Origin of the sequence: uncultured Sneathiella sp., assembly GCF_963973085.1 — a bacterium.
Classification (GTDB): domain Bacteria; phylum Pseudomonadota; class Alphaproteobacteria; order Sneathiellales; family Sneathiellaceae; genus Sneathiella.
This window is the reverse complement of record NZ_CAXAXA010000007.1, coordinates 57,672-169,470: the sequence shown is the minus strand read 5'-3', so window position 1 is coordinate 169,470 and position 111,799 is coordinate 57,672. Positions and strand designations below refer to the sequence as shown.

Genomic DNA, 111,799 nt, shown 5'->3' with positions numbered 1-111,799 from the left:
AAAGACGGCACTGGATGCCGTCTTTCCGCCAGGCTGCGTAAATTGTTCTGAGCCAATCGACAGCCCTGGTAATCTTTGTAGTCGCTGCTGGCCTGAAATGACTTATATCTCGGCTCCATTCTGCGATATTTGCGGTTACCCGTTTGAGTATCACGCGGGCGACGGCATGATCTGTGCCGCCTGCCTCAAACGGCCACCGGCCTACTCCAAGGCGCGCGCTGTTCTCAAATATGATGAGGCAAGCCGGGATATGATCCTTGGCTATAAACATTCGGACCAGACGAACCGGGCTCCGACCTTCGCACAGTGGATGAATCGCGCCGGGCTGAGCCTGATTGACGGTTGTGATATGATATGCCCTGTTCCGTTACATCGGCAGCGGCTGATCCAGCGACGCTTCAACCAGTCGGCGATGCTCGCCCGGGAATTATCAAAGCTAGGCGACAAGCCTGCTATACTCGACCTTCTCATACGAAAGCATCATACCAGAACGCAAGGTGGATTGAGCGCGCGGGCCAGATTCCGCAACGTGCGCGGCGCATTCGAGATAAATCCGGCCCGCATTTCACAGTTAAAAGGGGCGCGGATTCTGCTAATAGACGACGTTCTGACAACAGGGGCCACGGTTGAGGCCTGCAGCAAATGCCTGCTTGATGCCGGAGCTCTGAATGTAGATGTTTTAACCTTCAGCCGCGTTGTCAGAGCAGCAAATAACATTATATGATAAAATCATACCGGCATGTCCTTTATTTTTTAAGAAGCACTTGATGAAAAACATAGAAATATACACAACGATGTTCTGCCCCTTTTGTTCCCGCGCAAAAAAGCTGTTGAATAACAAGGGGGCCGATTACAAGGAAATTGACGTAACGGTGGACGGAGATCTTCGGGAGGAAATGACCCGACGGGCCCATGGCGCTTATACAGTTCCGCAGATTTTTGTCGATGGGGAGCATATTGGCGATAGTGATATGATCCATATGCTCGATGCCAAAGGAACTCTGGACCATATTTTGGGAATCAACTGATCCCGAGAGGAGGATAACATGTCTTCATTCACCGCAGGTTGCATACAAATGACGAGCACAGGCGATGTGCAGGGAAACCTTGATATTGCAACGACGCTGATCCGGGAAGCAGTGAGTGCGGGCGCTGACTTTATTGCGACACCGGAAGTAACGAATATGCTGGAACCGAATAAGGCGGAAGCGCGCGCCAAAGCACAATATCAAGAGGATGATATTACATTGAAGTCCTTCCGCGCACTGGCGGAAGAAACTGGCGCCTGGATTCTGGCGGGCTCTCTTGTTATCAAGAAACCCGATGATGATCGCCTCGCTAATCGGTCTTTCCTGATCCGGCCCGATGGCGGCATTGCCGCGCAATATGACAAGATCCATATGTTCGATGTGGAACTTAGCAACGGAGAAAGCCATAAAGAGAGTCGCGCCTATGCGCCGGGAAACAAGGCGCAACTCGCGGAAACAACATGGGGAACGTTCGGCCTTTCAGTCTGTTATGATGTGCGGTTTGCCCATCTCTACCAGCAATTGGCATTAAATGGCGCAAAGGTCCTGACCGTCCCGGCGGCCTTTACGGCGACGACTGGCCAAGCGCATTGGCATGTCCTGTTGCGGGCGCGGGCGATTGAAAATGGCGCTTTTGTCATTGCCCCTGCCCAGTGCGGACAACATTCAGAGAAAAGGCGCACCTATGGTCATTCACTGATTATTGATCCCTGGGGGGAAGTGCTCGCCGATGGCGGTAACGAGCCGGGCTTCATCACGGCAAGAATAGATCTGGCGGAAGCAGAAAAGCGCCGCCGCCAGGTTCCGAATTTAAGCAATATTGTAGACTTCACCTTGCAGGCACCCGAGTCGGTTTCCGATGCGGCTGAATAAGACTCCCTGATCAGGTCCGTTTTCTTGCGGCGATGGATTGACGACAGGCCGGGACTGGGTTTTCTATATAGCCATCGAATGAATCAATTATATCGAAGTTCTGGCTCAATTGTTCTGAGAGCTCTCCCGGCATCAACAGAAAATCCGGATTCCGGGGTCGCCCATATTTTTCGTTCCCTTGCGCAAATGTATCGTAGAGCAGAATCCCTCCCGGTTTGAGGGTTTCACGAAGATGCGAAAACAAGGGGCGCCAAAGGTAATTTACGACGACTATTGCACCAACGCTCTCGGGTCTGAAAGGCCATGGCGCCCCTTCAAGATCAGCCTGGACTATCGATAGGCCGCTTCGTCCTTCATTGCCCGCAATCGCTGACGTATCAATGTCAACAGCAGTAACCTCATACCCTTGTTCCAAAAAGAACAGGCTATGGCGACCATTGCCACATGCCACGTCGATAACAGCCTGATCCTTCGGGATAAGGTTCACATGTTTTTCAATCCATGGTGATATTGAGCGCATGCCGACACCTTGCTTCTATAGATTAAAAACTTGTGTTTAACGGGAAAACGATTATTTCTTAATAGAAGATATTTTCAACTACTTACCGTTTTTTGCAGATGATTAAATACGACCTTAAGTGTGAAAATACCCATGTATTTGAAGCATGGTTTAAAAACAGCGCGACCTTTGACGAGCAAGCGGACGCGGGCGATGTGATTTGTGCCGTATGCGGATCAACGACTGTGAGCAAGGCACCGATGGCACCGTCCGTCCCACGCAAAGGAACAACGAAGAGATCAAAGCGTGAAAAAGCTGCCAGCCAGGAATCGGATCAGGCCGCCATGGTTATGTCTGCTCTTCGACAACTTCGCAAAACAGTTGAAGAAAATTGCGATTATGTGGGCACACGGTTTGCCGAAGAAGCCCGTAGAATTCACTATGGCGAAGTGGAAAAGCACGGCATTTACGGAGAGGCGACGGCGGAGGAAAGTCGGGAATTAAGCGAGGAAGGTGTCGAAATAAACGAGATTCCCTGGCTTCCCGCGACAAACAGCTGAAACACTAGATCATATAAAAAAGGCCCGGAAGTTCCGGGCCTTTTTTTGAAAACACGAAAGCCGCTTACTCTTTCTTGTCGTCTTCCATTTTCGTATCTTCCGTAGACGAATTTTCCTGCGATTCTTCCGCTGCTTTTTCATCCTCAGCCGGCGTCATCAGGAGAATGGAGGCATCCGCCTTCAATTCTTCAATCAGCTCGTCTATCACCGAATTGCTTACCTTGGAACGAAGCTCAGGTTTCTTCTCTTCAAAGGTTGGCGGTTCGGTATTGCGGCGGTCCTCAGCCTTGATGACATGAAAGCCGAACTGACTTTCTACAGGCGCTTTCGTATACTCACCGTTTTCCAGATTGAAGGCCGCATCTGCAAATTCCGGCACCATGCTGCCTTTTGCAAAATAACCGAGATCACCACCATTCGGACCAGAGGGGCCAGTCGAGTATTCTTTGGCAAGCTCGGCAAAATCGCCACCGTCATCCAGCAACTTGATTACATCATTGGCTTCTTGTTCTGTCTTGAGCAGAATATGTCGCGCATGCAGCTGTTCTTCAGGTGTAAAACCGGCAATGCTCTTTTCATATTCTTCTTGCAGCAGCTCATCCGTTACAAGTTCATCAATCTTGGATTTGATATAAAATTCCTGCATTAGCTGCGTCCGCACAGCGTCAAGCCGATCCTTGTATTCAGAGCTATCATGCAGATTGTCTTTCTCGGCCGCCTGGGAGATGACTTCCATGCTGATCAATTGCTGTAACAGCTGTTCCTTGATCATAGCCATTGGCGCCTGACGATACTGCTGTGGCAGGGAGCTATAAAGAGTCGCAACATCCGCCTCTGTTATATTTTCCCCATTCACGGTTGCCAGGACTTCGCTATCCGGTTCTTCGGATGCCTTGGTCTCTTCCGTTTTCATATCATCCGAGGCAACCATATCCAGGCCGGGTATCGCGCCACTTTGTGTGCCAACGTAATATCCGATGACCAGACAAAGCACGGCGACTACCGCCAGAGCGAAATAATGTAGTGATTTCATAGTATTAGAACCCCGATTAATATTATATGCGGTTAGGAGCAAGTTACTGAGCTCCCGCAGGCGAAGATTTCAAGCGAATATAGTAATATTTCAACTCATAACAACCTTTGTTCCTCGGGAACTGGTTTTTTCCATATTTTTACCATTAAATCCGACACCTTTATGCCCCTTCCGCGCCGGATAGATTGACATGACTGCGCTTGCCCCTTATCTGTCTGAATATTTATTAAGCTGGTTTTGCCCTCAAAGTGAGACTATTTAAGACATAACCTCTGCGCACGAAACAGCGCACCCAGAAAAAACAACCCATGACTGGAGTTTAGTCAGATATGTTCGGTTCCTTTGCCAAGAAGTTATTCGGGTCACCGAATGACAGGGCACTTAAACTTGTTCGAACCAAAGTTGACGAAATCAATGCGTTTGAAGATAAGATCAAGCCATTGTCCGACAGCGAACTATTGGCAAAGACCCAGGAATTCAAAGATCGCCTTGTGGCAGGATCAACGCTCGATGATCTTCTACCCGAAGCCTTCGCCTGCGTGAGAGAGGCAGCCTCCCGCGCTCTAGGAGAGCGCCATTATGATGTCCAGCTTCTTGGTGGCATCGTTCTTCATCAGGGCAAGATCACCGAAATGAAAACCGGTGAAGGTAAGACACTTGTCTCCACCCTGCCTGCCTATCTTAATGCCCTGACCGGCAAGGGTGTGCATATCGTGACTGTAAATGATTATCTCGCCCGGCGTGATTCACAATGGATGGGACAGGTATTTTCTATGCTCGGCCTGACAGTCGGCTGTATTGTTCATGGTATTGATGAACAGGAACGTGCGGCGGCCTATCAGGCCGACATAACATACGGCACAAATAACGAATTCGGCTTCGACTACCTTCGCGACAATATGAAGTATGAGAAATCAGCGATGGTGCAGCGAGGTTTTCATTATGCCATTGTCGATGAGGTGGACAGTATCCTGATCGATGAAGCGCGGACACCTCTTATTATTTCCGGTCCGGCCGAGGATTCCTCCGACCTTTATCTCGCCATCGATGCTTTGATCCCGAACCTCAAGGACGACGACTACGAGGTCGATGAAAAAACAAAAACCGTTGGCTTTTCGGAGGATGGCGCCGAAGATATCGAGCGGGTACTGGATGAGGCAGGCCTTCTTAAGGGCGACAATCTCTATGACGTGGAGAATGTGGCGATTGTTCATCACCTGAACCAGGCTCTTCGCGCCCATAAACTTTTCGAGAAAGACAAGGATTACATCGTCAAGAACGACAAGGTTATCATTATTGACGAATTCACCGGGCGCATGATGGAAGGGCGGCGCTACTCTGAAGGATTGCATCAAGCTCTCGAAGCCCGGGAAAAGGTCACGATCCAGCCGGAAAACCAGACTCTGGCTTCCATTACATTCCAGAACTATTTCCGCCTGTATGAAAAGCTTTCAGGCATGACCGGCACGGCATCGACGGAAGCGGATGAGTTTCATGAAATTTATGGTCTGGAAGTTATTGAAATTCCGACAAATGTCCCTGTCGCACGCGCGGATGCAGATGATGAAGTTTACCGTACGGCCGAAGAAAAATATAATGCAATTGTCATTACAATTGAGGATTGCCTGAAACGCGGCCAGCCCGTCCTTGTTGGCACGGTGTCTATTGAAAAATCCGAAATGTTATCGGAATTGCTGAAGCAGAAGAAAATCCCACATAAGGTCCTGAATGCCCGATATCATGAACAGGAAGCGGAGATCATTAGTCAGGCCGGACGTGTTGGCGCCGTCACAATTGCCACGAATATGGCGGGACGCGGAACGGACATCAAACTCGGCGGTAACGAGGAAATGAGGATTGCCGCCAAAACCGAGGAAATGACGGATGAGGCGGAAATTGCCAAGGTAACCGCCGAGATCAAAGCCGAGATAGCCGAGCAGCGCAAGCAGGTACTGGAAGCAGGCGGCCTGTTTGTCATCGGCACAGAACGGCATGAATCCCGGCGTATCGATAATCAGCTCCGCGGTCGTTCCGGTCGGCAGGGGGACCCCGGCACCTCACGCTTCTTTCTCTCGCTTCAGGATGACCTGATGCGTATTTTCGGCTCTGAGCGGATGGATGGCATGCTTCGCAAACTCGGCCTGGAAGAAGGGGAGGCTATTGTCCATCCCTGGATTAACAAAGCCTTGGAGAAAGCGCAGCAAAAAGTCGAGGCGCGTAACTATGATATCCGTAAAAACCTTCTGAAATTCGATGATGTCATGAATGATCAGCGCAAGGTCATTTATGAGCAACGCATTGAATTGATGGATACGCAAGATGTCTCCGAGACGGTCACCACCATGCGCAATGAAGTGATCGATGATATGGTCGCCACCCATATTCCTCCGAAGGCCTATCCGGAGCAGTGGGACGTGGAGGGGCTGAAACTCGAAGCGGCCCGGACGCTCTCTCTTGAGCTTCCTGTAGACGAATGGGCGGCTGAAGAGGGGATTGCCGATGAGGAAATCCGTGACCGCCTGAAAGATCACGCCAATCGCAAGATGGCGGAAAAGGCCGTTCGTTACGGTTCCGACGTCATGCGCATGGTCGAGAAAAGCATTCTTCTGCAAATACTCGATCAAGCCTGGAAGGAGCATCTCCTCCAGCTCGATCAGTTGCGCCAAGGTGTTTCGCTACGCGCCTACGCCCAGAAGGACCCGCTCAATGAATATAAGAGCGAAGCCTTCAATATGTTCGAGATGATGTTGAACCAGCTGCGTGAAACGGTAACAACCTACCTTTCGCACGTTCATCTGCAAAATCCGGCGGAGCAGCTAAAGCGCCCCGAACCGGACGAGCAGGAAATAACAGCAACTCATATTGATCCGGTTACCGGAGAGAACGAACTTGACGCTCCCGATATCAACACCGACGGCGATAATGCGGAGAACTGGGGCAAGGTGCGACGCAATGCTCCCTGCCCTTGTGGCTCAGGGAAAAAATTCAAGCAGTGTCACGGCCGCGTCTGAAGGCATAAAAACAAAAGCTATTTCAAGGCAACCATATGATCTCCTTTCTAAAATCTCTGCTATCCGAGGATAGTACGGCCGAGCCAAAAACTCAGGATGAGGCACGTGTCGCAACGGCCGCTCTCCTGATTGAAGCCGCTCTGTCCGATGACGATTTCAAAGATGTCGAACGTGAGGCCATCGTTGATGTCATGATTCGGCACTACGAAACATCCGATGCTGAGGCCCGTGAGCTTGTTGCTCACGCGGAAGAGGCACAAGCGGAATCAGATCAGCTTTTTTATTTTACGCGGGCAGTAAAAGACAGCTTTCCCATCGAGACGAGAGTGCAAATGATCGAAATGTTATGGGAGGTTGCCTATGCAGATGGCGTTCTCAGCAAATATGAAGCCAACCTTGTCCGTCGCATCGCCGGACTGATCTATGTGAGTGACCGGGACAGCGGCATCGCCCGTAAAAGGGTTATGGCCCGCCTTGGTATTGCGGAAAACTAATTTTTCCTGCCCGAGATGCTTTTAGGGTTGTTTTTCCCTGTTATTAGCGATAATCCGTTAGGAAAGACATCCATGTCTTGTGTTTTGTTGCTTCCACGAACTGACTGGAGAAAATAGATGACCTACGTTGTTACCGAAAATTGCATCCGCTGCAAATTTATGGACTGCGTGGAGGTCTGCCCCGTCGACTGTTTCTATGAAGGCGAAAACATGCTGGTGATACATCCCGATGAATGTATCGACTGCGGCGTGTGCGAACCGGAGTGCCCCGCCGAAGCAATTCTTCCCGACACGGAAGAAGTCGCCGAGAAATTTTTGGAACTCAATCGCGAGTACTCGGAAGTATGGCCGAATATTACGCAAAAAGGCGACCAGCCTGCGGATGCCGAGGAATGGCAGGACAAGCCCAATAAATATGAAACTGAGTTCAGCCCCAAGCCCGGTGGACAAGGGTAATTTCTGTCATTACACGTCGGAAATTACGTAAAACTCTCAGAAATTAAATAACATTATTAGCTTTTAGCCTAGAATCGTGCTATGGTTACCCCATGCTTTAGGTTTGTTATAGTAGGGGTGGCGTGCAAATTGCGTGTATTGCTGTTTGCGCCAAATATAGCTTGGCCTATTTTTTTGATGGATTCTGTAATGATCTGCAGCGCTGTAAATGCAGCTGCTTTTTTTTGCGCCATCACAGGAATTCGGGAATTCCCGCGGTTGATGAGAAGGACTTAAATGACAAAAGAAATGGATTTCGCCCCGCTTGATCATGTGGTCTATCCAACTCATGGTGTTGGACAGGTTATCAGCATAGAAGAGCAGGAAATTTCAGGCATGGCCCTGACGCTTTATGTGGTCGATTTTGCTCATGAGAAAATGACCCTTCGTGTGCCGGTCAAGCAAGCCAAGAATGTCGGCATGCGCGCCTTGTCTTCACCAAAGAAGATGAAGTCCGCACTCGATACCCTCAAGGGCCGCGCCCGCATCAAGCGGACCATGTGGAGCCGTCGGGCCCAGGAGTACGAAGCAAAAATCAATTCTGGCGATCCGGTCCAGATTGCCGAGGTTGTCCGCGACCTGCACCGGAATGACGATCAGCCGGATCAGTCATACAGCGAGCGTCAGATATATGAAGCCGCGCTGGTAAGGCTCTCACGTGAGCTTGCCGTTGTCGAACAGATCGAGGCTGACGCAGCCACGGAGAAGGTTCAAAAGGTTTTGAAAGTCGCCTGACTTTCATAAAAGAAGAATATATCAAGGCCCGGAAGAAATTCCGGGCCTTTTCTATAATAATTTGATGAAAATCTTCTGGAAGACTTGCCAATATCCCCACAAGGTTTCATTGTGAGAAACTATGAAATCAAGTAGTTACAAAGAAAAATTTGGTTGCCTAAGCGCGACCAGACGTGTCTGGGCTGTTGCCTCAATCCATGGGGAAGCGGCGGCACTGGTGACTATTCATGATGAAATTGCCCGCCGGTGGGAACATGGCGACCGCCTTGTATATCTTGGAAACTATCTTGGCCGCGGATCAGGCATAAAAGCCGTATTGGACGAATTGCTATCCTTTCGTATAAACCGACTTTGCATGCCCGGAATGATACCCGAAGATATCGTCTTTTTGCGTGGCGCGCAGGAAGAAATTCTACGCAACCTCCTTCAGCTACAGCTCGCTCCGCAACCGACTGATGTCTTTAACTGGATGATTGCAAATGATATCGCTTACACGCTCGAGGCATATGGCGAATCCGAAGAGGAAACCCGACGCTACATTCGTGAAGGCACCCTTGCCACAACCAAATGGACAAATCGCCTTCGCGAAAAAATCCGGGAACAGCCAGGACATAACGATATCCTGATCGCGCTTCGCCGGGCGGCCTTTACAGAAGGTGGTGAACTTTTGTTCGTTCATGCCGGTATCGACCCCAACCTGCCTGTTGTCGAACAAAATGACAGCTTCTGGTGGGGGAACCGCCATTTTAAAGAAATTAACACCTCCTATTCAGGCTTTCGAAAAGTCATCCGCGGCTTTGAAAAGCAACATGGTGGAGTCACTGTAACACCTTATACGGTGACGCTGGATGGCGGTTCCGGTTACGGCGGAACTCTGGAAGCCGCCTGCTTTAATTTGGATGGTAAGACCGTGGACCAGATCAGCGTCCCAACTTAGACACAGATCTCTTAACCACCAAATTTTATGTTTTTATATTGCTGGCCCGATGGAGGAACTCCGTCCTCAAATGCCGGATTGAGTAAAATAAACAGTGCTTCCTTGTCCTTCGACACATCCGCCATTCCGGACAGAATAGAAGAAAGGCTCTCGCCACTCGTAACCGCTTCAATCTCTATCCGTGCAGGTTTGATGGCTGCCGCTTCTGCAGCATCCATCGGCTGGAAGCTTTTAAAACTCTGGGTAAATTTTTCCTGAAGGCTGCTATTGGATACCGTGCTCTGATAGGCAAATCGCGCAACACGGCCATTCCCGAAATCAATTGCCACCGCCGTCAGGTAAACAGTTGTCCCATTCCGATCAAGCGCAAGACGGGTTGCGGCTGCGGGAGCGCCATTAACCTCCATAGATGTAACATTTGGTACGTTCAGTTTCGCAAGCCATTCCCGCTGCAGGTAGTTTGCCATTGATTGCCCGTAATTTGCCTGCTTACCCAGATCAAACACCATCTGGCTGCCCTTCCCGTCAACCGCATATACCGCTTGTGCGGAATTAATAAGCTGAAAGTCCTCCGGCGCCATGAATTTAAATCTCAAGACGGGATGCAGGAACTCTCTGCCGCGAATAATCCCCTCTTTGGGGTCGTCCCCATAGAGCATTTCGTCAATGGCCGCTAAATAACGATCTTTTTCAAATTTCCGGTCAAGGTCATCAGCCTTTTGATTCGCCGATGCCGCCGCCCGTTCAATACGATCTCCTGTCTGGGGGTGGGAGGCGAAGAAATCGAAGCTACCGCCGCCAGCATTCCCTGTCATAGCTGCCATGTATTTGGTCTGCGCATCCATCCGAGACAGAAAATCGGCCATTGCTTCGCGCGGATACCCTGCCTTTCCGAGATATCTCACCCCGAGCTGATCGGCTTCATACTCCTGCTCACGCGAATATGAAGCTACGTAAAGTCCGCCCAGTTGCTGTCCCAGCTCCTGAACAACGGAACTACCCGTCAACACGCCCGCAAGCACGCCCAAAAGACCAATCCCGGTCGCTCGGGACTGGCGGGCCGCGCCGTGGCGGGCCGTGACATGTCCTATTTCATGGGCGAGCACACCGGCAACCTCAGCTTCATTCGTGGCTAGGGACAGTAAACCACGCGTGATGTATACATATCCGCCCGGAAGCGCAAATGCGTTGACGACGGGGGAATTCAGAATGGTGAAGCGCCACGGCAAATCCCGCATTTCCGAGACGAAGGCAAGGCGCAGGCCGATATCGAGAATATACTCATTCAGTCCTTCCTGAATATATTCACCGCCATATTGCGCAACAACACGCTCATGCTGTTCCGCCCCAATTTTCTGATCGTCGCCCGGTTCGAAGACAGAGAAGAGGTTATCAAGCAGATTGGCATTCGCCGACGTGGTCATTGGAGGGAGAAGTCCGAGAGCAATCACGGGAACAATAAAGAGCCGGGCCGGTCGCCAGCGTTTATGTAAAGCGCTTTTCCTCACTTGTTGCTATCCTTCACCTGCGGTTTCCTGTATTTCCAGCTGTTCTGGAAATTCCAGTTCTAAATATGGGCCATTATAAAACCGAACAAGCCCCCTCACCCTAACTGATTTACTCTTCAGGTCCGTCAACTTCCAGTCCCCGTGTTCAAATTTTTTCCGCGCGGTCGAAGAGATGGCTGCTGTAAAATCAGTTCGCCAGTCCTCCCCAAAATTGAGATAGGTCGTGCTGGAACTCTTATAAACGTCAAGAACAACGCCCTTGGCGATGATGAACTGTCCGTCCCAATATCGATTTGGAGGTTGGTTTGCGTCCAAAACAGAAAACTCCCGCCAGAGCCCTAATTCCCTCTCGGCCGCCCGCTTCTCAGCCACTAGCAGGCGCTCCCGAAACTCCGGGGGATATTTTGGAGACGCGTCCCACCAACCATATCCCTCAGCAATCAGAGCTTCCTGAAGCCATTCGCCATCCGCTGTTATGATACGGCCCTGCAAGTCCCCATAACGGTTATGAAGGGAGCCGGACTTGCGAAATTCACCTGTTTCTAAAGAGAATCGCAATCCATTCAGGGAATTGAGAATGAACTGGCGGGCATCAAGATAAAGAGAGACGTTCGTTTTTTCGTCAACAAGGCGCACACCATAAATCGTGACGCGGGCATCATCCACCGTCACAATGAGATTGTCTTCCAGTTTTTTCAAGACGTGCCCAGTTTCAAACGTTTCTGCCTGAGCCAAGGCAGATAGTCCAAACAAGACGCCAGCAATCATAAATCCCAAACCACGCATTTTTCCCCCACCCTATTTTGGCGATTATTTCATTGGCAATCAATCAGATTAGAGGGGGCAGAACACTTTCTTATTTTACATACTATTACTGTGTAATATATTTTTATACGTTTTTAGTTGATATTTAAATGTATACCTCATACCTATGATGGGAATGTGAAAACGATTGGATAGAGAATGACCAATTCTACAGCCCAGTTTTGCTCCGAATCGGAAGCCGCCCGCCTCCGGGGGCTCTATGGCCATCTTTCCGGCACGTCGTTACTTGATGCGCTTGTGACAAAAGAGCTCGGTGGGAAGATAATGCTTTCATCTTCCTTCGGTGCTGAATCCGCAGTGCTGCTTGACATGGTCGCAAAGGTTGACCCGACAATCCCGGTTATTTTTCTCGATACACGCCGTCTCTTCGGGGAAACGTTGCGCTATCAAAAAACCCTGACAGATCATTTCGGCTTGGAGGATGTCCGTATCGTCAGTCCCGATGACGGCGTTCTGTTACGGCTTGATCCGGATGACATGCTGTTCAACGAAGATCCGGACAAATGCTGTCATATCCGGAAAGTACAGCCACTTGATAAGATGATGAATAAAATGGGAAATCTGGGATTTAGAGCCTGGATTACTGGTCGCAAGAACTTCCAGTCAGCAACCCGGTCCGGTCTTTCAACGATCGAAGCTGACACGGATTTCATCAAGATCAATCCCCTTGCTGACTGGACAGGAGACGACATCAAGCAGGCGTTTCTGGCAAAAAACTTGCCGCCCCACCCACTTGTGGCAGACGGGTTCAAGTCCATTGGCTGCATGCCCTGCACCAGCCGGGTCGCCGAGGGCGCCGACCCAAGGTCTGGCCGATGGGCCGGCAAGGCGAAAACGGAGTGCGGCATCCACTTAAGGCGTCCCTCAGGATTGGTGACATCTATATAACATAATTTTTGTGTTATTTAATTTTAAATCACATTTTTCTTGCGATATTAAAATAAATATCTACATTTATAAGAAATAAGGATATTGGCTCGCGCTCGGTTGTATGTTGAGCCTTTTATTAAGGAGAGCAACAATGGCATTGCAGGTTTATACGGCATCCCTGTTAAAAGAAGGTCTGGTCGCGTATCTTACTCTTGAAAATGGCAATCCTTCCTGGACCCCCGATATACGGCAGGCAACCGCAGGAACGGACTCGGAGCTTGAAATTCTGAAACTGGCAGCAGAGCAGGCAGAACAGGATAACCACATCGTCGCGCCTTACGCGATTGACGTCCTTGAAACGGAAGCTGGTTACATCGCCTCCACGAAACGCGAGCAAATTCGCGCAAGCGGTCCGACGATCAGCCTGCCGCAAGACGCAGTCCGCGCGAGCCGCAAAGCCGCCTAAAGGCAAGGTATACAATGTATCAATATTCAGAGCAGGATCACCAGCTCCTGCTAGAGCGGGTTGCCCAGTTTCGCGGACAGGTCGAGCGTCGGTTGAAGGGCGAGCTTTCGGAAGATGAGTTCAAGCACCAGCGCCTTCGCAATGGCCTGTATTTACAGCTGCATGCCTACATGCTGCGGGTTGCCATACCCTATGGCCTCCTGTCATCGGACCAGATGCGTACGCTCGCCCATATCGCCCGTAAATACGACAAGGGTTATGGCCATTTCAGCACCCGGCAGAATATTCAGTACAACTGGCCAAAGCTCGAAGATGTGCCGGATATTCTGGACGACCTGGCGAAAGCGGAAATGCACGCCATCCAGACAAGCGGAAACTGCATTCGCAACACCACATCCGATCCGCTTGCCGGCGTCGCCCGCGATGAGGTTGAGGATCCCCGCCCCTATTGCGAATTGATTCGTCAGTGGTCTACGTTTCATCCCGAATTCAATTTTCTCCCGCGCAAGTTCAAGATTGCGGTCAGCGGCGCAATCCATGACCGAGCGGCAGTCGCCGTGCATGACATTGGCCTGCGACTTATCAAGAATGACGACGGAGAGACCGGGCTTGAGGTGTTTGTCGGCGGGGGCCTTGGCCGAACGCCGATGATCGGCAAGGTCATTCGCCCCTTCCTTCCGAAACAGGATATGCTGACATATCTTGAAGCCATCTTGCGGGTCTATAACCAGCTTGGCCGTCGCGACAACCTCTACAAAGCCCGAATCAAGATACTGGTTCATGAAACCGGAGAAGAGAAATTCCGGGAACTCGTCGAGGCTGAGTGGGAGAAAATCAAAGCAAGCGGTCTTTACATCCGAGATGAGGACTTAGCCTGGATAAAAGGCTTCTTCAATGACCCTGATTACGAAGACCTTCCAGATAGTAACGGAGAGTATGAGAATCTCCTGCTCAGTGACACGACATTTGCCCGATGGGTCGACAAGAATATCGAACTGCATAAACAGCCGGGTTACCGGATTGTCTATCTGTCTTTGAAGACAGCCCATCAACCTCCCGGTGATGTCACAGCCGACCAGATGGACGCAATTGCCGATCTGGCGGACAAGTATAGTCTGGGGCAGATTCGGACGACACACCGGCAGAATCTGGTGCTATCCGATGTAAAGGTGAAAGATTTGCCTGCTCTGTGGGAAGAACTGGTGGCGCTTGATCTCGCGACACCGAACTATAACCATGTAACAGATATTATTTCCTGCCCGGGGCTAGACTATTGTGCTCTCGCAACAGCACGATCAATTCCGATTTCACAAGCCATTACGGAACGTTTTGATGACTATGATTTCGTCAACGATCTTGGAGATGTCAGCATCAATATCTCGGGCTGCATAAATGCCTGCGGACATCATCATGTCGCCAATATCGGAATTCTTGGTGTCAACAAAAAGGGAGCGGAAGTTTATCAGCTGACGCTGGGCGGCAGCGCCCGTGAAGACGCGGCGATTGGCAAGATTATCGGTCCCGCCTTTGAGGCAGATGAAATCGTTGATGCCGTCGGCAAGGTACTCTCCGTCTATTTGGAGCACCGTGAAGATCCGGAGGAAACCTTCCTGATGACCTATCGCCGGGTCGGGCAGCCCTTGTTCAAAGAGCGGCTCTATGGATAACTACATCAAGGATCGCAAAGCGGACAATGATGAATGGATGCCGTTCACGGGGCTGGAGGAGAGCAGCTCTCTTCCCACGGGCGATATATATGTTCCGCTTGAAGAATGGCTAAAATCCCGCGAATCGCTGCTTGAGCGTAATGGGCGGCTGGGTGTTTCATTGCGCAATACCGATGACCCGGCACTTATCCAGGATGACCTGGAGCGGCTCGATCTTATTGTGCTGGAGTTTCCAAAAATGGCGGATGGCAGAGCCTTTAGTCAGGCACGGCTCCTGAGGGAGCGCTACGGCTTTAAAGGGGAAATTCGAGCCACTGGCGATGTTCTTTATGACCAACTATTCTATATGCAACGATGTGGCATTAACGGGTTCGAACTCCGAGATGACCAGGATGTCCCAAGTTCGCTAAAAGCCTTTGACGAGATGACGGTAACCTATCAACCCGCCAGTGACGAGGAGTTTCCGATCTGGCGGCGTGAGGATTAGGTGGCCCGGAATAAGAGAGCCGCGCAATGCGGCTCCTTTTGAAAGCACCTGGTTCTCGCTCCCCCGGCAGCCAGGTGCTTTTTCATTCCAGATCCTTCTCTATTCCCGGCCAGTTGCCGTCAGCCTGCTTTATATTACCCGGGATATCTTCCTCCCACGTGCTCTGAACTCCTTTTGAGTAATTCAGATAAAGCTTGTCGTCCACTATTGACCATGCTTCGGGAACTGTTGACGCCGTATAGCCCTGACTAACCGCCCAGGCGCAATAGCCACCATATTGCGGTGCGTATTTCTCGGGATCAGCCTCGAACATCTTCTTATGCTCTTCATTGGCAAAATGCCACTCGGTCCCCATCCACTCGACACTGTAGTCACTGTTGCCCTCAACCGGTTTTCCTTCGGTGAAATAGGCAACAACGTCATATCCTTCGACAGCCGTTCCAAACAGAGTGCTGTAATAGCGTTTTTCCGCTGCTGCGGTCTGTGCCATCGCGACAGAAATGATCGCAATAAAAAGTGCAATTGCGACGCCTTGAAGATTAATCCAACGGTTCATCATCATGAATACCTCACATGCGGGGTTGAAAACCATGTCTTTGCAATGAGAAGAAGATAATGAAATCGGCATCAACGGCCAGCCACATTTAATAACAATGGCGTGAACGCTATCGCCGTATTGGACGCCCACCGACATAGAGGAGCGCAAACAGGAATCCCGCCACAAATCCGGCGAGATGCGCGACCCAGGCAATATCCGCCCCCGGCCCGACCAGTAACGTACCAAGCGGCGTTGCACCAATGATAATATTGAGTCCCAGCAAGACGGCAATCATAGTCAGTACACCGCGCACGCCATATCGCGGTACAAGAATAATGGTCGTCGCCCCCATCGCTCCAAACACAGCCCCCGATGCTCCGTAAAGCGTAACGTCTATATTCGGGACCGCAATAAAGTACTCGGCCACTGCGCTGAGCCAGCCAGAAGCAAAATAAAGGATTAGATACCGCACAGCACCAAATCGCCGTTCCACCATAGAACCGAACGCCAGCAGCATTCCGGCATTCAAAATCATATGGCTCCAATCATGGTGGAGAAACATATGGCTGTTCAGGGTTATGAATATATGCGCAAGGCCAGCCAGCGTAGGTTGTTCCAGAATGGCGGATATCACAGCCGGACGAAAAGAAAAATTCTTATAAACCCAATCAAATGTCTCGGGCGTAGTAACGGTCAGCAAAAGGTGAACAATGAAGATGGCCGAAACCAGGTAAACCGTCACAGGCGGCACATTGAAGACCGGTTCCCGGTTTTGTTGTTCGTCTGTCACGCCGCCCCATTCCGATTGATTTTAGGAAGTGGCCGGACCATAAGTGTATTTCCCCCCTTTTTCAAGAGCCCTCAAATAGGCCGGGCGTTGCTGAATCTGAGCGACATAATTGGAAAGGGCCGGATAGTCATCAAGTATTCCGCGCGCGCGCGCCGCCTCCAAGGGAAAAGACATCATGATATCTGCACCGGTAAGATTGGCGCCAACAAAAAACTCGCGATCTGTCATTTCACAGTTCATAAAAGAAAAATGATTTGCTGTCTCGTCATCGATGCGTGGCATCAACGGCGCGGCCGCGTCACCAAGTCGTGCGGTATATAACCGAAGCAGTAAGGGGAGCATTGCCGAACCTTCCGCATAATGCAGCCATTCCACATATTTTTCGTATTCCTTCGTCCCTGTTTTCGGCGTGAATTTACCACTTCCGTAAGTGCGGATGAGATAGTCAGTAATAGCCCCGGATTCATGAATGGAAATGTCTCCATCCATGATAACCGGTGATTTTCCGAGAGGATGGATATTCTTCAATTCCGAAGGTGCCAAGCGAGTTGTCGCATCCCTTTGATAATTCACCACCTCATAGTCGATGTCGAGTTCCTCCAACAGCCATAATATCCGTTGAGAGCGGGAGTCATTGAGATGGTGAACAGTTATCATTTGCGGGTACTTTCTCAGAAAAGAATTTATATTGAGTGGGAAACTAGGTTATCCCTCATTCAATGCCAGAATTTTGGCGATTTCGCTGTCATCATATCCGAGCCCGCGCAACACCTCTTCCGTATGCTGGCCAACCTTCCCAGGAGGCGCTGCAACATTCATCGGACTGTCTTCATTCGCGATAAAGGGAGCCCCTACCAGGCGCAGCGCCTCATCGAAACCATGAACATTCTCAGCTTTCACTAAAATACCACGATGTTCAAGTTGCGGATCCGAGGTCGCTTCGCCAAGGGTCCGCACTGCCTGTACAACGACACCCGCCTTGTTCATGATGTCAATCCACTCGGTGGTAGCTTTGGTTCTCATCGCCTCCCCCACCAGTTCCAGGCCAGCCTTAAGATTTGCCTGCCGTGCTTCAAAAGTTGCGAAACGCGGATCATCCAGCATATGGCCAAGACCTGCTGCCTTTAGCATGGCGATATTCTGATCGGGTGTAATTGTAGCGATCAGAACAATTCCGTCGCTCGTCTCGAAAACACCGGCTGTCGGTTGCCGTGTTGGCGATTCATTACCGATCAGCGGCGGAATATTTCCGCGAACCATAAAATCTGCCATCTGTGCGGCAGCAATCATGAGGGCGCTATCATACATCGCGACGTCAACATACTGGCCCTTACCAGTCTTTTCCCGCCGATACAGGGCGGATGAAATGGCAAATGCGGCATTGGCCCCAGTGAACATATCAATCACCATGATACCGATACGCGTCGGCCCTGACTCTTCGTGGCCGTTCAGGGTAAACAATCCCGATGCTGCCTGAATAGCGGAATCATAGGCTTTGTCGCCACTCCTCGGCCCGACCTGCCCATAGCCACTGATTGAGCAATAAACAAGGTCCGGTTTTCTCTTTTTCAGGGTCTCGTAATCAATACCAAGTTTTTTGGCAACTCCGGGGCGGAAGTTTTCAACCACAACATCCGCATCGTCAATCAGCTTATAAACGATTTCACGGCCTTTTTCGGACTTAAGATCTATAGCCAGACTTTTCTTACCAAGATTTACCGTTAAAAACGCGGGGGAAAGCCGTTTGGCCACCATTTCAGCATCTGTGAGGGTCGTGCGAAGCTGGTCCCCCTTGATCGGCGCCTCGATTTTTACGACATCCGCACCGAGAAGGGAAAACATCTGGGTGCTGATAGGGCCAGCCAGAACCTGCGTGAAATCAACGACCTTCAATCCTTCATAAGCTCTCATTTCGAAACTTCCTTTGGAACGATCAGTGCATCCACGGCTACCGCACCGTCCGGCAGGACAATGAACGGATTGACATCAATCGTCTCGATGGTATCGGCATTTGCATCTGCGAAGACAGACAGTTTCGAGAGTGCTTCGGCAAGTGCCTTTATGTCTGACGGCGGAGCACCACGAACGCCATCAAGCATCGCACGCCCTTGAATCTCCTCAATCATCCGGTAGGCCTCATCCACACCAAAGGGTGCGAGACGGAACGTGACGTCTTTCAGCACCTCGACAAAAACACCGCCCAGGCCAAACATGACCGCCGGGCCGAAGACCGGGTCGCAGACAACCCCCATAACGGTTTCCACCCCGCCTGAAACCATTTCCGCAACGATTACACCGTCAATCCTCGCATCCGGTTTCGCCTTGCGGGCGCGTTCAATGAGGGTGGCGTAACCCTCCGCCACCTCTTGCTCCGAATTCAGCTTTAGCAGAACGCCGCCTATTTCCGTCTTATGGAGGATATCCGGCGAGGCGATTTTCATGACGACCGCGCCGCCAATATCCCGCCAGACCTTAACCGCCTCACCCGCCGACTGGACCAGCTCTTCACGGGTCACAGGAATACCAATGCTGGCAAGAAGCTTTTTTGCTTCATGTTCCGCGATTGGCTCCGTTGGTGCGGGAAGAGCTCCACTCGGGAGTTCGGGAGGAACATCAGGACGACCGCGCGCAAAAACCTCCCCGAAATAATTGAGCGCTGCCATCGCCCGCACGGTGAGGGACGGGTCCTCAAAACAAGGTATTTTCAGGTCTTCGAAGGGAGTGACCACATCCTTTGGACCAATCAGGCTCATCATCAAAACTTCGTCAGGATAGTCGTGACGAACATTGGTGAAAATCTGCAGACAGGCATCGCGGGTAAAAGGCGACGCCGGGACGCCCGCCAGGTAAACAATATGGCTGTCGAAATCTGCTTCCTCGATCGTCATCCGGATATTGGTTTCCATCAGCTTCGGATCGTTCAGAGCTTGTGCTGTAAAGTCCACCGGATTGTTGACACCGGCGAAAGGTATAATTTCCTTCAGCTTTTTCTGCGTCGCGGCCGGTAATGGCGTGACTTCCAGCCCATATTTGACCGACGCATCCGCCATCTGAACACCGACACCGCCTGAAATGGTCTGCAGGTCAATCTTTCGGCCTTTCGGATATTTTCCGAACTGGCAGGCATAGGCGATATCGACGAATTCTTCTGTGGTTTCCGCGCGGTACACGCCATACTGTTTGAAGAGTGCGTCATAAACGGCGTCCGCGCCCGCAAGCGAAGCCGTATGCGAGGCCGCCGCTGCGGCGCCTGCCTCGGTCTTGCCGACCTTCATGAAGATCACTGGCTTCTCGGCATCCCGCGCCTTTTCAAGAGCGCTGCATACCCGGTCTGCGTTTTTCATCCCCTCCGCATAGGCGAGAATAACCTTCACTTCCGGATTTTGGGCGTAATATTCGATAACTTCCGCTACATCGACATCGGATTCATTGCCTGTCGTCACCCAATAGTTCGCCCCAACTCCGCGCAATTGGGAAACCGCAAAGACATGCGCGCCGTAGGCACCGCTCTGGCTAACAATGCCGATTGGGCCAGGTGGCAGCAACAAGGCCCCCGGGGCGTTACTGAAGGTGCCATACCAACCCGTGCTGATATTAAAGACACCGAGGCAATTCGGACCCACAATCCGCATGCCACTTGTTCGGGCGATTTCAGAAATTTCACGCTGGGCCTCTGCACCCTCCTCGCTCTGCTCGGCGAAACCAGACGTGAACATTACCGCGCTTTTCACGCCATGGTCGGCGCAATCACGCAGCGTCTGAACTGCCACTTTTGCGGATACGGCAATAATCGCGCAATCCACGTCCTTCGGAACATCCTGAATTTTCGCGTAGGCCGGCAAATCCTGGATGGTTTCATAGTTGGGATTTACGGGGTAAATTTTACCTTTATAACCCGCCGTCTTCATGGCGTGAATGGGCCGTCCGCCGATACGTGACGGCGTATTCGACGCACCAATAACAGCTACAGATTTAGGCCGGAGCATCGGCTCAAGTGGATGGGTCATCTTATTTCCTTATTATCCCTAGTTATCAATTTATTTAGTTAAGCCCTTCGGCCAATTTTGCGGGGACCCTGACGGGCAGCGCCAGAAGCTGCTGCGCATAAGTCTTCGCAAGATTATCAAGATGCAGTGTCGACGTTCCCCCGCCTCCCAGGCAATTCATCAGCAGGAAGTTCACCGCATCCATGCCCGGCAAATCGAACCGTATGACCTCGCCCTCAACAACATGCGCAAAATAGGTCCTGACCGCTTCTTCGGTTGCGCTTTGCTTTATCCAGGGCAGATAGTCCGCTTTGCGGGCGATAACACCAACATTTGCGTTGTTTCCCTTATCCCCGCTCCGAGCTACCGCGAGCTTTATCAAAGGCACCTCGACCATCGTATCGGAAGATCCTTCGAGAGATGCATCCTGCGGTGCATGTTCCGGCTTCGGCATTGCCGAAAATCTTGCCGGAACCTTATTTTTATATTTAACCGGCTTATTGTTGATATATATTTTTGGATCAATCTGCGCTTTATCTATCTGAAAGGCGAACTGTGCGACAACCGGAGTGACCTTTGGTCGCCCCGCAGATCCGGCCGAGCAGCGCCCGGTCGTCATGGAAAGACCGACGCCTGTTGTTTCTTTGGAGAAAAGATCAATCGCCGCGCGTTCATCATGTCGCACGTCTATCTGCGTTACAATTTCCCTCGAAGCGGCAGCCGCCTCCTCTGCGTTTTGCCCCCACAGGGTCTGCGATCCGATGATGTGCACCGCTGTATCACGATAGTCGCCAAGATTACGCTCCATGAACAACCGCCGTGTTCGCTTGATCAAAGCGTCGGCAAAGGCGCGCCCTTTATCGACGGCATCGAAGCCTGTGATCACCGTTGAAGCAGTTGCGCGGAAGCCGTCTTTGTAGGTACCTGAGACTTTATAGGTAGAAGTCGGCGCCCGACCTTTCACGTTTGCCACTTCCAGCCAGTCCTTCTTCGTTTCGTTAAGGGTCACATTGGAAAAATCGCAAATCACGTCGGGCATTATATAGGCTGAAGGATCACCGATCTCGTACAGGATCTGCTCCCCGACTGTCAGGCGGGAAACGAGACCTCCGGTTCCTCCAGGTTTCGTGATCGCGAATGTTCCATCTTCGCGGCAAACCGCAATAGGGTAGCCCATATCATCCCAACCACCGACGACATCCTGCCAGTCGGTGAAATTACCCCCGGTCGCCTGAGCGCCGCATTCAAGGATATGTCCGGCCAACGACCCAGCTGCGAGCTTGTCATAATCGTCAACAGTCCAGCCGAACTCGTGGATCAATGGCCCCAGCGTCACGGCACTATCGACACATCGGCCGGTAATGACAACATCGGCACCATTGTCCAGCGCGGCGGCAATCGGAAAAGCGCCGAGATAGGCGTTCGCGCTGATCATTCCCTCTGGCATTTCTGCGCCCGAAAACATCTCCGTAATACCTTCGCTCCGCAAAGCCTCAATCTCGTCCGCCAGATTGTCGCCATCAACCGTTCCGATCTTGAGATCGATCCCCGCGTCATTGGCCACCTTCGCCAGCGCAGCGGCACAGGCCGCCACATTGACCCCGCCAGCATTGGCGACAACCTTGATGCCACGTGATTTTATCTCATGCAGAAGTGGCTTCATCGCCAGATCAACGAAATCCCGAGCATATCCCTGATCCGGTGATTTCTCTTTCGCGCGCACCAGGATGGACATCGTCACTTCCGCGAGATAATCGAATACGAGATAGTCAAGGTCCCCTTTCATCACTAGCTGCCTGGGTGCTTCCTGAGAGTCGCCCCAATAACCCGAAGCGCCGCCGATACGGATGCATTTTGCCTTCGTCATGACAATCACCCCTTCACATCATCACCGGCAACTTGCCAGTCAGGTTTCCGTTTTTCCGCAAAGGCCGATTGCCCTTCCTTGCCTTCCACGCCGCGATTGAGCTCAGAGAATTTCTCGGCAGAAAAGCGGATCATGTCTTCCTCAGGCAGTGATCCCACCTTCAACATGATTGCCTTGGTCGCCGCATTTGCCATCGGCCCGCACTTCAACACTCGCGTAACCACATCTTCCAGCGTTTTATCAATCTCTTCGTCTGCCGAGAGATATTGCGCGATACCATATTCAAAAGCCTTCGTCCCATCGAAACGTTCTGCGGTCAGGGCCAGCTGGCGCGCGCGCGTCAGACCGATCCGCTTAACCACATAAGGGGCAATCTGGGCTGGCGCGACCCCCAGCGTTGTTTCCGGCATTCCCATACGCGCGCCTGCGGCAACAATTGTAATATCCGCGAGACAAGCATAACCCATGCCGCCGCCAAATGCCGACCCCTCGACAACCGCAATCGTTGTTTGCGGAAGGTTTTCAAATTTCAGAAAGGCTAGTCCCGCCGACTGGTTGCGTTCCATAATCGGATCACTGTCTGCCGTGACAATATCCTCCGCCATATCGCGCCGTTCCTTGATATCGCCGCCCGCACAGAAATGGCCGCCAGCCCCGCGCAGCACAACAACCCTGACATCCAGTGTTTTTTCAAGCCAGTCGACAACGGACGCGAACTCCGCGCCCATCTGGCTATTGATCGCATTCCTCTGATCGGGACGATTAAACGTCAAGTTAAGGCGCGAACCTACAACTTCGAGCTTCAAAAACTCACAATCCGGTAGTTTATGCATCTTCTTTTTCTTTCTTATTTTTGCATCGCCTGCGCAAATTTACTCGGTCAGGTATCTCCTAAGCATATCCTTAAACTGGTCGATGTGCAGTGAAACCTTTTCCTGATCTCCCGAAATCATTTTCGTCAACGCCAGACCGCGCAACGTTATCATCAGCATTCGGCGCCATGATTGGATTTCTTCCCTGTTTCGCCCACTATCGGCAAAAACGGCCTGCCAGACAATAGCTCTTTTTTCCTCTAGCTCCGCCAGTGTGCTTGTTATCGCTGATTCAAACTCCGGATCCTGCCGACCGCGCATCGCGATTTCGATAAACGCAGCATAGTTGACCCCGCCAAAACCTTGCCAATAGTTATCGACGATATGATCAATTCGCTCATCAAGCGGTAGGCGCATCAAGGCCTCCGCATCCAAATGGCGGCTGAGCCTTTCTGCAATTTCAAATATACTCGCGACCAGAAGTGATTTAGGGTTTTCAAAATGGTACTGAATTGCGCCGCGCGTCAAGCTGGCCTCCCGCGCCACCTCCTCCATGGTGAGTTGCCCCGCACCTTTTTCATGGAGGAGCTTGATTGTCGCCTCCACGAGACGCCCGCGTGTTTCCGCCCGGCGTTCTTCCTGGCTACGGCGATTATCCCCCTTGATTAAATTTACTTCGGTCAAAAAAATCTCCCGACACACTCACAAATGAATAACAATAGTGGCCGTGTGAATTACCATTTGTAACATTCATGCATGAATGTTAGTTTCATAGCATAAAAAATACAATCCCTACAGGGGTCAGCTGAATAAATTAATATTCTGCAGAATAAGAAGGTGGCAGAGCTATGCAATTCACCCAAGAGCACCGGGAGCTTACCGAAAGTCTTAAAAAATTCATTGAGGCGGAAATCAATCCTCATGTCGATGAATGGGAAGAAGCAGAACAATTTCCTGCCCATGAACTCTTCAAGAAAATGGGAAACATGGGATTCTTGGGGATCAGCAAACCCGTTGAATTTGGCGGGAGCGGCCTGGACTATTCATATGAAGCCGTTTCCTCGGAAGCATTGGGATATATCGCCTGTGGTGGCATTGCCATGGCCATTGGCGTCCAAACCAACATGGCGACACCTGCGCTCGCTCGTTTCGGTTCAGACGAGCTACGCCGGAATTATCTCGCGCCCGCCATTGCCGGGGAAATGGTTGGCTGTGTTGGTGTAACCGAGGCAGCCGCCGGGTCTGATGTTGCCAGCCTGAAGACGACGGCGAGGAAAGAGGGTGATGATTATGTGATCAACGGATCGAAAATGTATATCACCAACGGCCTTCAGGCCGACTGGATTTGCCTCCTTGCCAATACGGGGGACGGACCGATCCACAAGAATAAGTCTCTGATTATTGTCCCGATGGACAGCCCTGGCATTACCAAACATAAAATCCGTAAAATCGGTATGATGTCTTCAGATACGGCGCAGCTATTCTTTGATGATGTCCGCGTTCCCCAAAGAAATTGTATCGGCGAGGAAGGCCGGGGATTTATCTACCAGATGCAGCAATTCCAGGAAGAGCGCCTTTTCGCTGCGGCACGCGGCCCCCGCGTCATGGAAGAGGCGATCAACGAGACAATTGAATACACCCGCGAGAGAAAAGCGTTCGGTAAGTCCATCCTTGACAATCAGGTCGTCAATTACCGCCTGGCCGAACTGCAAACAGAAGTCGAGGCACTCCGGGCGCTGACATATTATGCCGTCGAACGATACGTCAGCGGAGAGGACGTAACCAAGCTCGCGTCAATGGCCAAGTTGAAGGTCGGCCGCCTCCAACGAGAAGTCATGGATAGCTGCCTGCAATATTGGGGCGGACAAGGATATATGTGGGAATCCTCCATATCCCGAAAGTTCCGGGATTTTAGGCTGACTTCAATTGGTGGCGGCGCCGACGAAATCATGCTGAAAGTCATTACAAAACTAATGGGCATTTCGCCGGATTAGGCTAGCCGCAAGGTTGAATACAGCGCAAATACCTAAACTGCAGCGGCAAGATAACTCGCCTGATTGATAGCGCGTTTTGCGTCCAGCTCCATGGCCTCATAAGCGCCGCCAACCAGTTCCGCATCGACCCCCTTTTCAATCAGTTCGTCATAAAGGGTTCGCAAAGGCAGCTGCCCTGCGCAAACGATGATGGTGTCCACATCCAGAATTTCATATTTGTCACTGATCCGGAGATGCAAGCCGTCGTCATCGACTTTCAGATATTCAACCCCGTTGATCATCTTGACACCACGTCGCGCAAGAGAAATGCGATGGGTCCAGCCGGTTGTTTTTCCAAGACCCCGGCCGACTGGAGAGGTTTTCCGCTGCAATAACGTCACGTCCCGGTCCGCTTTCGCCACAACCGGTTCAACGCCCGTGACACCGCCGCGCGGATGGTTATCAAAGTCAATTCCCCACTCCCGAGCAAATATATCAACATCAAGAGCGGCAGATTTACCGGCATGCATAATATTCTCTGCAACATCGAAACCAATCCCGCCCGCCCCCATGATGGCCACCTTCTTGCCGACAGGCTTCGCTCCGGTGATAACATCGATATAGCTGACGACCTTGGGATGAGTAATACCCTCAACGTCCGGGACGCGCGGTGAAATACCAGTGGCGACAACAACCTTGTCATAACCCGCGCGCTCCAGCATATCCGCCGAGACTTTCGTATTGAGATGCAGCTCTATACCCCGCTTTTCGATCATCCTGTTGAAATAGCGGATGGTCTCATAAAATTCTTCCTTGCCGGGGATGCGTTTCGCGAGGTTGAACTGACCGCCGATCTCCGCCGCCGCATCATACATTGTAACGCTGTGGCCGCGCTTTGCCGCGACTTCCGCATAAGCCAGCCCCGCCGGTCCTGCGCCGATAACGGCAATCTTCTTCGGCGCTTCTGTCGGATCGTAGTTGAGCAACGTTTCATGGCACGCGCGCGGATTGACGAGGCAACTGACTTCCATTGCATTGAATGTATGATCCAGGCAGGCCTGGTTACAGGCGATGCAGGTGTTGATTTCATCTTCCCGGCCGTCAAAGGCCTTGTTAACAAGTTCCGCATCCGCCAGCATAGGCCGCGCCATTGAGACAATATCTGCATCCCCCCGCCGCAAGACCTCCTCCGCGACATCCGGCATATTGATGCGGTTGCTTGTTATCATCGGGATGTTCAATTCCTTGCGGAGCCGACCTGTTACGCCGGTGAAGGCCGCGCGTGGCACCATGGTGGCAATTGTCGGAACTGCAGCTTCATGCCAGGTGAAATGGGTGCTGATAATATTGACGCCGACTGCCTCTATTTTCTTGGCAAGTTCGATAATCTCATCGCGTGACATGCCGCCTTGTAGCATGTCCATCGCCGCAATCCGGAATATCAGGATAAAATTCGGACCGACAGCTTCCCGAATACGACGCATGACCTCAATCGGGAACCGCATCCGGTTTTCGTAGGAGCCGCCCCATTTATCGGTCCGCTGGTTCGTCTTCTCGACAAGAAAGGTGCTGAGCAGATACCCGGCAGAGCCAATCATCTCGACACCGTCATAGCCAGCTTTCTGCGCGCAAACGGCACAATTCACCATATCCTCAATCTGCTTCTCGATCCCGGCCTCGTCCAGCTCCCGCGGGGTTTTTCTGGCAATACGCGACCGGATGGCCGATGGCGCAACGGGACTGTCATTGCGGGCAAGCGGTCCCATATGAAGGATCTGCATGCATATTTTCGTCTCCGGGTCCGCCTCATGCACCGCCACTGTCACCAGCCGATGCTGTCCCACTTCCTCCGCATTGGAAAGTTTCGCACCCATCCCGCCTTCCGCATTCGGTGCGATGCCTCCAGTAATGATCATCCCAACGCCGCCACGGGCACGTTCCGCAAAATAGGCCGCCATACGCTCAAAACCATTTTCGATTTCTTCAAGCCCTGTGTGCATTGATCCCATAAGGGCGCGGTTCTTGATTTTTGTAAAACCAAGGTCAAGCGGGGAGAAAAGGATCGGATATTTCTTATGTTCGGCCATACCAACTTCCTCTAATCGCGTTGTCCACTCAAGCGTGACGGGTTCCAGGCGCAGGTGGATTTCGGGCAGGGCCTGCGAAACACTGGGCGACTGACATCCAGCGCGTTGCGATATCTCCCTCAACCCTTAAATTCGTATCGGCGATGTTGCGTGTCTGGGTCACCACCTGACAAAAATCGGCAGCGTCCCCTTCTATAATATCTTCTGAATTTTCCGCATTCCATTCCCAGATGTCCCCCGATGGCGCCATAAGCCGAACATGAGGGATCGTCTCAGGTATCGGTTCCTCACGGTTTTTAAAGGTCCAGCCGAAGGTATTCATTCCCATGACAGCAATGCTTTTAATATTGTCCCGCTCAACACGCTCAACGCCCAGCAAATCATATATTTCCTGCGCGTGGGACCATGTTTCCATCAATCGCGCAGAAATACTGGATCGAGCGCTCATGCTGGGGCCAACCCACTGAAGGCGTTGTTTCGGATCGGCTTCATAGAACCGATCCGCCATTGCCATATAATATTCCCGCCAGGCGTCCCGAAGCTTGATCCCCTTGAGCCCTTCCAGCATTTCATCCGTCGCAACCACCAACGAACCAGATTTTTCCTGAATGCCTTTCAGCTTCCCATAAACCCTTTTAAACTCCTCTTCATCCGACAGGGTCAGATCCGCCACGTAGTTAAAGAAATGCAGATGTTGCATGACATCATTCACGGTCCAGTCCCGGAACAGGGTCGTTCGGGTATAATCGTCTTCGCCGAGGGGAGCGATGAGTTCATAAAGCGCTTCACTTACATCTCTGAAATCATAGGCTTCTTTTAACATGAGCTCTCTTTCCTAATTTAATGGCTTTATTCACTTGCCTCTGCGGTTTTAATCTCGAACAATAAATCACCGACGGACACCTGAGTTGCCGCGACCGCGACGACCTCTTCCACAATCCCGGTAACTTCCGCCAGGATGTCATGCTGCATTTTCATTGCCTCCAATACGGCAAGGCGCGTTCCAACCTCAACTGTATCACCGGGTTTGACAAATACCTCCAGCAACGTGCCATGCATGGGTGCGGTCACATGGCCACTACCTGCGGCTCCCGCCGCGGACAACGGGAAAGCAATGGTATTGACAAAACGAAGGGTCCGGCCATCGTCGGTCAGCTCCACCACTCCGACCGCCAGTGTATTATAATGAAGCCGCTTGCGCTTGCCATCCACGGTCAGTTGTGCGCGATTTTTGCTGCGGCCCATGACCTCAACCTTCAGCGCCTTGTCATCAACCATAACCTCATAGCTACCGTCGCGAAGCGGTGAAACGGTTACATCCTTCTCAACGTCGCCCGATGCGAACACATAGCGTGTCAGAAGAAGACCGCCGCTTGACCAGTCCATCAGTTGATCATTTGCATAAATCGCTGCGGCTCTGGCCCGATCCCGCTCGACCTGGTAAAGCAAGACAGCCGCCATCGCCATCTCGGCAGTATCCGGTGATTTCGCCGCCAAACGCTCATCATCAAACAATTCGCCTATGAAAGCAGTCGTTGCCTCCCCTTTTGCGAATTTCTCTTCGGCCAGAATATCGATCAGGAACCCCCGGTTTGTAGTCAGGCCGAAAATTACACTGCCCTTAAGTGCCTCGATCAGGCGGTAGCGTGCCGCCTCCCGGCTATCGCCATAGGAAATCACCTTGGCAATCATCGGATCATAAAACGGAGAGATTTCCTGTCCGGCGTCAATCCCGCTATCGAACCGGATCCCGTCGCCGGTCGCGGGCTCCCACGCGTCAATCCGTCCCGTGCAGGGCAGAAAATCCTGCGTCGTATCTTCGGCATAAAGGCGCACCTCTATGGCGTGACCATTAAGAGTGATGTCGGATTGGTCAAGACCGAGCGGGGCTCCCTCCGCCACCTGTATCTGCAACGATACCAGATCAAGCCCAGTCACTAGCTCCGTCACAGGATGCTCAACCTGAAGGCGGGTATTCATCTCCAGAAAATAGAAACTCCCGGACGCATCAAGGAGGAACTCGACAGTACCGGCGCCACGATAATTAATACTGCGCGCAGCTTCTACCGCAGCCCTTCCCATTTTCTCTCGGAGATCAGGTGTCATCACCGGACAGGGGGCTTCCTCAACTACCTTTTGGTGTCGTCGTTGCACAGAACAATCCCGCTCTCCCAGATGGATGACATTTCCATGAGTATCGGCGAACACCTGAACCTCTACATGCCGTGGTTCGATGATCGCCTTCTCCAGGATCAACTCATCCGATCCAAAAGCGTTAAGGGCTTCAGATCTCGCCGAATTCAGCGCTGATACAAGGTTTTTCTCTTCATGAACAAGGCGCATACCGCGACCGCCGCCCCCCGCAGCTGCTTTCACCATGATCGGAAAGCCGATCTCCGAGGCGGCCTTTATCAGAACATCATCAGACTGATCCGCATCCTCATAACCCGGAACGCATGGCACTTCTGCGGCGATCATCCGCCTTTTCGCTGCCGCCTTGTTTCCCATCAGGTCGATGGCCTCGGGGGTCGGACCGATAAAGACGATCCCAGCAGCTTCACAGGCGCGCGCAAATTCCGCATTTTCGGAAAGGAAACCATAGCCCGGATGAATTGCCTCCGCACCGGTCTCTTTTGCGGCGGCCAAAATCTTGGCGCTATCCAAATAGGACTGCTGCACCGGGGCCGGGCCGATCAATACCGCTTCATCCGCCGTGCGAACATGGAGGGCGCCTGCGTCCGCCTCGGAATAGACTGCTATCGTCCGATAGCCGAGACTCTTGGCTGTTCTCATGACCCGAACGGCAATTTCGCCCCGATTGGCAACTAAAATGCTGTTAAATTTTCTCATGACAACCGGGCCCATCTGTTTTCATTTTTCTTAATTTTCATGGATCACCACAGTTAAAGGCGGCCAACGCCGAAGCTGTTTGGCTGCAAGGTGCGATTGCGGGCCTCCCAACAGGTTTGCAATGCAAAGCCGATCACCTTGCGACTGTCACGCGGATCGATCACCCCGTGATCCAGCAATCGACCGGACGTATAAAAAGCATCTGCCTGACTGTCAAAATGATCGATGAGCCGTTGCTTCTGCAGGGCCAGTGCTTCTTCATCTACAGGAACACCCTTGCGCTCTGCCCCGCCGCGGGCAACCTGATCCATCGTCGCGGCGGCCTGCTCCCCGCCCATGACGCCGGTCATAGCGTTGGGCCAGGCAAACAGGAAGTCCGGCTCATAGGCAAGGCCCGCCATGCCATAGTTTCCGGCGCCGAAACTAGCGCCGATATATAAGGTAATCTTCGGCACACGCACGTTGGAAACCGCCTGGATCATTTTTGATCCATGCTTGATCATACCCTTTTGCTCATATTCCTTACCGACCATATAACCGGTGATATTATTGAGGAAAATGAGCGGGATATTTGCCTGATCACACAGTTGGAAGAACTGCCCGCCCTTCGCCGCGCCATCCGGATCGATCGGCCCGTTATTGCCAACAATCCCGCAGGCATGACCAAAAATGTTTGTCTGAAGGCAAACGAGTGTCGAGCCGTAACGTGGCTTGAATTCCTCAAAATCAGATCCGTCAACAAGCCGGGCAACGACTTCACGGACATCATAAGGTTTTCGATAGTCCACCGGCACGACACCGGCGATTTCCTCCGGATCATAAACCGGTCCCCTGAAGGGCTTTACCTTCGGACGCGGGCATTTATCGTTCCAGCCGAGCCGACCGATAATATCCCGTGCAATCAGGAGGCCGTGGGCATCATCCTCCGCGAGGTATTCCACAAGCCCGGTAGTTGTTGCATGCATTTCAGAGCCTGCAAGCTCCTCTTCATCCGAGATTTCGCCGGTTGCCGCGCGAACTAGTGCTGCCCCGCCGAGGGAGGCTCGTCCCCGCCCCTTGATGCCAATGACATAGTCGCTCATTCCGGGAAAATAGGCGCCGCCTGCTGTTGATGGTCCATGTAGTACCACAAAAGTTGGAATACCGGCCGCGCTCAATTTCGCTAGGCGCTGAAACCCCCCGCCACCCCACGCCCAGGATTCAACCTGGTACTTGAGAAGGTTTGCGCCGGCGCTTTCGACGAGGTGAACGAAAGGGAGCTTCTTATCAATGGCGATGTCCTGACAATAGCGGAGCTTTTCACCCGTTTTCTGCGTCATAGCCCCGGCATTAATGCCGCTGTCACTGGCACAGATCATACAACGTACGCCGTTGATAAAACCGATGCCGGTCAGTGAACTGGCGCCCGGAATACTTTTTTCCCGGTCATTCGTATCCACCATATAGTTCGCAAGGCCAAACAGTTCCAGAAACGGCATTCCCGGATCCAGCAACCGAACCAGCCGTTCGCGCGGTGTCAACTGTCCCCTTTCTTCAAACCGGTCACGGCGACGCTCCGAAAGCTGCTTGGCGCGGTCCTTCAATCCGTGCAATTGATCGACAAGTGCCAACATGTCCAGACGGTTCGCCGCATAGCTCTCGGAGGAGGTCGCTATCTTGGAAGTGAAAGTGGCCATTCGGGCCTCCCGATTTTATTTTTTCTTTTATTGATAGCATGGGAGCATCCATCGCGTTAAGCAAAAAAACAGCCTACAGAATATGCGGGATTGAATTCTCTGGCATTCACAGGTCAGTCGATTTACACTGACCATCGTTACTGGAAATGGCCGTGCAAGAATTGGGCGTGCCTGTTCCTGTAACAATAATTGTGACGAATAAGAAATAATAAAAAGGAGCCTGTCCAAATGGAAGTAGGAATATTGGCCTATGGGGGATATATCCCGCAAAGCCGATTGCAACGTAGTGAAATTGCCAAAGCCCATAGCTGGTTCGCACCCGGACTGAAAGGTCTTGCCAAAGGGGAGCGGGCCATGGCGAACTGGGATGAAGATAGTGTGACGATGGCGGTGGAAGCCGCCCGTGACTGTCTTACCGATTTTGACCGCGATCAAATTTCCGCCGTCTATATGGCATCTACCAGCTTTCCGTTTGTAGACCGGCAGAATGCCGGCATCGTGGCGGACGCGCTTAATCTCGGCAGCAGCCTGCAGACCCTGGACTTCGCCTCCTCACAACGGGCTGGCAGCGCCGGATTATCTGTGGCTTTGCAGGTCGCCATAGGCGGCGGTGGACCCATTCTCTTCACTGCGTCGGAGAAGCGCAAAACCAAAGCAGCCAGCCCGCTGGAAATGACATCCGGCGACGGCGCGGCGGCGTTTCTTGTCGGCAAAGGTAAAGTTGTTGCCCGGCTTCTTTCCGCCCATACTGAAGCAGTCGATTTTGTCGATCACTTCCGCGGCGAGAATGAAGAGTTCGATTATGGATGGGAAGAGCGATGGATACGAGATGAAGGCTATCTCAAGATTGTTCCCGAAGCAATTAACGCAGCATTGGCGGAAGCTAACGTAAAGGCCGAAGACATCACTACCTTCTGCTTTCCGGTCGCTGCCCGTGGCGTTGCCGGGGCAATCGCCAAGAAAACCGGCCTGCCTGAAAGTGCGGTTGCCGATAACATGCAGGAAAACTGCGGTGAAGCCGGAACGGCGCATTCCATGGTGATGCTGGCGCAAGCCCTTCAGAAAAGCGCGCCGGGCGACAAGATCCTTGTTGCAAGCTTTGGCCAGGGCAGCGATGCGCTTCTTTTCGAAGTGACCGATGAAATCAAATCGCTCTCACCACGCAGGGGGATTTCCGGTTATCTCGCCCGCCGTTATGCGGAGACCAACTACAACAAGTTTCTTGCTTTCCGTGAACTCGTTAATTTGGAACGTGGCATCCGCGCGGAAACTGACAAGAAAACCGGTCTGACAACTCTGTACAGGAACAAGGGTATGGCTCAGGCGATGGTGGGCGGCCAATGTTCCCAATGTGGCACAGCGCAGTTCCCGAAATCCAATATGTGCGTCAATGAAAATTGTGGCGCCATCGGCACTCAGGAGGATTATCCCTTCGCCGAACGGGTTTCCAGAGTGAATTCCTTCACTGCCGACCGGCTGACATACTCACCCGATCCGCCTGCCTATTACGGCATGGTACAGTTCGAAGAAGGGGGACGCCTGATGAGCGATTTCACCGATATCTCTCCGGAGACGGAGATTGAGGTGGGTATGCCCATGCGGATGATGTTCCGGATCAAAGACTATGACAACAAGCGCGGTTTCAGGCGCTATTTCTGGAAAGCGACCCCTGCGGGCGCTTCAAATAAAGGAGAATAACAATGGCCTCGGGAATTAAAGATAAAGTTGCCATTCTGGGCATGGGCTGCTCGCGTTTCGGCGAGCGCTGGAACGACAATGCGGAAGATCTCATGATCGAAGCATATGTTGAGGCGCTGGCAGATGCCGGCATTGAGAAAAGCCAGATTGAAGCGGCCTGGCTCGCGACCGCTATCGAAGAAGAACATGTCGGCAAATCCGCCGTGCCGCTCTCCATGGCGCTTCGCCTGCCAAACATTCCGGTGACGCGTGTTGAGAACTACTGCGCCAGTGGGTCGGAAGCCTTCCGCGGCGCCGTTTACGCCGTTGCCTCCGGCGCCTGCGATATCGCGCTCGCCCTCGGCGTCGAAAAGCTTAAAGACACCGGTTACGGCGGTCTGCCTCAGCGCAATCGCGGCTCCGTCAACGATATGTTCTGGGCGAACGCCTCCGCACCCGGATCATTCGCACAGCTCGCCTCCGCGTATTCAGCAAAGCATGGCGTCAGCAAGGATGACATGAAACGGGCGATGGCTCATATCTCGGTTAAGAGCCATGATAATGGATCCAAGAACCCCAAGGCGCATCTTCGCAACAAGATTAACGAAGACAAGGTCATGAATGCGCCGATGATCGCGGAGCCGCTCGGCCTCTTTGATTGCTGTGGCGTGAGTGACGGATCTGCCTGCGCCATTGTCACAACGCCGGAGATTGCAAAATCCCTTGGCAAGACGGACCTGATTACCGTCAAGGCGCTTCAGCTGTCGGCCTCCAACGGAACGGAAGCGCAGCATAACTCATGGGATGGAAGTTATTTTGTTACCACTCGGGCTGCCGCGAACCGTGCCTACAAGGAAGCCGGTATTACCAAACCGCGTGATCAGATCAGCATGTTCGAGGTTCACGACTGTTTCTCCATCACAGAGCTGGTAACGATGGAGGATCTCTTCATCTCGGATGAAGGGAAAGCGGTGAACGACGTGATGGACGGGTTCTATGACGCGGATGGTAAAGTTCCCTGCCAGATTGATGGTGGTCTGAAATGTTTCGGCCATCCCATCGGCGCCTCCGGCCTTCGCATGATTTACGAGATGTACCTGCAAATGCAGGGCCGCGCCGGTGATCGCCAGCGTAAAGAAGAGCCGGTTGTCGGGATGACCCACAATCTCGGCGGCTTCCCGCATCAGAATGTCTGCTCTATTTCCATCATCGGAAAAGAAGGCGTGTAACGCATTCCCTTAAAGCTCTTCGGGCTGCCGCTGCCGAGCAGGCAGCCCGAAGAAAAACTTTACTGTATAATTCAGGCCGACTTGCGAAGGTCTCCAATCTCACCCTTAAGCACGCGTTTCAGAACTTTCCCTGTCGCATTACGCGGTAGTTCCTCCCTAAAAATTACATGTTTTGGAATTTTATATCGCGCCAGCTTGTCCTGGCAAAACAGGATTACATCATCTGCAGTGAGCGTATTGCCCGGCGCAACAACGACGACCGCGCAGCCGACTTCATCCCAGCGATCATCCGGAACACCAATGATCGCCAAATCCGCAATCTCCGGCATTTTGAAAAGGGTACTCTCGATTTCCGCCGGATATACATTTTCCCCGCCCGATATATACATATCCTTCCAACGATCAACGACATAGAAATGCCCATCCGCATCGATGCGACAGGCATCACCGGTATGCAACCACCCGTCTGTTATCGTCGTTGCATTGGCTTCAGGACGGTTCCAGTATCCGGGGGTGATATTTGGTCCCTTGACCCAGAGCTCACCGGTTTCGCCCGCCGGCACATCCACACCATCTTCATCGACTATGCGCGCCTCGGCATTCATCGCAAGCTTACCGGCAGAGCCGGGCTTCGCAAATGCCATTTCAGCGTCCTGAACCGTCACTGTGGGGCTCGTCTCGGTCATGCCGTACCCTTGCTGCAACGCCAATCCCTTGGCCTTGTATGTTTCAAGAAGTGGCACCGGCGTCGGCGCACCGCCAACCCCCGAGCAGGAGAGATGGGAGAAATCCGTCGCCGCAAAATTGGGATGCTGGCTCATGAAAAGGTAATTCGCCGGCACGCCGAAGAAATGCGTCAAACCAATTTCCGCATCTTCGATGATACGAAGACATTCTCCCGGATCGAAAGTCCGCATAACTAAGGTCGTTGCGCCAAAATAAAGGGCAACCGAGCTGTAGCAGTTCAGGCCTCCAGTATGGAAAAGCGGCAAAATGGTCAATGTCTTGGCTCTTGGCGTGAAATAGGTGGGCACACCTAAATTGACAGCGTTATAGAATGCCATTCCATAAGTGTTCATCGCGCCTTTTGGCAGACCTGTCGTGCCCGAGGTATACATGATAATCCAGACATCGTCATGCGTGACGGTGGCAAGTTTCGGCGTTGGGTGAGCGTCCTTGATTGCGGTTTCATAAGCCGTGTTCCCACCTCCACCACTTGTCTCAAGCAGTATTGGCACGCCCGTTTTTTCCTTAAGTTCCGTACATTCCGCTGTAAATTGCGTGTCGTGGATAAGTACTCTCGGTGCGGCGTCCTGGATAATGAAATCCAGCTCTGCAACCGTCAGCCGCCAATTCAGGGGCAAAAAGATAGCGCCTATCTTGGCGCAGGCCGCTTGTATTTCCAACATGTCAGTCGAGTTCATGGCCAGAACACCAACCCTGTCCCCTTTGTTGACACCGCAGTTCTTCTGGAGATGAGCCGCTAGCCTCAATGACCGGTCATTCGCCTCGGCGTAAGTGAATTGGCGTTTGGAGTGCAGATCAACCCAGACTGTCTTGTCCGGCACTCTCCCCGCGTGATGACCGAGCCAGTCATAATGCAAAACACTCATATTTTCCTCCCGGATGGCTTATTTTACTTGATCTTTCGCGTGCTCAAAATTCTGTTAGACGCGGGAATAGCCTACTTCATCTCATTCATCTGGATGTGTAAAGAGATTTGTAACCGCGCTTCTATGGCCTTAGTATGTGGAAAAATTATAGAAACCTTTCACTCACAAGAGGCGTTCCGTCATGACCTACAGCTGCTTTGACGTTCAGATAAAAAACAATATCGCACATATCATTCTAAACCGGCCGGAAAAGCGGAACAGCATGGTTCCAGCCTTCTGGAATGAATTGCCCGAGATCGTCCGTGATATCGACGAAAACGCAAAGGCACGGGTCATTGTCCTATCTTCAACGGGACCTCATTTTTCCTCCGGATTGGATGTCGCATCATTTGTTGAACCGGAGATTACCGATCCCGCCGCAAAGAAAGCTGCATCAATACGGGCAGGGGCCAGCTTTTATAGCGCCGTAAAAAATATGCAAGGAACCTTTACTGCCTTGCAGGAATGCCGGTTGCCGGTTCTGGCCGCTGTTCAGGGCGGCTGTATTGGCGGTGGCGTAGATCTGATCACAGCCTGCGACATACGATTTGCAACGGAAGATGCCTTTATCACAATTTTTGAAACCAATATCGGGATGACTGCAGATGTCGGCACTTTCCCAAGGATTACAAAATTGATCCCAGATGGTCTTGCCCGCGAACTCGCCTATACGGGACGCCGGATGCAAGCGGATGAGGGCAAGACAGCCGGTCTTTTCAATAGTGTTTTCAAAGATCAAGGCGTGATGATGGCGGCGGCAATGGAGATGGCCGCTGAAATTGCCAGCAAGGCACCGCTTGCCGTCATGGGGTGCAAGCGGATGATGAACTACTCACAGAACCACTCTATTGAGGACAGCCTCGACTATATCGCGATCTGGAACGCAAGCATGCTGCAACGCGACGAGATATTTGAGGCAATGACGGCAAACACGGAAAAACGACAAGGAAAGTTTGTTGATTTGCCGCCTATCCAGAAGAACATCGGTTAGGCCGCCTTCGATACCCAACTGTTCAGTCTATGTGGGGTGGTGATCCCGACAGGACTCGAACCTGTTACCTCAAGATTAGGAATCTTGCGCTCTATCCTGATGAGCTACGGGACCATTTCCCGGGTTTAGCAGAGAGCTATTTTCCGCGCCATATAAAAATGAGGCGGACCAGTTCGTCGGCCCACCTCAAATATTATATTTATCAGTCCGACGTCAGGACGCAGTTCTTGGCATAGTCCGCCGCTTCATTCGCAGACCAGTCACCTTTTGGCTTTTCTTTCATTTCTGCGCACCATTCCTTGCTTCCCACTTCCGGATCACAGGCTGCCAAGCCAAGCGTAAAGAGTGACAGTAGAGCAAGACATACAATTTTTTTGGTCATAATATTCCCCACAAGACATGAAAAAGGGACGGGGTGCAAACAAGCATCCCGTCCCTCAAAATCAGATCGTCAAAATTTACTTGCCTTCGACAGTGATAACAACGCGGCGGTTAGCGGCGTTTCTTACACCATCAGCAGTCTCAACTTTCAGGTCCTTCTTACCGTAGGAGCGCATGATAATCCGTTTTGGCTCCATGCCCATGTCCATGCCCATGAAGGCAACGGCTTCGGCACGACGCTCGCCCAGCTTATCGTTGTACTCTACGCTACCCACCGTATCGGTGTAACCGGCTATCGTGATCTTCGGATCCTTGAATTCCTTCATGTACTCCGAAGCAGCCTTAATCTCATCATCAGAACCAGGCAAAGGTGTCGAAGAATCAAAGGCGAAATTCACTTCAAAGGATTTCGGCTCCATCATCATGGGCTCTTTCTTCTCCATGACGACCACTTTTTCCTCTACAACAACAACCGGTGCCATCGCCGTTTCAATTTCCTCAATCGCAAGGATGAAAGCATCCCGGCATGCGGCGATATCCTTCGGCTGGCGATTTTCTTCCTGCTCCTGCACCCAGCAATCAAAGCTGGTCTGCGCACGCGCAGCAATAAGAGGAAGTTTTTCAGAGGCACCGGCACCAAGAGCAGCCATCAAACGTTCCCGCGCACCAACCAGAACCGGTTCGCGATCCGCAGGAAGGCGCCATTCTTCAGGATGATATGGGTCAACTTGCTCGCCACGTGTTGCCGCCATCGCTTTTTCAGCAAAGCGATCAGAATCAATATAGTCGCCCTCGTTATATTCCGCCTTTGCGAGGTCAACATACCCCGTGTAGAGCGCCTGTTGGAATGCGGTACCACCGGGGCTTAACTTTTCCGCCTGTTCCAATTTACCGCCACATGCCGCTAATATGAGCGACGCGGCGCCAACAATTGCGAATTTCATCGTGTTTTTCATATTCTTCCCCTCAACCGTCTTCTAGGTGCAAAGATTTTCACACCGAGTATGGTTAATAGATAGTACGTTGTAAACCTGCAAACAATAAGAATTACGCTTACTGTGCTGAAATAAGGGACTTGCACACAGTTTCAACTCCTAGTTTGCAAATAATTGGTGGACGCTAGGCAATAATATTGTCCGAATTACGGCAACTAATGTCCATTATTGTGCTCAGGTCATCCAAGCTACCCTGAATTTACCACAGTAAAGCTAACCTGGATCATATTGTTCAAGTTTTTTTTATGGACAATAGCCGCCATAAACCTGTCTACTCAGGATCAGATTTGTATAGCAACGACGAATTTTATGACTCACTCCCATCTCAACGAAAGCACTGGCGTGCACGCTCATTCACACGATCACGCCCCGAAGGTAACCGAAGATAGCGAACGCCGTATCTTCTGGGTTATGTGCCTGACAGGCGGCTATATGATATTGCAGGCTCTTGGCGGGCTATTGGCCGGATCCCTCGCATTGCTCGCCGATTCCGGACATATGCTCTCCGACACAGCCGCCCTCGCGCTAGCCTGGTTTGCTTTCCGACTCGCCTCCAAACCGGCGGACAGCAAACGCAGCTATGGGTATCACCGGTTTCAGATTTTGGCCGCTTTTACAAACGGCCTAACATTATTTTTCATCGCCGGCTGGATTATTTTCGAGGCCATTGAGCGACTTATAAATCCCGGAGATGTGATCGGCGGCATGATGCTCGCGATAGCCATCGGCGGGCTGATTGTTAATATTGTCGGTTTCTACCTTCTTCATCGCGGTGATCGGGATAACGTCAATATGCAAGGGGCCCTCCTTCATGTGATGGGGGATTTGCTCGGATCCATTGCCGCTATTTTTGCCGCAGTTATTATCCTCTTTACCGGCTGGATGGCAGCGGATCCGATCCTTTCTGTCCTTGTCGCCATCATCATTCTAAAAAGCGCATACGGGCTTGTGCGGCGGTCAGGGCATATACTGCTGGAAGGAACGCCCGATCACCTGGATATGACACTCATTCGGGATAAGTTAACAGCGTATCTTCCTGAAATTGTCGATGTACATCATATGCATGCCTGGTCCCTGACAGCAGAGAAACCGATTGTTACGATGCATGTCCAGGTCGAACCATCAGCCGACCTCGAGACTACACTGCGCGCCATCAACGCCTTTTTATTGTCAGAATTTGAAATAGATCATGCCACCTTGCAGCTGGAACATAGTAACTGCGCGACGCAAGGGTAAAATTTGATTTCCTCACTGCCAGAGAGGCCGGGCAGCGCTCGATGTCCCTTTCGCTGCTCCCCAAGGGCCGGTGCTGGTAATCGCGATCCAACGGAGCGGAGGCATGCTTACCTGCCTTATTTCAACAACATCGCCGCGTGTAATCGTGGCATCCAAGCGTTGCGTCATTTTTGTTTTTTGAAGACTGCAGCTAACTGCATCACCCGGCAGCCAGTATTTCGCCGGCACCTTTCCCTGGAGGCGATATCGCTTGACTGGCTTCTTGCCGGAGACGATTCGGCAATCGCCTGAGAAGGCAGCGCCGGAGTCGCCGCCGACATCAAGCTGTATCAGTTCCAGTTTGGAGGCGTGACTGGTCCCACTGACAAGCAGGAGGAGAACCAACAATCCCTTAATCCGAGCAGTATATCGCATATACCCAGACTACCCCAGACATGGTTAAAAAAATGGAAACCATAGTGCTGGAAAGGCGGTCGAAATAGATAACTTTTGTTTTTGGGTCAAGAGGTTGGTGGTAAGTCCATGTCGAGAATGGTCATGTGGAAAGCGAAAGATACCTCCCCTTCATCTTCGTCACGATAGACAACTCCAATAAATTCATCATCCAGCATCACTTCGGCTGTGCCATCGGAAGGTCTTCTCTCTTTGACGTTGAAGTCTTCATTGTCGAATTTTTCACGTAGATATCTCTGTACGCGCAGTGTTTCTGTTCTTGTCATCTTTACCTCGCGTTTCTAGAGGACTTCGAGCGAATCAGCAATCGGGCCTTTTACGCCCATTCGAACGACGCACTTCACCCGCGTATCAATCCCAAAGTTTTCAAGGTCAATATCTGAGCGTTCAAGCATGTTAATGTGTATAAACACATCGTCGCCGCCGCCATCAGGGGTTACAAATCCGTACTTATGTTCCGGCACATATGTCGTCACGACACCCGAAACCTCGATATCGATGCCGACAGGAACCTCTTCTTCTTCTTCGGGCTCGTGAATTGCCACAACCTGTTGCCCACGGTCCCCATCTGCAAGATCGCAGAGTATCTGCATGCCTTCCTGCAGCTCTTGATAGGAAGTATTTTGCAAAACCGAAATATGGACAAAAGCGTCCGGCGACCCGTCGGCGGGAGACACGAAACCAAACCCTTTAGCTTCATCGAAAAACTTTACAGTTGCGGAGATATTCTTACGGACAGGTTTGGACGGCTTACGATCATTCATCCTTTAAGGACCTCATTGTTTAATTACAGACTGTGCAATACCTAAATTAAAGACAAAGCTCAATCTTTCCGTTCATTTTTTATCAGATCGCAGAACCGCTGTCTGCACTGATATTTTCTTATGACAACTGCAGATACGCTTTTACGGGCACTTAACTCGCATTCGCGGCGCATCTCGATATACTCAGCTGGATCAGTTTGACGATTTCCGGCCGACGCCCTATCGCGCCCGCATAATGAACCGCCCCGGCGCTCGCGGATTTTCGACGCCAGCTCGCAATGGCTCCGGGAACGTCCTCCATGGCATGCGGTCCTTCGGCTGCAAACAGGCCAACGAGGATGAGAGGTAAACCATCTTCGTAGTCAGTAGTCAGCACGCTGTCGAGATATGGTGCTTCATTCAGGAAAGCAACCGATACATCATTAAATTCACCCCTATCCTTAACGGCCTGTTGCTGCAAATAGGTCGCTTCTGCTGAGGCGGACGACTTTTCCGACCCGTGGGCAACCAACACAAGCCGCACTTTCTCGGGCTCATAATTTTGATCACGGCATATATCTTGCGCCATGGCGGCAATGATGCCGGCAAGTTCAGGATCAGTGCCCAATGCGTCACAAAGATAAAGTTTCCGCCCAATTTCAATGCGTTGTCCGTTCTCAAGCTTGAAAAGTTCCGGTATTCGATTACTGACGAAATAACCGTTACTCATAAAAAAGGGAAGCAAGAAAACCTCTCCGTCTGGCAAAATCGGAGGGGACTTATCCCGCGACAGAAAGCATACGTCCACCACTCCATAGCGATGACTCTGCTGAAGCGTGAAGGCATGTTGAATTGCAGCCTCTTGCGCTTCATCTGAAACGCGGGAGCCATGGGCAACAATGATTACAGAAGGACGCGAGGGCGACATTGATTTCCTCTATTGGCAACAGATTTAAACAGCCTCAGTAACGCAGGCAACCCGGTGTTTACAATTTTTCGGGTAAATGTTGAGAAAATATAGTCTGGAATTTCCTTTACCTCGTTGTCATAGACCAGTATCTAGATTTTAGTAGCCTGTGGGCTTCGAAATATGTGATAATGATTTCATAAATGGCAAAAAATAAAAATTAGCCATTGTTAAAAAAGCAAATTGTTTAATTGGGAGGAATAGCAAAATGATCAAACGCACCATTATGTCGATTGCTGCAATTTCGGCCGCGTCGATGATGACGTTTAGCGTCTCGGCCGCCGAAGTTGACGGCCCGGAAGTCAACTGGAATCTATCTGTCTGGGGCAAAGAGCGTGCCTTTACTTCGGGCATAGAAGCAATCCGCGACTATGTTGCGGAAAAAACAGATGGAAAATTCAATATCAAGATCCATTACGGCGAAGCGCTGTCCAAGTCGAGAGAAAATCTTGATGGTATCAAGCTTGGCGCCTTTCAGATGGCGGCGCTCTGCACGGCTTACCATCCGGCAAAAAACCCGACGCTATCCGGTCTTGATCTGCCATTTCTGCCGTTCCCGAATCTGAGGGTTCAAACTGCTGTTCATGAAGCATATTATCAGAATCCTGCTGTGGCTGAAGACATGGCCCGATGGGACGCAATGCTGCTTATGAGCTCACTTCTGCCGCAGTATGAGTTTACAGGTGTCGGTGATCCGCCACTTACGCTGGAAGACTGGGACGGCATGCGAGTTCGTGCGCTTGGCGGTATCGGCGAAGCAATGAAGAAAATTGGTGCTGTTCCGACAACCGTGCCTGCACCGGAGGTGTATACGTCCCTCGAACGCGGTACAATTGAAGCGGCGTCCTTTCCCTTCACATATGCGCATGTTGCCTATCGCCTGACAGACATCGGCAAATGGCACACGGCAAATATGTCCCCGGGAGCAAATCACTGCCCGATCGTCGTCAATATTCCGGCATACGAGCAGCTTACACCTGAGTATCAGCAGCTCCTGAACGACGCCAAAGGTCCAGCTTACGAAGCCCTGTATGCGGCATATGAAGCTGCTGACAAGAAGAACTTCCCGCTCATGAAAGAAAAAGGTATTCAGGCGATTACCTATTCCGACGAAGAGCTGGATAAATTCCGTGCAGTTGGCGCAAAGCCGGTATGGGATGAATGGATCGCGAAGATGGAAAGCGAAGGTCATCCCGGTACTGAGTTGTTTGAGTTGATTATGACAACGTCAAAGCAAGCGACCAATTAGGCAGCCTAGATCGAGGGTCTGGTTCACCAGACCCTCTTTCTCTTAAAGTAAAAAATCATGACAACTAAAAATCTCCCGCAGGGTTCGGGATCCCGGTCGGCCTTCGCGTCATTTAATCGCGGTTTTTCCAAACTCGAAGATTTTCTGAACGGTATTTCCGCTCTGGCAATATTTTCCGTGATGATTCTTGGCGTTACCCAGGTTCTTAGCCGAAAATTGCTTAATTGGCCGATACTCGGATATATCGATTTTATCGAGCAGAGCATGGTCATATTTGCGTTCTTTGGTATCGCCTATTGCCAGCGACTTGGCGGTCATGTCCGAATGGACCTTTTCATGGCCAAATTCAGTGCGCGTCCGCTGTATTTCTTTGAAGCAATGGCAACGCTGATCGGCCTGGTCGTCGTCACGATATTAATTGATACAAGTTGGCTCCATTTTCTGCGAGCGTATCAACTTGGAGATTCAACGATCGATATCGGGCTTCCAATCTGGCCCGCCAAATTAGTCATTCCCTTGGCATTCGGTGTCCTTTGGGTTCGCTTTGCCATACAGCTTGTAGGCTTCATACGGCTATTCATAAATCCAGATGCGGAAATTATCGGGGTTCCCGTTATTGAAGATGTCACCGCAATTGCACGCCACGAAATTGAGGATGCACTCGGCGAAGAGGCGGCGAAACAAGCCAAATTTGACGAAACATATAATAAAAAGGGGAAAAAATAATGGAAGTGGATCCTCTTTTAGCAGGTGTCCTCGGCATGGGCGGCCTGGTTATCATGGTCTTCCTGGGTGTGCGCGTTTATATCGCCGCAACATTGGTTGGCATGATCGGCATTGTTTCGATTATCGGTTGGGATGCGGGAACCGGTATCGTTGGGACAATTCCTCATTCGAAATCAACGCTCTATTCCTTGAGCGTGCTGCCCATGTTCATCCTGATTGGCTATCTCGCCTTTCATGCGGGCATTACAACAGCTGCATTTGATGCTGCAAAGAAATGGGTCGGCTGGGTTCCGGGAGGCCTTGCCGTTGCGACCGTCTTCTCCGCTGCCGGTTTTGCCGCAGTATCAGGCGCCAGCACTGCGACAGCCGCCGTATTCAGCCGTGTCGCTATTCCGGAAATGCTGAGCAATGGCTATGATAGAAGGCTTGCGGCCGGTGTTGTCGCAGCGGGCGGGACGCTCGCATCCTTGATCCCGCCCAGCGCAATCCTTGTGATTTATGCGATTATTGTGGAAGAATCAGTGGGCGCACTGCTGCTCGCGGGTTTCATCCCCGGTATCGTTTCCGCTCTGATTTATGCCTTGATCATAATGGGGCGGGCAACCGTCAATCCCAAGCTTGGTCCGCCCGTTCGCGGCTTCACCTTTGGTGACAGGATGAGATCTCTACCCGGCACGTTTCCGATAATTGCCGTTATAGCAATCATCTTCAGTGCCATTTACGGCGGCTGGGCCACCCCCACCGAAGCAGGGGCGCTCGGTGCGTTTGTCGTGCTTATTTTTGCCTTCTTCCATGGCATGCGGACAAAAGAGCTGAAAGACGCCCTCTTTGAGACGGCCAAACTGACCGTGATGATCTTTTCGATCATCTGGGGCGTTTTGGTGTTTGTTCGGTTCCTCGGGTTCTCGGGCCTTCCGGAAGCGTTTGCCGAATGGATATTGGGTCTGCCACTGCCGCCAACGGCTATCATTATTCTGATCTTGTGTGGTTATGCCATCCTCGGGATGTTCATGGATGCCATCGGAATGCTGCTACTAACGCTACCCGTAGTCTTCCCGGCCGTTATCGGACTCGGATATGACCCCATCTGGTTTGGCATTATAGTTGTGAAAATGGTTGAGATATGCCTGATTACACCGCCAATAGGGCTCAACTGCTATGTGGTCAACGGTGTGCGGCCTGATATTCCGCTGTCTGACGTGTTCCGTGGGATTGGCCCCTTCTTTGTCGCCGATGTATTGACGGTCGCCCTATTCATCGCCTTTCCTTGGCTGATAACTTGGTTGCCACAAACAATGCTGAATTGACATTGACTCAATAGCCCGATCTCCTGCTAATAGAAAAAAATAAAAAGGAGTAGGTAAATGGATTTCACGCTCACGGAAGAGCAGCATGCTATCGTTGAGAACGTCGCTGCACTTTGCGCCCGTTTCGATGATAATTACTGGCGGGAAAAAGATCGAACGGGTGACTTCCCGTTCGATTTTCATGCTGCCATGGCAAAGGATGGCTGGCTGGGAATTACCATGCCGGAAGAATATGGCGGCGCTGGACTTGGTGTCGTTGAAGCCGCCTTAATGATGCATACCGTTGCAAATTCATCTGGCGGCATGTCGGCTGCATCGGCAATCCACATCAATATCTTCGGCCCTCACCCGATCGTTGTCTTCGGAAGTGACGAACAGAAAAATCGCTGGCTGCCTCCGCTCATCAAGGGAGAGGTTAAATCCTGCTTCGGGGTGACCGAGCCCAATGCTGGACTGAATACAACGGCGCTTCAGACACGGGCAGAAAAAACCTCCGATGGATATCTCGTGAATGGTCGAAAAATCTGGACTACGACAGGTCAGGAAGCCGACAAGATCATGCTGCTTGCCCGGACCACACCGAAGGAAAAATGCAAGAAGGCCACCGATGGTCTTTCGTTATTCTACACGGACATGAACCGTGAGTTTATGGATGTGCGGGTGATCGACAAAATGGGCCGTAAGGCCGTTGATTCAAATGAGGTTTTTATCGACAATCTTCCTGTCCCCGAAGAAGACCTGATTGGCGAGGAAGGCAAAGGCTTTCATTATCTATTGCACAGCCTCAACCCCGAACGTGTTCTCGTCGGCATCGAAGCAATTGGTATTGGCATGAATGCCCTTGAACGCGCCTCGAAATATGCCCGCGAACGGGAAGTTTTTGGACGGCCAATTGGGAAAAACCAAGCCATACAACATCCACTTGCCGAAAACTGGATGGAACTGGAAGCCGCCTATCTAATGGCGATGAAAGCTGCGTCAAACTATGATGCCGGGCTTGAAGCAGGTGTTTATGCAAATGCCACCAAGTATTTGGGCGCCGAGGCGGGTTTTAAAGCCTGCACACAGGCTGTCATGACTCATGGCGGCATGGGATATGCCAAGGAATTTACGGTTGAGCGCTTGATGAGAGAAGTAATGATCTGCCGCATTGCTCCCGTAAGCCCGCAATTGGTGCTCTGTTACATCGCTGAAAAAGCGCTGGGTATGCCCAAATCCTATTAATTCCGGCCTACTAAGCTGAAGGTAATAACAATGACCACTGCCAAAGACGGGCCGCTGACCGGCCTGCGTGTTGTCGATTTAACATCGGTACTCCTGGGCCCTTATGCGGCGCAAATCCTCGGAGATATGGGAGCCGATGTCATCAAGGTCGAAGGACCGGAAGGAGACACCACCCGTGATCTTGGTCCGCGCCGTTCTCCAGGCATGGCCGCGATCTATCTTAACGCCAACCGCAATAAGCGAGCGCTATGCATGGATCTGAAGTCGGCGGAAGGGCATGCCGCATTCCTGAAGCTTGTGAAAACGGCGGATATCTTCCTTCATAATATGCGCCCCTCCGCGATTAAGCGGCTTGCCCTCACGTATGAGGATCTCCGCAAGGTAAACCCAAATCTTATCTATTGCGGCGCTTACGGATTTAACCAGGACGGTCCCTATGCCGATAAACCCGCTTACGACGATATGATACAGGGAGTGAGCGGGCTGGCTGCCAGTCAATCACAGCTGATGGGCCGACCCGGCTATATGCCGACAGTCATTGCCGACAAGGCAACTGCTTTAACTTCTGTTTATGCCATAACCATGGCTCTCTATCATCGGGAGCGGACAGGAGAAGGCCAGGAAGTAAAGATTCCCATGTTCGAAACCATGGTGCAATTTCACATGCTGGAACATCTATATGGCGGTAATTTTGAACCGCCGATGGGTCCTGTCGGCTATCCTCGCGCGCTGTCGCCAAACCGTCATCCCTATAAAACCAAAGACGGCATGATCGGCGTGCTACCCTATGTTGATAAACAATGGCGCGCTTTCTTCGAGATGGCAGGCCGTCCTGAGCTGATGGACGACCCGAGGTTTTGCAATATCGCAGCGCGTCTTGATAATATCGATGCCGCATATCAGGTTTTAGGGGATATCATCGAAACCCGAACCTCCGCAGAATGGTTGCGCGACCTGGATGCGGCCAGCATTCCGGCTGTGCCAATCAATACGCCTCAGGATCTTCTTGAAGACGAGCATCTGAAAGCGATCGGATTTTGGCAAACCATGGAACATCCGAGCGAGGGAACGCTCAACTATCCTGGTATTCCGACAGAATTTTCAGCTTCTCCCGGTCGCGTGAGACGTCATGCGCCCCAGCTAGGCGAACATAATCGCGAAATCTTGCTGGAAATTGGCATGACGGACAACGAAATTGACAAGATGATCTCCGACGGTATTCTCGTTTCCCAAAATAAATAAGCTGCCCATAGTAGCAAAATAAAGAACAAGAAGCAGGCCATGCACATACGTGAATTTGCGAAAACGACACCGGATAAACCTGTCATCATCATGGCGGGCAGCGGTGAAACCACAACCTACAAACAGCTTGACGATCGCTCCAACAAAGCGGCCCAATATTTACGGGCACAAGGCCTCAAGATCGGCGATCACATCGCTTTGCTCATGGAAAATAATCCCCGTTTTTATGAGGTCTGCTGGGCCGCGCAGCGCGCAGGCCTGTATTATACGGCCATCAGTTCCCGCCTGTCTGCGGAGGAGGCAGCCTATATCATCAATGACTGCGGTGCGCGCATTTTCATTACCTCTAATTATAAATCAGAGCTGGCGACACAGCTTTTGGACCGCATACCGAATGTGGAACAAAAGTTGATGATTGACGGGACAATAGCGGGGTATCAATCCTATGAAAGCAGTGTAAGCGAGTTCCCTGCAGAGCCGCTCCCAGATGAATGTGAAGGCGCAGATATGCTCTATTCATCGGGCACCACGGGGCGGCCGAAGGGCGTCAAGCCCGCCGAGGTCGGCAATCCCATTGGGACCGAAGATAACTTGTTCAACATGTTAAAAAGCCAGTATAAAGTTACACAGAATTCGATCTACCTTTCACCAGCGCCGCTGTATCATGCGGCACCGCTTCGCTATAACATGCGCATTCAACGGCACGGTGCAACCTCCGTTATCATGGAGAATTTCGACGCGGAGAATTATCTGAGCCTGCTGGAAAAGTATAAAGCGACTCATTCACAGTTAGTTCCAACGATGTTCGTCCGGATGCTGAAGTTACCGGAAGAAGTTCGGCAAAAGTATGATCTCAGCGCCCTGAAAGTCGCAATCCATGCGGCCGCCCCGTGCCCGGAAAAGATCAAGCGCCAGATGATGGAATGGTGGGGCCCTATTTTACATGAATATTATGGCGGAACCGAAGGAAACGGATATTGCGCCGTCACGCCGGAGGAATGGTTTGATCATCCCGGAACCGTTGGACGGGCTTTGGTTGGCAACCTCCATATCGTTGACGATGCCGGGAGCGAACTGCCCGTCAGGGAAATAGGCAATATTTATTTTTCGGATGGACGTGACTTTTCCTACCATAATGACCCCGAACGCACCGCACAGAGCTATAATGACAAAGGCTGGAGCACGCTGGGTGATGTCGGTTATGTTGATGAGGATGGCTTTCTCTATCTCACAGACCGGCAAAGCTACATGATCATTTCCGGCGGCGTGAATATCTATCCGCAGGAGATAGAGGATTTACTGCTGACCCATCCAAAAGTCTACGACGCCGCGGTGTTCGGGGTTCCCAACGAAGAGTTCGGCGAAGAGGTCAAGGCCGTCATCCAGCCTATTGATATGAAAATCGCAGGAGACGAGCTCGCCGACGAACTCATCGAGTTTTGCCGCGATAACATCAGCCATGTCAAATGTCCAAGGTCAGTTGACTTTGAATCAGAGCTTCCCCGCCATCCGACGGGGAAACTCTATAAACGCTTGTTGAAGGACCGTTACTGGGGCGATAAGGCATCCCGCATCGTCTGACGTTAAGACGCTAGGCGTAGCTCCTTCAATCCGTGCATATTATCGAGGGTCATGCGGCATGCATTCGCAGCCTCCTGCCCCTTGATGACAAAATGCTCGCGGAAAAATTTCATATGCGCATCTGTTTCCTGGAAATGGTGGGGTGTCAAAACGACGGACAATATCGGAATCCCGCAATCGAGTTGAACCTGCATCATTGCATCAAGAACGGTTTTTGCGACGAAATCATGGCGATAAATCCCGCCGTCGACAATCAATCCTGTTGCCATGATCAGGTCGTATCGCCCGGACTCAGAGAGCTTTTTCGCCATTAGTGGTATTTCGAGACTTCCCGGAACATTATGAATGTCAAATCCATCCGCATCGTATCCATGGCTCACCAGATCCTCGATAAAGGATTTGCTGGCCTCATGCACGATATCCGCATGCCAGTTCGCCTGAATAACGGCAATACGGTTAGAAATGTTGCGAATGTCCGGGGTTTGATTGTCAGTAGACGTGTTTTTGATTTTCATTTTTTGGGCCTTGCTTTAACAAGTTGACAACAACCCAAGGCAAATAGGACTAAGAAACGGGCTGGCACCTGCCAAGCCGTCCCCATTCTTCCTGTTCTCTTCCATCCGGACTATGACCGTCGGCTTCGGAATTACACCGAATCTGCTGTCCCCGCCGAAGCGGGCGCTCGCGGGCTTGAACAAGAACCTGTTCTTTACCGCCGGTAGGGACTTCCACCCTGCCCTGAGAACATTCCTTCAATGAGTGAAGGAATATCACGTCCTAATTTAAAGATGTTTTCTTCGTTTGCAAGTCTAACCGCATTCATATTAGTTTGATGCGCGCCCTGTAAGGTCTATTAGAGAGTATCCATTGAACGAGAAAGCATTTTTAGAGCTTCTAAAAGACGCTATTCGATATAACCAGTTGGAACGGTATTTCATCGCCAAATCCTGCGATATTCAAGCAGTTCAAAGCCATTATGACCTGAAACCTGATCTGGATGCAATCCGGGAGGATCAAGCAGATAGCGGCGGGTTAAAGCTATCCCATGCTCAGCGGCGAATGCTGATGATCCTTGTCGCGCTATGGGAAGGGAATATCGCAGACGATCTGTTTGGTGAAGGACTGGGAAGCCTTTCCCGTGTTATCCAGTCCATGGACCGGAATAACCGCGAACTCCTAGGTGAATTGATTGTCACATATCCTGGATGGGGCCAAAGTTGAAAACACCAACAAGTGATTTGGCAAGTAGTTGAATTTCCTGCCCTCCCGACAAATATTCATTTTATGGTAAACAGTTGTGAAGTAGCTTATCTGCATGATGAACTGGAATAAACTTCTCTCGACCAAACGGTATGGACAGGATCACAATGATCCGGTTCTGGCCTCCCGCAGCCCGTTTCATAAAGACCAGGACCGAATTGTCTTTTCGTCGGCTTTTCGGCGGCTGCAGGACAAGACGCAGGTTCACACCCTCGCGGAGAGCGATTACGTCCGTACGCGCCTGACCCATTCCATGGAGGTTGCGTCCGTCGGACGCTCACTCGGAGCCAATGCCGGTCAGGTGATTATAGACCGTCACTTGAAGGGAAGCGATTACAGCCCCGCCGACTTTGGCCATATCGTATCCGCCGCCTGTCTTGCCCATGATATTGGCAACCCTCCCTTTGGTCACTTTGGTGAGGAAATCATCCGTTACTGGTTCAAAAATGGCACAAACGCCGCGGGCCGGATTGACGGTCTGGATCATGCACAGATCTGCGATTTCGAAATGTTCGAAGGCAATGCGCAAGGCTTCCGTGTTTTAACCAAATTGCAGAACTGGCGCAATTCCGGCGGATTAAGGCTGACTTACGCGACCCTTGGAACCTTCATGAAATATCCGAGAACTTCCATTGTAGACGAACTCGCGCCGGGGGATAGCGGCGGCAAGAAATTTGGTGTCATGCAGTCTGAACGCGATGCCTTTCGCGATATTGCGAGCGAGCTGGGGCTCATACAGCGGGGAACCAATGACTATTGGTGCCGGCACCCCCTCGCCTATCTTGTCGAGGCTGCCGACGACATTTGCTACAGCGTCGTCGATATTGAGGATGGGTATAAACTTGGTCGGCTCAATTATGCAGAAACGGAAGAACTGATGATACGTATCCTGGGCAGCCCCCCCAAACGCTACGCCGAGGTCGACGATCCGACAGAAAGAATTTCATATCTCAGAGCAAAATGTATTGGCCGATTGATCGGTGAAGTTTCCGATATCTTTAAAGATTGTGAAGGCGAAATTCTCGCAGGAAACTTTAAGGGAGATCTATTGCATCATTCACGCAGGGCAAAAATATTCGATGAGATTTACGCCCTATGCCAACGCGAGATTTACCGGCATCCGGAGCGAATTCAGGCGGAGTTGAGTGGCGCTGAAATCTTGAACACCATTCTTGACGCCTTTTATGAAGCCAACCTCGACTGGGAAAACTATGAGACCGACGGCACATCGATGAATCCGCGTTCCAGTGTCCTCATGACGCTCTTCCCAGAGGGCGGAGAACAAAAGCTTAGCCGGTATGATTGGCTTCTCGGCATCACGGATTTCGTATCCGGTATGACTGATTCATTCGCGGTGCGTCAGTTTCGTGAAATTAGAGGCATCGGATAACCCGTTCCTCATCAAACGCAGGTAACTACCTGTTAACCTGAATATCATAAAATCACATTTTTAGTTTCAGGCAATGAAAACGATGCTGGCTGATTCTTCTATTTATGGCGATCGTATCGCCGCGATGTTTGCAAAAATGCCAACGCCGAAACGGGTCAATGCGGCCCGTACGGCCGCGATAGAGTTTGCTGCGGAAAAGCTTGCGGGCGAAGATCTGGAGCTGACGTCGGCTCTAATAGATTATTTTGTCAACGACATAGATCAGGCTGTACGCCAGACGATTGCCGAAGCAGTGAAATCCTGCGAGTTTCTGTCCCATGAATCTGCGATGAAATTGGCTCTGGACGCGGAGGAAATCTCACTTCCTGTGGCAACATACTCCCCCGTTCTGACAGATGATGATTTATGGGAAATTCTACAATCGGCGAGCAACAACAAGCAAACAGCCATCGCCGGACGTCCGCATCTCGGCATCAAATCGACTGGCTGGATTGCTCAGGACGGATGTTACTCCGCCATCAAGGTCTGTCTCAAAAATGAAACGGCAATTATCGGTGAGGCGGGTTATGACAATATCCTCGGCCGGTTTGGCGACATCGATCCGATACAGAGACTGTTGGTCCACCGCCCCTTCTTGCCGGCTGGATTTGTTACCCGGATGTTCGATATAATTTCTATGGAATATAAACAGATTCTCATGGATCGAAATCCGGTTTCTGAATCTACTTCCGTCCGCAAAATCATGAATGCACGGGAGAAGGCTCTAGCCAAAACGCTGGAAAGGCGAATGACGGATCACGAGCAAAAAAAGAAATGTATCGCGCTCGATCGGGAAGGCCGCCTGACAGCGACGTTGATGCTCCGCATGCTGATCGCCGGAAACAATTCCTTTTTTGCCGCCGCCCTTGGTCATGCCTCCGGCATCTCGAAAAAGAGGGTTGTTTCACTGACGTCAGGCCGTGGATACCTTGGTTTCCAGCGACTCTATGATCGTGCAGAACTACCACCATATCTTTACACCGCTCTCCGAACCACCATGGAAGAACACCGTAAGGCCACCCATTATCACCCACGCGCCGATCTTGATAATTTCCGCCAACGCCTGATCGGCCGAATTGCAGAGACATATGGCTGGGATCATGAGATGTCTTTGGAAGAATTGATGGAAAAACTGCTTCCCAAGCGCCTCCATTGACCCTTAAACTCCAGGCAATCGAAATAATAAGAATGGGATTGCCTTGTGACGAAAACAATCGACTACTATTTAACGCTCGTTTCCCCTTGGGCCTTTCTCGGACATGATCGTTTTGTCAAGATAGCGCAGGAGAATAGTGCCAAGGTAAACGTTATACCCGTCAATTATGGAAAGATTTTCGCTGCGACGGGCGGATTACCACTTGGAAAGCGCAGCCCGCAACGGCAGGCATATCGCTTGATGGAACTTGCTAGATGGCGGGAAGAAACGGGCGTTCCCATCAATACTCATCCAAAGTTTTTTCCGGCTTCCGACCAGATCGCGGCTCATATGGTAACCTCGGTTGCGCAGGCAGGGGGCGACGCTATGAAACTGACCGGCCTGTTCCAGCGCCTGGTCTGGATTGAAGACGGAAATATCGCCGATGAGGCCACTGCCGTCGATGTCGCCGACCGTGCCGGTTTTGACGGCAAGAAGCTTCTAGAGGAAAGCCAAACACCGGAGATAGCGGCACTTTATGAAAGCCATACGGCTCAAGCAATTGAACGCGGCGTGTTTGGCGCCCCGACCTATATTATTGATGATGAGTTGTTCTGGGGACAAGACAGGCTTTATTTCGTTGAAAAGGCCCTCAAGAAATAACCAATAAGGAGACAGGGAATGACGTTGGATCCACAGGCAAAATGGGTGCTCGATATCGCAGAAGAAAAGGGATTGCCCTCCCTCGATGAACTCACGCCGGAAGAAGCCAAGACAGCGTATGAGGAACGAGCGCTCACTCTCACATACAAAAACGTGGATATCGGGAAAACTATTGATCTCGATATTCCCGGACCGCTTGGCGAAGTGCCAATCCGAATTTATCATCCGGTTGGTATGACGGAGTCACTTCCAGTTCTCGTCTATTATCATGGCGGTGGCTGGGTTGTCGGCAGCCGGAATACTCATGATGGCCTGTGTCGGCTCATTGCAAATTCCGGTCCGTTTATCGTTGTCTCTGTCGACTATCGCATGGGTCCGGAACATCCGTTCCCGGCCGCCGTCGTTGACTCTGTCGCCGCGCTTAACTGGACGGCAGACCATATCGGCGAATATAACGGCGACGCCGATAAAATAGCCGTTGGCGGGGACAGTGCAGGCGGTAACCTTTCGGCCGTGGTATCACTGATTGCTCGGGATGAAAAATCCTACTTACCCAAGTTCCAATGGCTTATTTATCCGGCTACGCAGATGGAAATGTCTCATCCGTCCCACGAAAAATACGCGGAAGGATATTTCCTGACCCGCCCCTTAATGGAATACTTTCAGGGCCACTATCTGAAGAATAAGGAGGATAAGCAAGATTGGCGGGCCTCTCCTTTGCTGGCGCCCAGCCTTTCAGGGCTGCCGCCTGCCCTTATCCAGACCGCAGGTTTTGATCCACTGCAGGATGAGGCAATCGCCTATGCCAACCGCATGAATGATGAAGGGAGTCAGGCCACCCATACGCATTATGAAGGAATGGTACATGGATTCATTAACCTTGGCGGCGCCATTGACAAAGCAACGGACTGCGTGAATGAAGGCGTTGCGGCTCTGCGCGAGGCATTTTCGAAGTAATTGCTCTAACAGAGAAAGAGGCCCGAAAGCCCCTTTTCCAATTCATTATTCTGAGGCTTATCGCCATCCGACACGGTCGAATATCTTGACGGCTTCCGCCTGAGCATCCGCCACCTTGTCGAGTCCGATTTCATCCGCCTTAAATTCACCCCAACTCGCAACAGTTTCATCTAACTCAACTCCGGGCTTGACCGGGAATTCATAGTTTGAGGAAGCATAGAATTCCTGAGCCTTGGTATCGGAAAGATACTCGATCAGTTTGATCGCCGCTTCCTTGTTCTTCGCAGATTTGGTAACGCCGGCACCTGAGATATTCACATGTGCACCGCGCCCGTCCTGATTTGGCCAGAACAAAGCAACTTTGTCTGCCGCCGCCAGTTGCTCCGGGTCGTCGGAGTTCATCATGCCGCCAAAATAATATGTGTTTGCAATGGCAATATCACATTCTCCGGCGGCAACAGCCTTGATCTGATCGCGATCACCTCCTTGTGGTTTACGCGCGAGGTTGTCCTTGATTCCTTGCGCCCATTTTTCTGCAGCTTCCGCACCATCATGCGCGACGATCGAGGCCAGCAGGGACTGGTTATAGGCGTTGCTCGAAGAGCGCACGCAGATACGCCCCTTCCATTTCGGATCCGCAAGATCTTCGTAGGTTGACAGCTCTGATGGCTTAACCCGCTCTTTCGAATAAAAAATTATCCTGCTACGCGCCGACAGACCGTACCACTCTCCTTCCGGGTCACGGAAATGCGCAGGAATATTCTCTTCCAGCGTTTCAGATTGGATTGCCTGAAGAACGCCAGCTTCCTTATGAGCGGCGATACGGCTTATATCAACCGTCAAGACCGCGTCGGCCGGGCTGTTTGCCCCTTCCGACTTCAACCGTTCCAGCATACCGGACTTTGCAAAAACGACATTTACCTTGGTTCCGGTATCTTTCTCGAAATCGTCAAGTATGGGGCGGATAAGGCTTTCCTGGCGTGAGGAGTATAAATTAACCTCATCAGATAGCGCGGGAGTAGCTGTGGCGATTGTCGCGAATGCCGCAACTGCCAGCGGCACAGAAGAAAATGATAGGCGCATAGTCGATCCTTAGTTAGTAATGCAAACGATTCTCAGCTTTCAGGGGAGTTTTAAACTGAAAATCTTGCGTATGCAAGTCATTATCATTTTCATTTCATTGAAGAACGCAGACATATACAAAATGGCAGCACCCGACTGGCCGCTGCCGCCAACTTGACTTGCTTTCGAACAACAATCTTATGGAGCTATTGTTCGGCTAGATGTCTTTAGGCGACTTCCTTCAATACTTCCCGAATCGTGTCGAAAATCTGGTCAATATGGTTCTTCTCAACGATCAAGGGTGGAGAAAGGGCGATAATATCGCCAGTCGTCCGGATCATCAGGCCTTTCTCGTAACATTTGAGAAAGGCGTCGAACGCCCGGGCCGTTGGCTTGCCGGGGATAGGTTCAAGTTCAATCGCCCCGATAAGGCCCAGATTTCTCAAGTCAATGACATGAGGCTCGCCATTCAATGAATGCAAGGCGTTTTCCCAATAAGGGGCAATCTCATTTGCCCGCTCGAACAACGCATCTTCCTTATAGCAATCCAGTGTCGCAAGGGCCGCGGCCGCGGCGACCGGATGACCGGAATAAGTATAACCATGGAATAGCTCAATCATATTCTCCGGCCCATCCATGAAGGCGTCATAAATCCCCTTCGAACATACTACTCCGCCCATCGGGATGGTCCCGCTCGTCAGTCCTTTGGCCAGAGTCACAAGGTCGGGCTTGACGCCAAAGAAGTCCGTCGCAAAGGCACTTCCAAGACGCCCGAAACCGGTAATGACCTCGTCAAAAATCAGCAAAATTCCATATTTGTCACAAATCGCCCGGAGCCGTTCCAGATAGCCTTTTGGCGGCAGGATAACACCGGTCGACCCTGCAACAGGCTCAACGATGACAGCAGCAATTGTAGAGGCATCGTGAAGTGCGACGATGCGCTCAAGCTCATCCGCGAGTTCCGCCCCATGTTCCGGCACGCCCCGGCTGAACGCATTTTTCTCAGGAAGATGTGTATGCGGTAAATGGTCAACCCCCGTCAGCATAGTGCCGAACGTACGCCGGTTGGCAACGATGCCCCCGACTGAGATGCCACCAAATCCGGTGCCATGATATCCCCTCTCCCGCCCGATGAGGCGAGTGCGGGCGCTATCGCCCCGGGCCCGGTGATAGGCCAGCGCGATTTTAAGGGCCGTGTCCACAGACTCGGAGCCGGAGTTCGTAAAGAACATATGGTCCAGGCCGCTTGGAAACATGCCCGTAACCCGGGCTGCCAATTCAAATATCTTTGGATGGCCCATCTGGAACGCCGGCGCATAATCCATTTCCCCGATTTGCTGGCTGACGGCGTTCACGATACGCAGATCTCCATGCCCGGCGTTACAACACCAAAGCCCCGCCGTACCATCCAGAATCTGCTTACCTTCTGCGTTCTGGTAAAACATTCCTTTCGCACTGACGAGCATACGCGGGTTTGACTTGAACTGCCGGTTCGCCGTGAAAGGCATCCAAAAGGCATCAAGATTATTCGGGCTTGAGGCGGCTGTATCGGGCATATTTAAATCTCCGGAATTTGCATTTATATCACCTTATGTAGATCATTTATTTGCACAAGCGAAAATGAAAGCCTTTGTTTTCTGCCGATTTTCGATTAATATCGTGATGTTGGTGTTTAAAAAATTAAACATTCTTTCGAATCGACCAAAAGGACTCACGCATGGACTTTGATCTTGGTGCCAGACTCCGGGGCTTAAGAGAGCAACACGGATTGTCACAACGTGAGCTTGCCAAACGGGCCGGTGTCACGAATGGAACTATTTCGATGATAGAACAAAACCGGACAAGCCCGGCAGTGGGTTCCCTGAAAAAAGTACTCGATGGTTTTCCAATTGGCCTATCCGACTTTTTCGCCAATGATTTCACCTCGCGGCATAAAATATTCTATGACAGCAAGGAATTGACGCAGATCTCCGAAGGTAAAATTTCCTATCGACAGGTCGGTCGTGACCTGTCGGGCAAAGCATTACAGGTTTTGCATGAAGTCTATAAGCCGGGGGCAGATACGGGTCGCAACATGCTCTCTCATCAGGGGGAAGAAGCCGGCGTTGTGGTGAAGGGAAAGCTGGAAGTTACAGTCGGTGCGGACAGAAAGGTCCTGGGTGCTGGTGATGCCTATTATTTCGAAAGCCATCGGCCACACCGGTTCCGTGCCATCGGGGACGAAGAAACGATGGTTGTCACCGCCTGCACCCCGCCAAGTTTTTGAGTCAGATCGGCGTATCTACGCCTATGGCCTCATTGATACTCTCAAAGCCATCCTCACGCAGCAATTGTGCAAGGCCGAGCGCAATCTTTGCCGCGACATAAGGGCCATGATAAATCATCGCGGAATAAAGCTGGATGAGCGAGGCACCTGCCCTAATTCTCTCATACGCATCAGCCGCCGTTTCTATGCCCCCGACTCCGACGATCAATATTTTGCCCTCCGTCGCCTGATACATTTCCTTTAAAACGCCAAGGGAAATCTTTCTAAGCGGGCGTCCACTCAATCCGCCATTTTCCGCTTTCTGGGTATCGATGAGAGAAGCTGGCCGTGTAATTGTCGTGTTACTGATGATAAGGCCTTCAATTTCCATCGCCAGAACGGACGCGGCAATATCCGCGTTATCATCGTCCGTCAGGTCCGGTGCGATTTTCAACAGAATGGGAAAATGCTTCACGCCATCTTCTGTGAGGGCGTTTCGTGCCTCACAAAGACGGCCAAGTAAATCATCCAGCACTGCTTTTCCCTGCAAAGCCCGAAGGCCCGGTGTATTCGGCGACGAGATATTGACGGTAATATAGCTGGCAAGCGGAGCAAGCCTATTCATCCCGCGAACATAATCATCTATCCGATCTGGACTATCCTTGTTTGCCCCAAGATTAGCGCCAACAATCGCCTTTTCCGCAAATGCCGTAATATTGCGCTCGGCTTCTTCCAGTCCCCTGTTATTGAACCCCAGACGATTGATAATGGCGGCATCCTTTGCGAGCCTGAATATGCGCGGTCGTGGATTACCCGGTTGAGCCCTCGGAGTGATGCTGCCCGCTTCGACAAATCCAAAGCCAAGGCCCGAAATCGCAGGAATTACTTCCGCATTCTTGTCATAACCCGCCGCCAGACCAATGGGGTTAGGAAAGCGAATTCCGAAATGCTCGGAAGCGAGAATCGGATCAAATTCATTGCTGATACGTGGCAACAGTCCATTCTTCAAAGCCCGGATAGAGAGGTTATGCGCTTTTTCTGCCTCGAGACAGAAAAGTAATGGCCTTGCTAAGGAATAAAGAGGCAGCATTTCTCTATTTCAGTTCCGGGAAAATATGGAGGTTGTCGGGTCCTAGCGGTAAGCTCACCGCGCGCTCTACAAGCAGCGGATCCAGCGGTCCGTATAGATGTGGAAACAATACACCACCGCGCGCCGGTTCCCATTTCAGCTTGCCCCCAAGAGCTTCCGCCTCAACGGACAGGAGGAGCAAATTTTCGACGCCTGCTCTGTGTTTTGCCGCACTTTCAACAACAGTTTCAGCCGTCGAAAAATGGATAAATCCATCTTCCTTGTCATTCGCAGTGCCGTAATAAGCTCCGGCTTCTTGGGCCGACTGCCACTCATCCGCGACAGCCATATGGTAAATTATCGTCATTGGTCATGTCTCTTTATCGATATGCCGCATATCTACAGGATGCCCTGTTCTTTGGACAGAAAAAATCAACTTAATTTGACTCCAAACAATTGACCAGCGCTTGCCTGCGCCAATATTTATCTGATAGAGATTTTAGATGAAAATTTGAGAAAGGATGATCCGGCTATGGCAGGTGTCTATTTTTACGACGGCAACTGGTATGATGAATGCCCGCATGTTATGGGACCTATGGATCATTCCTTCTGGATGGCTTCCACAGTTTTTGACGGCGCCCGTTCTTTTCGGGGAATGGCACCAGACCTCGATAAACATTGCGCGCGGCTGGCGCGTTCTGCCCGGGCGCTCGGTTACAATCCGACATTGGAGACAGGTGAAGTTTTCGAGCTGTGCAAGCAGGCAGTCAAAAAACTTCCCAAGGAATCCGAGCTGTATATCAGGCCCATGTATTTCGCACGCGGCGGCTTCATCGACCCAGAACCGGATAGCGCAGAGTTTATTCTGGCCGTCTATGACAGCCCGATGCCCGAAGCAACCGGCTTTTCCGCTCATTTCGCCAAAGAAAGACGCCCTGCCCGGGATATGGCGCCGACGGATGCGAAAGCCTCCTGTCTCTATCCTAACTCCGGTCGGGCAATTGCCGCAGCGCGCAAAGCAGGATTCGACAACGCTATACTTATGGATGCGAACGACAACGTTGCGGAATTCGCAACGTCCAACATCTGGACGGTTAAAGACGGTGTTGCCTTCACACCCGCCGCAACAGGATGCTTTCTTGCGGGGATCACGCGGGAACGGGTAAAAATACTGGCAGATGCCGCCGGGATTGAGGTTTGTGAAACCGCCATGACGAAAGAAGACATCATGACCGCCGACGAAATTTTCAATAGCGGGAATTTCGGCAAGGTCATGCCTGTCACCCGACTTGAAGACCGGGAACTGCAGCCGGGACCGACGGCCATCAAGCTTCGCGAGATGTATATGGAGTTTTCCCGAGAGAACCAGTTATTCTAGAAATTCAGGCGGCGGGCTGCTCCGCCGCCAGATTCTCCCCCGCGAGCACCCGCGCGATAAGCTGGATTGTTTCCTCAATTCCGTAAAGCGCGATAAAGGAGCCCATTCGGGGACCTTGCGACTGCCCTAGCAAGGTTTCATACAGTGCCTTGAACCAGTCCCTCAGGTTTTCAAAGTCATTTTCGTTCCCAACCTGGAATACCCGGTTCTGAATTTCCGTCGCATCCGCATCTTTCGGGAGTTCTTTCAGCAATATTACCAGCTGTTCCAGCGCCCGACGTTCCTTGTCCGTCGGCATTCGATACTGCTTCGAGGGTTTCACGAAGTCATGATAATAGGAAATCGCATAGCCAACGAGCTTGTCGAGTTCCGGGTTTGCCTCCGGTGTCGCGCCCTGCGCATAACGCGTAATAAAGCCCCAAAGCACGGACGGCTCATGCGCATTAACCACGGCCGCAAGGTTGAGAAGGATACCAAAAGTGATCGGCAGCCCCTCGCTTGGCGGCCTCCCGCCATGAATATGCCAAACCGGATTGGCATAACGCTGCTTGTCGTCCTGTTCCGGGAATTTACCGAGGAAGGTAAAATACTCATCCACTGCTTTCGGGATTACATCGAAATGGAGCCGCTTTGCCTTCTTCGGATTTTGGTACATGTAAAGCGAAAGGCTCTCGGGTGATGCATATTTCAGCCACTCCTCGATCGTGATACCATTTCCCTTGGATTTCGAGATTTTCTTTCCCTCCTGATCGAGAAAAAGCTCGTAGTTAAAGCCTTCAGGGGGTTGTTTCCCCATAATGCGGACGATCTTGCTGGAAAGCGTAACGCTGTCGATCAGGTCCTTGCCAGCCATTTCATAATCCACTTCCAGCGCATGCCAGCGCATCGCCCAGTCCACCTTCCATTGCAGCTTGCAGTGTCCGCCCGTGACAGGAACGGTGACTTCTTCAGCAGTCCCCGGATCCCGATAGGTCACAGTCCCCTTTTCCTCGTCCCGCGCGATAATCGGTACCTGCAACACGGCACCGGTGCGCGGACAAATGGGAAGGAAAGGAGAATAGGTCGCCTTCCGTTCCGGCCCGAGTGTCGGCAGGATCACGTTGATAATGGCTTCATAATTCTTGAGCACGAGCAGAAGGCTCTCGTCAAACAGGCCAGACTTATAGCATTCTGTTGAAGAGAGAAACTGATAGTCAAAACCGAACTGATCAAGGAACGCCTGAAGACGAGCATTATTATGCTCTCCAAAACTGTTGTGGGTTCCGAACGGGTCAGGGACTTGCGTCAGAGGCTTGTTCAGATTGTCCTGCAATAACTCCTGATTGGGCACATTGTCAGGGACCTTGCGAAGACCGTCCATATCGTCGGAAAAGGCAATTAGGTGAGTCGGGATATCGCTCAGCACCTCAAAGGCACGACGGACCATTGTCGTGCGGGCAACCTCCCCGAAAGTGCCGATGTGCGGAAGGCCTGACGGCCCGTAGCCAGTCTCGAACAGGACATAGCCTTTTTCCGGCGCAGCTTTCGCATAGCGGTCAACAAGCTTTTTTGCCTCGACAAATGCCCAGGAGTTGCTCGATAGTGCAATTTCTGCGTCAGGCGACATTTTAACCCTCATTGGAAGAATGGTTCGTTAGAAAGCGCGGAATGTAAGCGCACAAGGGGTTTGCGTCAACGACCGCAAAGCGAATTTCAGGCGGCTGAAGGGAAAAATGAGCGAAAATCCGGACAATAATGAGATAATCAGAGAAATTCGCCTACCGGATGTCCCTGCGCTCGTCCTTGGGGGAGATGGTGGGTACTTCCTCACGACCGACGGCGAAATTACAAAATCAAGCCCTCAGGAAACCGCCGTTCAGGTCCAAAAACAACCGCCTTTACTCGTTCACAGGCTGAACATTGCCCGTCGCCTTGGCATAAATCCCTTCCCCGCTTTTGACCTGCTGGAACTATATGCCTTCGCCTATCCGGCCCGGCAATGCCTGCCAACCGTAAGAGGTCTTGCCCATGCCCTGGGACTTGCGGTCATAACGGATCCGGAAGAACAGACCCTGCTCCTGTTCGACGCCACATCTTCCATTTTAAATTATTTAACCAGTTTAAATATAGAAAAAAGAAAATCTGCCGTTGCGATTGCCATGACAATGGGACAGGCCGGATGGAACTGGGCGCCTTCCGTCCTTGCCGCACTTGGCGTCCCGGAAGAACGTGATCGTTTTGGCGGGCTAGACGTCTGGCGCACGCTGGCTGAATGGCCGGATTTCGCGCCGGAAGCACCCGCTGATGATATTGCGATCAGTGAGCTTGAAGCCCGGGACCGCCTGAAGGAAATGCTTGGAACCAACTCGGAAGCACGGCCACAGCAGGCGGATTTCAGCGCCCTTACCTCCCATGCCTTTCTTCCCCGTGCCCAGGTCGACGCGCCGAATATTGTTCTGGCAGAAGCCGGAACGGGGACAGGAAAAACCCTTGGCTATATCGCCCCCGCCAGTGTCTGGGCGGAAAAAAACGGAGCCACGGTCTGGATATCCACTTTCACCAAGAACCTGCAACGGCAAATTGATGACGAGTTGAACCGGCTTTATCCCGATCCGGCTGAAAAAGCGGAGAAGGCTGTCATTCGCAAGGGGCGCGAGAATTACCTGTGCCTGTTAAATTTTGAGGAAGCGCTGCAGGGCGGTGTGGCCGCAAAGCAGGATCAGATTGTCCTTGGCCTGGTCGCCAGATGGATTGAGGCAACCCGAGACGGGGATATGGTTGGCGGCGATTTTCCAAGTTGGCTGCTGGAACTGGAGGGTCGGTCCCGCATTACCCGCCTTGCCGACCGCCGCGGAGAATGTATTTTCTCTGCCTGCCCACATTACCGTAAATGCTTTATTGAGAAATCAGGCCGAAAAGCGAGAAAGGCCGACATCGTGATCGCCAATCACGCCCTCGTCATGATCAATGGCGCCACGCGCCCGGATGATCCCTATTTGCCGAAACGCTATGTTTTCGACGAAGGACATCATTTGTTTGATGCGGCTGACAGCGCATTTGCCGCCCATCTAACGGGGCTGGAGACCGCCGAACTCAGACGATGGATCGCAGGAAGCGATATCGGCCGTAAAAGTCGGATGCGAGGTCTGGAAAACCGAATATCGGATTTGCTTGGCGATGATGAAGCGGGACTTGATGCCCTTCAAAAGGCTATCCGTGCCGCGCGCAAGCTCCCCGGTGATGGCTGGCTTGCCAGAGTCCGGGAGCAAACGCCAAGCGGTCCGATGGAAGAATTCCTGACCCACATTCGTGGACAGGTGTTCGCACGTTGTGGTCAACCGGACAGCGCCTATTCCGTCGAATGCACAGTAGGAGAGATTTCGACTGAGCTCGAGGATGCCGCCTCGAAGCTTGAAAAAGCGCTCTCGGCGCTTGCCACGCCGATGACGAAGCTTGCCAAGCTACTAATATCCAAACTCGATGAAGAGGCGGAAGAGCTTGATACAGCCACCCGACAGCGTATCGAAGCCGCCGTGCAGGGTATTTCGCGGCGCGCAGCTCTTTCGATTACACCCTGGCGCGCCATGCTGAAAAATATCACCGCTCAAACACCCGATGGGTTCGTGGACTGGTTTGCGATTGAGCGCGTTACCGGACGAGAACTGGATCTAGGTTATTACCGCAGCTATATCGATCCTACCGGTCCGTTCGCGGAGGCTATATTGAAGCCGGCTCATGGTGCCGTCATCACCTCGGCGACACTGCGCGACAGCTTTGAGGAAGAAGAAAGCTGGCAGGCAGCCGATATGCGAACCGGCGCGCACCATCTGGTGCTACCCCCCAAGCGCGCACATCTCGCCTCCCCTTTTGATTTTGCCCGGCAGACACGGGTGATTGTCGTCACGGATGTGCGGCGTGATCATATGAAAGAGGTGTCCGCCGCATATCGAGAGTTGTTCCTGGCAAGCGGCGGCGGCGCTCTGGGGCTGTTTACAGCCATATGGCGCCTGCGCGCTGTGCATGAGAATATCAGAAAGCCTCTCGCAGCAGCGGGATATGACCTCTATGCGCAGCATCAGGACGCGCTGGATACCTCCACCCTGGTTGATATATTCCGCGAGGAAGAAAACTCGATACTGTTGGGCACTGATGCCGTACGGGATGGTGTGGATGTTCCGGGCCGCGCCCTCCGCCTGCTTGTTTTTGATCGCATCCCCTGGCCTCGACCGGATATCAAACATAAAGCCCGGAAAAAAGCATTTGGCGGCAGTAAGTACGACGACAAGCTGACCCGATTGAAGCTCAAGCAGGCTTATGGCCGGTTGCTCAGGCGGGAAGATGACTTCGGTGTTTTCGTCATGCTGGACAGCATGATGCCATCGCGTCTCGCGTCCACCTTTCCGCCAGAAGTCGAAATTCACCGTCTCGGCCTGAAAGATGCTATTTCTCTGACACGCAACTTCATTGCTGAAAAAGAACAAGCATTAAGAAAAATATCATTGGATAATCGGGATTGAACCTCATATCCTGAAAGTAACAGTTTAAATCAAGATCGGAGATACTGTAAGTATGACGACCCTCAACCTGCATACCGCCCTAATTTCGACCATGGTTATTGTATCTGCGGCAGACCGCGAAATGACGGACCGGGAGCTGTTTACCATTGGCGAGATTGTCCGTACCTTGCCCGTATTCGCCGATTATGAAGAAGAGCACCTTCCGGATGATGCTGCAACTTGCGTTGACATGCTGAATGGTGAGCAAAAGCTGGATGAAATCATTCGGAAAATCCGGGCCGTCCTGCCGAAAAAGATATATGATACGGCCTACGCATTGGCATGTGATGTTGCTGTTTCTGACGGTCAACTCAGCCAGGAAGAGCTTCGGATGCTCGAAATGCTGCGCCATGGCCTGGATGTTGATCGCCTGACTGCCGCCGCGATCGAGCGTGGCTCTGCCGTTCGATACGCACGCCCCTAACCCAACAAATATTTGCCAAAAACCAAACAACCTATAATAATCTCCTTTAACTAAAAAAGAGGGAGCTAATTTATGGGAAGTTTAACAGGGGTATCAGTCGGGTTTTTGGGCCTCGGGGAAGTAGGACGGCCCGTGCTACGCCGTTTGAAAGCATGCGGCGCCAACGTGCATGCAACTAGCCGATCGCCCGCGTTGCGTTACAAGATGGCGCGCGACGCCGTAGACCTTTACAAAACTCCCGGCGAAGTAAATGACCGTGTGAAAGATGGTGTCATTTTTCTGATGCTTTCCAAACAGTCTCTCATAGATGCTTTTCTGAACGGAGAGGACGGCCTGCTTTCCAACCTGAACCAGGGCGCTCTGGTTATTGATCTCGGCCAAACACCGCCTGAGGCCACCCGGCGATATGCAAAACTGGTGGAGGAGAAGGGTGCCCACTGGATGGATGCGCCAGCCTTAGGAAGTGAGCAGGACTCGCTTGACGGGCGCCTCAGCATTCGTGCCGGTGGTCGCTCAGAGGATTTCGAGCGAGCCCGGCCTCTGCTGGAAGAAATCGCCCGTGACATAAAACATATGGGTGAAGTTGGGTGCGGGCAAGCAGCAGTTCCGACATCTTAAGAAACTTGTGAATGCACGGAATTTGCCGGATCACTACTCTTCACATTTCCGCCATGTAAATGAATTTATTGGTTATTCACTCTCTCGCCTCTTATCTTGAAAGAAGGAAGTTAAGAGCGTGGAACGAAGATGCTTGATTATATTGCCAGTCATGAGCCGACAATTCGCCTGAGCTTCTTTCTCGGGACACTTGGCGTTGTGGGAATTTGGCAATCTTTGGCCCCAAAGCGCCCGCCGAGCGTTTCAACCATATGGCGCTGGCTGAATAATTTTGGCGTGACGCTTTTCAACACCTTGCTGCTTCGGCTCCTGTTCCCTTTTCTCGCCGTCGGCGTCGCTGCTTTCGCAGCAGAAAAAGGTTGGGGCATCCTTAACCTGATTGACCTGCCGATTGCCCTTTCGGTCCTGATAGCGGTTATTATACAGGATCTGGTGATCTACTGGCAGCATGTGATATTTCACCGCGTCGGTTTTCTCTGGCGGTTTCACAAGATGCATCATGCCGATGTCGACTACGACGTATCCACAGGGGCACGCTTTCACCCAGTTGAGATAATTTTTTCCATGCTGCTTAAACTATGCGTTGTCTTAGTCCTTGGACCACCAGTCGTCGCCGTCATAATTTTCGAGATCCTTCTAAGCTCGATTGCCATGTTCAATCATGCCAATGCCGGCCTTCCCGCAGGGATTGACAAAATAGCACGAAAAATTATCGTGACGCCGGACATGCATCGCGTTCATCATTCGGTTATCCGCAGCGAACATAACTGTAATTATGGATTTAACATGCCCTGGTGGGATTATATTTTCCGCACATATCAGGCGCAGCCGTCAGCGGGGCATGAAAAGATGACGATCGGGCTGGATGAATATCAAAAAGACCGTAAACAAAACATATTCTGGATGCTTGCGCTTCCCTTCAGACAGCGTGAAAAGCCTTAGTTTGCTGATTTCAGGTCTTTCTTGTCGAGTACAAAGTCCTCGTATTCTCGCCAGAGTATGAGGAACTCCTTAAGATTATCCTCAACCTCTTCGCTGGCATCTTTATAAAGGCGAGCGTTGAAACGGAGGGTATCCGCAAAATAATCTGCGCGAACGGACGCGCTTAACCTTCCCAGTATGATCATGCCTTCCTTGATGTCATTTATAAGCCCCAGATAGTCCTGCATCTTCACCAGCAGAGCGAAGCCTTCGTTTATCTTCTCCTTGCGAAAGAGCGCCGAGAAGAACCGCAAATGATAGCGAGAGCGCTTTATATATTTCCTGAGGTCGTGAAGTTCGCTGGCGGAGAGATTTTCGACTTCCGCCCCCTGATTTAAAAGGTCTATGTTTCCTTCCTCAATTGCGGAGAGAGCAAAGGGAGCAATGGGCCCCACCATGACCTTGCGGGCCGTCCGGCCAAGTTTGGCCGACCAGTTTCCACTAAGCCATTTATCAAATGATTTTGACAAACGCTCGAAATGGCCCCCGGAAATTTCATGAATGATAATATCATATTCTTCCGCGCGCGTTTCCTCCCCGAGCCGTAAAAGTTCTTTCGACACGGTTTTGAAGTCCTTGGTTTTGATATCCGGCCGAAGCGTCCCGTCCAGAAACACATCCATATTTCTAGCATCGCCGAGGAGGTTTCCGAAATAGCGATATTCCCGATTGAAATTAACGCGTACTTCTTTGGGAATGATCGTCCGGAAAACATAAAGTGCAACTCGCATTCGGCGTACCCCGATCCGTATCTGCATCAATGCCAGCGGATCTCCCTCTTCCTTGAACTGGCGGAAATTTTCTTTCAAGTGATGCGCACATCCCAGGAATATTGCCTTTGCCGCTTCCTCAACATCCATACTTCCCTTTAACTCGATATCAGAAAGTTTAAATACTTTTGATTTAGCTGGCATGTCGGCTCTCTGGTTTGAAATATTTACCCGGCGCAATAATGCACATATGCTATTCAAATCGATACAGGAAAAGCAACAATGAGAAAAAACTTATGAAAAACCTGCAGGAGTGGGTCGGCAATCAGATATCCGGCAATGAAATCATTCATCAGCAGTCGCTGAATGGCTTCGCGGCTCTTATGGATGAACCGGGCCCGGCATCTGATATCGTGCCGTCTGGCGGACACTGGATGTATTTTCTTCCAACAGACAGGCAATCCCATATCGACAAGGATGGTCATGGCATGAAAGGTGAATTTCTACCGCCAGTGGAACTGCCGCGACGGATGTGGGCAGGCGGACGGCTCGCGTTCCACGCACCGCTACGGGCCGGAGATTTGGCAGAAAAAACCTCTACGATCAAAAGCGTAACCTCTAAGACAGGGCGGACCGGTGAACTTATCTTTGTAACCGTAGAGCATCAAATCCGGAATGAGGCCGGGCTTTGCCTGACGGAAGAGCACGATATCGTCTACCGGGAGGCTGCAGGCGGATCAAACAAAATTCAGAAAGAGCCTCAGGCTGCACCAACGGATGGCGAATGGGATGCCTCAATTACGCCCGATCCGGTGTTACTGTTCCGCTACTCCGCACTGACCTTCAACGGACACCGAATTCATTATGATCGGGACTACTGCCTCAATGAAGAGGGATACCCTGGCCTGGTTGTCCATGGTCCGCTCCTCGGAACCTTTTTGATGCAGCTGGCTATCAAGAAAATGGATGGCCGCCCCCTCAAAAAATTCAGCTTCCGGAATTTCAATCCGATCTTCGATATAGCCCCCTTCACCTTAAGCGGAAAGAAGGAGTCTGAAGACAAATGTCAGGTTTGGGTAAGGGGGCCGAATGGCGAGCTTGCTGTTAAAGCAACCGCCGAGTTCTAAGAATAAGGGGCTGCATTTGCAGCCCCTTTCATCAATTCAGGATCGATTAGCGATAGTCACTCATGCTTATGCATGCCCATTTCACCGGCATCTTTTACGTGAACGGTCACAGTAACGTCACCTGCCCGCGCAAAATTCAGTGTCAGGGGAAACTCCGTTCCCTTGGTCAGCGGCTTCTTCAGTCCCATCAGCATGACATGAAATCCGCCGGGTTTCAGCATGACGGTCTCTCCTGGTTCAATGACCAGTTCCTCAATACGCATCATACTCATCACGCCGTCCTTCATAACGCTGTTATGAATCTCGACTTTATCAGCAACAGGGCTTGATGCCGATACAAGGCGATCGACCTTGCCTTCAAAGTTTTTCAAGGTAAGGAATGCTCCGCCCATCATGGCGTTCGCTGGCCGCTCCCGGGCCCAGGGTTCCATAACCTCCATCCCGTTGACTTCCGTCGCATGGGAAATGAATCTATCAGATTCCGCATTCAGGACCATCACGATGGCCAGTAGCACAAGAGGCAATGCCTTTACATATTTCATCAACTTTTCCTCTCAGAACTATAATTGTTCACGTATCTTTGCAGCAATTTCCTCTGAGGGGACGCCAAAAGAGAATACCGTAATCAGGTCGCCGTCTTTTCCCATCAAATAGGTGAATGAGGTGTGGTCGACAAGATAATAGTCCGGATCTCCACCTTCCTGCTTCTGGCCGTAAACACGGTATTTCTTTTTAACATCTGCGATCTCTTCCTCGCTGCCCGTCAGTCCAACAAGGGATGGATGAAAGGCCGCGACAAAATCCGACATTGCCTGTGGGGTGTCGCGCTCAGGATCAACCGTTATAAATAGGGGCGTGACTTCACTCGCCTGCTCGCCAAGCTCTTCCATGGCAAGAGAGATGGTTTGCATTTCCGTCGGACAGACATCGGGGCAATTGACGAAGCCGAAAAAGATAAGGAGCAGTTTTCCCCTGTAGTCTTCATCTGTCACCCGTTCCCCTTTGTGATTCACAAGCGAGAAGGATCCGCCAATTTGCGGCGCGCCGACAAGAATAGACGATGACTGGCCCTTATCCTGACCAAGGCCCGTCAACCCGCCCGTAAACCAGAGGCCGATGACGACAGCACTGATAATAAGGAAAAACGCGATCAGCAAGGGAAACAGCTTGTTCATTTCAATTTATCCGTGGTCCTTCAGAGCCGGTACTTCGGAATGATTGTCATGCTTAAGTCAGCAATATCAGAATAACAAGGATAAATACCCGACTGCGGCATTCCACCGCATGGGAGATTGACCGTTTATTCATCTGCGGATACGCTGTTTATTGGTTAAAATTTTCATCCGCCAATCCTATGCCAACGGATCGACCTCACGGAAAAATATGAGCGTTTTTATTGCCAAGCGAGTCCTGACCCTGATAGCGACCCTGATCGGCGCATCGATGGTTATCTTTCTTGTCATGGAAATCCTGCCAGGAGACCCCGCATTGGTGATTCTTGGCGTCGATGCATCGGAATCTGCTGTCCAGACGCTCACAAAGGAGCTTGGCCTCGACCGCCCGCCGCTCGAACGCTATATAAGCTGGATTGCCGGATTGATGCAGGGCGAGCTGGGAAACAGTTACGCCTATAAGGTTCCTGTTTGGGAACTTGTAAAAGGCGCGCTTCTTATCACCCTGCCTCTCGCCATCATGTCCATCACACTGAGCATTATCCTCGCGCTGGTCATCGGGCTTTATGCGGCGGCAAACCATAACAAGGCAGGCGATGTCACTCTGATGGGCATAAGTCAGCTCGGTATCTCCATCCCGAACTTCTGGCTGGCCATTTTGCTCATTATCCTCTTCGCCATAGAGCTTAGATGGCTGCCTGCCGGCGGCTTTCCTGGATGGGACGAAGGAATACTGAAATGTCTTACGGCGCTATTGCTACCGTCATTGGCACTGGCAACCGTAGTCGGCGCCATTCTCGCGCGAATTACACGTTCCTCCGTGTTGGAGGTATTCCGTGAAGACTATGTTCGAACGGCCCGTGCGAAGGGATTGAGCCAACGCGCGACGCTCTGGCGGCATGTTTTGCGCAACGCCCTAATTCCTGTTTTGACCGTCACGGGTATTCAGTTCGCCGCCCTTTTGACCGGCACCGTTGTCGTGGAAAACGTCTTTCATATTCCGGGACTTGGTTCGCTTGTCCTCAAGGCAATCAACAACCGCGATACAATTGTCGTTGAAAATGTCGTCCTGTTGCTGGCCACGATGGTCATCATGGTGAACTTCCTTATCGACATTCTCTATGCCGTTATTGACCCGCGCCTGAAAGCGCATGACATATGAGTGATAAGCGCTCTCTTTCCTTTCTCAGCCGCTCAAGTCGGAGCCGCAGCTTTGTTATTGGTGGCATAATGACGTTATTTCTTCTGATTTGCGCCGTTATTTCACTCTTCTGGACGCCGGGATCTGCCTACAACATCGTGATCGCAAACCGCTTCCTGCCGCCATCTGGCGACCATTGGCTTGGAACGGATCAGTTTGGCCGGGATATCGCGTCAATGCTCATGACTGGTACGCAGAATTCAATTGTTGTTGCTGTCGTCGCTGTTTCAATCGGACTTTTCATTGGCGTCAGCCTCGGCCTTCTGGCTGCCGCTCGGCGGGGCTGGACCGAAGAAATCATTATGCGCCTGTCGGATTTCTCCTTTGCCTTTCCGGCCATTCTCTCTGCGATCATGCTAACGGCCATTCTCGGGCCCGGCGGGGTGAATTCCATTCTTGCCATCGGGCTCTATAACATTCCGGTGTTCGCCCGATTGACCCGCGGCTCGGCAAACGCCATCTGGACACGGGAATTCGTTATGGCCGCCCGGGCCTCTGGCAAGGGTCGTTTCCGCATCACATTCGAACATATCCTGCCCAATATTCTCTCAATCATTATCGTTCAGGCCACCATCCTCTTCGCCATTGCCATTCTGGCGGAGGCTGCCCTTTCCTATCTGGGACTCGGGACACAGCCGCCGGAACCTTCCTGGGGCCGGATGCTCAATGAGGCCCAAACCCTGATGTTCCTTGATCCGATGCAGGCGATATATCCGGGCCTTGCCATTGCAATCGCCGTTTTCGGCCTTAATCTGCTTGGCGACGGTCTTCGGGATGTCCTTGATCCAAGACTATCGAGGAAACGTTAAATGACTTTGCTTTCCGTAAGAAACCTGACTGTTACGCTGGCGACAAATGACGGACCGGCCCGTGCCGTAAGGGAATTAAGCTTCACGCTTGAAAAAGGGGAAACCCTCGGCATCGTGGGGGAAAGCGGTTGTGGAAAGTCCATGGCGGCACTTGCCCTGATGGGCCTGCTGCCATCAATGAGCCAAACGACCGGACGCATCGACTTAGATGGCCAGAACCTTCTGGAAAAAACGGAAGCTGAGATGTGCCGCATTCGGGGCAATCGAATGGCCATGATCTTTCAGGAGCCCATGACGTCCCTTAACCCCGTCCATACCATCGGGCATCAGATCATGGAGCCCTTACGCCTACACACTGGTGTCTCCGACGATGAAGCCCATAGGGAAGCAATCCGTCTGTTGGATAGGGTTGGTATTCCGAACCCGAAAGAGCGGATAGACAACTACCCGCATCAGCTTTCAGGCGGGCAGCGGCAACGCGTAATGATTGCAATCGCGCTATCCTGCAAGCCGCATATACTCATCGCAGACGAGCCAACCACCGCGCTTGATGTGACCATTCAGGATCAAATTCTGGACTTAATCCAGACACTGGTCCGCGAAGACGGCATGGCCCTAATTCTGATCTCCCATGACCTCGGTGTCATTTCGGAAAATACGGACAAAATTCTGGTAATGTACGGAGGCGCAGCTGTCGAGACGGGAAAGACGGAGAAGATTTTTGAGGAACTGGTGCATCCCTACACCCAAGGTCTCTTCGCCGCCATGCCCAAGCTGGGCCGGGCGCGGACAAAACGCCTTGTCACTATTCCGGGCACTGTTCCGGACCTGATTTCCCTTCCCTCAGGCTGTACCTTTACAGATCGCTGCCCACTCGCAACTGAAATATGCCGGGAAACGCCCCCTCCAGTGATAGAAGTAAAAGCGCATCATTTTGTCGCTTGCCATCATCTGGAAGAAGCGCGCGCGAGGAAGACGGAGGAACTATTTTCATGACAGAAGAAGCTCTTCCGGTCCCGGTCCTTGAAGTAAAAGATCTCGTGCGTCATTATCGCCTGCCACGCGAGAGCCTTTTTGCCGAACCCGGCCATGTCTATGCTCTGAACGGTGTCAGCTTCGAAATCCAGAAAGGGAAAAGCTTTGGCATCGTCGGGGAAAGCGGGTGCGGAAAATCAACGCTCGCTCGCAACGTCATGGCGCTGGAGAATACGGATTCCGGGTCCGTCAAAATTCTGGGCAAGGAAGTTGTTGGCCTGAATTTTGATCAGCTTCGCCCGCATCGACGGCATTTTCAAATGGTGTTTCAGGACCCCTACGGCTCGCTCGACCCGCATCACACTGTCGGGCGAATTGTTGCGGAACCGCTTGCGGCTCTCGGAGCCGTCACAAAAGCTGAAAAGCGACGGCGGGTTGCCAAGGTTCTGGAGTCTGTCGGCCTAAAGGAGCATGATGTTGATAAATACCCTCACGAATTCTCAGGTGGCCAACGACAGCGCATTGCCATTGCGCGCGCGCTTATCACCCACCCGGAACTCATTGTGGCGGACGAGCCGGTTTCCGCCCTTGATGTCTCGGTTCAGGCGCAAGTACTCAATCTCTTGAAGGATCTTCAGGATGAATTTGGCGTCACCTATATGTTTATCAGCCATGACCTTGCCGTGGTCGAGTATCTCTGTGACGAGGTCGCCGTCATGTATTTGGGAGAAATTGTCGAAAAAGGTCGGACGGAGGATTTATTTCACGCTCCTGCACATCCCTATACAAAAATCCTGCTGGATGCCGTGCCAAAGCCTGGATCTGGTATTCGGCGGGAAAGGATCAAGCTTAAAGGCAACGTTACCGGACAGACTGAACTTCGTATAGGTTGCGCTTTTCAGGATCGCTGCCCGATGGCGGAGGATATATGCCGCACAACTAAACCTTCGCTTGATTCAGTGAGCGGCACACATCTTGCCGCTTGCCATTTCTCAGCCAGATTGCTTGAAAAGGTTTAATAAGGCCGGCCATCCTTGTGGGTGAATTGCCACTGGCCATCCGAACCGAGCGCAGCTTTCAAGTCATCCTTTGGATAACTTCCTTCATCGCCCGGCGTGCGGTCTCCCACCTCCAGATAGACAATATCCTCATCGGTCCGATTGACGAGCTGATGAGCCTCCCCCTTCGCCGGAAAGCCGGCGCAAAAGCCTGGCTCCAGTGTTATCTCCACTGCCTCGGTTACCAAAGTCGGTTTTCCTTCAAGAATATAGATGAATTCATCCTGCCTGCTGTGGCGATGTAACAGGGCTGACTCCCCTCCCGGCGCAAGCCGGGTCAGGTTTACTCCGAAATTATTAAGGCCGAAAACATCGCCAAGCTGACGCTTTACCCGGCCCTTCATGCGGGAGAAAAAGGGTTCCGGATAGTTTGACGGTTTATCGCGCGGGGCGACGTCAGCCGCCCGGACAGCAATCATGCCGGATGTGCGTTTTTCTGTCATTAAACGGGCCTTCTTTTTTAGGGGGTGGGTCAGTCTTTCTTTTTAAAATCTAGCGCTGCGGAGTTCAGGCAATAGCGCAAGCCGGTAGGTTCCGGTCCGTCTGGAAAGACATGCCCCAGATGGCCGTCACATTTATTGCAAACAACCTCGGTTCGGCGCATGAAAAAGCTTCGGTCCATGACTTCGCCGACTTTTGAAGACTCAATCGGTTCCCAGAAGCTTGGCCAGCCGGTTCCGGAATCAAACTTCGTTTCCGAAGAAAAAAGCGGCTCCTCACAGCACACACAATGATAGGTCCCACTCTCCTTGTGATCATGATATTGACCACTGAAGGCTCTTTCCGTTCCTTTTTTTCGAGCGACGTTGTACTGTTCAGGCGTCAACTTTGCCCTCCAATGTTCATCAGGTTTCTTGACTTTCTCACTCATGGCTATCCTTCCTGCTCCTCAATTTCTATTTAACCCGGCGCCCGCTATCCCAAATAGAAGATATGGTGCCGGGCATCATTTCTCAATACTTGACGAACACGTCTGCTTGATCGACAATAACCCCTTGAGACCAATGGGAGTTAAAATGAGTGAGGTTGTAAGCTTCGACGATCACTATTTAACCCGATCTGCCAACAAGGGGAGGTCGGGGCCGCAACAACCAGACGTGTTCTTCAACCGCAACGAACTTAGTCAGATCCTACAGGTGTATGGACGCATGGTCACCAAGGCGGAATGGCGCGACTATGCAATCGGGGAGACGAAAAACGCCTGTATTTTCGCCATTTTCCACCGGACCGCCGATCGACCACTTTTCAAGATATATAAGGAACCACGCCTTGCTGCAAAACAGGGTGCCTATTCCGTGCTCAGTCAAAACGGACGGATACTGAAACGCGGCAAGACATTGGCCCAGGTTCTTAAAGTCTTCGACCGCAAACGGTTTCATACTATCGATGCGGAATGAAGCCATTCCGATATCCAGCTATTGTGTGCTGCCCTAAATCGGAATGCCGAGTTTTCGATAAATAAAGCTCATCAGCCAAGCTGGTCCGATCAACAGGAACTGAACATCTTTGAAGAAAGAAGGCTTCTTGCCTTCAATCTTGTGGCCGATAAACTGGAATATCCAGGCAATGACAAAAGCAATGATCGCGAATTGCCAAAGGGAAAGCCCAAACACCGGAAATGTTCCATAGGCGTTTACCAAACCGATACAGATGAGGGCAAACAGCACCATGCCGATAGCCAGTGTCCAGGATAAAGCCGCGTAATATATTATCGTCAGAGAGAGCGCGATTGTCGCCCAATTCAGATAGGGAACTGAACTGAACGCCTCCGGCACCGGGATAGACCAGAATAGGGCCACTATCGTCCAAGCAATGATTGGAACAGCGAGCCAGTGAATAAGCTTGTTCTGCCGGTTCTGATGGCTTGATCCATACTCGCTTAACAGCGAGAAAATTCTCCTGTTGCTCCCTTTTTCAGCTACTTCCGGCCGTGCCATAATAATCCTCCACGATCAGTTACGTTCCCTTGCGCGCGCCAGCAGTCGCGCATCCATGGCGACGTTGTCCCGAAAGGCGACCCGCGCTTCAAGCAGCGGGAGTGCCGTTCCATAGTCGCCTGCATTCAATAAACTGGTGAGCCATGCCAGTTCAAACAAGTCTCTTTGTGCATGGCTCCCGCCTATTTCCTGAAATCGCGGACGCGCCGCCGACAGCCATTTTACCGCCTCCTTATGATTTTCGTCGGCAATGGCAATGAAGCCTCGGGTCGCGGGCAAAGCCACTTCCGCCCACGCTTTTCGCGTGACATCAGGTGCGTCCGTCGCCATTTTCTCCATGCCCGACATCAGCTTTTCCAGAGCCCCCTGATGCTGTCCTCGCGCCAAGGCATAGCCATAATGCATGTCGAAAAACGGCTGATCATTGATAAGATATCTATCGGACACATACTCGCTCACATCCGCCCACCGGTCGCCCACGTCAACTCCGAGCTGCTCCAGACGCCAGAGCAGCGAGACCGCATTCACCTGGTCAAGACTGTAGGTTTTATCTACTCCCCAGACTCTCTCATCATAGATTTCAAGCGGTGTCGCAAAGTCTTCCTGCTCCAGAAAGAATAAAGACTGATGCCACCAGTTGTGAGTAAACATGAAGCTATTGCGATCTTCCCATTCATCGGACAGATTCTGCATCCATTTAATTCCCTCCTCATGCCGACCCTGCGTCAGCATAACATGGGCGACCGCGTGATGGGCCCAGGGCTCTTTCCGTTGCATTTCAGTTGCACGGCGACCATCCTCTTCCGCGAGGTTAAGCTGGCTCGTTTGCTCTCGCCCGAAAGCCCGCATACCATAGGCATAGGCGCAATCTCTGTGCCGCCCGATGACCTGATCGGCAATCCAGAGCATCGTTTGATCGTCACCGATATTGAAATAGGAGTTCTGGGCGAGTTTGGCGGCGAACAGGTCCCCTGGAAAATCGATCACGAGTTGACGGAGCTTTACAAGCTGATCCCCTATCCTGTTATTCAGTAAATCACCGACAGAGGCAACAAACAGCCGCTCACGTTCCGTTCCCTTATCCAAGGCTGCCTTTGCTTGCCCATAATACTTGCCCGCAATTTCAAGCCGATCCGGCGTTTCAAGCATCAGGCCGAGCAACGATGCATACCCACCGGCGAGAATACATTCCGGATCGTTATCCGCCGCCTCAAATATCGGGGCGAAATCGGTACCGAAACCGATATAGCTGTCCATAAAGCGGTTGATGGCATCAAGGGTCTGGTCGGAGCGTGTGCTCACTCGATTTCCAAACATATCTTCACGCACGGTCTTACGCCTCGTTCAAAAGATCAAGTGGATAAATCGGTCGGCGAACCTTCTCATACCGCAAGAGATTATTATCGGATGTCGTAACGCCCTTGCCGTCCAGCGTCAGGGTTGCCTTGCCAATCGGCGCAAAACCGGCGCGATAATGTATTCGGCTTTTCAGGATCAGGTACCGTTTATATTCCGGCTGGATTCCGACTGATGTAAAGACGCCAGTATCCCATGGTTCGTGATGGTTGGAGACTATGACAATTTCCATGTTTCCGGTGTCAAGGACTGCCGTAGGGCCCATAAAGACCTTCACGCCGGTATACATGGGACCACGGACAATCCATTCCCCGTTAGTGAGCGTTTTTACCTTCCCCGTCAGAGTGAGCGGCTCCCCCGCCTCGCCGATCGAGGGCATATCGGTCTTACCCCCGAGCTTTAGCGTTATTTCATTGCCGATACCGGCTTTCTGCATTTCCTGAACCGCGGCCGGATCCCAGACAGCGGCAACGGCAACATCTTCAAGCCCCTGCCGCAAAACCTCTTCAATCACGGTCATCACATCCTGCGTTGCGCCGGAACCGCAATTATCCGCATGATCAAGCAGCAGGATCGGTCCGTCAGTCATGGCCTTGGCTCTGGCAACCTGCTCTTCAAGCGGCGTATGTTTATAGATAAAATCCTCTTTCAATTCCCAGGCCTTGGCGAGAATACGGTCACGTATTTCATCCGCTTTTGCTTTGTCGCCGTCGGTAACCACAATAACCGAATTTCCCGCATCCCGCATATCGGCAAGGGCAAAGCCCCCAAAAGCGGTCGCCGCCAACACTCCTGGTTCTTCCTCCGCTTCCTGACACATCCTGATCAGAGTTGCCATGGGTTCGTCATCCGTCCCCTGGCACAATGTCTGACTCAGAAGCTGTGTATTGCCCCAGGACATAACCGGATTGACTTTCCCGGCTATTGAATCCAGCAGAACCCGGCCAATCTGTGCGCCCACTTCATACATATCCACATGCGGGTATGTCTTGTAGCCGATAAGGGCGGTGCAGTTATTCATGATCTTGTCAGTAAGGTTGCAATGCAAATCGAGGGTCACGGCGATCGGCAGATCCGGATCAATCGCACGCATCTTTTCAAGCAAGGTTCCTTCACCGTCGTCCGTATGCGTCGCGACCATAGCGCCATGAAGGTCCAGCATCGCCGCATCGACACCGCTGCGAACAGCTTCCAGAATAGGTTCCGCCATTTGGTTGTATGCCTCTTCCGTGACAGGGCCGGATGGCATGGCCTCCGCCGCAACCGGCGTGACAATCTCCGCTCCGGCTTCGCGGGCCAGCGCGACATATGCCCCAAACGGCATCGCCGTTCCCTCATAGGCTTTTAGCGCGTCCTCACCAAGATGCGCGCCCCAGTCCTGAAACCTCTTCCAGTCGGCAACGATTGGCGAAAAAGTATTGGTTTCATGTTTCATCATCGCAATGAGAATGCGCATCAGACGATCCCTTTTTTCTTCATTCCGGAGGCTGTTTGCAGACAAACAAGTTTATCAGCTTGATGTCCGCGCACAACAAAAAACCCGGCACAAGGCCGGGTTTTCATCTTGGCAGTTTTAGTTGCCTTAATTTCTGTTGCCGAGCAGACTCAGCAGGAACATGAACAAGTTCAGGAAATTGAGGTACATGGAAACGGCGCCCATAATCGCGCCTTTCTCCAGCACTTCTTGACTATGCCCATGGTAATACTGTGACTTGATCCGCTGCGTATCAAATGCCGTCAGGCCGGTGAAAATCAGAACACCCAAGACTGACACCACAAAATGCAGCATGGAAGAAGCAAGGAAAATATTGACCACAGAAGCAATGATTATCCCGATCAATCCCATAAACAGGAAGCTGCCCATGCCCGTCAGGTCACGCTTCGTTACATAGCCATAAAGGCTGGCGGCACCAAAAGTGGCCGATGTGATAAAGAAGACCCGGACAACACTTTCGGCGGTGTAAACCTGAAAGATGTAGGAAATGGAGACACCGAACGTTGCCACCATGATCCAGTAAAGAATTTTTGTCGTGCTCGCGCTCGTCTTCATCATGGCGAATAGCAGGCCGAGTGGCGCAAGCATCACCACCCATTGCAAGGGCGTGCCGAACACTGCGTTATATACCGCGGGCGTAGACGCCGTCAGCGCCGCCGTAATACCACTGAGTGCCAGACCGGAGGCCATATAGTTGTAGACCTTCAGCATATAGCTGCGCAGGCCTTCATCAAGAACGGCCTGATCGCGCGTGCCAGTCCTTGCTGTGTTCAAATTTGAAAAGTCTGTTGCCATCTATAGTTCCTCTGAAGGAGTTAAATTCCTGACTGATATTGTATTTTTCTCGTTATTTTTCAAGGGAAATCGACACTAAAATGCCGAAGTCAGGCGAAAATCGCCGATAACAGTCAACAACTATAACGTTGACCAGTTAATAGCGGTTTAAATTCCAAAAAAGTGCCCTGCATCATTTTGCCTCTGTTTTTCCTTCAACTGGTCTAATTCACGGCATTATGCCGCCACAATGGAAGCCCAAATTAACTTTCAGAACGTCACGGGACGGGACGGGATTGAAACCCGGATCGGATGGTCGTTCGGCGGCAAGTATCGGCAATCCGTATCTTGCTTGTCTAACTAACTAAAAGATGGAGCTTTTATTATGAGAAAACTTCTTATCACCACTACCGCCGTTACAGTCCTTGCCGCAGCGCCCGCATTGGCTGCTGCCCCTGACTTTCAGTCAATTGATACAGACGGAAATGGTGCAGTTTCGTTTGAAGAGCTCGTTGTTGTAATGCCTGACACAAGCAAGGATCAGTTCGCATCTGCGGATACTGACCAGAACGGCGAATTGTCCAAGGAAGAATATACTGAAGCTGTGAAAGGCTAACTTTCTTAGCGACGGCAGGATTACTCCTTCCCACAAGAGGCCCTCAGAGGACGCTTCGGCTCCCTCTGGGGGTCTTTTTAGGTACTAGTCAGAACGAAGCGCGGGTGCAACTTTTTCTCCCAAGGCCCGCCATGACCCTAACAGACCGAACAGCAACGTTACCAAAACGCTGACCAGGATCGTCGCAATAATCGTAAACGGCAGGTTGATCCATTTGGCTTCCAGGATTTCCGTAATGATCATGTAGGCGGCAAACCAGCCTGTCGCCGCCGCAATTATTGACGTCACCAGGCCCAACAATGTGTATTCAAGCAGAAACGTCACGAAAATATCCTTACGGGTCGCCCCGAGTACTTTCAGGATAACAGCGTCATAGACCCGCTTTCTGTGCCCCGCTGCAAAAGCGCCCGCCAACACAAGAACGCCAGCAACCAGTGTGATGGAAGAGATGGCAGAGACGGCGGAAGACAACTGCTCCAATATTCGGTTCACCGTTTGCAGAGCCTCTTTCATCCGGATAACCGAGATATTGGCGAAATTGTCAGTAACCGCGCGGAAGAGGTTGTCTTCGGCCTCCCCATCGGCGCGCGCTGTCGCCAGATGAGAATGTGGTGCCCCCTGTAAGCTGTGATGATCGAACACAAGCACAAAATTAATTGCCATCGTTGTCCAGTCAATTTCACGGAAATTGGCGACCTTCGCTGTAATCTCCCGTCCCATGACGTTGACGGTCAGCTCGTCTCCGATTGCGAGCTTCATACCCTCTGCGATCTCGCGATCTATACTCACAAGTGGTGGACCGCTGTAATCCTCGGGCCACCAACTCCCTTCCACGACCATGGCGCCTTCAGGCGGCGTCGCGGAATAGGTAATGCCACGATCCCCGCGCAGCGCCCACCTGGCCTCCGGCGCGACCTCCACTTCATCCGCAGGTATTCCTGCGACATTCGTGATCCGGCCCCGCATATTCGGGACCTGCGTAACATCACTGACATTCTCAACCGCTTCCGCCGTATCAATAAAGTCCGCGAGCTGATTTGATTGAATATCAATGAAGAAAAAGGCGGGTGCTTTCTCGGGCAATTGCTCCTGCACCTGCCGGGTCAGATTTCCTTCTATCAAAGCAACAGTTACAAACAGGGTGAGACCAAGCCCCATGGAAAGAATGACACTGTTTGTAGCCGCGCCTGGCCGATGGAGGTTAGCGACGGCAAGCCGCAATGACGGAATTTTGGAGCGCGGCGTCTTTCTTGCCAGAAACTGCACGCCGTAACCCACAAGAATAAGGACAGCGAATATACCGATTATTGATCCGACAAACATGAAGGCGAACCAGGTTTCCTCACTGGTCAGTACCGCAAGGGCCACGAGAACAGAAAAACAAAAACCAAGCGCCACTAAGTAAACAGGTCGAGGCCGCCGATGCGATGACACGACATCCCGGAAAAGCGCGGCCGCGGGCGTCTCTCGTGCGCGGGCCAAAGGCCAGATGGTGAACAAGGTCGCCGTCAGGAGGCCGTAAGCCGTGGCCAGAAGGAGAGGACCAGCATTAATAGTTATCTTAGGTGGAACGGGTAAAGTGCTCGCCAGGAACTGAGCCGCGAAAACCGATCCACCGACACCAATGGCAAGTCCGATCAGGGATCCGCCGATGGCGAGAAACAGCACCTGAAGATAATGAACCCTGAAAATAAAGCTGCTGCTCGCGCCAAGACATTTCAGCGTTGCAATTGTTTCGATCTTGCCATCCAGATAGGCTCGAACCGCATTCCCAACGCCGACACCGCCAACAACCAACGCCGTGAGCCCGACCAATGTCAGAAAAAGCGCGACCCGGTCAACAAAGCGTTTGATGCCCGGCGCGCCGTTTGAGGCATCGCGTATCCGCCATCCGGCATCCGGAAAGGCCGTTTTAACATTCTCATAAAATTCGGGGACGGTAACGGAAGGGTCGAGGGCAATGCGATAGTGATATCTAATCAGGCTGCCCGGCTGGATGAGGCCGGTCTCTTGAAGTGCGGCGGTGGAAATAATAGTTCGAGGACCCAGCGCCATGCCTTGCGCCGCCTTATCGGGTTCCGCTGCGATAATACCGCGTACCTCAAAATTCAGTTCGCCAAGCCGAAGCTGGCTGCCGAGGGAGAGATCAATCCGTTCACTCAGGCTCCGCTCCACGAGAGCACCATAAATGCCGTTATTTTTTGCCAGCAGCTCTGCTGTGCTTTCTGCTCCAGATTCAGGTGAAAGCACAAGGGAACCGAATAGCGGATAGGCATCATCAATGGCCTTGAGTTCGGAAAGCGTTCGTTTTCCACCTTCAATGGCCCGAACCATTGCCCGCAAGGTCTGGACCTCGGCGACGCGCCCCTGTTCCCCTATCCAGCGCCGCTCATCCTCCTCTGCCGCGCGATGAGTCAGGCGGATATCGATATCTCCGCCCAGAATGACCTGACCATTTGCTTTCAGGCCTGTTGTAATTGAGCTGGAGAGCGTACCCACCCCGGCGATCGCCGCAACCCCAAGGATGAGGCAGGCGAGAAAAATGCGAAAACCCTTCAGGCTCCCGCGCAGGTCGCGCCGGGCAAGTTTCATGGCGAGTGAAATTGATTCTGGATTTTTAGCTTTACTCACCGGCCAGCGCCTCTTCCCGCGCTGTCGTCGACGAAACGACCCGTCCGTCTTCAAGGCGCACCTGATGATTACATTTCTGGGCCAGCGCATCATCATGGGTAATGAGGATCATTGTCGTCCCTTCCTGCTCATGCAGGCGAAACATCATGTCGATAATGACTTCCCCGGTTTTCCCATCAAGGTTCCCTGTGGGCTCATCTGCAAGCAGGATTTTGGGATTGGTGGATAACGCCCGTGCGAGCGCGACACGTTGTTGTTCCCCGCCGGAAAGCTGGGCCGGATAGTGCGTTGCCCGATCGGCCAAACCGACCGCCTCCAGTCTGGCCTCGGCCAGTGAGAAAGCCTCTTTCTCACCCGCAAGTTCCAGCGGGATCGCCACATTCTCAAGCGCTGTCATCGTCGGAATCAAGTGGAAGGACTGGAAAACGATCCCGATATTCTCACGTCGAAACCGCGCCAGCGCATCCTCCCCCATTTGTTCCAATTTTTCACCGATGATACTAACCGACCCCGATGTTGGGACTTCCAGACCGGCCATTATCGACATCAATGTGGACTTTCCCGAACCGGACGGCCCGACAATTCCAACTGTCTCCCCTTGCTGTACAGTCAAGTCTACACCACGTAGGATATTGACGGGACCGGCATCCGACTTAAGTGTGAGATGTATGTCTTTTAGGCTGATAATAGGATTTTGAGGCAAGACGGTTCCAATGCGAAAAACAACTGAACGTAAGACTGGGATATGGCGGGTTTAGGATGAAATTCAATATTGTAGCGCTGTTTTTTGCGGCTTTTTGCCTTGTCTCCACGGCGCATTCTGCAGAAACACAGCGAATCGTCGCCATAGGTGACAGCCTGACCGCGGGTTACGGGCTACCAACAGGTGAGGATTTTGTTACACAGCTTGAAACTGCCCTGCTTGAAGAAGGATACAACATAAAGATCGAAAATGCGGGCGTCTCCGGCGATACAACAGCCGGTGGGTTACAGCGACTGGACTGGGCGATCGGAGACGGAGCGGATTTCGTTATTCTGGAGCTCGGCGCCAATGACGCACTTCGAGGCATAGAACCTGAGGAAACCCGAAATAATCTGAGACAGATTATCGAGGCGATACAGGAAAGAGGCATCCCATTATTACTTGCGGGAATGCGGGCGCCGCCCAGCATGGGGTCTGAATATACCAATGCATTCGACCAGATTTTTCCTGAACTTGCCAGCGAGTATAAAACCGGCTATTACCCCTTTTTTCTGGAGGGTGTCGCGGCAGATCCCGCATTGAACCAGGATGACTATATCCACCCAAACGCCGAGGGCGTGAAAGTTATTGTAAGCAACATGCTGCCATATGTGACAGCGTTTATTGACCAATAAGACTAGTTTGAATTCGCTGCAAAAAGGACAGTTTAATGCGTCTCTTTGTTGCCATTGACCTTCCGCCTGAAACCAAGTCCGATATCGGGTTTTTACGCGGTGGCATTCCGGACGCGAGATGGATCGCAGCAGAAAATTCCCATGTCACCCTCGCCTTCATCGGCGAGGTACAAAGCCCGATGATGATGGACATTCCCTTGGCCCTCGGCCGGATCAAATATCCCGCTTTTGATCTCGATATTGAAGGCGTCGGCGTTTTTGGCAGCAACAAGCGCCCGCGCATTCTCTGGGCCGGAGTGCGTCCAACACCAGCTATAAATCTGTTGCATCAAAAGGTCGTCACCGCCATTGAATCGGTCGGCGCTCAGGTAGATGATCGACGGTTTCGCCCGCACATCACCCTTGCCCGCGTTCATAACTCTCCATATGAAAAAGTACGACATTTCCTGACAGACCATGCCCTTTTCCGGACGAATACGATCGAAGTTAACAGCTTCACGCTCTTCTCAAGCCATCTCGCCTCTTCTGGCGCAATATATCATGAAGAAGTCAGCTTCGACCTGATGTCTCCGGTCCCGTCATAAACACGTCATAACGGGTTGATTTGCCGATTATCTGATGGGAAGGAATCCTCAGCCCTTCAAGGGAGGGGGCACGGCGCGGCCATTTCAGGACGACGCGCTTTGTGGCCGCGGAGAGGGCAATCTGTATCAACTCCAAACTGTCCGAATCCGATCCGACAAGCGCCCGAAGCTGCCTCATTTCATTTTTTACGAGCGCTGATTTATCTCGCGGCGGATGCATTGGATCGATCAATATCGTCTCCGGCCGCAACCCCGGCAACAGGTCACGGGCATCGCCTTTCACCAAGGTCATCCGCGCAATGATTTCTGCGTGATCACCACTCTCTCCTGCTGCACGATTCATTGCGGATTCCAGTAACGCATGCACCTCTTCGTTTCGCTCGATCAGCGTCACCTCAGCACCGAGGGAAGCCAAGAGAAACGCATCTCGTCCAAGTCCAGCCGTTGCATCCACAATAGACGGCGTAACGCCGGGACGGAAACCAAGGGCTTTTGGCAGGGATTGCCGCCGTCCCCCGCCAAAACGGCGGCGATAATCCACTGCGCCCGCAATAAAATCTATGTTAAGAGGGTTTTCTGTCATTTACAGAGCATTCTCAAAAGCCAAGATTCTCCCGCCACCATGTCGGCAGGGCAAAGGCCGCCTTATGCAACTCCGCATTATAGTGCCGCCCCGTCCAGGATACGAAAGGGTTGGAATAATCATAGCCATCATAGCTATACAGGAAGAAGCCGAACTCAGCCGCAGGATAAAGCTGCACGATAGAACGATATCCGGCGACATGCGGCAAAAGTTTCTCGCGCTGCATAATGGAAACCAGATTCTGGTCTTTATCACCACACAGTTCCTGCAAAAAATAGGCGCGATCTTTTCCAACAAAAATACTGTCGCTATCCAGCACAACACCATCCGGTTTGATGCAGTTCGAGAAATCTTCGCAAAAGCTTTGTGTAAAAACGCTAGAGGACGGACCAACTGGTTCACTCAGATCCAGGATGATTAAATCGAATTTGTCCCCCCTCTTTCTGGCTTCCCGCATGTACTGGGCCGCATCACCAATGATCAGTTCAACACGCGGATCGGAATAGTCACCGTTAATCCCGAGATATTCTTTCGAAACCTCGATCACCCGCTCGTCGATCTCGACCATGACCACACGGGTAACGAACTCATGACGCAAGGCTTCGCGCAAGATTCCACCGTCCCCGCCACCGACAATCAGCACTTCGGCTTTCTCTCGCTTGCGCCCCAGCAACGGCACATGCACCGCCATCTCGTGATACATGAATTCATCTGCATGAGAAGCCTGAACCAGATCATCCAGCGTCAGGACACGCCCGAAAACTTCATGTTCGAACACTTCTATTTTCTGAAAGGGGCTTTGCTCGGAATGCAGCAATGTCATGTCCAGTGCATGGGTAAAGGCAACCCCTTCGGTTTCCTCATGCCACCAGTTTCGGCTCAATTCGCTAATCTTCGTCATTGGGTATATGCTCCCCCACCGGACATTCGCAATTCAAATAACGATAGTTATCTAGGGTCATAACCTTACGGCGGGAGAATATCCATGGCTGATAGATTAAGCGCAGAAGAAATTAAGTCTGCATTGCACAATCTCGATGGATGGAAATCCATGAAGGAACGCGAAGCCATTCAGAAAACGTTCAAGTTTAACAGTTTTAATCAGGCCTTCGCCTTTATGACCCGGGTGGCGCTGAAAGCCGAAAAAATGGATCACCACCCGGAATGGTTCAATGTTTACAACCGTGTCGATGTCACTCTTGCCACCCACGACGTGGACGGTTTGAGCCACAAGGATATCGAGCTTGCCGGCTTTATGGACAAAATAGCCGCTTAAGCTTATTTCGGTGCCATGCGGATGGCGCCATCGAGACGGATAACCTCTCCGTTCAGCATCTGATTCTCCACAATCTGGCGCGCAAGAGCGGCATATTCTTCTGGTTTTCCTAAACGGCTCGGGAACGGAACGCTGGCGCCCAGCGCTGCCTGCACATCCTCCGGGAGGCTTTTCAGCAGCGGCGTTTCGAACAGCCCGGGCGCAATCGTGACTATCCGCACACCGATGGAGGCCAGATCACGCGCGATCGGTAATGTCATACCGACAATGCCGCCCTTCGAGGCGGAATAGGCGGCCTGCCCGATCTGTCCATCATAAGCGGCAACAGACGCTGTATTGATGCAGATACCTCGTTCTCCACTCTCCATGGGATCCATTTCCGCCATATCCGCGGCAGCCCGTCGAATGCAATTAAATGTTCCGACAAGATTGACTGCGATAACCTGCTCGAACTTGTCCAAGGGATGCATGCCCTTGCTGGAAACTGTTTTGGCTGCCGGCCCGATACCGGCACAATTCACGAGTATACGCGCCGGACCATGTGCGGAACGCGCCTTCTCAAATGCCGCCTTAACAGAGCTGTCATCGGCCACATTGGTTATACAGGCAATACCCCCTATTTCAGCAGCCGCCTTTTCTGCGAGTTCCGTATTCATGTCCAGTATGGCGACCTTGGCTCCTGCTGCAGCCAGCATTTTGGCCGTCGCGTTACCCAGCCCGGAAGCGCCACCTGTTACGATGGCTGATTTACCCGAGATATCCATATTATTGTCTCCAGTTATTATGAGGATGAGTGTGATTTCATGGCCTCTGCTTATACTGCCAATCAATAAATGTGAAGCACCTCCTTCTTGTAAAACTCCCTGCACCGTTACATATTCATGGTATGACGAAGAAAAATGATGAAGACATCTCTGCCTTTGACGAGACCAAGTTGCAAAGCGACAAACGCCTTGTGATGCGGGATTTTGCCCAGAAGCTTCGTAAGAATATTGGCAGAATTCCTTTTTCAGAGGATGTAACCGCCAGCTTTTATTGTGCCGTTGACGGCAAAAGCCCGGCTTTCGTGAAAGCTGTCCTTTTTGGTGCGCTCGCCTATTTCATTATGCCGGCAGATGTCATTCCCGACTTCCTGGCTGGCGTCGGCTTTACAGACGATGCCAGCGTCCTCATGGCCGCCATGGCAACTGTCCAGAAATATATCAATGACGAGCATCGGGAGAAAGCCCGCACATTCCTCGAAAAAGAACCAATCACCACAGAATAGCCAGTTGTGACCCTACGTTTTCCACTCCGCAGAATAGTTCTTAAAGATTTGTGCGGCATAGCATTTGTTGTTATATAGCTGCGACAATCCCCGGAGCACGAGCTTACTGAATAAGGAATTTGGAATGAGCGACAGGAAAATATACGCAGACGCCAAGACCGCGTTAGAGGGAATATTAAAGGATGACATGACATTGATGTCAGGCGGCTTCGGCCTTTGCGGCATTCCCGAAACACTGATCGAGGCGGTAAAGGATTCCGGCGTAAGGGGCCTGACAGTGATTTCCAATAATGCGGGCGTCGACGGCATTGGCCTTGGCATCCTTTTGGAAAGCAAGCAGATATCAACAATGGTGTCATCCTATGTTGGGGAAAACAAGATGTTCGCCGAACAATATCTGAACGGCGAACTTGAAGTCGTTTTTACACCTCAGGGGACCTTGTCTGAACAGATACGCGCAGGCGGCGCAGGTATCCCGGCCTTTTTCACCAAGACCGGCGTTGGTACCTTGGTCGCCGAGGGGAAAGAGGTTCGAGACTTCGATGGTGAGGACTATGTGATGGAGATGGGCCTAACTGCCGATGTTGCCCTTGTCCATGCCTATATGGCTGATAAGGAAGGCAACCTGGTCTTCCGCAAAACCGCGCGCAATTTTAACCCAATGATGGCGACGGCAGGCAAGGTTACCGTCGTGGAAGTCGAGCATCTGGTAGAGCCGGGCGAAATAGATCCTGACCATATTGTTGTACCGGGTGTATATGTACAACGTATTGTACACGTGCCGAACCCTGTGAAGCACATAGAGAACCGCACGACCCGCCCCCGCAAACAATCCGCCTGACCGAGAGATAGAGGACATTAAAATGGCTTGGACCAGAGAACAGATGGCGCAGCGCGCCGCACAGGAACTTGAAGACGGCTTCTATGTTAATCTCGGGATTGGTATCCCGACTCTTGTGTCGAATTATATCCCGGAAGGGATGGAGATCCAGCTCCAGAGTGAGAATGGTATGCTGGGCATGGGACCCTTCCCTTACGAAGGAGATGAAGACGCAGATCTGATTAACGCGGGAAAGCAAACCGTTACAGAGCTGCCCACAACAAGTTATTTCTCCAATGCAGACAGCTTTGCGATGATCCGCGGCGGACATATCAATCTCTCCATTCTCGGCGCCATGCAGGTTGCTGAGAATGCCGACCTCGCCAACTGGATGATCCCCGGCAAAATGGTCAAGGGCATGGGTGGCGCGATGGACCTTGTCGCTGGCGTTAAAAAAGTGATCATCGTTATGGAACATACAGCGAAGGGGACGCCAAAACTGCTAAAAACCTGCAATTTACCCCTAACCGGCCAAGGCGTCGTTGACATGGTAATTACGGATATGGCTGTCTTCGAGTTTGATAAGCAAGGTGACGAGATCACTATGAAGCTGATTGAGTTGGCCGATGGCGTCACACTGGAAGACGTCGAAGCCGCAACAGAGGCTGAATTCGTCGTCGCCATTTGACCGCGAAGTTCTTTTCAGAATTATTGGAAACCACCCACCGGAGACGGTGGGTTTTTTCTTTTTATACCAAACTGACCGGTCCATGATGTAATGACTTGATACAGCAGGCTTGCAGGAAGTTGCGCAATTGTAGCGGACCAGCCATCGACTTCATCTCGTCGGGCCGGAGCGAGTTTCGGCCGCGGTCTGCGCCAGAACTTCTTTTTCCTTTTCACGAGCCTGCGCCGCACTTACCCGCGATTCCCGAATGGCAATATATATGGAAGAGGCAAATATCACGGCAGCGCCCACATATGTTAGAAGATCGGGCTCCTGCATGAAGAAAATGAATCCGATCAGCGCAGAGAATATGAGGCGGAAAAAATCAAAGGGCATAACCACAGACGCGTCCGCCAGCGAGTAGGCTTTGGTAAATGCCAGATGTCCTACCGTCGCCAGAAATCCAATAAACAGGATCGCCAGAAGTTGTTCGATTGTCGGTGTTTCCCAGACGAAAAGCGCCGGGATAAGCGACATCGGCAGTACCAGCAGTTGGTTCAATGCAACCATTGCTGTAATGCTCTCTGTACGAGACAGGAGTTTGACCATGATCATGGAACTCGCCATGGTAATAGCGGAAACAATCGCGGAATACGCATCAATACTCAAGTCCGAAAATCCGGGCCGCAATATTATCATCGCTCCAAGGAAACCGACGACCATAGCCGTCCCACGGCGAATACCCACAACCTCTTTGAGGAAAATAATAGCCAGAATGGTGCCAAAGATAGGTGCGGTAAAATTCAATGCCACGGCATCCGCGAGCGGTAAAACACTCACCGCATAAAACCAGCTAAGCATGGATGCAAAGCCAAGCAGGCTGCGCAGACCAAATGCCCCGATACGTTCCGTCTTGAGCCCACCAAATCCAACCTGCGCAAGCCAGGGCAAAAAAAACAGCAACCCGGCGACATTGCGCAAAAATACAATCTGAAAAATCGGCATACCGGTATCCGCAACAAACCGAATTTCACCAGCCATTACCGACAGAATAAAGCAGGCAAAGACCATTAAGCCTATGGCCCGGAGAACCGGCGATTTTTGCAATATGGTTTTAAACGGAAGACGAAAGATGGCCATTTCAATCAGGATAAATAGTTGGCCAATAAAGGCAAAGACTAATTATGCAATACTGCCCTGCATTTAAGAAACTCAATTGAGTTAAGAGGATTTCAGCCACAATAAATTCAAACCGTTAAGGAATTTATATGTTGGCGCATATTGAGCACGAAAATTTGGCCAATCCGTGGAAAGGTCATTTTGAATATCGCGAAGGCATCGCACGCCGTCTATTTGTTTTACGAATTCAGCAGCTCTCTTCGGAACAGGCAGGCTCACAGCTTCCCGATCGAAATGAACGGTTAATGAAGTGCGGACAGTCAGCGTATGAGCTAATGCCTCCCTATTTCCGTCTTTCAGAAACGGAATCATTTCTGGGTCAAATTTCGCCAGACCTTGCGTTTCGCCGCCAGCTTTGCGAACATAGAAACTATGGGTCTTGATATTTCCGGCAAGATTCTCGGCAAGCGCCGCCTGTTTGCCCGTGTCCAGTTTCCGGGCTTTCTTTCGCAAGTCCCGATCTTTCAAATACAATTCTGGATCATAGCGTGCCGGCTCGATAAAGCTGACGAGTTCCAACCCCGCAGTTGCCAGCAAATCCAGGACTTCCGGCACCAAATAACTCCGGTCCCGCGGATGCAGCAGCAAATCGTAGAGCGCGGCGTCCTGATCTAACTTGTGATCACCGACAGCCGCATTCTTGTTCAGCCAGTTACTCGGCGGCAAATCCTTCAAGAGAATTTTTGCAGATTTGATCTGCTCACTGACAGTGTCTCCGGCGGCCAAAGCCTTAAGCGCATTTTGCATGGGATAGACGCCCGTCCTGCCAAGCGTGGCATACAACATCAATCCCATCCCACCATTTTCGGCCATACATTCAGCTAGGGCAGTGAGACCGGCTTCCGGCTCTTCAAGATGATGCAGGACACCACAGCAGTCGATATAATCGAATAGAGGCAAATCCATCTTTGGCAAATCGAGAAGCGAGCCCGTCAGAAACGTAATGTTCTTAAGGCCACGAATCTTCGCCCGCCCTTCTGCTATTTTCCGGCTTGCCGTAGACAGATCGAGATATGTGACCTGACCCGCCTCTCCCCGATCGGCGAGATGCTGGGCCAACATAATCGCAGCATCCCCTGTGCCGCCGCCGGCAACCAGTGCGTTAAAGGGCTGAGTAAAATCACACTTCCCCGCAAAAAGATAATGATTAACTTCATCCAGATGGCTCGGGCTGCCCTCGATCAGGCGCGTTGCCTCATCTTTCGGATCGCGAGGTGGATAGGGAAGCATTTCATATTGACGTTTGACGGCCTTATCGCGCTTCCCCCTTCCCTTAGCCACGAAATCTATTCCTTGACGGTAATAATAACCTTACCCGTCGTTTTACGCGAGAGCAGCGCTTTCATCGCTTCCGCACCTTGTTCGAGCGGAAAATGCATGGAAACATGCGGCTTGATCTTGCCTTCTTCAACCATGTCCAGCATTGCCTGGAAATTAGCCCTGTTCTTTTCAGGTGTCCGCCGGGCAAATTCGCCCCAGAACACACCAACAACAGAGCAGCCTTTCAGAAGGACCAGATTGGTCTTGAGCTCCGCAATCCGGCCGGAGGCAAATCCGATAACCAGTAAGCGTCCATTCCAGTTGATGCAGCGCATGGACTGGTCAAACGCGTCACCGCCAACCGGATCATAAATCACATCCGCGCCTTTATCGCCGGTCAGTTCCTTGACCCTGTCGCGAATGCTTTCTTTCGAATAATTGATGACATGTTCCGCGCCATATTGCTTAACAATATCAATTTTTTCATCGGACCCCACAGTGCCAATGACCGTCGCCCCCAGCGCCTTGCCAAGCTCAACTGCGTTCAGACCGACACCGCCCGCCGCGCCGTGAACCAATAAAACCTCTCCCGGCTTCAAGTTGCCGCGGTCAACAAGCGCGTGATAGGTCGTGCCATAGGTAACGGGGAAGCCCGCAGCCTGATCGTATGGCATATTGTCCGGGATTTTATAAGTTCCATCTTCCGGCGCCAGCACATACTCGGCAAAACCGCCAACGCCGTGATTGGCCATCACACGGTCACCGACAGCAACATTGGTAACACCCTCGCCAACTGCAGTTACGACACCGGACGATTCCATTCCCGGCGAGAAGGGAAAGGGCGGTTTGAACTGGTATTTGCCAGCGATCATCAGTGTATCCGGAAAGTTAAGACCCACCGAATGCACCTCGATCTTGACCATACCCTTTTTGACTTCAGGTTCAGGTACATCCTCCATGACGAGAATATCCGGATCACCAAATTCCTTACAAACAAGCGCTTTCATGATTTTTCCTAAATATCGTTTTTGTTGTTCTTGCGATGCACAAACTTACCTCTGATCTGAAGCCGAGGTCAATTGCTGAGACAGCTCAGTTCTCTAAATCCACCCTGATATCTCCAACCGCCATATCGTTCCTGTTACGCAAGACCGGATGCACATAGGAATCAATTGCCTGATGGATCTCTTCGTTGAGAACACCGAGATCCTCCAGTATCGCGCCGAGCGCAGTCTCGGCGGCGCGCGTTGTCCCGTCAAGCGCCTTGATTGCGATGCCTATCCCCGCTTCGGGGAGCGCGGCCAGATAAACCGCTTCCGCGCCGACTTTGGCAATAATCTTGCCATTTGCGGCACCATCCAGTGCGGTACAGAGGCGGTCGGACCCGGCAATCATTTTGGGGTGTTTTGCAATGGCTTGCTGTAACCGTTGACACGCCAAAGCACGATCCTGCGACATTTTGGAAGGATCGGCAAATCTGGCGAACGCCATCGCCGCATTTTGCAGGGGGATACCAATCGTCGGAATAGAGCATCCATCAATACCGACGGGCGCATCGCTCAAGTCCAGATCGGTAAAATCCTCCAGCACCGTCACAATCCGTTTCTGAACTGGATGATCGCGACGGATATATCCTTTCAAGGGCTCCTTTAAATGCACCGCCGTTGACAGAAAGCCCGTATGCTTACCCGAACAATTATTATGCGCGGCTGTTGGTTCCCGCCCGGAGGCCGCAAGCGCCCGTGCGGCCGGATCATAAGTCGGCCAGTGGCTGCCGCATTCAAGATCTGTAATATCAAGGCCAATGCGGTTGAGCCATGCTGTCACTGCCTCCACATGGATCGGTTCCCCGGTGTGAGAGGCACAGGCGAGGGAGAGCTCCTGTTCAGTTATATCCAATGCATCCGCGGCCCCGCTTTCAATCAATGGCAATGCCTGTAACGGCTTGATCGCGGATCGAAGATATACAGGGCTGTCCACCTGCCCCCAGCTTTTAACCAGCTTGCCTTCGGAATCCGAGATGGCGGCAATAACCTGATGCCGACTTTCCACCATGTCGCCACGGGAGACGTTTACAGTAAAAGGAGGCCTTGCGAAATCTTCGGAGGAATGCTTAATCATTTTATTCGGTCATATCGTGTTTTTGAGGAAATGGCTTTTTAGCAGGAATTCACCGAGGAGAATAGGACGTTATGGGAATTTCCCGAGGATATTTTGGTATTGGCGTTGAGGGGATCAGTAAACCAATGAACGCGGGCAACCTGTTTCGGACAGCCCATGCTTTCGGTGCAAGTTTCGTCTTCACTATCGGCGCAGACTATTCTGTCCGCAAAGCCCGTTCTGACACATCCGTCGCCCCGAAGAATATCCCTTGGTACGACTATGAAAACCTTGCGGAGATGCAGCTTCCCAAGGGATGCAAAATCGTTGGTGTTGAACTGTTAGACGAGGCAACAGAGCTGCCGAGTTTTTTTCACCCTGTTAGCGCGGCCTATGTCCTCGGCCGGGAACGCGGCACGCTCTCTCCGGCGATGCAGGAAAAATGCGATTATTTCATCAAAATTCCGACAAATTTCTGTCTCAATGTTGCAACTGCGGGCGCAATTGTTATGTATGACAGAATTGTCACCCATGGACGGTTCGCCCAGCGACCAACCAGTGAGCTTGGCAAGCCCGAGCCTTTGAAAGCACACGTCCAGGGGGCACCCATCAAGCGGCGTGTGACCGAGTAACACAACGCAAAAAAAAAGCAAGGCAGGGTTTGTTGATGATCCAGTATAAAGAAAATTTGAAGACCTCAACTCTGGAAAAAATGGTTTCTGGTCGGTATCCTATTCTCATGCGCAGATTAACAACCACAATATTTTTAGCCGCTCTCAGCCTTTTTTTCTTGACCGGAGGGGCGAGTGCACAGCAAGCGGATCCCCGGGCACTCGGTACTTTCACGGACTGGCTTGCTTATAGTTGGACCGAAAACGGGAATAAGGTCTGCTATATGCTGTCGCGGCCTCTGAAATCCACCCCGCAAGGGGTCAATCGCGGCGATATATACGTTATGGTCACATACCGCCCGAAATCCAAATCCACGGAAGAAGTCAGTCACGTGGCCGGCTATCCATATAAAGATAAGTCAACGGTGGATGCCTTGATCGGCAATAACAAGTTTGTCCTAGCGACAAATAATGAGGTTGCCTGGGTTCCAGAGGGTGGTAGTGACGAAAAACTGATCAAAGCCATGCGCGGCGGATCGAAAATGATTGTCAAGGGAACTTCCAGCCGGAACACGCTTACAGTGGACACCTATTCCCTCCAGGGGTTTACCGCCGCCTACCAGCAAATTAGAAAAAGCTGTACTTGACCGGCCCGACAAGAGTATAAGCCGCTTTTTATGTAAGTTTGGACGTTATGGCCCATTTGATTCCAGATGTAGATGCCGTTGATCGGCACTCTGAACTACTCGCCATCCGCAAGAGCCTGATCGGACTTGACCGGAGCGAGATGGCTGCGGCGCTTGTGACGGAAGGCGTTAACGAGAAAGCCGCGAAAATGCGTGCGCGGCAGCTTTTTCACTGGCTGTATTACCGCGGCGCCAGCAATTTTGAAGATATGACATCCATCTCAAAAGAGATGCGTGGCTGGCTCCCTGAAAAATTTACTGCGGAGCGGCCAGAAATCACGTCTTTACAGGAATCCTCCGACGGTACCCGAAAATGGCTGGTAAAATTTCCCGATGGCCAGGAAGTGGAGTCGGTCCATATCCCTGAAGAGGACCGTGGCGCCCTCTGCGTATCAAGCCAGGTTGGCTGCACCCTGACATGCAGTTTCTGCCATACCGGCACGATGAAACTGGTACGCAATCTGACGGCGGGCGAGATTATTGCCCAGATGCTGGTTGCCCGCGACACCATTAACGAATGGCCGAGCCCGAAGGGCGAGCGGATGATCTCTAATATCGTCATGATGGGTATGGGGGAGCCACTCCTCAATTACGATAATGTGGCGAAGGCGCTCAAGATCATTATGGACGGTGAAGGAATTTCACTTTCCAAGCGACGGATCACCCTCTCAACCTCCGGGGTCGTTCCCAAGATTCATCAATGTGGCGAGGAACTCGGTGTCAATCTCGCAATATCGCTTCATGCCGTGACAAATGATGTGCGCGACATTTTGGTGCCGATTAACAAGCGCTATCCGATCAAGGAGCTCCTTAAGGCTTGCAAGGAATATCCGGGAAGCAACAATGCGCGCCGGATCACTTTTGAGTATGTCATGCTTGACGGTATCAATGACAGCCCGGCAGATGCACGTGAACTTGTGCGGCTGTTGAAGGATATTCCGGCCAAGGTCAACCTGATTCCGTTCAACCCCTGGCCCGGTACGCCGTATCAATGCTCCAGCAATAATGCAATGCATCGCTTTGCGAAGATCGTTAATGATGCGGGCTACTCCTCCCCTATTCGTGTGCCGCGCGGCCGCGATATCATGGCCGCCTGCGGTCAGCTTAAATCCGAAAGCAAGAAAGTTTCTGCAGCCCAGCTTAAAGAAAATGAAGCAACATCAGCTTTATAACTCAAACTGCATTGTGATGCTTGTTGGACGATCGTAGCCCTTGTGGGCGGTGGTGCCGGTTTGACGGAAACCGTGATGGCGAAAAAAATCATGCACCTCTGTCAATTCGATACGGGATTGAAGCTCGATTATCTTCTTATTCCGGGATTTGGCGATTGTTTTGGCAAACCCGACGAGCAGCCCCCCAACTCCGGATTTCTGCGTTTGAGGATCAATAGCGAGCTTGCCAAGATAGATTTTTTCACCCAGATCTTTGAGAAAGCAACAACCGACCAACCGGCTCCCTTGCCAAGCGAGAAGAAGGGTCTCTTCTCTCGCCTTGTCAATGATCGTCTCCGTATTTAAAAGCTGAAGAGAGGACGGCGGATCAATACGCGCATCCATATAGGCAAATGCGGCGTACAGCAGGTCAAGCAGCGCCTGCCAATCGTCAAACTCCTCATCCGCAATGACGATATCAATCATCTAACTATTCCGGGAGGAGGTTAAGTGTTTCTTGAAAAGATACGCACACATTCCGATGACTAGCCCCCAAAAAGGGGCACCAACGGATAGAAGTGTCATCCCCGATGCCGTGACGGCGAAAGTCAGGATGGCGGCATCTCGTTCCGACTCATCCTTAAGGGCGCTTTCCAGACTGTTGGCAATGGTCGATAACAGGGCAAGCCCGGCTATCGCCATGACGAGCGGAGCGGGAAAGGCAATAAACAGCGCCGCAATCGCGGCTCCGAAGAGCCCGGCCATGATATAAAAAAATGACGCCCATAAAACCGCCGGATAGCGTTTTGCAGGGTTCGGGTGGACATCCGGGCTCATACATAGGGCGGCGGTAATCGCGGCGAGGTTAAAGGCAAACCCGCCAAATGGTGCCAGTAAAATTCCTGTGAAACCGGACCATCCGATCAGTGGGGATGCGGGCGCCATATAACCATGGGCACGCAACGCGGCAATTCCCGGCACATTCTGAGAAGCCATGGTCACGATAAAAAGCGGGATGCCGACACCAATCAATGTGGGAATGTCAAAGCTCGGCATTACGAAAATAGGCCGGGTGAGGGTGAAATCTGCCTCAATTGATGAAATCTGGCCGCCAGCAAAAGCAATGACAACACCCGTCAGCAGGGTGAGCGGTATAACGTAACGGGGCATAAACTGCTTGGCGGCAAGGAAAGCAACCACCATGGCACCGACCATCAACACATCTGCTTCCAGTGCGACAAAGGCATCCAAGCCAAAACGCAAGAGGACTGCCGCCAGCAAGGCCGATGCGAGCGATTGGGGCACGAATGCCATGATTTTCTCAAAAAGCCCGGTCACGCCGCAAAGAGTAAGAAGCACTGAGCTAAAGATAAAGGCGCCAATTGCATCCCCCATCGGAACTCCTGGAAGGCTGGTCGCGAGAAGGGCCGCCCCGGGCGTTGACCAGGCAATCAGGATCGGCTGGCGATAAAAGAGGGTGAGGCCAATACTGCTTATCCCCATCCCAATTCCGACGGCCCAAAGCCAGGAACTGATCTGTTCCGGCGTAGCGCCCGCAGCATTTGCTGCCTGAAAAACAATGGCTCCGGCTCCGGCATAACCGACCAACACAGCGACAAAGCCGGTGGAAATGTAACTTGGAGAGAAAAAACGCAGCATTTGATCTATGTCTCTTACATTGAAATACGTTATAACGCACAATCATGTTATAATTAGCAGATGTGCGCTATAGCGCTCAAGCGAAATCGGATCATATATGCAGAACATGAAGGACCATCTTTCCAATACCCTGAAAACATTACGCAAGGAGCGTAGCTGGAGTCTGGATGCTGTTGCTGCCAAGACGGGAGTCAGCAAGGCCATGCTCGGTCAGATCGAGCGCGGCGAATCAAGCCCGACCACCGCTATACTCTGGAAGCTGGCGACGGGATTTCAGGTGTCTGTTTCGTCCCTGATGGAACCCCTCCCTGAAGTCGCCGCACAGACGCTTGTCAGGGACGCAAATGAAATGCGTCAGCATCCGGGCGACAGCGGGATGGCCGTCGCCCCGCTTTTCCCGTTCGAAGCCCGCTTCGGCTTCGAATATATGGAGCTGACTTTTCTTCCCGGCTACGAGCGGCTGTCAGAACCGCACGAGGCGGGTGTGGTTGAGTACATTACGGTCATGTCCGGGCGAATGGAAATTTTTACAGAAGATTTCTGGCGGCCCTTGAAGGCAGGACAGTCAATCCGCTTTTGCGCAGACAGACCGCATGGATACCGGAATCGCAGTCGGGTCAAGGCGGTTACGCTTTCGGTGATCCATTATCCGCGGCGTGCCTGAATGTCGCAGGAAACTCCCCTTGCGAAGCCGCTGCTTTTCCCCTAGTTTGCGCGCTGAAAATTTGACCAAATAACAGATTCCCTACCGAGGTTCCCTGTCATGTCCCAAGAAATCAAGAAAGTCGTTCTCGCCTATTCCGGCGGTCTCGATACCTCCGTCATCCTGAAATGGCTTCAGACGACCTATAATTGCGAAGTGGTCACCTTTACCGCCGACCTGGGACAGGGAGAAGAACTCGAACCGGCACGCGCCAAAGCGGAAATGCTCGGCATCAAGGAAATCTATATCGATGACCTGCGGGAAGAGTTTGTCCGCGATTTCGTGTTTCCCATGTTCAGGGCCAATGCCGTCTATGAGGGGCAGTATCTCCTCGGAACATCCATTGCCCGCCCGCTGATCTCCAAGCGGCAGATCGAGATTGCGAAGGAAGTCGGAGCCGATGCGGTCGCTCATGGTGCCACGGGCAAAGGAAATGACCAGGTTCGGTTTGAGCTCGGCTATTACGCATTGGATCCGGATATCAAGGTGATTGCCCCTTGGCGGGAATGGGACCTCAACTCCCGGACCAAGCTGATTGAGTTTGCGGAGAAGAACCAGATTCCGATTCCCAAAGACAAGCGCGGCGAAGCTCCCTTCTCTGTCGATGCCAACCTGCTTCATATCTCGGCAGAAGGAAAGGCATTGGAAGATCCGTGGGAAGAGGCCGGTGAATATGTCTATTCACGGACCGTCGCACCGGAAGATGCCCCTAATACACCGACCTATATCGAAATTGACTACGAAAAAGGCGATCCCGTCGCCATTAACGGCGAGAAAATGTCCCCGGCGGAATTACTGACGGCGCTTAACAAATATGCCGGTGATAATGGCATTGGCCGCCTCGATCTGGTGGAGGGTCGTTTCGTCGGCATGAAGTCCCGCGGCATTTATGAGACACCGGGCGGCACCATCATGCTGGAAGCGCATCGGGGAATTGAGCAGATTACGCTTGATCGCGGTGCCATGCATTTGAAGGACGATATCATGCCACGCTATGCCGAGCTGATCTATAATGGTCTGTGGTTCTCGCCGGAACGTGAAATGCTTCAGGCCCTGATAGACAAGAGTCAGGAAAAGGTGACCGGAACCGTGCGCCTAAAGCTTTATAAAGGCAGGGTGAGTGTCGTCGGACGGAAGAGCCCCTATTCGCTGTATTCCATGGAGCATGTGACCTTCGAAGAAGACACGGTCTACGACCAGCGGGACGCGGAAGGCTTTATCAAGCTGAATGCGCTTCGCCTGCGGCTTCTGCACAGGCAAAAATCCTGATCATTTCTTGTCGTAGGGGTCGGTTCCCGGCTCCTCGGCATCTGCCTCAAAATCAGGAACTTCCTCCACATATGGGATGTAGCGGTCCTTGATAAACAGGGCGGCAGAAAACAGCCCGCCGCCGACTGCCCCAAGCGTCATCAGAACCGGCGCCGAAGGCACCCATTGCAGGTTCCAGCCGACATCAAGCGTGTTCAAAAGAAACAACAATGCTGCCGCAGGCAAGACAATGAATATGACGCTGAAGACGATACCCACCAGTGCGCCAATGGCGACAAACTTTGAAAATTTTTCGATTGTCTGACGGGTAAATCTCAATGCGGCGCTCTAGACCTCTGGTTCCTCAACGCCTGCCTGACGGCAGGCTGCGGTCACCGTGTTGGCAAGCAGGCAGGCAATGGTCATCGGACCGACGCCCCCCGGGACCGGCGTAATGGCCCCTGCGACTTCTATCGCTTCCTCATAACAGACATCCCCGACAAGACGTGTTTTACCGTCTTCCTTGGGTATCCGGTTAATGCCGACGTCAATGACTGTTGCTCCCGGCTTGATCCAGTCCCCTCTTATCATTTCGGGACGACCGACAGCTGCCACCAGAATATCCGCCTGTCGGCAAACAGCAGGTAAGTCCTTGGTGCGGGAATGGGCGATCGTCACTGTGCAGCTTTCCGCCAGCAACAGGCTCGCCATCGGCTTACCAACAATATTCGACCGTCCGACGACAACGGCATTCAGACCGGAAAGTTCACCAAGCGTATCCTTTAGCATTATTATGCAGCCAAGCGGCGTGCAAGGCACCATCGCAGGCAGCCCGACTGCCTGACGGCCCGTGTTGATCACGTGAAAACCATCCACATCTTTCATCGGGTCAATTGCATCAAGTATGGCCATCTCATTGACCTGATCAGGGAGCGGGAGTTGCACAAGAATACCGTGGATTGTCTGATCCTCGTTAAGGCGATTGACAACATCAAGAACCTCCGCCTCGGTGGCTGTGACTTCCAGACGGATCTCCTCGGACTTCATCCCAGCCTCCAGTGTCGCCTTGCCCTTATTACGGACGTAGACCTGGCTTGCCGGATCCTCTCCAACCAGTACAACCGCAAGGCCGGGCGTCAGTCCATACTGACTTTTCAGGATTTCCACCTGTTTTCCTGCCTTTTCCCGCACTTGGGCAGAGAAGGCCTTACCGTCAATTACTGTTGCTGTCATTCCTGAATCCCCTCACCTTCGGCCTTTTGGTCAATTACTTATCAAGCCATTTTCTCATCTCGGTTTCAATCACAGCAGGATCGCCCTTGATGAGCAAAGACTTGTTGCGATCCAGCTTTCCCGAGATAATTTCGAAAGTACCCTTACCACGCTTTGTTGATTTCGACATTAGTTTGACCAGAGCGTCGTTAGCTTTTCCGTTTTCCGGAATTGCGGTAACTTTCACCTTCAGGCGCGACCGTCCGTCACCATCAACAAAAATTCCCTCAATTTGATTATGTGCCGCGTTGGGGGTCAGTCTGATATCAAGCAGGAGGCCATCATCTCTCCGCCTCAATGGCATGGTCACATCATTTGCGGGGCATACTCAAACAGCAAATTCCGCAGGAAAATCAACAATAAGATTAGAATAATCGGTGACACATCCAGTCCGCCCATCGTCGGAACTATCCGCCTGATAGGTCTCAAAGGCGGTTCCGTAATCCGATAAAGGAAATTACCTACTGTTGACACAAACTGATTATTCGTATTGACCACATTGAAGGCGACCAACCAGCTCAGGATCGCATTTGCAATCAACAGCCAGATAAAAATATTGATAATCGCACTGATCAGAAGGAGTAAGGATGTCATGTATATACCTGCTCGATTTAACCCAACCTACATTTAGGCTGTACGCCCGCAAAAGGCAACCATTCTACGGGCGATGAGACTGAAAAGCAGAAATTATCGTCAGTATTTCAACGCAGCAGTCGTCGCCTGATTGACAACCTTTGTCAAAACGGCTTTAACAAAATCTGCCTGTGTCATGCCATCGCTGCCGCCCATATCACTCATCTTTATATCTGGCAGCGTCGTGGAAAATTTTGTTGAAATGGGATAAACTTTCCCCGACAGTTTACCACCTGTTATCGTCAAGCTATCGACGCGAAGTTTGCCGCTCTTGCTGCCGGAACTATCGGCCGTCACGGCATAGGCCGCCGCAGCCGCAAGAATGATCGCGAGATTGGAACTGGTGGCACTGGTTTCCAGATCGATGGCCGGGTTTGTAATTTCAATCGACCTGATATGGAGCGGGCCCCATAAAATATTCCAGGGGGTAATCTGGATCTCGGCTTCATCAACGACAAAGCTTGTCTTTGAACTGCCAATGTTCGAGTTCGGGACTGTTAATCCTGCAATGCTGCCCCGACCAGTGAGAATATTCACGTCAAAAGCATCAAGGGTTACTTTTTCGCCAGTGGCATAGCTGCCCACAGTTACAATCGCGTCCTTGGCCGTGGAATTAACATGTTTCTCAGCTGTGTACACGCCAGCGACGATTGCCGCAATAACGACAACAATGACGCCACCGTTGATAAACAGGGATTTTACATTCATGAAGATTTCTCCGGTTCCTGCAGGTTGAAGCACAAGAACCGAATATAATCTTTAGTTGTTTTTATTCAATATTAATTACACTTTAAAAGTGCATTTCCTGAGCATGTCCGGCTATTCGAACTCCGGTTCGTCCCACCAGGGGTAGAACTCCGGCATGTCGGTTGACGGGCGCATGGAGAATTTCGCAGGACGTTTTTCAAGGAAGGAAGTAACGCCCTCGGCTACATCCGGGCTCTGGCCCATCATGGAAATGCCGCGACTATCTACCTTATGAGCTTCCATCGGATGGTCCGCACCCAGCATCCGCCACATCATTTGCCGACACAGCGCTACGGAAACTGGTGCGGAGTCTGCAATGAGTTCTCTTGCAAGATTGCGGGCCGCTTCAATTAATGCTTCGTGAGGATATACGGCTTTGACCAGTCCGCCTTCCTTTGCCTCCTCGGCCGGGAATATACGTCCTGAATAAACCCATTCGGCCGCCTGGGATATCCCGACCAGTCGTGGGAGAAACCAGCTACTGCACGCTTCCATCACAATTCCCCGGCGGGAAAAAACAAAGCCGATCCGCGCCTTGTCTGAAGCAAGGCGGATATCCATCGGCAATGTCATCGTCGCGCCAATTCCAACAGCCGGACCATTGATTGCACCTATGATCGGCTTTTTTGACTGAAACATCCGCAAGGTTACACGCCCGCCGCCGTCACGATGAACCTCCCCTTCTTTTTGAACACCGCGCGCCTTATAGTTAAAGGTATCCTTACCGGCCCCAAGGTCCGCGCCGGCGCAAAACGCCCGCCCTGCCCCTGTCACGACGATGGCCCGGACATCATCGTCCTCATCAGCCTTGTCAAACGCATCTATAAGCTCGTCACGCATTGTTGCCGTAAAGGCATTCAGATTTTCAGGACGGTTGAGGGTGATTGTCAGAATCTGGTCTTCAACATCATACAGGATATGTTCATAGGACACGGGATTACCTCCGGATTTTTGATTATTATTTGGTTGGCGCTGTCTTGTCATGACAAGATGATTTAATGGATTTATGCTAGCAAGGAACGGTCCGGCAAGGCCAGCGAATTCTTAGAGGAAACATCAAATGTCCAACAATGCGAAACAAGCCATCAGAGGCTATCATGCCCATGTCTATTATCGCCCGGAAAACAAGGATGACGCTGCATTGGTTCGCGATCAGCTGGATGAACTGTTCGACGTAAATCTGGGCCGCTGGCATGACAAGCCCGTCGGGCCGCACCCTATTTCCATGTATCAGGTGGTGTTTTCGACTGAGGATTTTTCTGAAATCGTTCCCTGGCTGATGCTAAATCGCCAGGGATTGGATATATTGGTTCATCCGGAAACCGGCGATGATCTTGCTGATCATCGGGACAATGCATTATGGCTTGGTGAAAAGCTAAAGCTCAATCTTGGAATGTTCGAGCAGACGTAACCGCGTTAGCTGTTGTCCTTGTTCTGATAAGCCATGTTGCAATGCTTGAGGCAATAAGGCTTACTGGGAACGGCTTCATCGCCGCAGAAATGAAAGTTGTCTTCCCCCGGATGACCGATCGGCCATTGGCAAGCCCGGTGCGCCGGAATAACCTTCTTTTTCGGCTTGGCGACGGCAGGCGTTGATTTTGATGAAAGCCCAAGGCGATTAGCCTTACCGATGACAGCATTGCGGGTAACATCCCCGAGTGCCTCGGCAATTTCCGCAGCCGTTTTTCCGGAGCCCCAGAGCTTTTTCAGCTTTTCAATACGTTCGTCAGTCCAACTCATACCCAGATCTCTTGTTGCGGTTGCCTCATGTCAATCAGCTGGCCGCAGGATACGCCAAATCCCGTCCGCCGCCAAAGACCTTGATATATCCTTCGGCGGCGGCAGAGTCTACAGATATCCGTCAACCATCTCTATTCAGCGTAGGAGATGCGCCAAACCGTTTGGCTGACCGCATCGGCAATAAGCAGCGAACCATCCGCCGCAACGGCAAGTCCGACGGGGCGCCCCCATACTTTTGCAGCACCTGGCTCTTCTGCTTCAATGCGAAAGCCGGTCGCGAAATTCTGATAAGAACCGGTCGGGCGTCCATCCTCGAACGGGACCCGGACAATTTTATAGCCTGTGGGTTTGGAAGCGTTCCATGAGCCCTGAAAAGCGACGAAAGCATCATTCACATACTCATCCGGGAATGACCCTCCGCGATAAAAGGCAAGACCAAGAGGCGCCGAATGTGACTGGAACAAAACATCCGGCAGGATAGATTTCTCCACCATTTCCGGGGCTTCTTCCGCGTAGTCAGGATCAGGGAATGTTCCTGTATAGGCATAAGGCCACCCGTAAAAACCGCCTTGCTTAACCTCTGTCAGATAGTCCGGCACCAAGCCGTCACCATAACCATCCCGTTCATTCACGACAGTATAAAGCGCGCCGGTTTGCGGGTTAAAATCCATGCCCACAGGATTTCGAAGTCCTGTCGCCACGGTCTCCATTCTGTTGTCATCGAGGTAGTATTTCTGGATACTCGCTCGTGGCAGCGGTTCAATCCCGACATTTGAGGCGCTGCCGACAGCGATATACAAAGCATTGTCCTTCTCGTCATAAAGAAGAATACGGGTCCAATGCCCGCCGCCGTTGCCAAGAGATCCCGGCTCAGTGACCTCTTCAATTGGTCCGCTCACTTCCAGGTCACCTACCTTGAAAGGAACCCGTCGCAGCTGCGTTTCCTCACCGATATAAAGCCACTCACCAACAATCGCCATGCCATGAGGCGTGTCAAGATCCTTGACAAGGACGCTCGCCATTTCCGCATCCCCGTCCCCATCTGCATCGCGCAAAAGCGTTATCTTACCTCCTCGCGGCTCCGCCAGCAGAACATCGCCGTTCTCAAGACTGTATAGCCATCTCGCGTGCGTCAGGTCTTTGCGAAATGCATTGACCTTGAAGCCCGCTGGAACATTCAATTCGCCTTCTTTATTGCTGCTGACCCGACGAGGGCTCAAAGCCTCCACCGGTGTTTCATATGGTTTGGGAAGGTCATCGGCCCGGATAGTGATCATCGCGCCAACTTCGTTGCTGTCCTCCGCATGAACGACAGCAAATGGCGTTAGAGCCAAAAACATGATTATAATGGTCGACAGATTTCTTGTGTTCGCAGCTATATGTATCATTTCACCTCTTTGGTAATAGTTTACCAACTATTTTCCCATATTATCTGGATATGGTCTTGTCACATTCCAAAGGAAAGTTAAACTAGGTGGCAGGCCAGTTTAACGTTAATTTCAGGAAGCCAGCACCCCGAGAATGCCACAGAAAGTCCTCCTTGTCCTCCATCAGGCTACCTCTGATCCCGGTCGTGTCGGTGAAGCCATCAGAACGCGCGGGTTCGAGTTGGACATGCGAATTCCGGCAATTGGCGACCCCTTGCCAAAGACAATGGACGAACATGACGCAGCCGTTATTTTTGGCGGCCCTATGAGCGCGAATGATGACCATGAAGCCTTTATTCGCGAGGAAACAAAACTCGTCGATGTCATACTGAAAAGCGAAACGCCCTATCTCGGCATCTGTCTCGGCGCGCAAATCATGGCCCGCGCCCTGGGCGCTCGTGTTGCGGAACATGAAGAGGGCTTTCGTGAAATCGGCTATTACCAACTTACACCAACAGAAAATGGCAGCCCCCTTTTTAATCAGCCGATGCAGGCCTACCAATGGCATCGGGAGGGATTTGACCTGCCTCAGGGCGCAACATTACTCGCGAGCGGCGAGTTCTTCCCGAACCAGGCATGCCAGATCGGAAAAAACGCCTTTGGCATTCAGTTTCACCCAGAAGTCACCGAAGCGATGAACCATCGCTGGGCAAAGAAGGCGGCACATATGCTTTCGGATCCCGGCGCACAGTCAGCCGAAGTCCAGCTTGAAGGTCGCCGTAAATACGACGACGAGGTCCGGAACTGGCTCGACCGATTTCTGGATCACTGGCTGCCCCCTTTGGCGCAGCAACAGACAGCCTACGGCAGCTAGGATTATGAGCCTAGATCACGCGTTTGGACTTCAGATCCGCCAGGTCCTCCACAGAATAACCAAGGCTTTCCATAATCTCATCGGTATGTTCACCAAGAGTCGGAGCCCGTCGCTTCATCTTGGTATCGGTTTTGGACATCTTGATCGGCAGTTCTGTTAAGGGAATTTTCTTGTCAAAACCGGGATATTCGACTTCCTTCAAAAGTCCCATCGCCGCGAGATGCGGATCGTCCAGCACTTCCTGAGGTGACATCACGGGACCGCAAGGGAGCCGAACTTCATCCATCGCCGCGATCGCCTCTTTCGTCGTCCGCTCGGCGCACCATTTCGCCATCCGTTCGGAAATGATTTCATTATGGTCGCCTCGGCTCTGGTCCGTTTTGAAGCGTGGATCGCTTAGCCAGTGATCTTCCCCGATCAGCTTGCACCAACGCTCGAATAACGGCCAGCCGAGTGATTGCACAAGGACCCATCCATCCTTCGTCTTGAAAGTATCTCCCGGTCCGGCGCCTTGCGCGCGGTTCGCTGTTCCGACCCGGTTAAGCTGTAACATCGCCTGTTCCATGAGGGTCACACTGGAAATCAGAACGGACGAACCGAACAGGGACGTATTGATAACCTGCCCCTCGCCCGTCATATCACGGTGACGCAATGCCGCCATCGTCCCGATAACTCCCATCAACGCAGTGGTGAAGTCGACATAGGGACCATAAAGCTTTCGTGGCTCGCCTTCACTTCCGGACATATACATGACACCCGACATTGCTTGCCCAAGTCCATCAAATCCGACGCGGTTCTTATAAGGTCCCACATCGCCGAACGCAGACCCATGTACGAGAATGATATCCTCCTTGACCGCCTTCAGACTTTCATAATCAAGTCCCATTGCCTCCAGCGTTTCAATCGGCAGGTTCGCGACCACGACATCCGCGGTCTTCACCAGTCGCTTGACGATTTCACGTCCTTCTGGCTTCATCGGATTCAGGGTCATACCCTTCTTGTTCTGCGCCATTTGCATGAAGAGACCGCCGTCCCCGGTTTGTTCTTCAGTCAGAGGCGTAACATAGCGATCTTCGCTGCCGTCGAGTTTTTCGATACGGATAACTTCCGCCCCAAAATCAGATAATACCGTCGCACAGTAAGGCCCGGCAATATAACGGCCAAAATCCAGCACCCGGATTCCCGATAAGATATTCGACATTTTTCATGCTCTCCTGATCATTCTTGTTATTTTTTCCAGGAATATTTATATCCCGCTTTCAGCGGAAGAATGCCTTGAATAGAGGTCTTTGGCAATGGCTTTAGGGCCGAAGATCACGGAAACCTTTGCTGATCTAGTCACCCTATAGCTCTGAAAAGCGGCAAATTACTAGGCGGCGTGCGTTCCCCGAATTGGATAGTCATTTTCCCGGATAAACCGGATACCCCGAAGAATTGCCCCAAGTTCCGGCCGGGAAAAAGGTGCATTGGATATGTCAATGATCTGAATTACGCCCTCTGGGCGAAGAACAAACAGGCCGGGTTCCGGGAAGGGTTGATCCGTCTCCTTTGGTGATCGCGGATCGGATATATACAAACCGAGCGACTCCATCTGGTCAATTGAGAGGTCATAACCGACGGGGAAGGTAAGGTTGTTATCATCGACCACTGTGGTCGCTTTCTCAATTCCGTCCCCGGAAATCGCGACCACATCGACACCTGCCGCATCGAATTCATTTTTCAGGCCTTCAAGCTGAGTCAGATAACGCATGCAAATTGGGCAATGCTTTCCCCGATAGACAACGACGAGTTGCCATCGTTCCGTATTTGATTTCGACTTGCCAAGGGTAAGCTCGCTGTCGGACACAAGAGGTACAGTAGTTTCCGGAAATTTCTGTCCTGCTGTCAGTTTAGTATGTGTCATCGAAAATCCTCTCAGCTCAGAGGTAAGTCTCCAGCCCTGATTTATAATAGAACGATCATTCCATTATTCTAGTTCTATTGCACCCTATTAACAAGGAACTTCAGGTTTCAGCATCAAAATATATTTATATCGCTTTATGGATTGCAATAAAGCGCCTCACACCTAGAATGGCGCAAATTCAAGTGAAAATTCTGCAGATCAGGTTGTAAAATATATGTCTTCACTATCGATAACTGAGTTTCAAAATCAGCTAAGCAGCCTGACAGTAGCAAGCAAAAATGCCATTGATGCCGCCATTCGACGTGATGCGGTTCTAACGAAACCCGCCGGATCCTTGGGCCGGCTCGAAACCCTGGCGAGTTGGCTGTCCGGGTGGCAGGGTCAGCATCCTCCAACCTATGACCATCCGCAAGTCGTTATTTTTGCCGGAAACCATGGCATCTGCGATCAGGGCGTCTCGGCTTTCCCGCCCGAAGTCACAGTCCAGATGGTTGCAAACTTCAATAATGGCGGGGCGGCGATAAACCAGCTCGCTAACGCATTTGATGCCGCCTTTTCCGTGTTTCCACTGGAACTTGATAATCCAACCGCAGATTTTACCAAAGCACCAGCCATGACCGAAACGGAACTGACAGACGCTTTAACGGTAGGCTGGAATGCAGTTGACGAAAATGCCGATATCCTGGTCGTTGGGGAAATGGGGATCGGCAATACAACAGTCGCCGCGGCCCTTTCCGCCGCATTATTTGGCGGCAGCGGCGCCGATTGGGCCGGACCTGGCACCGGCGTCACCCGTGAAGGGATACAGAAGAAGGCTTCCGTGATTGATCAAGGGATAGCCCGTCATCAAGACAGCCTAAATGATCCGTTGCACATATTACGTTGCCTCGGCGGGCGGGAGATCGCCGCTATGGCGGGCGCCATTCTTGCCGCACGGCAGCGACATATTCCGGTTTTGCTGGACGGGTTTGTCGTAGGGGCCGCTGCCGCCGTGCTATTCAGGAGCAATCCTGATGCCCTCAGCCACTGTATCGCGGCACATGTATCCGCGGAGCCCGGTCATAGTCGCCTTCTGCAGGAAATGGGGTTGGAACCATTGCTGTCCCTCGGCATGCGATTGGGCGAGGGTTCAGGCGCTGCTCTGGCGCTCGGGTTGATCAAAGGCGCCGTCGCCACCCACAATGGCATGGCAACTTTCGCCGATGCGGGCGTGAGTGAAGAAACCGGCGATTAACCGCCCACGCACGGCGCACACCCAGTGTTATTCAGGAAATTAACCTGCCATTTTGTCTCCTCTCCATCCCAAAATGACGTGAGGTGAGTGAGCGAGAGCGGTGCGACCGTGAGTGCCAGCATATTTTCTGGCGCTATCCCAAGGGCAATCCCGACAGTTGCCCGTATTACACCGGCATGTGTAACCATGACGATATCGCGCTCATCCGGCATGTTCTGCAATGAATTGATTTCAGAACGAACCCTGGAGACAACGTCGGAAAAGCTCTCTCCTCCCTCGGGACGGTTTTTTGAGGGGTTTTGCCAGAACTTCTCATAATATATGGGATCTGTGCCCTCGACTTCCTCATGGGTTTTACCTTCCCAAAGGCCAAAATTCTGCTCCCTGAGAGAATAAGACTCCCGAACCGATATATTCTGAGCATTTTGCCGCATAAGGATAAGACGCGCCGTTTCACGGCACCGTGCGAGATCGCTGGAAATGAAAAAGCAGTCAGGCGATAAAGCACTCGCCAACTCAGCAACCCGGTTCGTATCTGAAAAATTAGCAGGCAAGTCGAGATGCCCATATATTTTTCCGGAGGCAGCGACAGGCGCATGGCGAACAAGCCACCACTGCCGCGTCCTAAAACTACGGATCATGCTAAGATTTGCCGGGGATTTTCGTTTTTACTCAACCGTTAATTTGGTCAGTTGCCAGATTGACCGACCGTAATATTTCTCCTGAGCCAGTTCCTCGTCCGTATCATAGGGATAAATTATCCAGAAAGGAGCATATACATCGTCTTCCAACCATTCGCCGTCCATCTTGTAGGCAATAATCACATCATAGTCCGTCGCATCGGAGATTGGTATGTCCACTGAATAGCCGTCCTTAGCCGTTGCTTTCAAAACAGTTCCGTCAGCCTCGACCTTATCAAGAATATCACGAAGAAAAACGCCACGAAACCGTGTCTTCCCCGTTGTCCATGGACTGGTAGTGGCAATTACGACCGGCGTAGAGGCGGCCATATCGCCCGGGCTGAAATAAATTGCGCCATGTTCAGACTTGATATTACCTGTAATCGCCAGCTTGGCTTCCTCCGCCTTGGCAATAGATGCGCCAACCACAATGAGCAGGAACAATAATACCCCGCTCAGAAAATTCCGATAAATTGTGCGCCCGCTTTTCATCGCATATGATTTTGCCAACATCTCGCTCCCATAATAATTTTGAACCGCCAAGCACCCATAGCAGTCGATTAAGCCCTGTTAAAAATATGCCTTCCACCATCGCCAACGGCAATAATGATGGAGGCATTCGCAATAATCGTATATGTAGCCGATACTGAAGTTCACGTTCAAAGGTTTTTTTTATGAAGCGTACATTGTTTGTCGCCTCGAACCGGCTGGGCGATGCGGTTCTGACGACGGGAGTGTTACATTACCTCCTCGAAACGGAACCGGATGTTCCCATTACCGTTGTTTGCGGCGACATTCCCAAAAGCATCTTTGAAGCCGTTCCGGGAGTCGATCGCGTAAT

Annotated in this window: 118 protein-coding genes, 1 tRNA gene, 2 pseudogenes and 1 riboswitch (2 of these 122 only partly in view); of the genes and pseudogenes, 57 read left to right on the top strand and 64 right to left on the bottom strand. The window is 51.8% G+C overall.

The window, feature by feature from the left end:
• The 3 genes in view from AACZ19_RS16310 to AACZ19_RS16300 are tightly spaced (at most 43 nt apart) and all read left to right on the top strand, a layout consistent with a single transcriptional unit that may run on beyond the window.
• On the top strand, positions 1-724 hold the 3' portion of the coding sequence (locus AACZ19_RS16310; RefSeq protein WP_339635560.1) for a ComF family protein. Its footprint begins 128 nt before the window's first position; only the last 724 of its 852 coding nucleotides appear in the window; the start codon falls outside the window, past its left edge; its stop codon occupies positions 722-724.
• Positions 725-767: 43 nt separating this feature from the next.
• Positions 768-1,028 carry a glutaredoxin 3 gene (gene grxC / locus AACZ19_RS16305; protein WP_339635559.1) on the top strand — a complete coding sequence of 87 codons (261 nt, stop codon included), beginning with the start codon at positions 768-770 and terminating at the stop codon, positions 1,026-1,028.
• An 18-nt stretch (positions 1,029-1,046) separates the two neighbouring features.
• Complete coding sequence (locus AACZ19_RS16300) at positions 1,047-1,901, top strand: carbon-nitrogen hydrolase family protein (protein WP_339635558.1); 855 nt, start codon at positions 1,047-1,049, stop codon at positions 1,899-1,901.
• Between the two features lie 10 nt (positions 1,902-1,911).
• Here AACZ19_RS16300 and AACZ19_RS16295 read toward each other — a convergent pair whose 3' ends face one another.
• Positions 1,912-2,421 carry a class I SAM-dependent methyltransferase gene (locus tag AACZ19_RS16295; protein ID WP_339635557.1) on the bottom strand — a complete coding sequence of 170 codons (510 nt, stop codon included), beginning with the start codon at positions 2,419-2,421 and terminating at the stop codon, positions 1,912-1,914.
• Between the two features lie 98 nt (positions 2,422-2,519).
• On the opposite strand from AACZ19_RS16295, the gene AACZ19_RS16290 reads away from it, so the two are divergent.
• The gene (locus AACZ19_RS16290) at positions 2,520-2,960 is read left to right on the top strand and encodes a DUF1178 family protein (protein ID WP_339635556.1); all 441 of its coding nucleotides are present in this window, start codon (positions 2,520-2,522) and stop codon (positions 2,958-2,960) included.
• Positions 2,961-3,024: 64 nt separating this feature from the next.
• On the opposite strand, the gene AACZ19_RS16285 is transcribed toward AACZ19_RS16290, so the two are convergent.
• Positions 3,025-3,993: a peptidylprolyl isomerase gene (locus AACZ19_RS16285; protein WP_339635555.1), complete on the bottom strand. Its 969-nt coding sequence runs from the start codon at positions 3,991-3,993 to the stop codon at positions 3,025-3,027.
• A 329-nt stretch (positions 3,994-4,322) separates the two neighbouring features.
• Here AACZ19_RS16285 and secA point away from each other — a divergent pair, with 329 nt between their 5' ends.
• From secA to AACZ19_RS16260, 5 genes are all read left to right on the top strand, one after another.
• The gene (gene secA / locus AACZ19_RS16280; RefSeq protein WP_339635554.1) at positions 4,323-7,004 is read left to right on the top strand and encodes a preprotein translocase subunit SecA; all 2,682 of its coding nucleotides are present in this window, start codon (positions 4,323-4,325) and stop codon (positions 7,002-7,004) included.
• Positions 7,005-7,039: 35 nt separating this feature from the next.
• Entirely contained in the window at positions 7,040-7,498 is a 459-nt protein-coding gene (locus tag AACZ19_RS16275; RefSeq protein ID WP_339635553.1) for a TerB family tellurite resistance protein, read from the top strand.
• A 117-nt stretch (positions 7,499-7,615) separates the two neighbouring features.
• On the top strand, positions 7,616-7,954 hold the full coding sequence (fdxA, locus tag AACZ19_RS16270; protein ID WP_339635552.1) for a ferredoxin FdxA: 339 nt from the start codon (positions 7,616-7,618) through the stop codon (positions 7,952-7,954).
• A 276-nt stretch (positions 7,955-8,230) separates the two neighbouring features.
• Positions 8,231-8,728, top strand: coding sequence for a CarD family transcriptional regulator (locus AACZ19_RS16265; protein WP_339635550.1), 498 nt, complete (start codon positions 8,231-8,233; stop codon positions 8,726-8,728).
• A 121-nt stretch (positions 8,729-8,849) separates the two neighbouring features.
• The gene (locus tag AACZ19_RS16260; protein WP_339635549.1) at positions 8,850-9,665 is read left to right on the top strand and encodes a hypothetical protein; all 816 of its coding nucleotides are present in this window, start codon (positions 8,850-8,852) and stop codon (positions 9,663-9,665) included.
• Between the two features lie 11 nt (positions 9,666-9,676).
• Here AACZ19_RS16260 and AACZ19_RS16255 read toward each other — a convergent pair whose 3' ends face one another.
• Both AACZ19_RS16255 and AACZ19_RS16250 read right to left on the bottom strand, forming a co-directional pair.
• Positions 9,677-11,173, bottom strand: coding sequence for a M48 family metalloprotease (locus AACZ19_RS16255; protein ID WP_339635548.1), 1,497 nt, complete (start codon positions 11,171-11,173; stop codon positions 9,677-9,679).
• Positions 11,174-11,179: 6 nt separating this feature from the next.
• Positions 11,180-11,872: a thermonuclease family protein gene (locus tag AACZ19_RS16250; protein ID WP_339635547.1), complete on the bottom strand. Its 693-nt coding sequence runs from the start codon at positions 11,870-11,872 to the stop codon at positions 11,180-11,182.
• Between the two features lie 264 nt (positions 11,873-12,136).
• Between AACZ19_RS16250 and AACZ19_RS16245 the strand changes: the two genes are divergently transcribed.
• The 4 genes from AACZ19_RS16245 (at position 12,137) to AACZ19_RS16230 (ending at position 15,488) form a co-directional block, all read left to right on the top strand.
• Complete coding sequence (locus AACZ19_RS16245) at positions 12,137-12,886, top strand: phosphoadenylyl-sulfate reductase (protein WP_339635546.1); 750 nt, start codon at positions 12,137-12,139, stop codon at positions 12,884-12,886.
• A 133-nt stretch (positions 12,887-13,019) separates the two neighbouring features.
• The gene (locus AACZ19_RS16240) at positions 13,020-13,334 is read left to right on the top strand and encodes a DUF2849 domain-containing protein (protein ID WP_339635545.1); all 315 of its coding nucleotides are present in this window, start codon (positions 13,020-13,022) and stop codon (positions 13,332-13,334) included.
• A gap of 14 nt (positions 13,335-13,348) precedes the next feature.
• Positions 13,349-15,001 carry a nitrite/sulfite reductase gene (locus tag AACZ19_RS16235; protein ID WP_339635543.1) on the top strand — a complete coding sequence of 551 codons (1,653 nt, stop codon included), beginning with the start codon at positions 13,349-13,351 and terminating at the stop codon, positions 14,999-15,001.
• The gene (locus AACZ19_RS16230; RefSeq protein WP_339635542.1) at positions 14,994-15,488 is read left to right on the top strand and encodes a DUF934 domain-containing protein; all 495 of its coding nucleotides are present in this window, start codon (positions 14,994-14,996) and stop codon (positions 15,486-15,488) included. Before AACZ19_RS16235 ends, AACZ19_RS16230 begins: the two co-directional genes overlap by 8 nt.
• An 82-nt stretch (positions 15,489-15,570) precedes the next feature.
• Here AACZ19_RS16230 and AACZ19_RS16225 read toward each other — a convergent pair whose 3' ends face one another.
• The 8 genes from AACZ19_RS16225 to AACZ19_RS16190 form a co-directional block, all read right to left on the bottom strand.
• On the bottom strand, positions 15,571-16,050 hold the full coding sequence (locus AACZ19_RS16225) for a YHS domain-containing (seleno)protein (protein WP_339635540.1): 480 nt from the start codon (positions 16,048-16,050) through the stop codon (positions 15,571-15,573).
• Positions 16,051-16,153: 103 nt separating this feature from the next.
• Positions 16,154-16,816 (bottom strand): rhomboid family intramembrane serine protease, encoded by a 663-nt coding sequence (locus AACZ19_RS16220; protein ID WP_339635539.1) that lies wholly within the window; start codon positions 16,814-16,816, stop codon positions 16,154-16,156.
• A 21-nt stretch (positions 16,817-16,837) separates the two neighbouring features.
• The gene (locus AACZ19_RS16215) at positions 16,838-17,473 is read right to left on the bottom strand and encodes a glutathione S-transferase (protein WP_339635538.1); all 636 of its coding nucleotides are present in this window, start codon (positions 17,471-17,473) and stop codon (positions 16,838-16,840) included.
• Between the two features lie 48 nt (positions 17,474-17,521).
• Positions 17,522-18,727 (bottom strand): CoA transferase, encoded by a 1,206-nt coding sequence (locus tag AACZ19_RS16210; RefSeq protein WP_339635537.1) that lies wholly within the window; start codon positions 18,725-18,727, stop codon positions 17,522-17,524.
• On the bottom strand, positions 18,724-20,823 hold the full coding sequence (locus AACZ19_RS16205; protein WP_339635536.1) for an acetate--CoA ligase family protein: 2,100 nt from the start codon (positions 20,821-20,823) through the stop codon (positions 18,724-18,726). Before AACZ19_RS16205 ends, AACZ19_RS16210 begins: the two co-directional genes overlap by 4 nt.
• 34 nt (positions 20,824-20,857) lie before the next feature.
• Entirely contained in the window at positions 20,858-22,669 is a 1,812-nt protein-coding gene (locus AACZ19_RS16200; RefSeq protein WP_339635535.1) for an acyclic terpene utilization AtuA family protein, read from the bottom strand.
• A 5-nt stretch (positions 22,670-22,674) separates the two neighbouring features.
• Positions 22,675-23,502: an enoyl-CoA hydratase-related protein gene (locus AACZ19_RS16195; RefSeq protein WP_339635533.1), complete on the bottom strand. Its 828-nt coding sequence runs from the start codon at positions 23,500-23,502 to the stop codon at positions 22,675-22,677.
• Between the two features lie 39 nt (positions 23,503-23,541).
• Positions 23,542-24,165, bottom strand: a complete 624-nt coding sequence (locus AACZ19_RS16190) for a TetR/AcrR family transcriptional regulator (RefSeq protein WP_339635531.1) — start codon at positions 24,163-24,165, stop codon at positions 23,542-23,544.
• Between the two features lie 164 nt (positions 24,166-24,329).
• On the opposite strand from AACZ19_RS16190, the gene AACZ19_RS16185 reads away from it, so the two are divergent.
• Positions 24,330-25,475: an acyl-CoA dehydrogenase family protein gene (locus AACZ19_RS16185; protein WP_339635529.1), complete on the top strand. Its 1,146-nt coding sequence runs from the start codon at positions 24,330-24,332 to the stop codon at positions 25,473-25,475.
• 32 nt (positions 25,476-25,507) lie between these two features.
• Here the strand turns inward: AACZ19_RS16185 and AACZ19_RS16180 are convergent, their stop codons facing one another.
• The 4 genes from AACZ19_RS16180 to AACZ19_RS16165 are packed head-to-tail and all read right to left on the bottom strand — an operon-like array spanning position 25,508 to position 32,067.
• Positions 25,508-27,541, bottom strand: a complete 2,034-nt coding sequence (locus AACZ19_RS16180) for an NADPH-dependent 2,4-dienoyl-CoA reductase (RefSeq protein WP_339635527.1) — start codon at positions 27,539-27,541, stop codon at positions 25,508-25,510.
• 28 nt (positions 27,542-27,569) lie between these two features.
• Entirely contained in the window at positions 27,570-28,364 is a 795-nt protein-coding gene (locus tag AACZ19_RS16175; protein WP_339635526.1) for a TIGR03084 family metal-binding protein, read from the bottom strand.
• 26 nt (positions 28,365-28,390) lie between these two features.
• On the bottom strand, positions 28,391-30,391 hold the full coding sequence (locus AACZ19_RS16170; protein WP_339635525.1) for an acetyl-CoA carboxylase biotin carboxylase subunit: 2,001 nt from the start codon (positions 30,389-30,391) through the stop codon (positions 28,391-28,393).
• Between the two features lie 53 nt (positions 30,392-30,444).
• Positions 30,445-32,067, bottom strand: a complete 1,623-nt coding sequence (locus tag AACZ19_RS16165; protein WP_339635524.1) for a carboxyl transferase domain-containing protein — start codon at positions 32,065-32,067, stop codon at positions 30,445-30,447.
• 228 nt (positions 32,068-32,295) lie between these two features.
• Here AACZ19_RS16165 and AACZ19_RS16160 point away from each other — a divergent pair, with 228 nt between their 5' ends.
• Positions 32,296-33,765: a 3-oxoacyl-[acyl-carrier-protein] synthase III C-terminal domain-containing protein gene (locus AACZ19_RS16160; RefSeq protein WP_339635523.1), complete on the top strand. Its 1,470-nt coding sequence runs from the start codon at positions 32,296-32,298 to the stop codon at positions 33,763-33,765.
• A 2-nt stretch (positions 33,766-33,767) separates the two neighbouring features.
• Entirely contained in the window at positions 33,768-34,973 is a 1,206-nt protein-coding gene (locus AACZ19_RS16155) for an acetyl-CoA acetyltransferase (RefSeq protein WP_339635522.1), read from the top strand.
• A 71-nt stretch (positions 34,974-35,044) separates the two neighbouring features.
• Here AACZ19_RS16155 and AACZ19_RS16150 read toward each other — a convergent pair whose 3' ends face one another.
• A complete protein-coding gene (locus AACZ19_RS16150; protein WP_339635520.1) occupies positions 35,045-36,586 on the bottom strand; it encodes a long-chain fatty acid--CoA ligase in 1,542 nt (513 codons plus the stop codon).
• Positions 36,587-36,767: 181 nt separating this feature from the next.
• On the opposite strand from AACZ19_RS16150, the gene AACZ19_RS16145 reads away from it, so the two are divergent.
• Positions 36,768-37,616 carry a crotonase/enoyl-CoA hydratase family protein gene (locus AACZ19_RS16145; RefSeq protein ID WP_339635519.1) on the top strand — a complete coding sequence of 283 codons (849 nt, stop codon included), beginning with the start codon at positions 36,768-36,770 and terminating at the stop codon, positions 37,614-37,616.
• Positions 37,617-37,653: 37 nt separating this feature from the next.
• On the opposite strand, the gene AACZ19_RS16140 is transcribed toward AACZ19_RS16145, so the two are convergent.
• From AACZ19_RS16140 to AACZ19_RS16130, 3 genes are all read right to left on the bottom strand, one after another.
• Positions 37,654-37,730: transfer RNA gene (locus tag AACZ19_RS16140), tRNA-Arg, on the bottom strand.
• Between the two features lie 88 nt (positions 37,731-37,818).
• Positions 37,819-37,998: a DUF3012 domain-containing protein gene (locus AACZ19_RS16135; protein ID WP_339635518.1), complete on the bottom strand. Its 180-nt coding sequence runs from the start codon at positions 37,996-37,998 to the stop codon at positions 37,819-37,821.
• Between the two features lie 76 nt (positions 37,999-38,074).
• Positions 38,075-38,953 (bottom strand): OmpA family protein, encoded by an 879-nt coding sequence (locus tag AACZ19_RS16130; RefSeq protein ID WP_339635516.1) that lies wholly within the window; start codon positions 38,951-38,953, stop codon positions 38,075-38,077.
• Between the two features lie 348 nt (positions 38,954-39,301).
• Between AACZ19_RS16130 and AACZ19_RS16125 the strand changes: the two genes are divergently transcribed.
• Complete coding sequence (locus AACZ19_RS16125) at positions 39,302-40,228, top strand: cation diffusion facilitator family transporter (RefSeq protein WP_339635515.1); 927 nt, start codon at positions 39,302-39,304, stop codon at positions 40,226-40,228.
• A 12-nt stretch (positions 40,229-40,240) separates the two neighbouring features.
• On the opposite strand, the gene AACZ19_RS16120 is transcribed toward AACZ19_RS16125, so the two are convergent.
• From AACZ19_RS16120 to AACZ19_RS16100, 5 genes and pseudogenes are all read right to left on the bottom strand, one after another.
• Positions 40,241-40,642 (bottom strand): hypothetical protein, encoded by a 402-nt coding sequence (locus tag AACZ19_RS16120; protein ID WP_339635514.1) that lies wholly within the window; start codon positions 40,640-40,642, stop codon positions 40,241-40,243.
• An 86-nt stretch (positions 40,643-40,728) separates the two neighbouring features.
• On the bottom strand, positions 40,729-40,947 hold the full coding sequence (locus AACZ19_RS16115) for a DUF3126 family protein (protein ID WP_339635512.1): 219 nt from the start codon (positions 40,945-40,947) through the stop codon (positions 40,729-40,731).
• A 15-nt stretch (positions 40,948-40,962) separates the two neighbouring features.
• Positions 40,963-41,154 (bottom strand): annotated as a pseudogene (locus AACZ19_RS16110) (cold shock domain-containing protein); the annotation flags it as partial.
• A 78-nt stretch (positions 41,155-41,232) separates the two neighbouring features.
• A pseudogene (locus tag AACZ19_RS16105) lies at positions 41,233-41,445 on the bottom strand (cold shock domain-containing protein); the annotation flags it as partial.
• Between the two features lie 151 nt (positions 41,446-41,596).
• Positions 41,597-42,352 (bottom strand): CbiX/SirB N-terminal domain-containing protein, encoded by a 756-nt coding sequence (locus AACZ19_RS16100; protein ID WP_339635511.1) that lies wholly within the window; start codon positions 42,350-42,352, stop codon positions 41,597-41,599.
• Positions 42,353-42,599: 247 nt separating this feature from the next.
• Here AACZ19_RS16100 and dctP point away from each other — a divergent pair, with 247 nt between their 5' ends.
• Positions 42,600-43,640, top strand: coding sequence for a TRAP transporter substrate-binding protein DctP (dctP, locus tag AACZ19_RS16095; RefSeq protein WP_339635510.1), 1,041 nt, complete (start codon positions 42,600-42,602; stop codon positions 43,638-43,640).
• Positions 43,641-43,748: 108 nt separating this feature from the next.
• Here the strand turns inward: dctP and AACZ19_RS16090 are convergent, their stop codons facing one another.
• Complete coding sequence (locus tag AACZ19_RS16090; protein WP_339635578.1) at positions 43,749-43,958, bottom strand: hypothetical protein; 210 nt, start codon at positions 43,956-43,958, stop codon at positions 43,749-43,751.
• Between AACZ19_RS16090 and AACZ19_RS16085 the strand changes: the two genes are divergently transcribed.
• Genes AACZ19_RS16085 through AACZ19_RS16065 form a run of 5 tightly spaced genes read left to right on the top strand, consistent with a single transcriptional unit; the run spans position 43,857 to position 49,720 of the window.
• Positions 43,857-44,366: a TRAP transporter small permease gene (locus AACZ19_RS16085; protein WP_339635577.1), complete on the top strand. Its 510-nt coding sequence runs from the start codon at positions 43,857-43,859 to the stop codon at positions 44,364-44,366. The genes AACZ19_RS16090 and AACZ19_RS16085 overlap by 102 nt on opposite strands.
• Positions 44,366-45,673 (top strand): TRAP transporter large permease, encoded by a 1,308-nt coding sequence (locus tag AACZ19_RS16080; RefSeq protein WP_339635509.1) that lies wholly within the window; start codon positions 44,366-44,368, stop codon positions 45,671-45,673. Before AACZ19_RS16085 ends, AACZ19_RS16080 begins: the two co-directional genes overlap by 1 nt.
• A gap of 57 nt (positions 45,674-45,730) precedes the next feature.
• The gene (locus AACZ19_RS16075) at positions 45,731-46,897 is read left to right on the top strand and encodes an acyl-CoA dehydrogenase family protein (protein WP_339635507.1); all 1,167 of its coding nucleotides are present in this window, start codon (positions 45,731-45,733) and stop codon (positions 46,895-46,897) included.
• A gap of 30 nt (positions 46,898-46,927) precedes the next feature.
• On the top strand, positions 46,928-48,139 hold the full coding sequence (locus AACZ19_RS16070) for a CoA transferase (protein ID WP_339635505.1): 1,212 nt from the start codon (positions 46,928-46,930) through the stop codon (positions 48,137-48,139).
• A gap of 39 nt (positions 48,140-48,178) precedes the next feature.
• Positions 48,179-49,720: an AMP-binding protein gene (locus AACZ19_RS16065; protein ID WP_339635504.1), complete on the top strand. Its 1,542-nt coding sequence runs from the start codon at positions 48,179-48,181 to the stop codon at positions 49,718-49,720.
• A gap of 2 nt (positions 49,721-49,722) precedes the next feature.
• Here AACZ19_RS16065 and AACZ19_RS16060 read toward each other — a convergent pair whose 3' ends face one another.
• Complete coding sequence (locus tag AACZ19_RS16060) at positions 49,723-50,235, bottom strand: 6,7-dimethyl-8-ribityllumazine synthase (RefSeq protein ID WP_339635503.1); 513 nt, start codon at positions 50,233-50,235, stop codon at positions 49,723-49,725.
• 89 nt (positions 50,236-50,324) lie between these two features.
• Positions 50,325-50,470: riboswitch (FMN riboswitch) on the bottom strand.
• 117 nt (positions 50,471-50,587) lie between these two features.
• On the opposite strand from AACZ19_RS16060, the gene AACZ19_RS16055 reads away from it, so the two are divergent.
• The 5 genes from AACZ19_RS16055 (at position 50,588) to AACZ19_RS16035 (ending at position 55,164) form a co-directional block, all read left to right on the top strand.
• Complete coding sequence (locus AACZ19_RS16055; RefSeq protein WP_339635502.1) at positions 50,588-50,941, top strand: hypothetical protein; 354 nt, start codon at positions 50,588-50,590, stop codon at positions 50,939-50,941.
• 94 nt (positions 50,942-51,035) lie between these two features.
• A complete protein-coding gene (locus tag AACZ19_RS16050; RefSeq protein ID WP_339635501.1) occupies positions 51,036-52,370 on the top strand; it encodes a deoxyguanosinetriphosphate triphosphohydrolase in 1,335 nt (444 codons plus the stop codon).
• 82 nt (positions 52,371-52,452) lie between these two features.
• The gene (locus AACZ19_RS16045; RefSeq protein WP_339635500.1) at positions 52,453-53,565 is read left to right on the top strand and encodes a DUF2336 domain-containing protein; all 1,113 of its coding nucleotides are present in this window, start codon (positions 52,453-52,455) and stop codon (positions 53,563-53,565) included.
• Between the two features lie 45 nt (positions 53,566-53,610).
• Positions 53,611-54,207, top strand: a complete 597-nt coding sequence (locus AACZ19_RS16040; protein WP_339635499.1) for a 2-hydroxychromene-2-carboxylate isomerase — start codon at positions 53,611-53,613, stop codon at positions 54,205-54,207.
• An 18-nt stretch (positions 54,208-54,225) separates the two neighbouring features.
• Entirely contained in the window at positions 54,226-55,164 is a 939-nt protein-coding gene (locus AACZ19_RS16035; protein WP_339635498.1) for an alpha/beta hydrolase, read from the top strand.
• Between the two features lie 57 nt (positions 55,165-55,221).
• Here AACZ19_RS16035 and AACZ19_RS16030 read toward each other — a convergent pair whose 3' ends face one another.
• Complete coding sequence (locus tag AACZ19_RS16030) at positions 55,222-56,247, bottom strand: Fe(3+) ABC transporter substrate-binding protein (protein WP_339635497.1); 1,026 nt, start codon at positions 56,245-56,247, stop codon at positions 55,222-55,224.
• A 206-nt stretch (positions 56,248-56,453) separates the two neighbouring features.
• Positions 56,454-57,782 (bottom strand): aspartate aminotransferase family protein, encoded by a 1,329-nt coding sequence (locus tag AACZ19_RS16025; protein WP_339635496.1) that lies wholly within the window; start codon positions 57,780-57,782, stop codon positions 56,454-56,456.
• Between the two features lie 161 nt (positions 57,783-57,943).
• Here AACZ19_RS16025 and AACZ19_RS16020 point away from each other — a divergent pair, with 161 nt between their 5' ends.
• Positions 57,944-58,492: a cupin domain-containing protein gene (locus AACZ19_RS16020; protein ID WP_339635495.1), complete on the top strand. Its 549-nt coding sequence runs from the start codon at positions 57,944-57,946 to the stop codon at positions 58,490-58,492.
• A 1-nt stretch (position 58,493) separates the two neighbouring features.
• Here AACZ19_RS16020 and AACZ19_RS16015 read toward each other — a convergent pair whose 3' ends face one another.
• Both AACZ19_RS16015 and AACZ19_RS16010 read right to left on the bottom strand, forming a co-directional pair.
• A complete protein-coding gene (locus AACZ19_RS16015) occupies positions 58,494-59,561 on the bottom strand; it encodes a quinone-dependent dihydroorotate dehydrogenase (protein WP_339635494.1) in 1,068 nt (355 codons plus the stop codon).
• A 4-nt stretch (positions 59,562-59,565) separates the two neighbouring features.
• The gene (locus tag AACZ19_RS16010) at positions 59,566-59,907 is read right to left on the bottom strand and encodes a DUF952 domain-containing protein (RefSeq protein ID WP_339635493.1); all 342 of its coding nucleotides are present in this window, start codon (positions 59,905-59,907) and stop codon (positions 59,566-59,568) included.
• Positions 59,908-60,072: 165 nt separating this feature from the next.
• On the opposite strand from AACZ19_RS16010, the gene AACZ19_RS16005 reads away from it, so the two are divergent.
• A complete protein-coding gene (locus AACZ19_RS16005) occupies positions 60,073-60,918 on the top strand; it encodes a branched-chain amino acid aminotransferase (RefSeq protein WP_339635491.1) in 846 nt (281 codons plus the stop codon).
• A 4-nt stretch (positions 60,919-60,922) separates the two neighbouring features.
• Here the strand turns inward: AACZ19_RS16005 and AACZ19_RS16000 are convergent, their stop codons facing one another.
• Positions 60,923-62,524: a lysine--tRNA ligase gene (locus AACZ19_RS16000; RefSeq protein WP_339635490.1), complete on the bottom strand. Its 1,602-nt coding sequence runs from the start codon at positions 62,522-62,524 to the stop codon at positions 60,923-60,925.
• Between the two features lie 106 nt (positions 62,525-62,630).
• On the opposite strand from AACZ19_RS16000, the gene AACZ19_RS15995 reads away from it, so the two are divergent.
• The 4 genes from AACZ19_RS15995 to AACZ19_RS15980 all read left to right on the top strand — a co-directional run bounded on the left by AACZ19_RS15995 (position 62,631) and on the right by AACZ19_RS15980 (position 67,437).
• Complete coding sequence (locus AACZ19_RS15995) at positions 62,631-65,414, top strand: ATP-dependent DNA helicase (RefSeq protein WP_339635489.1); 2,784 nt, start codon at positions 62,631-62,633, stop codon at positions 65,412-65,414.
• 52 nt (positions 65,415-65,466) lie between these two features.
• Entirely contained in the window at positions 65,467-65,877 is a 411-nt protein-coding gene (locus AACZ19_RS15990) for a tellurite resistance TerB family protein (RefSeq protein WP_339635488.1), read from the top strand.
• 72 nt (positions 65,878-65,949) lie between these two features.
• Positions 65,950-66,495: an NAD(P)-binding domain-containing protein gene (locus AACZ19_RS15985; protein WP_339635487.1), complete on the top strand. Its 546-nt coding sequence runs from the start codon at positions 65,950-65,952 to the stop codon at positions 66,493-66,495.
• Between the two features lie 129 nt (positions 66,496-66,624).
• The gene (locus tag AACZ19_RS15980) at positions 66,625-67,437 is read left to right on the top strand and encodes a sterol desaturase family protein (protein ID WP_339635486.1); all 813 of its coding nucleotides are present in this window, start codon (positions 66,625-66,627) and stop codon (positions 67,435-67,437) included.
• Here the strand turns inward: AACZ19_RS15980 and AACZ19_RS15975 are convergent.
• Positions 67,434-68,390: a CHAD domain-containing protein gene (locus tag AACZ19_RS15975; protein WP_339635485.1), complete on the bottom strand. Its 957-nt coding sequence runs from the start codon at positions 68,388-68,390 to the stop codon at positions 67,434-67,436. The two genes, AACZ19_RS15980 and AACZ19_RS15975, sit on opposite strands and share 4 nt — an antisense overlap.
• A gap of 92 nt (positions 68,391-68,482) precedes the next feature.
• On the opposite strand from AACZ19_RS15975, the gene AACZ19_RS15970 reads away from it, so the two are divergent.
• Positions 68,483-69,313, top strand: a complete 831-nt coding sequence (locus AACZ19_RS15970) for a MaoC family dehydratase N-terminal domain-containing protein (protein ID WP_339635484.1) — start codon at positions 68,483-68,485, stop codon at positions 69,311-69,313.
• Between the two features lie 56 nt (positions 69,314-69,369).
• On the opposite strand, the gene AACZ19_RS15965 is transcribed toward AACZ19_RS15970, so the two are convergent.
• Both AACZ19_RS15965 and AACZ19_RS15960 read right to left on the bottom strand, forming a co-directional pair.
• Positions 69,370-69,855, bottom strand: a complete 486-nt coding sequence (locus tag AACZ19_RS15965) for a copper chaperone PCu(A)C (protein WP_339635483.1) — start codon at positions 69,853-69,855, stop codon at positions 69,370-69,372.
• Between the two features lie 18 nt (positions 69,856-69,873).
• Positions 69,874-70,488, bottom strand: coding sequence for an SCO family protein (locus AACZ19_RS15960; RefSeq protein ID WP_339635482.1), 615 nt, complete (start codon positions 70,486-70,488; stop codon positions 69,874-69,876).
• Between the two features lie 208 nt (positions 70,489-70,696).
• Here AACZ19_RS15960 and AACZ19_RS15955 point away from each other — a divergent pair, with 208 nt between their 5' ends.
• From AACZ19_RS15955 to AACZ19_RS15940, 4 genes are all read left to right on the top strand, one after another.
• The gene (locus AACZ19_RS15955; protein ID WP_339635481.1) at positions 70,697-71,647 is read left to right on the top strand and encodes an ABC transporter permease; all 951 of its coding nucleotides are present in this window, start codon (positions 70,697-70,699) and stop codon (positions 71,645-71,647) included.
• A gap of 68 nt (positions 71,648-71,715) precedes the next feature.
• Complete coding sequence (locus AACZ19_RS15950) at positions 71,716-72,495, top strand: ABC transporter permease (protein ID WP_339635480.1); 780 nt, start codon at positions 71,716-71,718, stop codon at positions 72,493-72,495.
• Entirely contained in the window at positions 72,496-73,491 is a 996-nt protein-coding gene (locus tag AACZ19_RS15945; protein WP_339635479.1) for an ABC transporter ATP-binding protein, read from the top strand. It begins immediately after the preceding gene.
• Positions 73,488-74,489, top strand: coding sequence for an oligopeptide/dipeptide ABC transporter ATP-binding protein (locus AACZ19_RS15940; RefSeq protein WP_339635478.1), 1,002 nt, complete (start codon positions 73,488-73,490; stop codon positions 74,487-74,489). Before AACZ19_RS15945 ends, AACZ19_RS15940 begins: the two co-directional genes overlap by 4 nt.
• On the opposite strand, the gene AACZ19_RS15935 is transcribed toward AACZ19_RS15940, so the two are convergent.
• A complete protein-coding gene (locus AACZ19_RS15935) occupies positions 74,486-74,971 on the bottom strand; it encodes a cupin domain-containing protein (protein ID WP_339635477.1) in 486 nt (161 codons plus the stop codon). The two genes, AACZ19_RS15940 and AACZ19_RS15935, sit on opposite strands and share 4 nt — an antisense overlap.
• A gap of 29 nt (positions 74,972-75,000) precedes the next feature.
• A complete protein-coding gene (gene msrB, locus AACZ19_RS15930) occupies positions 75,001-75,399 on the bottom strand; it encodes a peptide-methionine (R)-S-oxide reductase MsrB (RefSeq protein ID WP_339635476.1) in 399 nt (132 codons plus the stop codon).
• A 145-nt stretch (positions 75,400-75,544) separates the two neighbouring features.
• Here msrB and AACZ19_RS15925 point away from each other — a divergent pair, with 145 nt between their 5' ends.
• Entirely contained in the window at positions 75,545-75,925 is a 381-nt protein-coding gene (locus AACZ19_RS15925) for a DUF2794 domain-containing protein (protein ID WP_339635475.1), read from the top strand.
• Between the two features lie 33 nt (positions 75,926-75,958).
• On the opposite strand, the gene AACZ19_RS15920 is transcribed toward AACZ19_RS15925, so the two are convergent.
• From AACZ19_RS15920 to AACZ19_RS15905, 4 genes are all read right to left on the bottom strand, one after another.
• The gene (locus AACZ19_RS15920; RefSeq protein ID WP_339635474.1) at positions 75,959-76,465 is read right to left on the bottom strand and encodes an Mpo1-like protein; all 507 of its coding nucleotides are present in this window, start codon (positions 76,463-76,465) and stop codon (positions 75,959-75,961) included.
• A 15-nt stretch (positions 76,466-76,480) separates the two neighbouring features.
• A complete protein-coding gene (locus tag AACZ19_RS15915) occupies positions 76,481-77,767 on the bottom strand; it encodes a tetratricopeptide repeat protein (protein ID WP_339635473.1) in 1,287 nt (428 codons plus the stop codon).
• A 31-nt stretch (positions 77,768-77,798) separates the two neighbouring features.
• Positions 77,799-79,277 (bottom strand): M81 family metallopeptidase, encoded by a 1,479-nt coding sequence (locus AACZ19_RS15910; RefSeq protein ID WP_339635472.1) that lies wholly within the window; start codon positions 79,275-79,277, stop codon positions 77,799-77,801.
• Positions 79,278-79,403: 126 nt separating this feature from the next.
• Positions 79,404-80,111 carry a Bax inhibitor-1/YccA family protein gene (locus AACZ19_RS15905; RefSeq protein WP_339635471.1) on the bottom strand — a complete coding sequence of 236 codons (708 nt, stop codon included), beginning with the start codon at positions 80,109-80,111 and terminating at the stop codon, positions 79,404-79,406.
• 364 nt (positions 80,112-80,475) lie between these two features.
• On the opposite strand from AACZ19_RS15905, the gene AACZ19_RS15900 reads away from it, so the two are divergent.
• A complete protein-coding gene (locus tag AACZ19_RS15900) occupies positions 80,476-80,706 on the top strand; it encodes an EF-hand domain-containing protein (RefSeq protein WP_339635470.1) in 231 nt (76 codons plus the stop codon).
• Positions 80,707-80,790: 84 nt separating this feature from the next.
• On the opposite strand, the gene AACZ19_RS15895 is transcribed toward AACZ19_RS15900, so the two are convergent.
• Positions 80,791-83,337 (bottom strand): FtsX-like permease family protein, encoded by a 2,547-nt coding sequence (locus tag AACZ19_RS15895; protein WP_339635469.1) that lies wholly within the window; start codon positions 83,335-83,337, stop codon positions 80,791-80,793.
• Positions 83,330-84,040: an ABC transporter ATP-binding protein gene (locus AACZ19_RS15890; RefSeq protein WP_339635468.1), complete on the bottom strand. Its 711-nt coding sequence runs from the start codon at positions 84,038-84,040 to the stop codon at positions 83,330-83,332. Before AACZ19_RS15890 ends, AACZ19_RS15895 begins: the two co-directional genes overlap by 8 nt.
• A gap of 56 nt (positions 84,041-84,096) precedes the next feature.
• Here AACZ19_RS15890 and AACZ19_RS15885 point away from each other — a divergent pair, with 56 nt between their 5' ends.
• A complete protein-coding gene (locus AACZ19_RS15885; RefSeq protein ID WP_339635467.1) occupies positions 84,097-84,714 on the top strand; it encodes an arylesterase in 618 nt (205 codons plus the stop codon).
• A gap of 35 nt (positions 84,715-84,749) precedes the next feature.
• Positions 84,750-85,298, top strand: coding sequence for an RNA 2',3'-cyclic phosphodiesterase (gene thpR, locus AACZ19_RS15880; protein WP_339635466.1), 549 nt, complete (start codon positions 84,750-84,752; stop codon positions 85,296-85,298).
• Here thpR and AACZ19_RS15875 read toward each other — a convergent pair.
• Together AACZ19_RS15875 and AACZ19_RS15870 are read right to left on the bottom strand one after the other, a co-directional pair.
• Entirely contained in the window at positions 85,264-85,881 is a 618-nt protein-coding gene (locus tag AACZ19_RS15875; protein WP_339635465.1) for a class I SAM-dependent methyltransferase, read from the bottom strand. The two genes, thpR and AACZ19_RS15875, sit on opposite strands and share 35 nt — an antisense overlap.
• Positions 85,882-85,894: 13 nt before the next feature.
• Positions 85,895-86,782 (bottom strand): hypothetical protein, encoded by an 888-nt coding sequence (locus AACZ19_RS15870; RefSeq protein WP_339635464.1) that lies wholly within the window; start codon positions 86,780-86,782, stop codon positions 85,895-85,897.
• Positions 86,783-86,866: 84 nt separating this feature from the next.
• Here AACZ19_RS15870 and AACZ19_RS15865 point away from each other — a divergent pair, with 84 nt between their 5' ends.
• A complete protein-coding gene (locus AACZ19_RS15865) occupies positions 86,867-87,157 on the top strand; it encodes a 4a-hydroxytetrahydrobiopterin dehydratase (protein WP_339635463.1) in 291 nt (96 codons plus the stop codon).
• Positions 87,158-87,159: 2 nt separating this feature from the next.
• Here AACZ19_RS15865 and AACZ19_RS15860 read toward each other — a convergent pair whose 3' ends face one another.
• Positions 87,160-87,921: a 3-hydroxyacyl-CoA dehydrogenase gene (locus AACZ19_RS15860; protein ID WP_339635462.1), complete on the bottom strand. Its 762-nt coding sequence runs from the start codon at positions 87,919-87,921 to the stop codon at positions 87,160-87,162.
• A gap of 122 nt (positions 87,922-88,043) precedes the next feature.
• Here AACZ19_RS15860 and AACZ19_RS15855 point away from each other — a divergent pair, with 122 nt between their 5' ends.
• The 3 genes from AACZ19_RS15855 (at position 88,044) to AACZ19_RS15845 (ending at position 89,932) form a co-directional block, all read left to right on the top strand.
• On the top strand, positions 88,044-88,424 hold the full coding sequence (locus tag AACZ19_RS15855; RefSeq protein ID WP_339635461.1) for a YkvA family protein: 381 nt from the start codon (positions 88,044-88,046) through the stop codon (positions 88,422-88,424).
• Positions 88,425-88,548: 124 nt separating this feature from the next.
• Positions 88,549-89,265: a CoA transferase subunit A gene (locus AACZ19_RS15850; RefSeq protein ID WP_339635460.1), complete on the top strand. Its 717-nt coding sequence runs from the start codon at positions 88,549-88,551 to the stop codon at positions 89,263-89,265.
• Positions 89,266-89,287: 22 nt separating this feature from the next.
• On the top strand, positions 89,288-89,932 hold the full coding sequence (locus AACZ19_RS15845) for a CoA transferase subunit B (RefSeq protein ID WP_339635459.1): 645 nt from the start codon (positions 89,288-89,290) through the stop codon (positions 89,930-89,932).
• A gap of 150 nt (positions 89,933-90,082) precedes the next feature.
• Here AACZ19_RS15845 and AACZ19_RS15840 read toward each other — a convergent pair whose 3' ends face one another.
• The 4 genes from AACZ19_RS15840 to AACZ19_RS15825 form a co-directional block, all read right to left on the bottom strand.
• On the bottom strand, positions 90,083-90,982 hold the full coding sequence (locus AACZ19_RS15840; protein WP_339635576.1) for a DMT family transporter: 900 nt from the start codon (positions 90,980-90,982) through the stop codon (positions 90,083-90,085).
• A gap of 150 nt (positions 90,983-91,132) precedes the next feature.
• The gene (locus tag AACZ19_RS15835) at positions 91,133-92,371 is read right to left on the bottom strand and encodes a class I SAM-dependent methyltransferase (RefSeq protein ID WP_339635458.1); all 1,239 of its coding nucleotides are present in this window, start codon (positions 92,369-92,371) and stop codon (positions 91,133-91,135) included.
• A gap of 5 nt (positions 92,372-92,376) precedes the next feature.
• Positions 92,377-93,357: an NADPH:quinone oxidoreductase family protein gene (locus tag AACZ19_RS15830; RefSeq protein ID WP_339635457.1), complete on the bottom strand. Its 981-nt coding sequence runs from the start codon at positions 93,355-93,357 to the stop codon at positions 92,377-92,379.
• Between the two features lie 85 nt (positions 93,358-93,442).
• A complete protein-coding gene (locus AACZ19_RS15825) occupies positions 93,443-94,471 on the bottom strand; it encodes an asparaginase (RefSeq protein WP_339635456.1) in 1,029 nt (342 codons plus the stop codon).
• A gap of 71 nt (positions 94,472-94,542) precedes the next feature.
• On the opposite strand from AACZ19_RS15825, the gene AACZ19_RS15820 reads away from it, so the two are divergent.
• From AACZ19_RS15820 to rlmN, 3 genes are read left to right on the top strand one after another with little or no spacing between them, the layout of a single operon-like run.
• Positions 94,543-95,082 carry an RNA methyltransferase gene (locus AACZ19_RS15820; RefSeq protein ID WP_339635455.1) on the top strand — a complete coding sequence of 180 codons (540 nt, stop codon included), beginning with the start codon at positions 94,543-94,545 and terminating at the stop codon, positions 95,080-95,082.
• Between the two features lie 35 nt (positions 95,083-95,117).
• A complete protein-coding gene (locus AACZ19_RS15815) occupies positions 95,118-95,708 on the top strand; it encodes an invasion associated locus B family protein (RefSeq protein ID WP_339635454.1) in 591 nt (196 codons plus the stop codon).
• Between the two features lie 47 nt (positions 95,709-95,755).
• A complete protein-coding gene (gene rlmN / locus AACZ19_RS15810) occupies positions 95,756-96,919 on the top strand; it encodes a 23S rRNA (adenine(2503)-C(2))-methyltransferase RlmN (protein WP_339635453.1) in 1,164 nt (387 codons plus the stop codon).
• Here the strand turns inward: rlmN and AACZ19_RS15805 are convergent.
• Both AACZ19_RS15805 and AACZ19_RS15800 read right to left on the bottom strand, forming a co-directional pair.
• Positions 96,914-97,384, bottom strand: coding sequence for a GNAT family N-acetyltransferase (locus tag AACZ19_RS15805; protein WP_339635452.1), 471 nt, complete (start codon positions 97,382-97,384; stop codon positions 96,914-96,916). The genes rlmN and AACZ19_RS15805 overlap by 6 nt on opposite strands.
• The gene (locus AACZ19_RS15800) at positions 97,385-98,557 is read right to left on the bottom strand and encodes a benzoate/H(+) symporter BenE family transporter (protein WP_339635451.1); all 1,173 of its coding nucleotides are present in this window, start codon (positions 98,555-98,557) and stop codon (positions 97,385-97,387) included.
• Between the two features lie 97 nt (positions 98,558-98,654).
• Here AACZ19_RS15800 and AACZ19_RS15795 point away from each other — a divergent pair, with 97 nt between their 5' ends.
• A complete protein-coding gene (locus tag AACZ19_RS15795) occupies positions 98,655-99,221 on the top strand; it encodes an XRE family transcriptional regulator (RefSeq protein ID WP_339635450.1) in 567 nt (188 codons plus the stop codon).
• Positions 99,222-99,320: 99 nt separating this feature from the next.
• Entirely contained in the window at positions 99,321-100,529 is a 1,209-nt protein-coding gene (locus AACZ19_RS15790; RefSeq protein WP_339635449.1) for an argininosuccinate synthase, read from the top strand.
• On the opposite strand, the gene AACZ19_RS15785 is transcribed toward AACZ19_RS15790, so the two are convergent.
• The 6 genes from AACZ19_RS15785 to AACZ19_RS15760 all read right to left on the bottom strand — a co-directional run bounded on the left by AACZ19_RS15785 (position 100,530) and on the right by AACZ19_RS15760 (position 104,093).
• Positions 100,530-100,847, bottom strand: a complete 318-nt coding sequence (locus AACZ19_RS15785) for a hypothetical protein (protein ID WP_339635448.1) — start codon at positions 100,845-100,847, stop codon at positions 100,530-100,532. It abuts the gene before it with no gap.
• A gap of 9 nt (positions 100,848-100,856) precedes the next feature.
• A complete protein-coding gene (folD, locus tag AACZ19_RS15780) occupies positions 100,857-101,741 on the bottom strand; it encodes a bifunctional methylenetetrahydrofolate dehydrogenase/methenyltetrahydrofolate cyclohydrolase FolD (RefSeq protein ID WP_339635447.1) in 885 nt (294 codons plus the stop codon).
• 34 nt (positions 101,742-101,775) lie between these two features.
• Complete coding sequence (locus tag AACZ19_RS15775) at positions 101,776-102,084, bottom strand: DUF167 family protein (RefSeq protein ID WP_339635446.1); 309 nt, start codon at positions 102,082-102,084, stop codon at positions 101,776-101,778.
• Positions 102,085-102,086: 2 nt separating this feature from the next.
• A complete protein-coding gene (locus AACZ19_RS15770; RefSeq protein WP_339635445.1) occupies positions 102,087-102,374 on the bottom strand; it encodes a YggT family protein in 288 nt (95 codons plus the stop codon).
• A gap of 99 nt (positions 102,375-102,473) precedes the next feature.
• A complete protein-coding gene (locus AACZ19_RS15765; RefSeq protein WP_339635444.1) occupies positions 102,474-103,121 on the bottom strand; it encodes a hypothetical protein in 648 nt (215 codons plus the stop codon).
• A 111-nt stretch (positions 103,122-103,232) separates the two neighbouring features.
• Complete coding sequence (locus tag AACZ19_RS15760; protein ID WP_339635443.1) at positions 103,233-104,093, bottom strand: crotonase/enoyl-CoA hydratase family protein; 861 nt, start codon at positions 104,091-104,093, stop codon at positions 103,233-103,235.
• A gap of 127 nt (positions 104,094-104,220) precedes the next feature.
• Between AACZ19_RS15760 and AACZ19_RS15755 the strand changes: the two genes are divergently transcribed.
• Positions 104,221-104,571 (top strand): DOPA 4,5-dioxygenase family protein, encoded by a 351-nt coding sequence (locus AACZ19_RS15755; RefSeq protein WP_339635442.1) that lies wholly within the window; start codon positions 104,221-104,223, stop codon positions 104,569-104,571.
• A gap of 5 nt (positions 104,572-104,576) precedes the next feature.
• On the opposite strand, the gene AACZ19_RS15750 is transcribed toward AACZ19_RS15755, so the two are convergent.
• Both AACZ19_RS15750 and AACZ19_RS15745 read right to left on the bottom strand, forming a co-directional pair.
• The gene (locus AACZ19_RS15750; RefSeq protein ID WP_339635441.1) at positions 104,577-104,900 is read right to left on the bottom strand and encodes a GcrA family cell cycle regulator; all 324 of its coding nucleotides are present in this window, start codon (positions 104,898-104,900) and stop codon (positions 104,577-104,579) included.
• Positions 104,901-105,031: 131 nt separating this feature from the next.
• The gene (locus AACZ19_RS15745) at positions 105,032-106,288 is read right to left on the bottom strand and encodes a PQQ-dependent sugar dehydrogenase (RefSeq protein ID WP_339635440.1); all 1,257 of its coding nucleotides are present in this window, start codon (positions 106,286-106,288) and stop codon (positions 105,032-105,034) included.
• Positions 106,289-106,421: 133 nt separating this feature from the next.
• Here AACZ19_RS15745 and AACZ19_RS15740 point away from each other — a divergent pair, with 133 nt between their 5' ends.
• A complete protein-coding gene (locus tag AACZ19_RS15740; protein WP_339635439.1) occupies positions 106,422-107,141 on the top strand; it encodes a hypothetical protein in 720 nt (239 codons plus the stop codon).
• Between the two features lie 10 nt (positions 107,142-107,151).
• On the opposite strand, the gene AACZ19_RS15735 is transcribed toward AACZ19_RS15740, so the two are convergent.
• Both AACZ19_RS15735 and AACZ19_RS15730 read right to left on the bottom strand, forming a co-directional pair.
• Positions 107,152-108,342 carry a CoA transferase gene (locus tag AACZ19_RS15735; protein ID WP_339635438.1) on the bottom strand — a complete coding sequence of 397 codons (1,191 nt, stop codon included), beginning with the start codon at positions 108,340-108,342 and terminating at the stop codon, positions 107,152-107,154.
• 168 nt (positions 108,343-108,510) lie between these two features.
• Positions 108,511-109,044, bottom strand: coding sequence for a peroxiredoxin-like family protein (locus AACZ19_RS15730; protein ID WP_339635437.1), 534 nt, complete (start codon positions 109,042-109,044; stop codon positions 108,511-108,513).
• A 214-nt stretch (positions 109,045-109,258) separates the two neighbouring features.
• Between AACZ19_RS15730 and cobT the strand changes: the two genes are divergently transcribed.
• Positions 109,259-110,278, top strand: coding sequence for a nicotinate-nucleotide--dimethylbenzimidazole phosphoribosyltransferase (gene cobT, locus AACZ19_RS15725; protein WP_339635436.1), 1,020 nt, complete (start codon positions 109,259-109,261; stop codon positions 110,276-110,278).
• On the opposite strand, the gene AACZ19_RS15720 is transcribed toward cobT, so the two are convergent.
• Entirely contained in the window at positions 110,275-110,919 is a 645-nt protein-coding gene (locus AACZ19_RS15720) for a histidine phosphatase family protein (protein WP_339635435.1), read from the bottom strand. The genes cobT and AACZ19_RS15720 overlap by 4 nt on opposite strands.
• 27 nt (positions 110,920-110,946) lie before the next feature.
• On the bottom strand, positions 110,947-111,471 hold the full coding sequence (locus tag AACZ19_RS15715; RefSeq protein WP_339635433.1) for a molybdopterin-dependent oxidoreductase: 525 nt from the start codon (positions 111,469-111,471) through the stop codon (positions 110,947-110,949).
• Positions 111,472-111,632: 161 nt separating this feature from the next.
• On the opposite strand from AACZ19_RS15715, the gene AACZ19_RS15710 reads away from it, so the two are divergent.
• Positions 111,633-111,799 carry the beginning of a glycosyltransferase family 9 protein gene (locus tag AACZ19_RS15710; protein WP_339635432.1) on the top strand. 790 nt of this gene lie beyond the right edge of the window, so 167 of the gene's 957 nt are visible here — the first part of the coding sequence; it begins with the start codon at positions 111,633-111,635; the stop codon falls past the right edge of the window.

Excerpts from the sequence above, each read along its gene's own strand:
- AACZ19_RS16115 (WP_339635512.1), bottom strand. The coding sequence starts at position 40,947 with ATGACAAGAACAGAAACACTGCGCGTACAGAGATATCTACGTGAAAAA.
- AACZ19_RS15955 (WP_339635481.1), top strand. The coding sequence starts at position 70,697 with ATGAGCGTTTTTATTGCCAAGCGAGTCCTGACCCTGATAGCGACCCTG.
- AACZ19_RS15985 (WP_339635487.1), top strand. The coding sequence starts at position 65,950 with ATGGGAAGTTTAACAGGGGTATCAGTCGGGTTTTTGGGCCTCGGGGAA.
- AACZ19_RS15820 (WP_339635455.1), top strand. The coding sequence starts at position 94,543 with ATGGGAATTTCCCGAGGATATTTTGGTATTGGCGTTGAGGGGATCAGT.
- dctP (WP_339635510.1), top strand. The coding sequence starts at position 42,600 with ATGATCAAACGCACCATTATGTCGATTGCTGCAATTTCGGCCGCGTCG.
- AACZ19_RS16060 (WP_339635503.1), bottom strand. The coding sequence starts at position 50,235 with ATGAAAATCAAAAACACGTCTACTGACAATCAAACCCCGGACATTCGC.
- AACZ19_RS16235 (WP_339635543.1), top strand. The coding sequence starts at position 13,349 with ATGTATCAATATTCAGAGCAGGATCACCAGCTCCTGCTAGAGCGGGTT.
- cobT (WP_339635436.1), top strand. The coding sequence starts at position 109,259 with ATGTCTTCACTATCGATAACTGAGTTTCAAAATCAGCTAAGCAGCCTG.
- fdxA (WP_339635552.1), top strand. The coding sequence starts at position 7,616 with ATGACCTACGTTGTTACCGAAAATTGCATCCGCTGCAAATTTATGGAC.
- AACZ19_RS16170 (WP_339635525.1), bottom strand. The coding sequence starts at position 30,391 with ATGAGAAAATTTAACAGCATTTTAGTTGCCAATCGGGGCGAAATTGCC.
- AACZ19_RS15790 (WP_339635449.1), top strand. The coding sequence starts at position 99,321 with ATGTCCCAAGAAATCAAGAAAGTCGTTCTCGCCTATTCCGGCGGTCTC.
- AACZ19_RS16020 (WP_339635495.1), top strand. The coding sequence starts at position 57,944 with ATGGACTTTGATCTTGGTGCCAGACTCCGGGGCTTAAGAGAGCAACAC.
- AACZ19_RS16080 (WP_339635509.1), top strand. The coding sequence starts at position 44,366 with ATGGAAGTGGATCCTCTTTTAGCAGGTGTCCTCGGCATGGGCGGCCTG.
- AACZ19_RS15740 (WP_339635439.1), top strand. The coding sequence starts at position 106,422 with ATGCCACAGAAAGTCCTCCTTGTCCTCCATCAGGCTACCTCTGATCCC.
- AACZ19_RS15950 (WP_339635480.1), top strand. The coding sequence starts at position 71,716 with ATGACGTTATTTCTTCTGATTTGCGCCGTTATTTCACTCTTCTGGACG.
- msrB (WP_339635476.1), bottom strand. The coding sequence starts at position 75,399 with ATGAGTGAGAAAGTCAAGAAACCTGATGAACATTGGAGGGCAAAGTTG.
- AACZ19_RS15920 (WP_339635474.1), bottom strand. The coding sequence starts at position 76,465 with ATGGCACGGCCGGAAGTAGCTGAAAAAGGGAGCAACAGGAGAATTTTC.
- AACZ19_RS15870 (WP_339635464.1), bottom strand. The coding sequence starts at position 86,782 with ATGACGAAGATTAGCGAATTGAGCCGAAACTGGTGGCATGAGGAAACC.
- AACZ19_RS15965 (WP_339635483.1), bottom strand. The coding sequence starts at position 69,855 with ATGAAATATGTAAAGGCATTGCCTCTTGTGCTACTGGCCATCGTGATG.
- AACZ19_RS16025 (WP_339635496.1), bottom strand. The coding sequence starts at position 57,782 with ATGCCCGATACAGCCGCCTCAAGCCCGAATAATCTTGATGCCTTTTGG.
- AACZ19_RS15995 (WP_339635489.1), top strand. The coding sequence starts at position 62,631 with ATGAGCGAAAATCCGGACAATAATGAGATAATCAGAGAAATTCGCCTA.
- folD (WP_339635447.1), bottom strand. The coding sequence starts at position 101,741 with ATGACAGCAACAGTAATTGACGGTAAGGCCTTCTCTGCCCAAGTGCGG.
- AACZ19_RS16200 (WP_339635535.1), bottom strand. The coding sequence starts at position 22,669 with ATGACGAAGGCAAAATGCATCCGTATCGGCGGCGCTTCGGGTTATTGG.
- AACZ19_RS15845 (WP_339635459.1), top strand. The coding sequence starts at position 89,288 with ATGGCTTGGACCAGAGAACAGATGGCGCAGCGCGCCGCACAGGAACTT.
- AACZ19_RS15815 (WP_339635454.1), top strand. The coding sequence starts at position 95,118 with ATGATCCAGTATAAAGAAAATTTGAAGACCTCAACTCTGGAAAAAATG.
- AACZ19_RS16010 (WP_339635493.1), bottom strand. The coding sequence starts at position 59,907 with ATGACGATAATTTACCATATGGCTGTCGCGGATGAGTGGCAGTCGGCC.
- AACZ19_RS16205 (WP_339635536.1), bottom strand. The coding sequence starts at position 20,823 with ATGACCCATCCACTTGAGCCGATGCTCCGGCCTAAATCTGTAGCTGTT.
- AACZ19_RS15980 (WP_339635486.1), top strand. The coding sequence starts at position 66,625 with ATGCTTGATTATATTGCCAGTCATGAGCCGACAATTCGCCTGAGCTTC.
- AACZ19_RS15750 (WP_339635441.1), bottom strand. The coding sequence starts at position 104,900 with ATGAGTTGGACTGACGAACGTATTGAAAAGCTGAAAAAGCTCTGGGGC.
- AACZ19_RS16180 (WP_339635527.1), bottom strand. The coding sequence starts at position 27,541 with ATGGCCGAACATAAGAAATATCCGATCCTTTTCTCCCCGCTTGACCTT.
- AACZ19_RS16160 (WP_339635523.1), top strand. The coding sequence starts at position 32,296 with ATGGAAGTAGGAATATTGGCCTATGGGGGATATATCCCGCAAAGCCGA.
- AACZ19_RS16000 (WP_339635490.1), bottom strand. The coding sequence starts at position 62,524 with ATGTCGCCTGACGCAGAAATTGCACTATCGAGCAACTCCTGGGCATTT.
- AACZ19_RS16150 (WP_339635520.1), bottom strand. The coding sequence starts at position 36,586 with ATGAGTGTTTTGCATTATGACTGGCTCGGTCATCACGCGGGGAGAGTG.
- AACZ19_RS15715 (WP_339635433.1), bottom strand. The coding sequence starts at position 111,471 with ATGTTGGCAAAATCATATGCGATGAAAAGCGGGCGCACAATTTATCGG.
- AACZ19_RS16215 (WP_339635538.1), bottom strand. The coding sequence starts at position 17,473 with ATGATAACTGTTCACCATCTCAATGACTCCCGCTCTCAACGGATATTA.
- grxC (WP_339635559.1), top strand. The coding sequence starts at position 768 with ATGAAAAACATAGAAATATACACAACGATGTTCTGCCCCTTTTGTTCC.
- AACZ19_RS15990 (WP_339635488.1), top strand. The coding sequence starts at position 65,467 with ATGACGACCCTCAACCTGCATACCGCCCTAATTTCGACCATGGTTATT.
- AACZ19_RS15910 (WP_339635472.1), bottom strand. The coding sequence starts at position 79,277 with ATGCGCATTCTCATTGCGATGATGAAACATGAAACCAATACTTTTTCG.
- AACZ19_RS16245 (WP_339635546.1), top strand. The coding sequence starts at position 12,137 with ATGACCAATTCTACAGCCCAGTTTTGCTCCGAATCGGAAGCCGCCCGC.
- AACZ19_RS16230 (WP_339635542.1), top strand. The coding sequence starts at position 14,994 with ATGGATAACTACATCAAGGATCGCAAAGCGGACAATGATGAATGGATG.
- AACZ19_RS16285 (WP_339635555.1), bottom strand. The coding sequence starts at position 3,993 with ATGAAATCACTACATTATTTCGCTCTGGCGGTAGTCGCCGTGCTTTGT.
- AACZ19_RS16075 (WP_339635507.1), top strand. The coding sequence starts at position 45,731 with ATGGATTTCACGCTCACGGAAGAGCAGCATGCTATCGTTGAGAACGTC.
- AACZ19_RS16145 (WP_339635519.1), top strand. The coding sequence starts at position 36,768 with ATGACCTACAGCTGCTTTGACGTTCAGATAAAAAACAATATCGCACAT.
- AACZ19_RS16240 (WP_339635545.1), top strand. The coding sequence starts at position 13,020 with ATGGCATTGCAGGTTTATACGGCATCCCTGTTAAAAGAAGGTCTGGTC.
- AACZ19_RS16035 (WP_339635498.1), top strand. The coding sequence starts at position 54,226 with ATGACGTTGGATCCACAGGCAAAATGGGTGCTCGATATCGCAGAAGAA.
- AACZ19_RS15940 (WP_339635478.1), top strand. The coding sequence starts at position 73,488 with ATGACAGAAGAAGCTCTTCCGGTCCCGGTCCTTGAAGTAAAAGATCTC.
- AACZ19_RS16260 (WP_339635549.1), top strand. The coding sequence starts at position 8,850 with ATGAAATCAAGTAGTTACAAAGAAAAATTTGGTTGCCTAAGCGCGACC.
- AACZ19_RS16050 (WP_339635501.1), top strand. The coding sequence starts at position 51,036 with ATGATGAACTGGAATAAACTTCTCTCGACCAAACGGTATGGACAGGAT.
- AACZ19_RS15840 (WP_339635576.1), bottom strand. The coding sequence starts at position 90,982 with ATGGTCTTTGCCTGCTTTATTCTGTCGGTAATGGCTGGTGAAATTCGG.
- AACZ19_RS15945 (WP_339635479.1), top strand. The coding sequence starts at position 72,496 with ATGACTTTGCTTTCCGTAAGAAACCTGACTGTTACGCTGGCGACAAAT.
- AACZ19_RS16185 (WP_339635529.1), top strand. The coding sequence starts at position 24,330 with ATGCAATTCACCCAAGAGCACCGGGAGCTTACCGAAAGTCTTAAAAAA.
- AACZ19_RS15860 (WP_339635462.1), bottom strand. The coding sequence starts at position 87,921 with ATGGATATCTCGGGTAAATCAGCCATCGTAACAGGTGGCGCTTCCGGG.
- AACZ19_RS15885 (WP_339635467.1), top strand. The coding sequence starts at position 84,097 with ATGAAATTCAATATTGTAGCGCTGTTTTTTGCGGCTTTTTGCCTTGTC.
- AACZ19_RS15975 (WP_339635485.1), bottom strand. The coding sequence starts at position 68,390 with ATGCCAGCTAAATCAAAAGTATTTAAACTTTCTGATATCGAGTTAAAG.
- AACZ19_RS15825 (WP_339635456.1), bottom strand. The coding sequence starts at position 94,471 with ATGATTAAGCATTCCTCCGAAGATTTCGCAAGGCCTCCTTTTACTGTA.
- AACZ19_RS15770 (WP_339635445.1), bottom strand. The coding sequence starts at position 102,374 with ATGACATCCTTACTCCTTCTGATCAGTGCGATTATCAATATTTTTATC.
- AACZ19_RS16295 (WP_339635557.1), bottom strand. The coding sequence starts at position 2,421 with ATGCGCTCAATATCACCATGGATTGAAAAACATGTGAACCTTATCCCG.
- AACZ19_RS15905 (WP_339635471.1), bottom strand. The coding sequence starts at position 80,111 with ATGGCAACAGACTTTTCAAATTTGAACACAGCAAGGACTGGCACGCGC.
- AACZ19_RS15765 (WP_339635444.1), bottom strand. The coding sequence starts at position 103,121 with ATGAATGTAAAATCCCTGTTTATCAACGGTGGCGTCATTGTTGTCGTT.
- AACZ19_RS16265 (WP_339635550.1), top strand. The coding sequence starts at position 8,231 with ATGACAAAAGAAATGGATTTCGCCCCGCTTGATCATGTGGTCTATCCA.
- AACZ19_RS16165 (WP_339635524.1), bottom strand. The coding sequence starts at position 32,067 with ATGGCCACTTTCACTTCCAAGATAGCGACCTCCTCCGAGAGCTATGCG.
- AACZ19_RS16195 (WP_339635533.1), bottom strand. The coding sequence starts at position 23,502 with ATGCATAAACTACCGGATTGTGAGTTTTTGAAGCTCGAAGTTGTAGGT.
- AACZ19_RS15745 (WP_339635440.1), bottom strand. The coding sequence starts at position 106,288 with ATGATACATATAGCTGCGAACACAAGAAATCTGTCGACCATTATAATC.
- AACZ19_RS16130 (WP_339635516.1), bottom strand. The coding sequence starts at position 38,953 with ATGAAAAACACGATGAAATTCGCAATTGTTGGCGCCGCGTCGCTCATA.
- thpR (WP_339635466.1), top strand. The coding sequence starts at position 84,750 with ATGCGTCTCTTTGTTGCCATTGACCTTCCGCCTGAAACCAAGTCCGAT.
- AACZ19_RS15865 (WP_339635463.1), top strand. The coding sequence starts at position 86,867 with ATGGCTGATAGATTAAGCGCAGAAGAAATTAAGTCTGCATTGCACAAT.
- AACZ19_RS15730 (WP_339635437.1), bottom strand. The coding sequence starts at position 109,044 with ATGACACATACTAAACTGACAGCAGGACAGAAATTTCCGGAAACTACT.
- AACZ19_RS16225 (WP_339635540.1), bottom strand. The coding sequence starts at position 16,050 with ATGATGATGAACCGTTGGATTAATCTTCAAGGCGTCGCAATTGCACTT.
- AACZ19_RS15800 (WP_339635451.1), bottom strand. The coding sequence starts at position 98,557 with ATGCTGCGTTTTTTCTCTCCAAGTTACATTTCCACCGGCTTTGTCGCT.
- AACZ19_RS16005 (WP_339635491.1), top strand. The coding sequence starts at position 60,073 with ATGGCAGGTGTCTATTTTTACGACGGCAACTGGTATGATGAATGCCCG.
- AACZ19_RS15935 (WP_339635477.1), bottom strand. The coding sequence starts at position 74,971 with ATGACAGAAAAACGCACATCCGGCATGATTGCTGTCCGGGCGGCTGAC.
- AACZ19_RS15775 (WP_339635446.1), bottom strand. The coding sequence starts at position 102,084 with ATGCCATTGAGGCGGAGAGATGATGGCCTCCTGCTTGATATCAGACTG.
- AACZ19_RS15960 (WP_339635482.1), bottom strand. The coding sequence starts at position 70,488 with ATGAACAAGCTGTTTCCCTTGCTGATCGCGTTTTTCCTTATTATCAGT.
- rlmN (WP_339635453.1), top strand. The coding sequence starts at position 95,756 with ATGGCCCATTTGATTCCAGATGTAGATGCCGTTGATCGGCACTCTGAA.
- AACZ19_RS16155 (WP_339635522.1), top strand. The coding sequence starts at position 33,768 with ATGGCCTCGGGAATTAAAGATAAAGTTGCCATTCTGGGCATGGGCTGC.
- AACZ19_RS15925 (WP_339635475.1), top strand. The coding sequence starts at position 75,545 with ATGAGTGAGGTTGTAAGCTTCGACGATCACTATTTAACCCGATCTGCC.
- AACZ19_RS15970 (WP_339635484.1), top strand. The coding sequence starts at position 68,483 with ATGAAAAACCTGCAGGAGTGGGTCGGCAATCAGATATCCGGCAATGAA.
- AACZ19_RS16125 (WP_339635515.1), top strand. The coding sequence starts at position 39,302 with ATGACTCACTCCCATCTCAACGAAAGCACTGGCGTGCACGCTCATTCA.
- AACZ19_RS16070 (WP_339635505.1), top strand. The coding sequence starts at position 46,928 with ATGACCACTGCCAAAGACGGGCCGCTGACCGGCCTGCGTGTTGTCGAT.
- AACZ19_RS16065 (WP_339635504.1), top strand. The coding sequence starts at position 48,179 with ATGCACATACGTGAATTTGCGAAAACGACACCGGATAAACCTGTCATC.
- AACZ19_RS16100 (WP_339635511.1), bottom strand. The coding sequence starts at position 42,352 with ATGTCGCCCTCGCGTCCTTCTGTAATCATTGTTGCCCATGGCTCCCGC.
- AACZ19_RS15735 (WP_339635438.1), bottom strand. The coding sequence starts at position 108,342 with ATGTCGAATATCTTATCGGGAATCCGGGTGCTGGATTTTGGCCGTTAT.
- AACZ19_RS16300 (WP_339635558.1), top strand. The coding sequence starts at position 1,047 with ATGTCTTCATTCACCGCAGGTTGCATACAAATGACGAGCACAGGCGAT.
- AACZ19_RS15755 (WP_339635442.1), top strand. The coding sequence starts at position 104,221 with ATGTCCAACAATGCGAAACAAGCCATCAGAGGCTATCATGCCCATGTC.
- AACZ19_RS16290 (WP_339635556.1), top strand. The coding sequence starts at position 2,520 with ATGATTAAATACGACCTTAAGTGTGAAAATACCCATGTATTTGAAGCA.
- AACZ19_RS15805 (WP_339635452.1), bottom strand. The coding sequence starts at position 97,384 with ATGATTGATATCGTCATTGCGGATGAGGAGTTTGACGATTGGCAGGCG.
- AACZ19_RS16275 (WP_339635553.1), top strand. The coding sequence starts at position 7,040 with ATGATCTCCTTTCTAAAATCTCTGCTATCCGAGGATAGTACGGCCGAG.
- AACZ19_RS15855 (WP_339635461.1), top strand. The coding sequence starts at position 88,044 with ATGACGAAGAAAAATGATGAAGACATCTCTGCCTTTGACGAGACCAAG.
- AACZ19_RS16210 (WP_339635537.1), bottom strand. The coding sequence starts at position 18,727 with ATGAGAGCTTATGAAGGATTGAAGGTCGTTGATTTCACGCAGGTTCTG.
- AACZ19_RS16030 (WP_339635497.1), bottom strand. The coding sequence starts at position 56,247 with ATGCGCCTATCATTTTCTTCTGTGCCGCTGGCAGTTGCGGCATTCGCG.
- AACZ19_RS16015 (WP_339635494.1), bottom strand. The coding sequence starts at position 59,561 with ATGCTGCCTCTTTATTCCTTAGCAAGGCCATTACTTTTCTGTCTCGAG.
- AACZ19_RS15900 (WP_339635470.1), top strand. The coding sequence starts at position 80,476 with ATGAGAAAACTTCTTATCACCACTACCGCCGTTACAGTCCTTGCCGCA.
- AACZ19_RS16090 (WP_339635578.1), bottom strand. The coding sequence starts at position 43,958 with ATGACCGCCAAGTCGCTGGCAATAGGCGATACCAAAGAACGCAAATAT.
- AACZ19_RS15875 (WP_339635465.1), bottom strand. The coding sequence starts at position 85,881 with ATGACAGAAAACCCTCTTAACATAGATTTTATTGCGGGCGCAGTGGAT.
- AACZ19_RS15830 (WP_339635457.1), bottom strand. The coding sequence starts at position 93,357 with ATGAAAGCGCTTGTTTGTAAGGAATTTGGTGATCCGGATATTCTCGTC.
- AACZ19_RS16135 (WP_339635518.1), bottom strand. The coding sequence starts at position 37,998 with ATGACCAAAAAAATTGTATGTCTTGCTCTACTGTCACTCTTTACGCTT.
- AACZ19_RS16175 (WP_339635526.1), bottom strand. The coding sequence starts at position 28,364 with ATGTTAAAAGAAGCCTATGATTTCAGAGATGTAAGTGAAGCGCTTTAT.
- AACZ19_RS16045 (WP_339635500.1), top strand. The coding sequence starts at position 52,453 with ATGCTGGCTGATTCTTCTATTTATGGCGATCGTATCGCCGCGATGTTT.
- AACZ19_RS16120 (WP_339635514.1), bottom strand. The coding sequence starts at position 40,642 with ATGCGATATACTGCTCGGATTAAGGGATTGTTGGTTCTCCTCCTGCTT.
- AACZ19_RS15850 (WP_339635460.1), top strand. The coding sequence starts at position 88,549 with ATGAGCGACAGGAAAATATACGCAGACGCCAAGACCGCGTTAGAGGGA.
- AACZ19_RS15795 (WP_339635450.1), top strand. The coding sequence starts at position 98,655 with ATGCAGAACATGAAGGACCATCTTTCCAATACCCTGAAAACATTACGC.
- AACZ19_RS15720 (WP_339635435.1), bottom strand. The coding sequence starts at position 110,919 with ATGATCCGTAGTTTTAGGACGCGGCAGTGGTGGCTTGTTCGCCATGCG.
- secA (WP_339635554.1), top strand. The coding sequence starts at position 4,323 with ATGTTCGGTTCCTTTGCCAAGAAGTTATTCGGGTCACCGAATGACAGG.